104 protein-coding genes, 1 tRNA gene and 1 pseudogene (2 of these 106 only partly in view) are annotated in these 115343 nt (G+C 33.1%); 65 read left to right on the plus strand and 41 right to left on the minus strand.

What is annotated here, in order from left to right; all coding sequences use genetic code 11:
* Positions 1-1787 carry the 5' portion of a polyketide synthase gene (locus IRZ99_RS03555; RefSeq protein ID WP_194655953.1) on the minus strand. It extends 3565 nt beyond the left edge of the window, so only the first 1787 of its 5352 coding nucleotides appear in the window; its start codon is at positions 1785-1787; its stop codon lies off the left edge, out of view.
* A gap of 939 nt (positions 1788-2726) precedes the next feature.
* On the opposite strand from IRZ99_RS03555, the gene IRZ99_RS03560 reads away from it, so the two are divergent.
* From IRZ99_RS03560 to IRZ99_RS03580, 5 genes are all read left to right on the plus strand, one after another.
* The gene (locus IRZ99_RS03560) at positions 2727-3152 is read left to right on the plus strand and encodes a T9SS type A sorting domain-containing protein (RefSeq protein ID WP_194655954.1); all 426 of its coding nucleotides are present in this window, start codon (positions 2727-2729) and stop codon (positions 3150-3152) included.
* Between the two features lie 4 nt (positions 3153-3156).
* Entirely contained in the window at positions 3157-3894 is a 738-nt protein-coding gene (locus tag IRZ99_RS03565; RefSeq protein WP_194655955.1) for a hypothetical protein, read from the plus strand.
* Entirely contained in the window at positions 3891-6071 is a 2181-nt protein-coding gene (locus IRZ99_RS03570; protein WP_194655956.1) for a hypothetical protein, read from the plus strand. The genes IRZ99_RS03565 and IRZ99_RS03570 overlap by 4 nt, the downstream gene beginning before the upstream one ends.
* Positions 6072-6681: 610 nt before the next feature.
* Positions 6682-6915, plus strand: coding sequence for a helix-turn-helix domain-containing protein (locus IRZ99_RS03575; RefSeq protein ID WP_194655957.1), 234 nt, complete (start codon positions 6682-6684; stop codon positions 6913-6915).
* Between the two features lie 72 nt (positions 6916-6987).
* The gene (locus IRZ99_RS03580) at positions 6988-7191 is read left to right on the plus strand and encodes a helix-turn-helix transcriptional regulator (protein WP_194655958.1); all 204 of its coding nucleotides are present in this window, start codon (positions 6988-6990) and stop codon (positions 7189-7191) included.
* A 97-nt stretch (positions 7192-7288) separates the two neighbouring features.
* Here the strand turns inward: IRZ99_RS03580 and IRZ99_RS03585 are convergent, their stop codons facing one another.
* Together IRZ99_RS03585 and IRZ99_RS21255 are read right to left on the minus strand one after the other, a co-directional pair.
* Positions 7289-7753 (minus strand): UpxY family transcription antiterminator, encoded by a 465-nt coding sequence (locus IRZ99_RS03585; RefSeq protein ID WP_194655959.1) that lies wholly within the window; start codon positions 7751-7753, stop codon positions 7289-7291.
* A gap of 317 nt (positions 7754-8070) precedes the next feature.
* On the minus strand, positions 8071-8193 hold the full coding sequence (locus IRZ99_RS21255; RefSeq protein ID WP_255545717.1) for a hypothetical protein: 123 nt from the start codon (positions 8191-8193) through the stop codon (positions 8071-8073).
* A 160-nt stretch (positions 8194-8353) separates the two neighbouring features.
* On the opposite strand from IRZ99_RS21255, the gene IRZ99_RS03590 reads away from it, so the two are divergent.
* The 23 genes and pseudogenes from IRZ99_RS03590 (at position 8354) to IRZ99_RS03700 (ending at position 32055) form a co-directional block, all read left to right on the plus strand.
* Positions 8354-8788 (plus strand): adenylyltransferase/cytidyltransferase family protein, encoded by a 435-nt coding sequence (locus IRZ99_RS03590; RefSeq protein WP_194655960.1) that lies wholly within the window; start codon positions 8354-8356, stop codon positions 8786-8788.
* A complete protein-coding gene (locus IRZ99_RS03595; protein WP_194655961.1) occupies positions 8778-9779 on the plus strand; it encodes a mannose-1-phosphate guanylyltransferase in 1002 nt (333 codons plus the stop codon). Before IRZ99_RS03590 ends, IRZ99_RS03595 begins: the two co-directional genes overlap by 11 nt.
* A gap of 32 nt (positions 9780-9811) precedes the next feature.
* Positions 9812-10765, plus strand: a complete 954-nt coding sequence (locus IRZ99_RS03600) for a GDP-L-fucose synthase (protein WP_194655962.1) — start codon at positions 9812-9814, stop codon at positions 10763-10765.
* A 97-nt stretch (positions 10766-10862) separates the two neighbouring features.
* Positions 10863-11987 carry a GDP-mannose 4,6-dehydratase gene (gene gmd, locus IRZ99_RS03605; RefSeq protein WP_194655963.1) on the plus strand — a complete coding sequence of 375 codons (1125 nt, stop codon included), beginning with the start codon at positions 10863-10865 and terminating at the stop codon, positions 11985-11987.
* Between the two features lie 53 nt (positions 11988-12040).
* Positions 12041-13453, plus strand: coding sequence for a UDP-glucose 6-dehydrogenase (locus IRZ99_RS03610; RefSeq protein ID WP_194655964.1), 1413 nt, complete (start codon positions 12041-12043; stop codon positions 13451-13453).
* Positions 13454-13502: 49 nt separating this feature from the next.
* Entirely contained in the window at positions 13503-14816 is a 1314-nt protein-coding gene (locus tag IRZ99_RS03615) for a polysaccharide biosynthesis protein (RefSeq protein ID WP_194655965.1), read from the plus strand.
* An 86-nt stretch (positions 14817-14902) separates the two neighbouring features.
* Positions 14903-15985 carry a hypothetical protein gene (locus tag IRZ99_RS03620; RefSeq protein ID WP_194655966.1) on the plus strand — a complete coding sequence of 361 codons (1083 nt, stop codon included), beginning with the start codon at positions 14903-14905 and terminating at the stop codon, positions 15983-15985.
* On the plus strand, positions 15982-17223 hold the full coding sequence (locus IRZ99_RS03625; protein WP_194655967.1) for a glycosyltransferase family 4 protein: 1242 nt from the start codon (positions 15982-15984) through the stop codon (positions 17221-17223). The genes IRZ99_RS03620 and IRZ99_RS03625 overlap by 4 nt, the downstream gene beginning before the upstream one ends.
* Positions 17224-17236: 13 nt before the next feature.
* Positions 17237-18556, plus strand: a complete 1320-nt coding sequence (locus IRZ99_RS03630; protein WP_194655968.1) for a hypothetical protein — start codon at positions 17237-17239, stop codon at positions 18554-18556.
* The gene (locus IRZ99_RS03635) at positions 18553-19692 is read left to right on the plus strand and encodes a glycosyltransferase family 1 protein (RefSeq protein ID WP_194655969.1); all 1140 of its coding nucleotides are present in this window, start codon (positions 18553-18555) and stop codon (positions 19690-19692) included. Before IRZ99_RS03630 ends, IRZ99_RS03635 begins: the two co-directional genes overlap by 4 nt.
* 2 nt (positions 19693-19694) lie before the next feature.
* Positions 19695-20360: an acyltransferase gene (locus IRZ99_RS03640; RefSeq protein ID WP_228519005.1), complete on the plus strand. Its 666-nt coding sequence runs from the start codon at positions 19695-19697 to the stop codon at positions 20358-20360.
* A gap of 40 nt (positions 20361-20400) precedes the next feature.
* The gene (locus tag IRZ99_RS03645; RefSeq protein ID WP_194655970.1) at positions 20401-21474 is read left to right on the plus strand and encodes a glycosyltransferase; all 1074 of its coding nucleotides are present in this window, start codon (positions 20401-20403) and stop codon (positions 21472-21474) included.
* 3 nt (positions 21475-21477) lie between these two features.
* On the plus strand, positions 21478-22596 hold the full coding sequence (locus IRZ99_RS03650) for a glycosyltransferase family 4 protein (protein WP_194655971.1): 1119 nt from the start codon (positions 21478-21480) through the stop codon (positions 22594-22596).
* Between the two features lie 383 nt (positions 22597-22979).
* A pseudogene (locus tag IRZ99_RS21285) lies at positions 22980-23138 on the plus strand (DapH/DapD/GlmU-related protein); the annotation flags it as partial.
* Between the two features lie 4 nt (positions 23139-23142).
* Positions 23143-23973 carry a glycosyltransferase family 2 protein gene (locus tag IRZ99_RS03660; RefSeq protein ID WP_194655973.1) on the plus strand — a complete coding sequence of 277 codons (831 nt, stop codon included), beginning with the start codon at positions 23143-23145 and terminating at the stop codon, positions 23971-23973.
* Positions 23970-24914, plus strand: coding sequence for a UDP-glucuronic acid decarboxylase family protein (locus tag IRZ99_RS03665; protein WP_194655974.1), 945 nt, complete (start codon positions 23970-23972; stop codon positions 24912-24914). The genes IRZ99_RS03660 and IRZ99_RS03665 overlap by 4 nt, the downstream gene beginning before the upstream one ends.
* 118 nt (positions 24915-25032) lie before the next feature.
* A complete protein-coding gene (locus IRZ99_RS03670; protein WP_228519006.1) occupies positions 25033-25785 on the plus strand; it encodes a glycosyltransferase family 2 protein in 753 nt (250 codons plus the stop codon).
* A gap of 242 nt (positions 25786-26027) precedes the next feature.
* Complete coding sequence (locus tag IRZ99_RS03675) at positions 26028-26792, plus strand: polysaccharide biosynthesis/export family protein (RefSeq protein ID WP_194655975.1); 765 nt, start codon at positions 26028-26030, stop codon at positions 26790-26792.
* A gap of 86 nt (positions 26793-26878) precedes the next feature.
* Positions 26879-29212: a tyrosine-protein kinase family protein gene (locus IRZ99_RS03680; RefSeq protein WP_194655976.1), complete on the plus strand. Its 2334-nt coding sequence runs from the start codon at positions 26879-26881 to the stop codon at positions 29210-29212.
* 65 nt (positions 29213-29277) lie between these two features.
* Positions 29278-29709: a VanZ family protein gene (locus IRZ99_RS03685; protein WP_194655977.1), complete on the plus strand. Its 432-nt coding sequence runs from the start codon at positions 29278-29280 to the stop codon at positions 29707-29709.
* Entirely contained in the window at positions 29679-31079 is a 1401-nt protein-coding gene (locus IRZ99_RS03690) for an exopolysaccharide biosynthesis polyprenyl glycosylphosphotransferase (RefSeq protein WP_194655978.1), read from the plus strand. Before IRZ99_RS03685 ends, IRZ99_RS03690 begins: the two co-directional genes overlap by 31 nt.
* Before the next feature lie 16 nt (positions 31080-31095).
* Positions 31096-31296, plus strand: a complete 201-nt coding sequence (locus IRZ99_RS03695; protein ID WP_194655979.1) for a hypothetical protein — start codon at positions 31096-31098, stop codon at positions 31294-31296.
* A 306-nt stretch (positions 31297-31602) separates the two neighbouring features.
* Positions 31603-32055: a hypothetical protein gene (locus IRZ99_RS03700; RefSeq protein ID WP_194655980.1), complete on the plus strand. Its 453-nt coding sequence runs from the start codon at positions 31603-31605 to the stop codon at positions 32053-32055.
* Between the two features lie 266 nt (positions 32056-32321).
* Here IRZ99_RS03700 and IRZ99_RS03705 read toward each other — a convergent pair whose 3' ends face one another.
* On the minus strand, positions 32322-33518 hold the full coding sequence (locus IRZ99_RS03705; RefSeq protein WP_194655981.1) for a hypothetical protein: 1197 nt from the start codon (positions 33516-33518) through the stop codon (positions 32322-32324).
* Positions 33519-33567: 49 nt separating this feature from the next.
* A complete protein-coding gene (locus tag IRZ99_RS03710) occupies positions 33568-35913 on the minus strand; it encodes a TonB-dependent receptor (RefSeq protein WP_194655982.1) in 2346 nt (781 codons plus the stop codon).
* A 340-nt stretch (positions 35914-36253) separates the two neighbouring features.
* Between IRZ99_RS03710 and IRZ99_RS03715 the strand changes: the two genes are divergently transcribed.
* On the plus strand, positions 36254-37396 hold the full coding sequence (locus IRZ99_RS03715) for a PepSY domain-containing protein (RefSeq protein ID WP_194655983.1): 1143 nt from the start codon (positions 36254-36256) through the stop codon (positions 37394-37396).
* A gap of 69 nt (positions 37397-37465) precedes the next feature.
* A complete protein-coding gene (locus tag IRZ99_RS03720) occupies positions 37466-37993 on the plus strand; it encodes an IS6 family transposase (protein WP_228519007.1) in 528 nt (175 codons plus the stop codon).
* Between the two features lie 231 nt (positions 37994-38224).
* On the opposite strand, the gene IRZ99_RS03725 is transcribed toward IRZ99_RS03720, so the two are convergent.
* The 5 genes from IRZ99_RS03725 to IRZ99_RS03745 form a co-directional block, all read right to left on the minus strand.
* Entirely contained in the window at positions 38225-38437 is a 213-nt protein-coding gene (locus tag IRZ99_RS03725) for a hypothetical protein (protein ID WP_194655984.1), read from the minus strand.
* Between the two features lie 515 nt (positions 38438-38952).
* Positions 38953-40137, minus strand: a complete 1185-nt coding sequence (locus tag IRZ99_RS03730) for a DUF3570 domain-containing protein (protein ID WP_194655985.1) — start codon at positions 40135-40137, stop codon at positions 38953-38955.
* 17 nt (positions 40138-40154) lie between these two features.
* Positions 40155-40391, minus strand: coding sequence for a DUF4266 domain-containing protein (locus IRZ99_RS03735; protein WP_194655986.1), 237 nt, complete (start codon positions 40389-40391; stop codon positions 40155-40157).
* Entirely contained in the window at positions 40388-41281 is an 894-nt protein-coding gene (locus IRZ99_RS03740) for an FAD:protein FMN transferase (protein ID WP_194655987.1), read from the minus strand. Before IRZ99_RS03740 ends, IRZ99_RS03735 begins: the two co-directional genes overlap by 4 nt.
* A gap of 40 nt (positions 41282-41321) precedes the next feature.
* Entirely contained in the window at positions 41322-41756 is a 435-nt protein-coding gene (locus IRZ99_RS03745) for a thioredoxin family protein (protein ID WP_194655988.1), read from the minus strand.
* A 395-nt stretch (positions 41757-42151) separates the two neighbouring features.
* Between IRZ99_RS03745 and IRZ99_RS03750 the strand changes: the two genes are divergently transcribed.
* The 4 genes from IRZ99_RS03750 to IRZ99_RS03765 all read left to right on the plus strand — a co-directional run bounded on the left by IRZ99_RS03750 (position 42152) and on the right by IRZ99_RS03765 (position 46936).
* Positions 42152-44635: an arylsulfatase gene (locus tag IRZ99_RS03750; RefSeq protein WP_194655989.1), complete on the plus strand. Its 2484-nt coding sequence runs from the start codon at positions 42152-42154 to the stop codon at positions 44633-44635.
* A gap of 216 nt (positions 44636-44851) precedes the next feature.
* The gene (locus IRZ99_RS03755; RefSeq protein WP_194655990.1) at positions 44852-45511 is read left to right on the plus strand and encodes a BON domain-containing protein; all 660 of its coding nucleotides are present in this window, start codon (positions 44852-44854) and stop codon (positions 45509-45511) included.
* A 26-nt stretch (positions 45512-45537) separates the two neighbouring features.
* Entirely contained in the window at positions 45538-46209 is a 672-nt protein-coding gene (locus IRZ99_RS03760; protein WP_194655991.1) for a BON domain-containing protein, read from the plus strand.
* A gap of 16 nt (positions 46210-46225) precedes the next feature.
* Positions 46226-46936, plus strand: a complete 711-nt coding sequence (locus IRZ99_RS03765; protein ID WP_194655992.1) for a TIGR00730 family Rossman fold protein — start codon at positions 46226-46228, stop codon at positions 46934-46936.
* Positions 46937-47038: 102 nt separating this feature from the next.
* On the opposite strand, the gene IRZ99_RS03770 is transcribed toward IRZ99_RS03765, so the two are convergent.
* The 5 genes from IRZ99_RS03770 to IRZ99_RS03790 form a co-directional block, all read right to left on the minus strand.
* Positions 47039-47869 carry a universal stress protein gene (locus IRZ99_RS03770; protein ID WP_194655993.1) on the minus strand — a complete coding sequence of 277 codons (831 nt, stop codon included), beginning with the start codon at positions 47867-47869 and terminating at the stop codon, positions 47039-47041.
* A 70-nt stretch (positions 47870-47939) separates the two neighbouring features.
* Positions 47940-48419, minus strand: coding sequence for a hypothetical protein (locus IRZ99_RS03775; protein ID WP_194655994.1), 480 nt, complete (start codon positions 48417-48419; stop codon positions 47940-47942).
* A gap of 29 nt (positions 48420-48448) precedes the next feature.
* A complete protein-coding gene (locus tag IRZ99_RS03780) occupies positions 48449-48619 on the minus strand; it encodes a hypothetical protein (protein ID WP_194655995.1) in 171 nt (56 codons plus the stop codon).
* 214 nt (positions 48620-48833) lie between these two features.
* Complete coding sequence (locus tag IRZ99_RS03785) at positions 48834-49502, minus strand: BON domain-containing protein (RefSeq protein ID WP_194655996.1); 669 nt, start codon at positions 49500-49502, stop codon at positions 48834-48836.
* A gap of 51 nt (positions 49503-49553) precedes the next feature.
* Complete coding sequence (locus IRZ99_RS03790; protein WP_194655997.1) at positions 49554-50081, minus strand: DUF1269 domain-containing protein; 528 nt, start codon at positions 50079-50081, stop codon at positions 49554-49556.
* 258 nt (positions 50082-50339) lie between these two features.
* Between IRZ99_RS03790 and IRZ99_RS03795 the strand changes: the two genes are divergently transcribed.
* On the plus strand, positions 50340-50777 hold the full coding sequence (locus IRZ99_RS03795; protein ID WP_194655998.1) for an OsmC family protein: 438 nt from the start codon (positions 50340-50342) through the stop codon (positions 50775-50777).
* A gap of 98 nt (positions 50778-50875) precedes the next feature.
* Complete coding sequence (locus IRZ99_RS03800; RefSeq protein ID WP_194655999.1) at positions 50876-53368, plus strand: cation-translocating P-type ATPase; 2493 nt, start codon at positions 50876-50878, stop codon at positions 53366-53368.
* 8 nt (positions 53369-53376) lie between these two features.
* Here the strand turns inward: IRZ99_RS03800 and IRZ99_RS03805 are convergent, their stop codons facing one another.
* The 5 genes from IRZ99_RS03805 to ppsA form a co-directional block, all read right to left on the minus strand.
* Positions 53377-54732, minus strand: coding sequence for an MBL fold metallo-hydrolase (locus IRZ99_RS03805; protein ID WP_194656000.1), 1356 nt, complete (start codon positions 54730-54732; stop codon positions 53377-53379).
* 1 nt (position 54733) lies between these two features.
* The gene (locus IRZ99_RS03810) at positions 54734-55564 is read right to left on the minus strand and encodes a restriction endonuclease (RefSeq protein ID WP_194656001.1); all 831 of its coding nucleotides are present in this window, start codon (positions 55562-55564) and stop codon (positions 54734-54736) included.
* A gap of 159 nt (positions 55565-55723) precedes the next feature.
* On the minus strand, positions 55724-56773 hold the full coding sequence (locus IRZ99_RS03815; RefSeq protein ID WP_194656002.1) for a response regulator: 1050 nt from the start codon (positions 56771-56773) through the stop codon (positions 55724-55726).
* Positions 56766-57956, minus strand: coding sequence for a PAS domain-containing sensor histidine kinase (locus IRZ99_RS03820; RefSeq protein WP_194656003.1), 1191 nt, complete (start codon positions 57954-57956; stop codon positions 56766-56768). The genes IRZ99_RS03815 and IRZ99_RS03820 overlap by 8 nt, the downstream gene beginning before the upstream one ends.
* Before the next feature lie 113 nt (positions 57957-58069).
* On the minus strand, positions 58070-60499 hold the full coding sequence (ppsA, locus tag IRZ99_RS03825; protein WP_228519008.1) for a phosphoenolpyruvate synthase: 2430 nt from the start codon (positions 60497-60499) through the stop codon (positions 58070-58072).
* A gap of 201 nt (positions 60500-60700) precedes the next feature.
* Here ppsA and dinD point away from each other — a divergent pair, with 201 nt between their 5' ends.
* Positions 60701-61570: a DNA damage-inducible protein D gene (gene dinD, locus IRZ99_RS03830; RefSeq protein WP_194656004.1), complete on the plus strand. Its 870-nt coding sequence runs from the start codon at positions 60701-60703 to the stop codon at positions 61568-61570.
* 37 nt (positions 61571-61607) lie between these two features.
* Positions 61608-62048: a hypothetical protein gene (locus IRZ99_RS03835; protein ID WP_194656005.1), complete on the plus strand. Its 441-nt coding sequence runs from the start codon at positions 61608-61610 to the stop codon at positions 62046-62048.
* Between the two features lie 300 nt (positions 62049-62348).
* On the opposite strand, the gene IRZ99_RS03840 is transcribed toward IRZ99_RS03835, so the two are convergent.
* Positions 62349-62422: transfer RNA gene (locus IRZ99_RS03840), tRNA-Arg, on the minus strand.
* Between the two features lie 114 nt (positions 62423-62536).
* Here IRZ99_RS03840 and IRZ99_RS03845 point away from each other — a divergent pair.
* Complete coding sequence (locus IRZ99_RS03845; RefSeq protein ID WP_194656006.1) at positions 62537-63049, plus strand: adenine phosphoribosyltransferase; 513 nt, start codon at positions 62537-62539, stop codon at positions 63047-63049.
* A gap of 82 nt (positions 63050-63131) precedes the next feature.
* On the opposite strand, the gene pheT is transcribed toward IRZ99_RS03845, so the two are convergent.
* The 5 genes from pheT to IRZ99_RS03870 all read right to left on the minus strand — a co-directional run bounded on the left by pheT (position 63132) and on the right by IRZ99_RS03870 (position 72245).
* The gene (gene pheT, locus IRZ99_RS03850; protein ID WP_194656007.1) at positions 63132-65552 is read right to left on the minus strand and encodes a phenylalanine--tRNA ligase subunit beta; all 2421 of its coding nucleotides are present in this window, start codon (positions 65550-65552) and stop codon (positions 63132-63134) included.
* 168 nt (positions 65553-65720) lie between these two features.
* Positions 65721-66584 (minus strand): bestrophin family protein, encoded by an 864-nt coding sequence (locus tag IRZ99_RS03855; RefSeq protein WP_194656008.1) that lies wholly within the window; start codon positions 66582-66584, stop codon positions 65721-65723.
* Positions 66585-66611: 27 nt separating this feature from the next.
* Positions 66612-67925: a TolC family protein gene (locus IRZ99_RS03860; protein WP_194656009.1), complete on the minus strand. Its 1314-nt coding sequence runs from the start codon at positions 67923-67925 to the stop codon at positions 66612-66614.
* Between the two features lie 52 nt (positions 67926-67977).
* A complete protein-coding gene (locus tag IRZ99_RS03865) occupies positions 67978-71073 on the minus strand; it encodes an efflux RND transporter permease subunit (protein ID WP_194656010.1) in 3096 nt (1031 codons plus the stop codon).
* 110 nt (positions 71074-71183) lie between these two features.
* The gene (locus tag IRZ99_RS03870) at positions 71184-72245 is read right to left on the minus strand and encodes an efflux RND transporter periplasmic adaptor subunit (RefSeq protein ID WP_194656011.1); all 1062 of its coding nucleotides are present in this window, start codon (positions 72243-72245) and stop codon (positions 71184-71186) included.
* 523 nt (positions 72246-72768) lie between these two features.
* On the opposite strand from IRZ99_RS03870, the gene IRZ99_RS03875 reads away from it, so the two are divergent.
* From IRZ99_RS03875 to IRZ99_RS03885, 3 genes are all read left to right on the plus strand, one after another.
* Positions 72769-73365 carry a redoxin domain-containing protein gene (locus IRZ99_RS03875; protein ID WP_194656012.1) on the plus strand — a complete coding sequence of 199 codons (597 nt, stop codon included), beginning with the start codon at positions 72769-72771 and terminating at the stop codon, positions 73363-73365.
* Positions 73366-73390: 25 nt separating this feature from the next.
* Positions 73391-74254 carry a hypothetical protein gene (locus IRZ99_RS03880; RefSeq protein WP_194656013.1) on the plus strand — a complete coding sequence of 288 codons (864 nt, stop codon included), beginning with the start codon at positions 73391-73393 and terminating at the stop codon, positions 74252-74254.
* A gap of 93 nt (positions 74255-74347) precedes the next feature.
* Complete coding sequence (locus IRZ99_RS03885; RefSeq protein WP_194656014.1) at positions 74348-74953, plus strand: PAS domain-containing protein; 606 nt, start codon at positions 74348-74350, stop codon at positions 74951-74953.
* A 163-nt stretch (positions 74954-75116) separates the two neighbouring features.
* Here the strand turns inward: IRZ99_RS03885 and IRZ99_RS03890 are convergent, their stop codons facing one another.
* From IRZ99_RS03890 to recG, 3 genes are all read right to left on the minus strand, one after another.
* Positions 75117-76040, minus strand: a complete 924-nt coding sequence (locus tag IRZ99_RS03890) for a type IX secretion system membrane protein PorP/SprF (protein WP_194656015.1) — start codon at positions 76038-76040, stop codon at positions 75117-75119.
* Positions 76033-78207 (minus strand): gliding motility-associated C-terminal domain-containing protein, encoded by a 2175-nt coding sequence (locus tag IRZ99_RS03895; protein ID WP_194656016.1) that lies wholly within the window; start codon positions 78205-78207, stop codon positions 76033-76035. The genes IRZ99_RS03890 and IRZ99_RS03895 overlap by 8 nt, the downstream gene beginning before the upstream one ends.
* Before the next feature lie 127 nt (positions 78208-78334).
* Positions 78335-80443, minus strand: a complete 2109-nt coding sequence (gene recG / locus IRZ99_RS03900) for an ATP-dependent DNA helicase RecG (RefSeq protein WP_194656017.1) — start codon at positions 80441-80443, stop codon at positions 78335-78337.
* A 207-nt stretch (positions 80444-80650) separates the two neighbouring features.
* Here recG and IRZ99_RS03905 point away from each other — a divergent pair, with 207 nt between their 5' ends.
* Positions 80651-81196 carry a DUF1697 domain-containing protein gene (locus IRZ99_RS03905; protein ID WP_194656018.1) on the plus strand — a complete coding sequence of 182 codons (546 nt, stop codon included), beginning with the start codon at positions 80651-80653 and terminating at the stop codon, positions 81194-81196.
* Positions 81197-81273: 77 nt separating this feature from the next.
* Here IRZ99_RS03905 and IRZ99_RS03910 read toward each other — a convergent pair whose 3' ends face one another.
* On the minus strand, positions 81274-82020 hold the full coding sequence (locus IRZ99_RS03910; RefSeq protein WP_194656019.1) for a diphthine--ammonia ligase: 747 nt from the start codon (positions 82018-82020) through the stop codon (positions 81274-81276).
* 90 nt (positions 82021-82110) lie between these two features.
* Between IRZ99_RS03910 and IRZ99_RS03915 the strand changes: the two genes are divergently transcribed.
* The 3 genes from IRZ99_RS03915 to IRZ99_RS03925 all read left to right on the plus strand — a co-directional run bounded on the left by IRZ99_RS03915 (position 82111) and on the right by IRZ99_RS03925 (position 85964).
* Positions 82111-82812 carry a transposase gene (locus IRZ99_RS03915; RefSeq protein WP_194656020.1) on the plus strand — a complete coding sequence of 234 codons (702 nt, stop codon included), beginning with the start codon at positions 82111-82113 and terminating at the stop codon, positions 82810-82812.
* Positions 82809-84878: a M1 family metallopeptidase gene (locus IRZ99_RS03920; protein WP_194656021.1), complete on the plus strand. Its 2070-nt coding sequence runs from the start codon at positions 82809-82811 to the stop codon at positions 84876-84878. Before IRZ99_RS03915 ends, IRZ99_RS03920 begins: the two co-directional genes overlap by 4 nt.
* Positions 84879-85058: 180 nt before the next feature.
* A complete protein-coding gene (locus IRZ99_RS03925) occupies positions 85059-85964 on the plus strand; it encodes a patatin family protein (protein ID WP_194656022.1) in 906 nt (301 codons plus the stop codon).
* A 70-nt stretch (positions 85965-86034) separates the two neighbouring features.
* Here the strand turns inward: IRZ99_RS03925 and IRZ99_RS03930 are convergent, their stop codons facing one another.
* Positions 86035-86556: a hypothetical protein gene (locus IRZ99_RS03930; RefSeq protein ID WP_194656023.1), complete on the minus strand. Its 522-nt coding sequence runs from the start codon at positions 86554-86556 to the stop codon at positions 86035-86037.
* 126 nt (positions 86557-86682) lie between these two features.
* Between IRZ99_RS03930 and IRZ99_RS03935 the strand changes: the two genes are divergently transcribed.
* The 4 genes from IRZ99_RS03935 to IRZ99_RS03950 all read left to right on the plus strand — a co-directional run bounded on the left by IRZ99_RS03935 (position 86683) and on the right by IRZ99_RS03950 (position 91548).
* Positions 86683-87450, plus strand: coding sequence for a TSUP family transporter (locus IRZ99_RS03935; RefSeq protein WP_194656024.1), 768 nt, complete (start codon positions 86683-86685; stop codon positions 87448-87450).
* A gap of 93 nt (positions 87451-87543) precedes the next feature.
* A complete protein-coding gene (locus tag IRZ99_RS03940; protein WP_194656025.1) occupies positions 87544-87843 on the plus strand; it encodes a hypothetical protein in 300 nt (99 codons plus the stop codon).
* 554 nt (positions 87844-88397) lie between these two features.
* Entirely contained in the window at positions 88398-90734 is a 2337-nt protein-coding gene (locus IRZ99_RS03945; RefSeq protein WP_194656026.1) for an ATP-dependent helicase, read from the plus strand.
* A gap of 193 nt (positions 90735-90927) precedes the next feature.
* Positions 90928-91548 carry an L-threonylcarbamoyladenylate synthase gene (locus tag IRZ99_RS03950; protein ID WP_072970810.1) on the plus strand — a complete coding sequence of 207 codons (621 nt, stop codon included), beginning with the start codon at positions 90928-90930 and terminating at the stop codon, positions 91546-91548.
* A 190-nt stretch (positions 91549-91738) separates the two neighbouring features.
* On the opposite strand, the gene IRZ99_RS03955 is transcribed toward IRZ99_RS03950, so the two are convergent.
* The 3 genes from IRZ99_RS03955 to IRZ99_RS03965 are packed head-to-tail and all read right to left on the minus strand — an operon-like array spanning position 91739 to position 94097.
* Positions 91739-92572 carry an OmpA family protein gene (locus IRZ99_RS03955; protein WP_194656027.1) on the minus strand — a complete coding sequence of 278 codons (834 nt, stop codon included), beginning with the start codon at positions 92570-92572 and terminating at the stop codon, positions 91739-91741.
* A 34-nt stretch (positions 92573-92606) separates the two neighbouring features.
* Positions 92607-93626 carry a glycosyltransferase family 2 protein gene (locus IRZ99_RS03960; RefSeq protein ID WP_194656028.1) on the minus strand — a complete coding sequence of 340 codons (1020 nt, stop codon included), beginning with the start codon at positions 93624-93626 and terminating at the stop codon, positions 92607-92609.
* 18 nt (positions 93627-93644) lie between these two features.
* Positions 93645-94097 (minus strand): type I restriction enzyme HsdR N-terminal domain-containing protein, encoded by a 453-nt coding sequence (locus IRZ99_RS03965; protein ID WP_074661180.1) that lies wholly within the window; start codon positions 94095-94097, stop codon positions 93645-93647.
* Between the two features lie 96 nt (positions 94098-94193).
* On the opposite strand from IRZ99_RS03965, the gene holA reads away from it, so the two are divergent.
* The 3 genes from holA (at position 94194) to ettA (ending at position 97208) form a co-directional block, all read left to right on the plus strand.
* Entirely contained in the window at positions 94194-95198 is a 1005-nt protein-coding gene (gene holA, locus IRZ99_RS03970) for a DNA polymerase III subunit delta (protein WP_194656138.1), read from the plus strand.
* Between the two features lie 66 nt (positions 95199-95264).
* Entirely contained in the window at positions 95265-95447 is a 183-nt protein-coding gene (locus IRZ99_RS03975) for a CAL67264 family membrane protein (protein WP_072970805.1), read from the plus strand.
* Between the two features lie 69 nt (positions 95448-95516).
* The gene (gene ettA / locus IRZ99_RS03980; protein ID WP_026985169.1) at positions 95517-97208 is read left to right on the plus strand and encodes an energy-dependent translational throttle protein EttA; all 1692 of its coding nucleotides are present in this window, start codon (positions 95517-95519) and stop codon (positions 97206-97208) included.
* 221 nt (positions 97209-97429) lie between these two features.
* Here the strand turns inward: ettA and IRZ99_RS03985 are convergent, their stop codons facing one another.
* Both IRZ99_RS03985 and IRZ99_RS03990 read right to left on the minus strand, forming a co-directional pair.
* Complete coding sequence (locus IRZ99_RS03985) at positions 97430-97843, minus strand: thiol-disulfide oxidoreductase DCC family protein (RefSeq protein WP_194656029.1); 414 nt, start codon at positions 97841-97843, stop codon at positions 97430-97432.
* Between the two features lie 225 nt (positions 97844-98068).
* Positions 98069-100234: a DNA mismatch repair protein MutS gene (locus IRZ99_RS03990; protein ID WP_194656030.1), complete on the minus strand. Its 2166-nt coding sequence runs from the start codon at positions 100232-100234 to the stop codon at positions 98069-98071.
* A gap of 111 nt (positions 100235-100345) precedes the next feature.
* Between IRZ99_RS03990 and ung the strand changes: the two genes are divergently transcribed.
* A complete protein-coding gene (gene ung, locus IRZ99_RS03995; protein ID WP_194656031.1) occupies positions 100346-101017 on the plus strand; it encodes a uracil-DNA glycosylase in 672 nt (223 codons plus the stop codon).
* Between the two features lie 2 nt (positions 101018-101019).
* Here the strand turns inward: ung and IRZ99_RS04000 are convergent, their stop codons facing one another.
* The 5 genes from IRZ99_RS04000 to IRZ99_RS04020 all read right to left on the minus strand — a co-directional run bounded on the left by IRZ99_RS04000 (position 101020) and on the right by IRZ99_RS04020 (position 105329).
* A complete protein-coding gene (locus IRZ99_RS04000; RefSeq protein ID WP_194656032.1) occupies positions 101020-101394 on the minus strand; it encodes a DUF4258 domain-containing protein in 375 nt (124 codons plus the stop codon).
* A gap of 36 nt (positions 101395-101430) precedes the next feature.
* The gene (locus tag IRZ99_RS04005) at positions 101431-102630 is read right to left on the minus strand and encodes an alanine dehydrogenase (RefSeq protein WP_072970800.1); all 1200 of its coding nucleotides are present in this window, start codon (positions 102628-102630) and stop codon (positions 101431-101433) included.
* An 84-nt stretch (positions 102631-102714) separates the two neighbouring features.
* Positions 102715-103188 (minus strand): GNAT family N-acetyltransferase, encoded by a 474-nt coding sequence (locus tag IRZ99_RS04010; protein ID WP_194656033.1) that lies wholly within the window; start codon positions 103186-103188, stop codon positions 102715-102717.
* A 113-nt stretch (positions 103189-103301) separates the two neighbouring features.
* The gene (tsaE, locus tag IRZ99_RS04015; protein ID WP_194656034.1) at positions 103302-103709 is read right to left on the minus strand and encodes a tRNA (adenosine(37)-N6)-threonylcarbamoyltransferase complex ATPase subunit type 1 TsaE; all 408 of its coding nucleotides are present in this window, start codon (positions 103707-103709) and stop codon (positions 103302-103304) included.
* A gap of 66 nt (positions 103710-103775) precedes the next feature.
* Positions 103776-105329, minus strand: a complete 1554-nt coding sequence (locus IRZ99_RS04020) for a bifunctional response regulator/alkaline phosphatase family protein (RefSeq protein WP_072970797.1) — start codon at positions 105327-105329, stop codon at positions 103776-103778.
* A 223-nt stretch (positions 105330-105552) separates the two neighbouring features.
* Here IRZ99_RS04020 and IRZ99_RS04025 point away from each other — a divergent pair, with 223 nt between their 5' ends.
* From IRZ99_RS04025 to IRZ99_RS04075, 11 genes are all read left to right on the plus strand, one after another.
* Positions 105553-106782, plus strand: coding sequence for an HD domain-containing protein (locus IRZ99_RS04025; protein WP_194656035.1), 1230 nt, complete (start codon positions 105553-105555; stop codon positions 106780-106782).
* Positions 106783-106821: 39 nt separating this feature from the next.
* A complete protein-coding gene (gene lpxD / locus IRZ99_RS04030; RefSeq protein ID WP_194656036.1) occupies positions 106822-107865 on the plus strand; it encodes a UDP-3-O-(3-hydroxymyristoyl)glucosamine N-acyltransferase in 1044 nt (347 codons plus the stop codon).
* Positions 107858-109246 carry a bifunctional UDP-3-O-[3-hydroxymyristoyl] N-acetylglucosamine deacetylase/3-hydroxyacyl-ACP dehydratase gene (locus tag IRZ99_RS04035; RefSeq protein ID WP_194656037.1) on the plus strand — a complete coding sequence of 463 codons (1389 nt, stop codon included), beginning with the start codon at positions 107858-107860 and terminating at the stop codon, positions 109244-109246. Before lpxD ends, IRZ99_RS04035 begins: the two co-directional genes overlap by 8 nt.
* 74 nt (positions 109247-109320) lie before the next feature.
* Positions 109321-110106 (plus strand): acyl-ACP--UDP-N-acetylglucosamine O-acyltransferase, encoded by a 786-nt coding sequence (lpxA, locus tag IRZ99_RS04040; RefSeq protein WP_029270176.1) that lies wholly within the window; start codon positions 109321-109323, stop codon positions 110104-110106.
* Between the two features lie 140 nt (positions 110107-110246).
* Positions 110247-110813 carry an elongation factor P gene (gene efp / locus IRZ99_RS04045; protein ID WP_026985157.1) on the plus strand — a complete coding sequence of 189 codons (567 nt, stop codon included), beginning with the start codon at positions 110247-110249 and terminating at the stop codon, positions 110811-110813.
* 136 nt (positions 110814-110949) lie between these two features.
* Positions 110950-111879, plus strand: coding sequence for a UDP-3-O-(3-hydroxymyristoyl)glucosamine N-acyltransferase (locus IRZ99_RS04050; RefSeq protein ID WP_194656038.1), 930 nt, complete (start codon positions 110950-110952; stop codon positions 111877-111879).
* A gap of 1 nt (position 111880) precedes the next feature.
* Positions 111881-112243 carry a nuclear transport factor 2 family protein gene (locus IRZ99_RS04055; RefSeq protein ID WP_194656039.1) on the plus strand — a complete coding sequence of 121 codons (363 nt, stop codon included), beginning with the start codon at positions 111881-111883 and terminating at the stop codon, positions 112241-112243.
* Between the two features lie 84 nt (positions 112244-112327).
* Positions 112328-113200, plus strand: a complete 873-nt coding sequence (gene sucD, locus IRZ99_RS04060; protein ID WP_026985154.1) for a succinate--CoA ligase subunit alpha — start codon at positions 112328-112330, stop codon at positions 113198-113200.
* 153 nt (positions 113201-113353) lie between these two features.
* The gene (locus tag IRZ99_RS04065; protein ID WP_194656040.1) at positions 113354-113782 is read left to right on the plus strand and encodes a hypothetical protein; all 429 of its coding nucleotides are present in this window, start codon (positions 113354-113356) and stop codon (positions 113780-113782) included.
* Between the two features lie 387 nt (positions 113783-114169).
* Positions 114170-114781: an RNA polymerase sigma factor gene (locus IRZ99_RS04070; protein ID WP_194656041.1), complete on the plus strand. Its 612-nt coding sequence runs from the start codon at positions 114170-114172 to the stop codon at positions 114779-114781.
* A gap of 89 nt (positions 114782-114870) precedes the next feature.
* On the plus strand, positions 114871-115343 hold the 5' end (the start) of the coding sequence (locus IRZ99_RS04075) for a FecR family protein (protein WP_194656042.1). The gene runs 640 nt beyond the window's last position; only the first 473 of its 1113 coding nucleotides appear in the window; it begins with the start codon at positions 114871-114873; its stop codon lies off the right edge, out of view.

A 115343-nucleotide genomic window follows, 5' to 3' on the forward strand; every position in this document is an offset into this window, starting at 1 on the left:
ATTGTACAAAGCTCTCTAATTGTAGGGTAGATGTACATTTTTGAAACAGGTACTTCAATCGATAAACGTTGTCTCAATACCGAAGTAATTTTTTGTGCCAATACTGAACTACCTCCAATATCAAAAAAATCATCATCTATACCTATACTTGGTATTTTTAATTCTTCGCTCCAGATCTTTGCAATATCTTTTTCTAATTGTGTATTAGGTTTTTTAAATAGAGGAGCAGAGTCTGGTCTGGTATATTCAGGAATTGGTAAACTCTTTTTATCAATTTTCCCGTTTGGTGTTATTGGAAAATCCTCTACCCAAATATATTTGTAGGGTAATAATATTTCTGGTAAAATTTTTGAAAGTGCCTCATGAATTATTTTTTCATCCTTTAGTTGTTCATTAGATTTAAAATAAGCTATAAGTTTATCTTCATTTCCATAATAATTGCTTACAATTACTGCAGACTGTTTTATTCCTGGAAAACTATTTAAGGCAGTTTCAATTTCACCTAATTCAATACGATGTCCTCTAATTTTTACTTGGTGATCTATGCGCCCCAAACATTGAAATTCTCCATTCGGTAATAATTTTCCCAAGTCACCGGTACGATAAAGAATAGCATTTGGTTCTGTTGAAAATGAATCTGGAATAAATTTTTCAGCTGTAAGTTCCGGACGTTTCCAATAACCTTGAGCAACACCATCTCCACCAATAACTATTTCTCCAATTGTTCCCGGGGCAACAGCTTGCCCATGCTCATCTAATAAGTAAATTTGTGTGTTTGCAATAGGTCCTCCAATTGTAATTAATTCATCTTTGGCGTTAATTTGCTTGATAGCTGACCATATTGTAGTTTCTGTCGGGCCGTACATATTCCAAAGAGAATCACATCTTGCAGTTAACTGATGCGCCAAATTTAAAGGCATAGCTTCACCGCCACAAAGGGCTTTTAACCTCAACGGTGTTTCCCAGCCAGAATCAAGCAGTAATTGCCATGTAGTTGGTGTAGCCTGAAGTATTGTAATTTCTTTTTTTTGCAAGAGCTGAAGTAAAAGCTGCCCATCATGGGTAGTTTGGTAATCAGCAAAAACTACTATAGCACCTTTAATTAAGGGTAGAAATAATTCGAGACCTGCAATATCAAAAGAAATTGTCGTAATGGACAGTAATTTATCATCAGGATTTATGCCAGGCTCAATCGCCATGCTGAATAAGAAGTTTACTAAATTTTTATGAGTTACAGTAACTCCCTTGGGCTTTCCGGTAGATCCGGAGGTATACATCATATAGGCAACAGCCTCTTGAGCAACAGTAAGCAAAACAGGTGAAATAGGATAGTTGTCTAATACTGACAACGCGTTTTCGACCAATATTGTTTTGGAATAAATTGGCAATGAAGATACAAGTGATTTTGTAGTCAACAAAAAACTAGCCTCAGAATCTTCAAGCATAAATTCTAAACGTCCAATTGGAAATTTAGGATCTAATGGTAAATATGAGGCACCACATTGTAAAATGGCAAAGAGAGCGATAATTAATTTAGGACTTCGCTCCATGGAAACAGCAACTATTTGCCCAGGGGATAAGCCCTGAGACAGAAAATAATTAGCCATTTGGTTTGTCTTTTTTAATAATTCTCCATATGTAAGCTTTTCATCTTCAAATTCAAGAGCTATTAAATTAGGGAAAATGGCAGCTTGCTCTGCAAAAAGGTTATGTAACGCACTTGTAGGATACGTCATTTTAGTCCAACTTATCTTGTTGTCTAAATTATTTTTGTTAAGTCTTTTCATTTTAATGCTATTAAAATTAAAGTTGGGCAAAATAATATGATGAGTTTAACCTCATGATATTTATAATTTATTACTTAGAACTGAGTATTTTTTTTACTAAATAGTTTGTTTATCTAAAAAATAGATGTGGGAGTTATAATTCTTTTTTGGCTAATAATTTTGATGTAAAATATTTTGTATGTATCTGTTAATTAGCTATTAATGTTTTTTTGAAATAAAGTTTTTTTTCGCTTATACTTGTATTCATATCATTGCTATTACCATCTATGAATAACATATTCTAAATTAGATTTGGGTAATTTTACTAAATCTGATAAGTTGTTTACGAAACCAATTTTGTTGACCAATTTTCCTTTTTTGCAATTGCAAGATTTTTGTATGTAAATATCTTACCTATTTATCTTTCTGTTTTTTGTTTTAAAAGGCAATAATTCCTCGTTGAGACCAATTTACCCTTGAACAGGACAGTATTTATTTTGACAGAAATAAAATGTTTAATTTTACTTTTTTATAAGTTGCTTTCGTTTAGTTATTTACATGTTTTTTGGAAGGTAAATATCTAGTAATAGCTGTTCAGATTTTTAAAGAAATCAGATATGCTAATAAGTAAAAAAAGAAGCAACCAATATATTTTCATGAAAACATAACAGTTGTCATATTAGGTGTGATCTGGTTCATTATTATTTTTTAGTAAAGAGAGAGGAACGCTATAAAGGATTTTTTCAATGTAGGTAAATAGTCATTAAAATACTACATTTAATGTCGTTTATCGGAATTAAAATCAGTTTTATCGGTTTTATTTTGTAAATAAATATTTTTGCAGTAAAATAATAAGCCTATAAAACTGTGAAGTATCAAAATTTAAAAATTATTAATCTGCTCATAATTATGCTGTTGTTCTTTCCTTTTAAAGGAAATAGTCAAAATACACAAGATATTATGGAAACCATAATTACATCTGGTAGTAATGCAACAGGAAGTTCTGGTTCTGTAACTTATTCAATTGGCCAGGTATTCTATACTTATATAGGAGTACAAACAGTTTATAATGTAGCTCAGGGTATACAGCATCAGGAAAATGATGAAAGTCTTGGTACACCAGAAATTGAAAAACCTACAACAGAAATATTTGTTTTCCCAAACCCAACGGCAGATTTTGTCAATATAAGTATGAAAGGCGATGAGCTGGAAGCCGCAAATAGATCCTATCGTCTATATGACTTACAAGGCAGGCTTTTGAAGCAAAATGTAATTACTCAAGCTGAAACCCAGATTAGCTTAAACAACTTTAGTTCATCCCTTTATGTACTTACGGTATATGTGGATAACAAACTTTATAAATCTTTTAAAATATTAAAAAAATAATATAATGAAAATTGCACTTACGATACTTTTATTTTTGACTTTTACCTTTACAGTACTTGCTCAAGCACCTGAAAAAATGAGTTATCAGGCAATTATTCGCGCACAAGATAATAGTCTGATCATGAATTCGAGAATTAGCCTTAAAGTTATTATACATCAAAGTACTGTTAACGGAACAACTGTATATCAGGAAACGCATTCTCCTACTACAAATAACAATGGTTTAGTTTCTCTTGAAATTGGAACGGGAACTGTTTCTATAGGTAATTTTAGTAAAATAGCCTGGGATAAAGGCCCTTATTTTATAGAAACGCAAGTTGATGTAAAGGGTGGTGCGAATTATAATATTACCGGAGTTACACAGCTTTTGAGTGTGCCATATGCCTTACATGCAAAAACAGCCGACAGATTAACCGGAGGGGTAACTACTCCAATTACCAAAGCTAACGTTATTTCATTCACTTCTTCAAGAAACATTGCTGCTGCGGATGTAAATAATACAATAGAGTGTACAACATCAGCCACATTAACATTAACCGCCAATTTTAGTAGTATGCTAATAGGGGAGACTATTAATTTAGAAGCCCATAACGGTGCTGTATTGACCATACTAGCCCCTTCAGGAGTGTCAATTAACTACAAAGCAAATGGTAGTGCAAAGTTTACCAGTGTTTCTGGAAACGTAAGGTTTGGCTTTCTTAGAAAAACGGGCACAAATTCCTATATTATATCTGGACAATGAAACATTTAATATTTTTTTTACTCTTTTCAACTATAGTTTTTTCACAAAACTATCATTATGCTATTGACGATGCTCCCGTAAAAACTCCAGAAATACCATCGGGAGTAAATAATCAATTGGAAGAAATTAAATATTTTGAAGCTTTTTTGTTACCAATTGCTCAAAAAGCAAGTATTCAGGCGGCTTTAGACTTGCATGGTGCTGTACGATTAGAAAAAGGGGATTATTCAGGAGTAGATATTGTCATGAAAAGCAATCAAAGGCTTTATGGTTATCCATCATTAACCAAAGTATCTAATATTACAATAACAGCCGGAAGTACAGGAGTGGTTTTAGAAAACTTACTTCCACAAGATAAAACGATAACGCTTCAGGCAGGAGGAGTAATTTCTAATTGTACTTTTAAATCTATAAAATGGGCAACTTTAAAGGCAACAAATGCAACGTTTACAAATAATACCTTTATAAATTACGGTGGTAATATTTTAATAGATTGTAGCCAGTCTGGTTATTTTAGAAATAATAAATTTATAAAACACCAATCAGGAGGGTTAACGACGGTTTTGACTATGAAAGGAAATACCGCAACTCCTAGTTATGGTAATGTGAATTTGCACACCAATTTTCTAACACCTCATGGAGATACAAGCGAGCTGAATAATTTAGTATCGGCTACTTTTGTTGGTATTGATGCAGAAGGCTGGAATCTTACAGGAGACGGAACCAAAGCTATGTTTAAGGCGAGTAATATGGGCAATGTTAAAATAACAGATTTAGGAGGTGGTAACTCATATTCTGCTGTTCGAACCGGAGCTTATGATATCGATGCTGCCAATGTATCTATATTAAATAAAAAACTTTCTACAGAATTTGATGTAATATCGCCGAGAACTAACATGATAATGATTGCTGCTTTAGGGGGATATAAAAGAGGGAGCGGAACAGTTACCGGGTATGATCTCTTGGGAAATTTAGATAATACCAACACTCTAAAATATAATAATGTTGAGCAAACTACTGCTATAACTAATACAACAATAGTTTCAAATCTTAGTGCTTCTATTCTGGGAAATAAATACACGCCCTGGAGCCGACCTGCATGGGAAACATTACCGGATCCGACAGGTGCAAATTGGAGATCTGACAGAGTAGGTAAACCAGATAGTACAACTTATATTCAGAATTTAATAAATACAAATGGAGTCGCACAACTTCCTGAGGGTGTCTATTATATTAGTTCTACTTTAAAAGTCCCTCTTGACAGAGCTCATGGAATTATGGGTAAGGGTACAGGAAAAACTTCCATAGTAGGTTTGAAAGATGATTTTCCTTTAATAACGCTTACGGGTGGTCAGGACGATAATTTTGTATTGGCACATTTGACGCTGCAAGGCGGCAGTGTAGGTGTTTATTCATCACAAAACTTTGGTACACAGCATATGAGTTTTGTATGGTTAAAATATGTAGTATTTAGAGATCAGAATTATGGCTTTCAGTTAGATAAAATGATGGGCTTTGATAATAATTTCTTTGATAATATTTCTTTTGTAAATTGCAATAAAGGATTTTTTCAAGATCCTCTTGTAAACGGAGATTCTGATCATTCCAGCTTTGTTGATAAAACAATGTTTTACAGAAGTCAGTTTATAAATTGCAATACAGCAGTTTCTATGTTAGCAACAAGGGCAGACAATTTAAATGCCTGGGTAGATTGTAAATTTAGTGGAGGACAATCCGCCCTTATTTTAGGTGGAAATAATTATCCAATAGCTGCCAATTGTGATTTTACAGGTTTTACAGGAAAGCAAGTTATAAGCAGTGGAGATATCTCTCTCTATAATTCTAATTTTTACAGTAACAGTACTACAGCTTCAACTATTAAATCTATTAACTCCTATATTGAAGGATGTAATTTTTCAGATGCAACAACCTTATTTTCATCTGTTATATATAATCCTGTAAATGCCTATATAACAAACTCTACTGTAACAAGTACAGTATCTTCTTTAGTGATAGATGGAGATTGGAACAGTAAATATTCAGGAGTATTTATGAATAGTAATTTTAAGTCAAACGCCACACTTAGCAAGCTATTAGTAAATGTAAAAGAAGGTAAGGCAACCGTAATTATAAATACAACTTCTAATCCTTATCCACAGCTTTTAGTAACACAATAAGCATTATAATTTTTGATATACATCTAACTTAACTGATCAATTTATTTATTGGTCAGTTTTTTTGTTTTAAATATCCCTTGTGCACTCTATAGTTATTAGACGTATTGGCTTGCTTCTTCTGTTATTTGGCTGTTATTGATCAAAAACCCCAAATGATTTCTAATAAAAAATCAGATACTTTCGTAGTTTATAAAAACTGATTTCAAAAGTATTTGTGCACCTTTTAACTAAAGTTTGTTTTTGGCAAGATTTTTCCTTTTTCTATAGTCTTAATAATTAAGGCTTTGTTTGGTAATGCGCTGTTAGTGTAGTTTTTATCTGGTTAAATTTAATTTTTAGACGGCTTAAATTGGTTATAGAAGGCGAGTAATTGCATTTTATCGATTTTAAAATCCGTTGGACAGATTTATTATTTAAAACTATGAAAAATGCATATTTTTGAGCGAAATTTAAAATTGGCAAGACAAAATTGATTGTTTGGTCAAAAATGTTATTAATAATATATTATTTAGGGTTAAAATTTAACTTTTTGATAACATTGAAAGAAGAGCGAATTTTTTTTAACTACAATAGTAATTCAAGATAAGAATTACTAAAATTTTTTATTTTCATGAAATATAGTGTATACGAAAATATCAGAAAAATAAGAGAATTAAAAAACTTAACCAGAGAGTTTGTGGCTGCTGAATTAAAAATGAGCCCTAGTGGCTATGGTAAAATTGAAAGAGGAGATGTCGATTTAACTGTTTCTAAATTAATTGAGATTTCAAAAGTTTTAGATGTTTCAATTGAGTTCATATTTAAATTTGATGTGTCTATTTTTTTCAATGAAACGGCAAGATAAATTATTCTGAAAAAATGTAAAATTAAAAGTTTAATAGCGAGACATAAATAGAGTAAATTAAATAATAAAGTTATGGAAAATTACTATTTAAGAATCAAAAAGTATCGGATAGAAAATAATCATACTTCTGAATATATAGCTATTCAAATGGAAATGAGTTTGAAAAAGTATGAGAGTATTGAGAAAGGAATGGTTGATCTCAAATTATCAAAGTTAGATAAGTTAGTGAAAATTTTAGGAATCAAAAAAAGTGAAATTTTCAAGTTGGATACTTAATTTTAGACAAAAAACATTTTTTGTTATCCACACAAAAAAAATAGAGTTCACTATTAAAAAGAACTCTAATTTTTTACTTCCTATTAGTACCTAATATTTACTTTTTTACTTTTAAAACATATCCCAAAGATTCCAGAATTAAAACATAATGCGTTTTTGTGATGTCCTTTACAATAGCATTATGATCACAAAATGGCCCGGAATTCAAATGTATTTCATCTCCAATTTGATACTGCATAACCGATATTTCTTTGGCAGTATCGCCACTTTTAAGCCATTCTTTTATAGTTTCAATTTCCTGGTCTTTTACAATAGCATGTTTACCTAACCAAAATAAATACCGTACCACACCAGGTGAATTAAAAACCAGATTTCTATCTTTTTCTTCTAATTGTACAAATATATAATGATCAAATAATGGTGATTCGACCTTTATTTTTCTATCAGATCTTTGCACGATTTTTTTAATCAAAGGGCAATAGCAATTGACATTAAATCTGGTTAATTGTTCTGCGGCTCTTTTTTCCCATTTGGGTCTAGTGTATACGACGTACCATTTCATAATCCTAATTATTTTGTATTAAAACACATTATGATTTAAATAGAGATTTACTCTTTTGTATTTACCTCAGTTATTTTTTTAAGAGTAATAGCTCAACTTTAATTTTTCACTGCAAATAAATATTCTTCAAAATCTAAACAATCACAAGGGTTTACAGCCTTTTTTATTAATAAGCAGACGTGCTGTTTCAAGTATTAATTACTTTGTGAATTTAATTCGAAGCACGGTAAACATTTACATTTTTAATAGCATTTTTTCCTTAGTAAGGACATTTAGCAACGAAAATGTAGTTTTAATTCTACATCAGTATTATAATTTTAACATAAATTAACATTGTTGATATAGCCGATAAAAATGATTTTTAATTTCTGAATTCTTAAGTCTGAATTTGAATTGTTTTTATACTTATAAGGAACAATAATTTTAATTTCTTTAGACATAAATTTTTCTTTTTTGGATAGCTAGATTGTAGCTATTCACGGGGAACCCCTTTTCATTTCTGAAAAAAGGAGCATTAAAATCCTGTAACAAGGTTAATAATGTATTTTGACTACAAATCCATATTAACAAACTTACTTTTAACTTAAAAACATTAAGCTTATGAAAATTGGAATAACTTTTAGTGCTTTTGATTTATTACATGCAGGGCACGTGAAAATGCTTGAAGAAGCAAAACTACATTGTGATTATTTAATTGTTGGTTTACAGACCGATCCCACCTTGGATCGCCCAACAAAAAATAAACCAACTCAAACTGTTGTCGAACGCTACATACAATTGAAAGCGTGTAAGTTTGTTGATGAAATAGTTCCTTATGCGACTGAACAGGACTTAGAAGATATTTTGAAAGCCTTTACTATTGATGTGCGTATCTTAGGAGATGAATATAAGGAAAGAGATTTTACAGGCAGAAGTTATTGCGAAGAAAAAGGAATTGAGTTGTACTTTAATATAAGAGACCATCGTTTTTCAAGTACCAATTTGCGTCATGAAGTGTATCAGAAAGAAATTTTAATGAACAGTAATGGCAATTAGTACTCTTACTCATGTAATTCTAACAGGGGGAGTTGGCAGCAGATTATGGCCTCTATCCAGAAAAACACTTCCTAAGCAATATCTTGAACTTTTTGACGGAGAGTCACTTTTTGAAAAAACAGTGAACCGTAATCAGGTTATTTCCAATAAAACGATAGTGGTTGGAAATATAGAAAATTACAAAATGAGTAATGCCATTATGTCAAAATTAAGTAAGTCTTTTACTCATATTGTAGAAGCTGTACCTCGCAATACAGCTGCAGCAATTGCATTTGCAGCATTTGCATCAAAGCCAGAAGATATTTTACTGGTTACACCATCAGATCATATTATAGAAAGCAATCAGTTATATGATGCTGCTTTGCAAAAAGCGATTGTACTGGCTAATCAGGATTACCTTGTTACGTTTGGTATAAAACCTACTAAACCGGAAACGGGTTATGGTTATATTGAATTTGAGAATGAAAATGTAATTGCATTTCATGAAAAGCCAGATTTCGAAACAGCAACAGCCTATCTTCAAAATGGAAATTATTTTTGGAACAGTGGACTTTTTTGTTTTAAAGCAGAAAAATTTTTAGAAGAGCTTGAAAAGCAGGAACCTGAAGTTTATTGGGCTTCAAAAGCGGTTTGGGAAGTAAATAAAGACGGCTTTCTGAATTATGAATTGTCACTAAATATTCCTTCCATAAGTATTGATTATGCAGTTATGGAACGAAGTAAAGACATTAAAGTAGTCCCTGGTCATTTTGAATGGTCTGATCTGGGTTCGTTCGAATCGGTTTATGATTATCTGGTGCAAAAAGGCCATCCAATTGACGAAAACAGAAATATTGCCATAGGAACTTCATTACACACTACTTTTATTGGTGTTAAAAATTGCATTTTAATTTACACCACCGATGCCTTAATGGTCTTGCAAAAAGAAAATTCTCAAGAGGTAAAACAAGTTTATCAACATTTAGAATCTATTGCTTCGCCATTATTATAATTCATTTTAATTTTTTTATAAACGAGCCTACAATGATTGACAAAAATGCTGCAATATATATTGCCGGACACCAAGGAATGGTTGGAAGTGCTATTTGGAGAACCTTACAAGCAAAAGGTTACCATAATCTTATAGGAGCTTCAAGTAAAGAATTGGATTTAAGAGAACAAGAAGATGTTCGGGACTTTCTTCGAAAAACAAGACCTGATGTTATTATAGATGCTGCGGCAAAAGTAGGAGGGATCATGGCGAATAATGATTTTCCGTATCAATTTTTGATGGAAAACATGCAAATTCAAAATAACCTTATTGGTGAAGCACATAAGTTGGGTGTAAGCAAGTTTATCTTTTTAGGTAGTTCGTGTATTTATCCAAAATTAGCATTACAGCCTTTAAAAGAAGAGTATTTGATGACAGGTTCGTTAGAAACTACAAACGAGTGGTATGCTTTAGCAAAAATTAGTGGTGTAAAATTATGCCAGGCTATACGCAAACAATTCAAAAAAGATTTTGTGAGTTTAATGCCAACAAATTTATACGGTATCCATGACAATTTTGATTTGGACAGTTCTCACGTTTTGCCGGCGATGATTCGTAAATTTCATGAAGGCAAAGAAAATAATAATGCTTCAGTTATCCTTTGGGGTACAGGTAAACCAATGCGGGAATTTCTATTTGTAGATGATATGGCAGAAGCGGTAGTTTTTGCTTTAGAAAATGAGCTTCCGGGACATTTGTACAATGTGGGAAGCGGAGAAGATATTACTATTAAAGAATTAGCTGCTATAATACAAAAAATCGTCGGGCATACCGGACAGATTATTTGGGATGATAACAAACCGGATGGGACACCAAGAAAATTGCTGGATGTTTCTAAAATGCATAAGATCGGTTGGAAACACGAGATTAATCTTGAACAAGGAATTCAAAAAACCTACAATTGGTTTTTGGAAAATATTGAAAATTTTAAAGAAAAGATCTATTAGTAGGTCCTTTTAATTTATCTCCAACAAAAATTTTATCGTTACGATTTTAAAAATTTGCACTTTGCAACACAATGCCTTGTGCCTTATACTTAACATTATGAGTCCATTAAAAAAAATAGCTTTTATTACAGGTGTTACCGGACAAGACGGAGCTTATTTGAGTGAATTTTTACTAGAAAAAGGCTATATCGTACACGGTTTAAAAAGACGAACTTCTATGTTTAATACAGATCGTATTGATCATTTATATCAAGATCCCTATATAGAAAACAGGAATTTCATTTTGCATTATGGTGATATGACTGATAGTACCAATTTGACTCGTTTAATTCAGCAAATTCAGCCTGATGAGATTTATAATTTGGCAGCGATGAGTCATGTAGCAGTTTCATTTGAAACTCCGGAATATACTGGTAATGCAGATGGATTAGGAACCTTGCGCCTTCTGGATGCGATTCGTTTACTGGGGTTGGAAAAAAAGACACGAATTTATCAGGCATCGACTTCAGAGTTGTATGGGAAGGTGCAGGAAGTACCCCAAACTGAAAAAACACCTTTTTATCCACGTTCGCCTTATGCTGTGGCAAAAATGTATGCCTATTGGATTACCGTAAATTATAGAGAAGCTTACGGAATGTATGCCTGTAACGGAATCTTGTTTAATCATGAATCACCTATTCGTGGAGAAACTTTTGTAACGCGTAAAATTACCAGAGCAACTTCAAGAATAGCTTTAGGATTACAAGAAAAATTATACCTGGGAAATCTGGATGCAAAACGCGATTGGGGGCATGCCAAAGATTATGTGCGAATGATGTGGATGATTCTACAAGCAGAAGAACCTGAAGATTGGGTAATTGCAACAGGAACAACTACTCCGGTTCGTGAATTTGTTCGTATGAGTTTTGCCGAAGTAGGTATTGAATTAGAATTTAAAGGTAAAGGTGTAGAAGAAAAAGGCTTTGTGAAATATTGTAGCAATCCGGATTATCAGATTGCAGCAGGTACAGAAGTACTAGCAGTCGATCCAAATTATTTTAGACCTACAGAAGTAGATTTACTAATAGGAGATGCTTCAAAAGCCAGGACTAAACTAGGTTGGCAATGCCAATACGATTTACCTGCATTGGTAAAAGAAATGATGGAATCTGATTTAAAGTTGATGGCTAAAGAACAGCATTTAAAGGAATGTGGTTATAGCATCTTAAATTATTTCGAGTAAACCAATAATAAAGTAGTAGAACGTAATTTTTTATGCCTCCTAAAAGATATTAAATGAAAATTAAAAATATTTGCTGTTTAGGTGCCGGTTACGTTGGTGGTCCAACGATGTCTGTTATCGCATTAAAATGCCCGGAAATTCAAGTAACTGTTGTAGATTTAAACGAAGCTCGCATTTCGGCATGGAATGAGGAGGATCTGGATAAGTTACCTGTTTATGAACCAGGACTTGCAGAAGTAGTTCGTGAGGCAAGAGGTCGCAATTTGTTTTTTTCAACCGAAGTAGAGCGTGCAATTGAAGCTGCAGATATGATTTTTATAGCAGTAAATACTCCTACGAAAACTTATGGAGAAGGCAAAGGAATGGCGGCAGATTTAAAATTTGTTGAGCTTTGTGCCAGACAAATTGCCCGAGTAGCCAAAACGGATAAAATAATAGTAGAAAAATCAACTCTTCCAGTCCGGACAGCCGAAACATTACAGACTATTTTAGATCATACGGGCAACGGTGTTAAATTTGAAGTACTTTCAAATCCGGAGTTTTTAGCAGAAGGAACAGCTATTGATGATTTACTTAATGCCGACAGGGTTTTAATTGGAGGAAAACAAACGGAGAGTGGTCTACAGGCAATTCAATCTTTGGTTGATATTTACAGGCATTGGTTGTCACCAGAACAAATTTTAACCACAAATGTATGGTCTTCAGAATTATCAAAATTAACAGCCAATGCTTTTTTAGCACAAAGAATTTCCTCGATTAATGCGTTATCTGCTTTATGTGAAGTAACTGAAGCAGATGTTGATGAAGTTGCCAATGCCATTGGAACTGATACCCGAATTGGATCAAAATTTCTTAAAGCTTCAGTAGGATTTGGAGGATCTTGTTTTCAAAAAGACATTCTAAACTTAGTCTATTTATGCCGCTATTTTAATTTACCTGAAGTGGCTAATTATTGGGAGCAGATTATTATCCTGAACGATTATCAGAAATATCGTTTTGCAAAGAATATTATCAACACGCTTTTTAATACAGTTAGTGGAAAGAAAATAACTTTTTTAGGTTGGGCATTTAAAAAAAACACCAACGATACCAGAGAGTCCGCTGCTATTTATGTAGCAGAACATCTCATTGAAGATGGCGCAGAAATTCACATTTATGATCCAAAAGTTTCTGAAGAAAAAATCAAATACGATATGCGCTATATACTGGAATTAAAGGGACTTACAGAACAGAAAATTGAATCAAAAATAAAACAAATTTTCGTTTATAAAACAGCAATGGATGCTCTCGATCAAGCGCATGCAGTTGCAGTGTTAACTGAATGGGATGAATTTAAAATGTATGATTGGGCGACTATTTATTCCAGAATGTATAAGCCTGCTTTTGTATTTGATGGGCGTAATATTCTGGATGCAGAAAAATTAAAAGCAATTGGTTTTCAGATTAAGGGAATTGGAAAAGGGTAAGCTAATCGAGTATATAAAAACTATTTTTTAACCATTTTATTTTCATTCCTTGAAAAATATTCTGATAAAGTTCAAACAACATCCTAAGTATGATACAGTCATAAGCTGGGGAAAATTGCTTTCGATTACCGGAAGTGCTCAAGTTATTATACAGATTTTAGGATTTGGTTCAGGGATTTTAATAATCCGTTTGTTAACTGTTCAGGAATATGCTTTTTATACCTTAGCTAATACAATGCTGGGGATGATGGCCGTACTTGCTGACGGGGGTATCGTTCCGGGGGTCATGGCTCAAGGAGGAAAAGTTTGGGAAAATAAGCAAAAAATGGGCACTGTTTTAGCGACTGGTTTAGATTTAAGAAGAAAATTTGCAATTGCAAGTTTGTTAATCTCAGTACCTATTTTGTTTTATCTATTATTGCATAATGGTGCTAGCTGGATTATGGCATTACTTATAGCAACGGCGCTGATTCCTGCTTTTTATGCTACTTTATCAGATTCCTTATTAGAAATTATTCCTAAATTGAATCAGACTATCGTACCATTACAACGAAATCAAATCGAAGTAGGAGTTGTCAGATTATTTTTATCAGGTTTGACTATGTTTGTTTTTCCCTGGGCTTTTGTAGCTATATTAACGGCAGGTATTCCTCGTATATGGGGAAATGTTGGTTTAAGAAAAATAGTGTATACTATGGCTGACAAAGACAAAAAGCCTGACAAAGAAGTGAGAAGTGAAATATTAAGTCTAGTTAAACGAATACTTCCAACCTCTATTTATTACTGTTTTTCAGGACAAATTACAATTTGGTTGGTTTCTATTTTTGGCAATACACATTCTTTGGCTCAATTAGGTGCTTTAAGTAAAGTAAGTGTTATGTTGTCCATTTTTAATGTAATAATTGCAACATTAATTATTCCTCACTTTGCTAAATTAATTCCAGATAAATATTTATTGCTTAACCGTTTCTTGCAAATAATGGGGCTCTTGCTTGTTTTAGTAAATGCTATCGCCTTAATAGTTTATTTATTTCCTACTCCAATTTTATGGGTACTTGGAGACGCTTACAAAGGTTTGCAATTTGAGTTGTTATTAAGTATAATTAGTAGCTGCATTGGTTTACTAGGGGGAGTGGTTTTTAACTTATATACATCAAGAGGTTGGGCTATGTCTCCAATAGTGTCAATTTTAATTAATTTGTTTTCGATTGTTTTTTTTGCAAGCGTATTAGATTTAAGGAGCTTAAAAGGAGTTTTATTTTTTAATATAGCATTAGGAGTAGTTTCATTGTTGCAAACCATTTTGTTTTGTTTATATAATATTTTTCTAATAAAAAATAATGATAATCAATTAACCCTATAAAATGGGATTTAAGAGAAATAGCAAAATAAATAATTATTAATATCAGTAAGTTCTTAAACAGTTTTATTTATTAGACGCACGACAATATGGAAATTCTCTTTATTTGCGGCTCAGCCGAAATTGGTAATGATGGTGTAGGTGATTATACTCGTCGATTATGTGGAAAACTTATAAAATCTGGTCATGAAGCTCAAATTTTATCTATATGCGACCATCAGGCAAATTCTTTTATCAGTGAAACTCAAATAACAGAAGAAACAGAAGTACTGGTACATAGAATACCTATTTCAACTCCCAATAATCAACGCCTAATTTGGTTGCAAAGTGTTTTGAAAACTTTCGAACCCGATTGGATTTCTTTGCAATATGTCCCTTATAGTTTTAACCCAAAAGGATTGCCGTTCTGGCTTCCATCTTACTTAAAAAGAATAAAAGGAAATCATAAGTGGCATATAATGTTTCATGAATTATGGTTAGGGATCGATGTTGAATCTTCTATCAAACACAAATGTATTGGTCGATTACAACAAATTATAGCTAAAAAGGTAGTTCATAATACTAAAACACATTATATAAGTACTCAAAATAAATTATATCAATTCTTTCTGCAATCTCATAATATTAGTGCAGAAATTTTACCAATTTGTGGTAATATACCTTTGACAGGAATAAAAAAAGAATCTATAGAATTTGTGCAATTTGTTTTATTTGGTACAATTCATAATGGAGCTCCTTTTGAAGATTTTGTTGCTGATTTAATGAGTACTTCAAATAAGTTTGAAAAGCCAATAAAATTTGTTTTTATTGGTAAAAACGGCCCGGAACTTACAAGTTATATCTCTATACTGGATAATTATAAAATAGGTTATGAGGTTTTGGGGGTACAATCTGAAAATGTAATATCACAAGTACTCCGTGATAGTGATTTTGGAATATCTACAACACCTTATTACCAAAGTGAAAAAAGCGGAGTTTATGCGGCCTACAAAGAGCATCAGCTAAATACGATTTGTGTTTCGCGCGAATGGACACCAATAAAGGGACAGTACGTTATACCGCAAATTATTAAATATGAAAAAAATAATTTGAATATAATTCCGATGGATATTGAAGTTCCTGATACGCAAAATATGGCCACACAGTTTATTAATTCAATTTTCGTATCATGAAGTTATTGGTTTCTCATCCAACATTAAATGCGAATTCAAAAAATCTGATGATTGGATTATTGCAAAATAAGCTAGTTTTTAAATTATTTACGTCGATAGCAATATTCCCGGGGCAGCTATTATACAAATTAAGCAGTAACCCCAAATTAAAAGATTTAAAAAGAAGAAGTTTAGATAAAACATGGAAACCCTACACAAGATCAAACTCTTTTTTTGAGTTTGGACGTTTGTTAACTTCAAAATTGAATTTAGATAGTTTAATTGCACATGAAAATGGTATTTTTTGTATTGACAAAGTTTATCAAAAGCATGATAAATGGGTTTCAAATAATTTAGAGAAAGCAAAGAAAAGAGGACTATCAGGAGTCTATGCCTATGAAGATGGAGCATTGTCTACCTTTAAAAAAGCAAAACAATTAGGGCTTTGTTGTATTTATGACTTACCTATTGGTTATTGGAAAAGTGCCCGGTTATTACTGCAGGAAGAATTTGACGTAAATCCTGATTGGTCAGGCACACTTACCGGATTTAATGACTCAGCAGATAAACTCCAAAAAAAGGATCAGGAATTAGCATTGGCAGATGTGCTCTTTGTAGCAAGTAGCTTTACCAAAAAAACATTAAAAGAGTATTCAGGAGACTTACCGGAAATAAAAGTAATTCCGTATGGTTTTCCGGAAGTGAAGCAAAAGAAAAAGTATCAGCCGCTTGGAAATAGAAAGCTTAAAGTTTTATTTATCGGCGGTCTATCGCAACGAAAAGGGATCTCTTATTTATTTGAAGCAGTTGAAGGAATGCAAAATAAAGTGGAGTTAACTATTGTAGGTCAAAAAGCAGTAGCTAATTGTGCTGCACTGAATAAAGCCTTAGAAAAACACACATGGATTCCGTCTTTACCTCATGAAGAGATATTAGCCTGTATGAGTGAACATGATGTATTTGTTTTTCCTTCTCTTTTTGAAGGTTTTGGTTTGGTAATAACAGAAGCAATGTCACAAGGAGTACCAGTCATTACAACAGATCGTACAGCAGGACCGGATCTGATCAGGGATGATGAAGATGGATGGATTGTGCCGGCCGGTTCTTCATCAGCATTGAAACAAGTTCTTATTAAAATACTGGAAAAACCAGAAATACTGGAACAATTCGGACTCGCAGCTCAAAATAAAGCTAAAGCCAGACCATGGTCCGTTTATGGACAGGAAATGGCTGATGCACTTTCTTCGTTAGAGATTTAAAACAAACAGAATAATGGATAGTACGATAGAAGAAGTAGTAGAGCCAAAATATAACTTTTTAAAAATAGCTATTTGGTTATATTTTTTACTTTGGATTTTTGAAGGTGCTTTACGTAAATGGGTTTTACCGGGATTGGCTACGCCATTACTGATTGTACGTGATCCTGTTGCTATTTTTATAATAGGAAGGGCTATCTATGAGAATGTGAAATTTATAAATCCATATATTATTTTTGGATCTATATTTACCTTGTTTGGGTTAGTAATTACACTAACATTTGGGCATGAAAATCTTTTCGTAGGTATTTATGGTGCCAGAATTATGCTGCTTCATTTTCCACTTATCTTTATAATTGGAGAAGTTCTGGTAAAAGAAGATGTGCTAAAAATCGGGCGATTTCTTCTGGTAATGAACATTTTAATGACAACTATTGTTTATTTTCAATTTATAAGTCCTCAGACAGCATTTATAAATATTGGCGTTGGAGGAGAAGGAAGTGCAGGATTTTCCGGAGCAATGGGTTACAGTAGGCCACCAGGAACATTTTCGTTTATTTCAGGTTTGTCTATTTTCTATACAGCGGTCTCTGTCTTCGTTTTTTATTTTTGGTTGTCTAAGGATTATTGTTCCAAAATTTTACTTTATACCAGTACCATTGCCTTAGTTATTGCCTTACCTCTTACTATAAGCCGTGGTGCAGTTGTAGCTGTTGCTATTGTAGGCTTATTCGCCATCATCGCGTCAGTAACTTCAGGTAAAATGTTAGTTAAATTACTTATTAGTGGTATTGCTTTTTATTTAGTGATACTCATTTTACAAAAATATTCTACAATATTTAGCTTAGGTACTGAAGTATTTATGGATCGTGTTGATACCGTAAATAAAGTAACTGGCGGAGGTTTAACGGATTCAATTTTTTTAAGGGCGATAAATGAATTCACCGGACCTATCTTGGAACTATTTGATCAGCCATTGTTTGCAGGAAATTTAGGTATGGGTACAAATGCTGGTGCCCAAATGTTAACGGGTAAAATTGTCTTTCTGGTTGGAGAAACAGAGTTTAGTCGCATAGGTGGTGAACAGGGAATTATTTTTGGAGGGGGACTTATGGTTTTGCGTATCGTTTTAGCAATTAGTATTGCTTTTCAGTCTTTTAAATTACCAAAAGAAGAAAAACTCCTGCCATTTATTATTTGCGGAGCTGCCTGCATAGCAATATTTCAAGGACAATGGGCTCAACCCAGTATTTTAGGTTATGCCGTTATTATGACGGGTTTAGTTATGGCTAGTTTAAAAAAGGACGAAACTTCGTCGAAAAAAAATAGTTTATGATTGGAAGAATAATTTTAATTGGTAATTATAAGCCTGACAAGCAGTTTAGCATGCAAATTTTTGAAGTTCTAATGGCAGAAGGATACACAAAATCTAAGCTTCACGTTAAAGTGATTCGTCCTGGTGAGATATTCAGAAAATTAAGTTTAAATAAGCAAGGCGTAATGAAGTGGTTAGGATATGTAGATAAGTTTTTTTTATTTCCTATTCAGCTTTTAGTTACGAGAAGTATAAATTTTATCTTGTTTAGATCAGTAAGCTATCATATTTGTGATCATTCAAATGCTTTTTACCTTTATTTTCTACCTAAAAAGAAAACAATTATTACCTGTCATGATGTTTTAGCAATAAGAGCAGGCCTTGGATTTGGAGATACTTATTGTCATGCCACAAAATCTGGCAAAGTATTGCAAAAGATAATTTTAAAAGCCTTATCAGGAGCTAAAAAACTGGCAGCAGTATCTGAATTTACATTAAATCAATTATTGGAGATTGATACAAAAAGTGATAGCAACAAAAATTGGATAATTATTCATAATGCTTTATCTGAAAAGTTTGTGCCTTTGCCAGAAGAGCAGATTCAGGAAGTATTGAATAAGTTTCAACAACTAAAAGGCAAGGACATTATTTTGCATGTAGGTTCTGATCTGGAACGTAAGAACAGAAAATTATTAATCTATATGATTTATGAATTGCAAAAGAATTGGGATGGATTATTAGTTTTGGCCGGAGAAGCACTAAATGCACAACTGCTTGAGTTAATTCAAAAATTAAATGTTTCCGATAGAATTTTGCAAATACAGAATCCTAGTGATAAGGAAATTATAGCACTTTATTCCAGATGTCAGGCCATGATTTTCCCTTCTTATTCTGAAGGTTTCGGCTGGCCAATAATCGAAGCTCAGGCTTGTGGATCGCCTGTTATTACAAGCAATAAAGCTCCTATGATGGATGAAGTAGGCGGAAATGCTGCATTATATGCTGATCCAAACGATGCAAGCTCTTTTGCAAATCAGTTTTTAAAATTTAATGATATAAAATTTAGAAACGCTACCATTACACTTGGATATGAAAATGCAAAACGATTTGATTTCAGTAATACAATTCGTCAATATGTTGAATTAATAGAAAATTAATCATGATGATACTAAAAATAATAACCGTTTTATTGCCTTGGCCTTTAAAACGATTTGTTCTGGTTCATTTTTTTAAATATGAAATTCATTCATCAGCCAGAATTGGTTTTTCATGGATTTATCCTAAAAGGCTTATTATGGATTTGGATTCTAATATTGGAAACTTTAATGTCGCAGTACATTTACATTTAATGATAATTGGAAAACACTCTAGTATTGCAAGAGGTAATTGGATCACTGGATTTCCTACTAACACTAATTCGAAACATTTTTCCCATCAGCCAGACCGCAAATCAAATTTAATAATTGGAGAACATTCGGCTATTACAAAAAAACATCATATCGATTGCACTAATATGATTCAGATAGGCAATTTTGTTACAATTGCAGGTTATTCAAGTCAATTGCTTACCCATTCTATTAATATCGAATTAAATATTCAGGACAGTCATCCCATAACTATCGGAGATTATTGTTTTGTTGGAACTGCTTCAACTATTTTAGGCGGCGCGTCTTTACCAGCTAATTCTGTCCTTGGAGCAAATGCCTTATTAAATAAAAAGTTTACAGTTCCTTACAGATTATACGGTGGAAATCCTGCTAAAGAAATCAAAGAATTGTCAAAGAATTGTAAATATTTTAATAGACAAAAAGGTTTTGTCTTTTGAATACTCAAACTATCAACATAACTAACATAATGATCCAGGCATGAAAATAATTCATTATATAGCTAGTATTGATAAAAGTGGCGGTGGAACCACAGAATATATGCGGTTGCTGAGCGCAGCATTAAAAAAAGATACCACCTTTAGCATTGCTACAGGTATTTCTAAGGATCCTATAAATATTGAAGGTATTCCAGTAAAGTTTTTTAATAGCAAGTTATCCCGATGGTTTTCCTTGATGAACGAGTTTCACAGTTTTCTTAAAAGTGAAAAGCCAGATATTGTGCATATTAACGGAATTTGGACCCCTCAAAATTGGGGTTTTCAAAATGTAGCTCAAAAACAGGGAATAAAAGTTATTGTCTCTCCACATGGCATGCTGGAACCCTGGATTCTGGCTCATAATTCATTCAAAAAAAAGATAGCATTGTTTTTATATCAAAAGAGAGCTCTGAAACAATCAATATGCCTTCATGCAACTGCTCAGATGGAGGCAGCAAATATTAAAGCTTTGGGTTATAAAAATCCTATTCATATTATTCCAAACGGAATTTATTTAAGTGATATAAAAGTGATTAAAGAATATTACGGAACAAAAAAAATGATATTTATGTCCCGGATTCATCCTAAAAAAGGTATTGAAATCCTGTTGGAAGCGTGGAGGAATTGTTATACAGAGGATTGGACTCTTGAAATTGCAGGCACAGGCGAGGAAAATTACATGGCTAGTCTAATTCAAAGTGTTGAGGATTTAGAAAATGTGCGTTTTGTTGGAGCAAAGTATGGTGAAGAAAAGTGGGACTTCTTGAGATCTGCCGATGTAATGGTACTACCAACGCATAGCGAAAATTTTGGAATTGTAGTTGCCGAAGCTTTGGCGGTAGGAGTTCCGGTAATAACAACTCAAGGTACACCGTGGGAAGATTTAGAAATATATAAATGTGGGTGGTGGATTGATTTATCGGTTAGGAATTTAGAAGATGCATTAGTTAAAGCCTTCAATGCACCAACAATGTTATTAGAAGTTATGGGAAGACAAGGTCGGGAACTAGTGAAAAATAAATACGACACAGAGGTCATGGGTAAACAAATGTTGGAATTATACAAGAATATCTAAGCGATGAAAATAACAATAGTTCAGGGTGCTTTTTTTCCTGTGCCCCCATTAATGGGCGGAGCTGTTGAAAAAATGTGGTACGGTTTAGCAAAAGAATTTGCTAATCGGGGACACGAAGTAAACTATATCTCAAAATCATTTGAAGGACTTTCAAATGTTGAAAGTGAAGATGGAATTGACCATATCAGAGTAAAAGGCTACAAAGCACCATCTTCTGGTATTGTACTAAAGATTCTGGATTTATTTTACACTTTAAAAGCCGTTCGAAAAATTGCCACTAATACAGATATCATAATTTCGAATACCTTTTGGCTGCCTATTATTTTATCATTGAAGCAAAAGAAAAAATGTATGATAGATGTGGCAAGAATGCCAAAAGGACAAATGAAATTTTATACAAAAAATGCACGTTTAAGAGCTAATTCCAGCCCTGTAGCAAAAGCTATAAAAGATGAAATTAAGACCGAATACTTTGATAAGGTCGTTATGATTCCAAATACATTGCCTTACAGAAACACAACTACTATTGATTTTTCAAAAAAGCAAAAAATAATTTTATATACAGGCCGAATTCATCCAGAAAAAGGTTTAGATATTTTGATAAAATCTTTTGTCACCCTTGACGCAAAAGATTGGCAATTACTTATTGTAGGTCCTTATTCTACAGAAACCGGAGGAGGAGGAGAAACTTATCTGGATAAACTAAAACAGTTAGCCCAAAATAGCAACGTGAGATTTTTGGAACCTATTTTCGATATCGATAAATTAAATGTAATATATTCAAAAGCCTCTGTGTTTGTCTATCCTTCTATAGCCGAACAAGGCGAGACTTTTGGCGTTTCACCGTTAGAAGCTATGAGTTGGGGATGTGCTACAATAGTTTCAAATTTAGACTGTTTCAAAGATTTTTTAATTCATAATAAAAATGGTTTGTGTTTCGATCATCGCGCAGAAAGAAGAGTCGAAATTTTGAGTCAGTACCTTAAAGACTTAATAAATAATCCAAAACTAATCAATGACTTAGCAACAGCAGGCTTGATGGTAAATGATACACATTCCAATGAAAAATTAGCAGCAGAATTCTTAAATGAATTTGAGTCTATGAAAATCAAACAAAATTAGGAATGAAACAAAAGCATTCTCAAAATTCACCATACGATTCACCATGGTCAGTATCGCAGCGTATTAAAATGATAGTATGGGAATATGTATGGTTATTATTTTGTACCTGGACTCCAAAACCTGCTAATTCATGGAGATTATTTTGGCTCAAATTGTTCGGATGTAAAATTTATGGAAAACCATTTGTACATCAGAGGGCAAGAATTCAAATTCCATGGAACCTGATCTTGCACGATCACGCATGCCTCGGCGATCGGGCCAATGCTTATACGTTGGGAGTTATAGAAATATTTGAGCACGCCACAGTAGGCCAGGAAGTATATCTGTGTACTGGTACTCATGCATTTAATGAACCTGCTATGAATTTAATTACGAGTAAAATAGTAATACAGAGAAATGTTTTTATTGGGGTAAGAGCCATCATAATGCCTGGTATAATAGTAGGAGAAAATGCTATTATAGGCGCAGGAAGTTTAGTGACTAAAAATGTCGAAAAAAATACAATAGTAGGAGGAAATCCTGCCAAACTTATAAAACCTAGAAGCTTTGAATAAAATTCCAATTTCTGTAATCGTTTCTGTAAAAAACGAAGCTTTAAATTTACCATCTTGCCTGGATAAATTAGAGCGTTTTGATCAAATAATCGTAGTAGATTCCTGCAGCACTGATGATACTCCGATTATTGCAAAGACCAAGGGGGCTGAAGTATTGCAATTTCAATGGAATGGTAAATTTCCAAAAAAACGCAATTGGGCATTACAAAATGCTGACCTTCGCCACGAGTGGATTTTGTTTTTGGACGCTGATGAATTTGTTTCTGATGAATTTGTAAACGAAGTCGGTATCAAAATCCACGATCCTTATTATAATGGTTTCACAATACGTTTTGAAAACTATTTTATGGGAAGGAAACTTAAATATGGGTATGGATTTCAAAAGTCGGCCCTTTTTAAGAAATCAAAAGGTGCCTATGAAAAAATCGATGAAGATTTGTGGAGCCATTTAGACATGGAGGTACATGAACATCCAATTATTGAAGGTAAGGTTGGGGTTATTAAATCGAAAGTTGTTCATAAAGATTTTAAAAACTTAGAACATTACATATCCAAACACAATGCTTATTCTACTTGGGAAGCCCACAGATATCTGCAGTTAAAGCAGACGAAAAATACGCTGTTATCTTTCAATCAAAAAATTAAATACAGCCTGATTAATACAGGATTACTTCCTGCAGTCTATTTTTTGGGCGCTTACTTTTTGAAATTAGGCTTTTTAGATGGTAAGGAAGGATTTTATCTGGCACGTTTTAAGTCACATTACTTCTTTCAAGTTCAAACTAAAATCGATTCATTCAAAAATAACATCGAATTAAAATGAAAAGAATATTGATAACTGGAGGAGCTGGATTTGTCGGTTCTCATTTGTGCAAAAGATTGTTGAATGAAGGAAATGAAGTGATTTGTCTGGACAATTACTTTACGGGAACTAAATCAAATATAATTGAGCTGTTGGATAATCCTTATTTTGAAATGGTAAGACATGACATAACAGAGTCTTATTATGCTGAGGTTGACGAGATTTACAATTTGGCTTGTCCTGCATCTCCTGTTCATTACCAATATAATCCGATAAAGACAATTAAAACTTCTGTAATGGGAGCCATCAATGTTTTAGGATTAGCCAAACGTGTTAATGCTAAAGTGTTGCAAGCCAGTACTAGTGAAGTGTATGGAGATCCGTTGGTACATCCTCAAACCGAAAGCTATTGGGGGCATGTAAATCCAATAGGTATTCGTTCCTGTTATGACGAAGGAAAGCGTTGTGCCGAAACTTTATTTATGGATTATCACAATCAGAACAAAGTTGCCATTAAAATCATTAGAATATTTAATACTTACGGGCCTAATATGAACCCTGGTGATGGGAGAGTGGTTTCAAATTTTATTGTACAGGCTCTGCAGGGAAAAGATATTACCATTTTTGGAGATGGTTTGCAAACTCGTTCATTTCAATATGTTGACGATTTAGTTGAAGGCATGATTCGTATGATGGGGTCTGAACCTTCATTTCTGGGTCCGGTAAATTTAGGTAACCCTAACGAATTTACGATGCTCGAGCTGGCCCAGACAATTATTGAATTGACAGGTTCTAAATCGAAAATTATTCATCTTGATTTACCACAAGATGATCCCAAACAAAGGCAGCCAGACATTTCTTTGGCAAATAATAAGCTTAATGGCTGGGAGCCTAAAATACAATTGCGAGAAGGCTTGATTACTACGATCAGCTATTTTGATAAGTTGTTATTAAAACTATAAGCACTTCTTTTTTATACAATAATACAATTTATTTCTACTTTTTTTCCCTCAGTTTTTTATTGGGGGATTAGGTTTTTATACGCTAAAAATTCAGTTAGTATTAATCTTAAAATTTATTATGATGAGAATAACTATTATAACCGTATGTTTCAATAGAAAAGCTACTATCGAAAAAGCTATCAAAAGTGTATTGGAACAAAATTATCATGATATTGAATACATTATCATTGATGGCAATTCTACAGATGGAACAAAAGAAATTATTGAATCTTACGGAGACAAAATATGCAAATTTGTCTCAGAACCTGATAGTGGAATGTATGATGCAATAAACAAAGGGCTCAAATTGGCAACAGGAGATGTGATTGGTTTAATGCATTCTGATGATGAATTTTATGATAAAAAGGCCGTTGGAAGAATTGCAGCCCGTTTTAATGCAGACTCTAGTATTGATGGCGTTTATGGTGATGGCGTTTATGTTTCGAACGATAAGGAAGAACGCCTGATTCGCGATCGGATAGGAGGTGTCTTTAGTCTCAAAAAAATTAAAGAAGGTTGGTTGCCTTTGCATCCTACTGTTTACCTAAAGAAAACAATAATTGATCATAATGGTGCTTATAACCTTGACTTTAAAATAGCATCAGATACTGAATTCTTACTTCGTTACTTATACAAATATAAAATTAAGATGAGTTATATCAATTCTTATATTGTTAGAATGAGAATGGGAGGTATGAGTACCAGTTTTAAAACTGCATTTGAAGTTTTATATGAAGACTATAAAATTTATAAGTTTCATGGTTTAGAAGCAATTATGGCTGTTTTTCTTAAAAAAACGATTGCTCTAAGACAATACATGCTGCATTTATAAAAGATCAAAATTAATCTGTCTACTTTGTTTTTTGATAGTCTTAATCATCAGTGAAAAAGTGGGTTAACAGAAGGATTTTCCAAATAAATAATTTAAACAAAACCAGTAATTATAACCAGGAAATGAAAACTTTTTTAGTTTATGAGAACATTCTGAATAAGGATATTTTCAGCACTAAAATAGTTTTCATTTTAATTGATTAAAATCTGGATTACACAAATATTAATATTTATACAGTTAAAATGAAGAAAATTTTCCTTTCGATTATTTTATTGCTTTTATTGATGCTTCAGTCTTGTACAACCAAAAAGCAAATGTTGTATTTGCAAGATTTAGATAGCTATGCGAACTCTAATTTAAATTATACATCGAGTAAAATACAACCGAATGATATTTTAAAAGTTGAAGTTGGTGATCTTAACCCTTTAGTAGCGGCGCCTTTTAATATAAATACGACTTCGACTTCACAAACATCAGTAGAAATGATGAGGTTATCAGGCTATTTAGTGACTCCTCAGGGGAATATCACGCTGCCAATTTTAAACGAAATTAAAGTGGGTGGTTTAACACCGGCAGATGCAGAGATAAAAATAAAAGGGCGTCTTGTAAATGAAGGCTATTTAGTAAATCCTACAGTGCAGGTTCGCGTTCTCAATAATAAATTTACCATTTTGGGAGAAGTGAATGCTCCTGGTGTAATATCTTTTAGTGAAGAGTCTATTAGTTTACTTGATGCAATAGGTCTGGCAAAAGATTTAACGTATTCAGCCATTCGAAAAGATGTAAAACTTATTAGAGAACAAGACGGAAAGCGTTTGGTTTACCACATCGATTTAACTACAGCTGCATGGATGTCTAATCCAAATTTTCGAATAAGACAAAATGATGTTATTGTGGTAACGCCTAATAAACTAAAAGTAAATAGCGGGGGATTAATCAAGGACCCGATACAACTGCTGGCTATATCTGCCTCTATTTTAACAGTTATTCTTTTGCTGACAGATTAATACGATATAGAAGAGAATTTTCATTTTAGCATTCAATTTGTTGTGCTTCTTAAATAGTACTACCATTTCTACTTAATTAAATAATTATGGATTTTAAAAAAGAGTTTTTAAAGTATTTACAGTATTGGCCTTGGTTTTTGCTAAGTTTAATTTTATGTGTAGGTGCCGCTTTTATTTTTATCAAAATAGTACCACCAACATATCAAACTTCGGCTTTGATCTTTATAGATAAAAAACAAGAAGACAAAACAAAAATAATTACCATCACTACGAATCAAAAAAGTGATGATGATAATGTAGAGGAAGAAATCCGCCTGATTACCTCCAATGAATTTTTGATGGATGTAGTAAAAAATGTGAATTTAAATATCAGTTATTTTGAAAAAGTTTATACCATTCAAAATAATAATGTAAATGAAGTTCCTTTTATTTTAAAATTTACGGTTTCTAATGATTCATTACCACTAGTTTCTTATGACATTAAAGTAAGTAAAGAAGGATTTACCATCACAAATCCTGATACCGAAGATCAATATAACGTTAAAGGATACAAAGGAGATCAGATCATCAAAGGTTTACCATTTAAAATTCAGTTATCTGAAAAAGCGAAGAAAAATCCAGCTTATTATTTCGAAAACGAATATAAAGTGAGTCTTGAACCTACAGCTATTGCTTTAAAAAATCTAAAGTCATCACTTATTGTTTTATCCGATGAAAAGTCAAAAGGAACAATAGAATTAAATCACACTGGTTCAAGCCCTGTGCTTTCAAGAAAAATATTAAATGAAATTATCGTTTTGCTGGATAAAAATATTGTTATCAACAAGCAAAAATTATTTACAAATACGGTTTCTTACTTAAATCAAAGAATAAAAAGTTTCACTAAAGAAAAAGATTCTATTGAAAGTGTAAAAGAAAAATATTTGCAAAATAATGATATAGCGGTAATGGACAATTATGCTATCGAAAGAACCGCCGAGAGAAGCCAGAAAAAAGAAAGCTCTATGCTTAATGAAAAACAAATTACGCTTACTAGTTATGCTATTAGCGATATTAAGAGATCTGGTGCTACCCAAACTTTAGGTACAGATTACAATTTAGAATCACCGATAGTCAATCAAATGCTTTTAAATTATAATGCAAAACTTCTTGAGAGTGAAGTAATCCTGGAAAGAGCACAAAAAAACAATCCTGCCTACATTACTTTAATAACCCAATTAACTAGTCAAAAGCAGCAGATAGTGAATACTTTAGAAGGTTATTTAAACTTTTTAAATCAAAATAACAGAGTTAATAAATCAGAAGAAAATATTGCCGAATCAAAAGTTAAAAACATTCCTACGCAAGATAAAGTTTTGGGCAATATCAATAGTGATCTTAGTATGAAAGAAGAAACCTATGTAGCATTATTACAAAAGAGAGAAGAAGCTGTTTTGAATGGTGCGATTTTAGAATCAAATTTAAATACTTTAAATGCGCCAGAAACGAATTATACAGCAATTTTTCCGCAACCAAAATCATTTTTGCTGGGTGCTTTTATGTTTGGTTTACTTCTTCCTTTTGGATTCATATACCTGCGTTTAGTCTTAGATACTAAAATACATAACGAAGACGATATTCTGAAAATAATGTCTAATGTTCCTATTGTAGGGTACATTCCTAAAGTAGATAATGGTGAAAAACTTGATAACACAGCTACTTCACGTTCTATGATAGCAGAAGCAACACGTACTGTGGTTTCAAATATATCTTATTTACTACCAAAAAAAGAGGAAATGAAAGGACGAGTAATATTGTTTACTTCTTCTATTCAGGGAGAAGGGAAATCCTTTAGTGCATTTCATAATGCTATAACCGTTAGCAACCTCAATAAAAAAGTATTGCTAATAGGTGTCGATCTAAGAAATCCTCAATTGCATGATTATTTTAAAGTGGATAAAAGTAAGTTAGGACTCACCAATTTCCTGGCTAATAAAAGTGATGACTGGAAAGGATTCGTGCAAAAAGATACTATGTTTTCTAAAAACCTGGATATTTTATTTGCAGGAGAGGCTCCCCCTAATCCATCACAATTAATAACCAATTCTAATTTTGAATCTTTAATTGAAGAGGCAAAAAAGCTTTATGATTTTATAATACTTGATACTGCACCGGTACAAATAGTATCTGATACACTCAATTTTAGTTATTTGGCTGATGTTACTGTATTTGTAGTAAAATATGGTTTTACAGATAAAAGTAATTTAGTTCACATAAATAATTTTATTAAGAAGGAGCAGTTAAAAAATGTAGGGATCCTTATAAACGGAGTAAATATGAAAACCGCATATGGCTATGGACTAAACTATGGTTATCAATACCAGGAAGCAAAGATAAAACGTCCCTGGTATAAAAGAGGCCTTACGATGAAAGAAGCCTAATAATCGCCTGGCGCTACAAATCCATCTCAAACAAAAAACTGTTTATTAATATTAAAAGATAAAAAATGGTTCATAAAATACTTCTGATGATATTGCTTTTAATTATCGCTGTCGTTTTTTATTTTTCCTGGTTACCTGATCCCAGCCTTAAAAGTGAAAGCTATTTACCAAACTGGCTTTTGAAGTGGAGTAATCATTATTATAATTTACGTACTGCTATTCCTTTTATAGCTGTCGGTTTTTTACTAGAAGCCTATACGAAGTACAAGAATTCAAATGAATTAAATCCTGCTAAAAATTTCAATTTTATACAAAATATTGGTATCGCGGCAATAATTGTTTGTATAGCTGAGGGCGGGCAATTTTTAATTCATAAGAGAAGTCCGGATTTAATGGATGTTTTATACGGAATTATTGGAAGTGTAATAGGGGCAGTAGGTTACAATTTATTTAAAAAAAATCAGAAATGCGAAACAGACATAAATTTACGTTCATAATTTGCTGTGCTATTGTAGATATGATCGCGATGGTATTTGGTACCATACTGTTTTTGAATTATGCAAGTGAAGAAAAGATCGGATGGAATGCCTTATTTCTGAATAAGATGATTCCAATTACAATTTTAAGTTGGTTATTCTCGGTTACTTATTTTCAATTATATAAAGTAAATGTCCTTTTCAGTTTAGAAACCTTTTTTCGCAATAGCTGGCGTGCTTTCTTTACACAAAGAATATTGTGGCATAGTTATATATTTATTTTTCAGGATAATGTATTGTACTTCTTTAGTAGCAGGGCAAATTTATTTCAAATAAGTTTTTTACTGTTCTATTTTTTGCTATCCAGAATTTTATTTACTGTAGTTATAGGACAAATTAAAGGATGGGTTTTCAAACGTTATACAGTTGCTATATGGGGGTTTAACAAAACAAGTATCGAATTGGCATCTCATTTAGAGAGCAATTCTTTTTTTATTGATTTCGTAGGTATTCTCAACGAAAATTCTTCCGTTGAATACATAAATAATGAAGATTTTAGTGAAGCGCTTTCCGAAGCTATTGATAATGCATCCAGAGATAATATTAATGAATTATTCATAGTATCTAAGCCCGATTTCATCTCAGATTTAAATTATTTCTTTGAGCTTGGAGATAAACATTGTATGCGTTTGAAATTTGTTCCTGATTTTTCATCCATTTCAAAAAAACATTTTAATTCCAGCCATTTAAACAATTTTCATGTTATCAAACCACGTTTTGAACCATTACAAAATGCCTACAATCGGTTAGTTAAGAGAATATTTGATCTTGTTTTCAGCATGTTGGTGATTATTTTCATTTTGTCATGGCTTTATCCTTTGTTAGCCATTCTTATTAAGAGACAAAGTAAAGGACCTGTTTTATTTAAACAAATGCGAACGGGTAAAAAAAACGAAAATTTTTGGTGTTATAAATTCCGAAGTATGTATGTAAATATGGGGGATGAAAGTGAACAGGCAAAAAGAGAAGATTCCCGAATTACACCTATTGGGAAATTCCTCCGACGTACTAGTCTGGATGAGATGCCTCAATTTTTTAATGTCCTGATGGGAAAAATGAGCATAGTAGGACCACGGCCTCATATGGTCAAACATACCTCAGACTACAATGGTCATATTAATAATTTTATGGTTCGTCATTTTGTCAAACCGGGAATTACCGGTCTGGCCCAAGTGTCGGGACTTAGAGGCGAAACCAAAAAAGTATCCGATATGAAGCGCCGCGTTACGACAGACATCGAATATGTGCAGCGCTGGAGCTTAATCACTGATATTAAAATTTGCTTATTAACAGTTATTGTAACCTTGAAAGGAGATAAAAATGCTTTTTAACTAAAAAATAGAAATTATGGATATTACTAATTACTTTGTTGGTTTACTTACAGGAGTTTCTGTGACAACCTTTTTTATTGGGAAAGAATGGTATAAATATTATACGAAATACACGATTCAACAAAAACAATTGGATCGGGTTTTGAAATTGAATGATAAAATTAAAAAAATTAAGAATTTGAGTTCAACAGGAACTTCGAATCTTAATGTTGGTTAGAATCATTTTCTTCGTTTATTATTTACAGGAATATTTTGCAAAAATTAACCCTATCGGTTATTATTTTTTGTGAAGTGAAATAATATTGTCTTTTATTAATTTTTGTCAAAATTGATACTTGTTTGCACTCAAAGTTTCGCAGAGTTTATAATTGAATTTAATAATAATTCTTTCCTTGTTTTAAGCATGTCTTTTAAAGTGTTCGGAATATAAAACAGGCTCTTTTTTATATTCCGGGATAATTTCCTGTCACTATATAATTAGAGTATAAATTATTATAAGAAAGATAAATATTAATTCTTAAAGATGATTAAAAAAAGAGTTTTAGTTCGGGATAATAAAGGAATTTTTTTAAAAATGTTTAAAAGAAAGTTTAAAGATGAATTTGAATTTTCTGAAGACTCTTTTTTACTGAAAAATAAGAACAAACTGGATAATTTTGATTATTCGGTATTTGTAGTATATGACTATTCAGAGCTGGTAGAATTTTTCGAATTAGATAGTATAAGAACAAATTTTACGGTTTGCTTATTTAGTAAACATCTTTACAATAGTTTATCATTGATAGAAGAAATTAAAGACTTAGTTTTAATAGATGCTTCAAAAAATAAGGCAGAACTTTTTGAAGATTTGAAATTGTACTTTAAAAAACCATCAGGTTTAATCCCCAAAATAGCACGTAGAAAAAAAATCGTAGACTCAAAGATTTATAAAATACAGCTGGAAATACTTCAAAAAGCATTATTCTATTTAACGTAATTAAGTGTAAATAATCATTTTTTAATAAATAAGACTGCTTTTGAAATGATTCGTCTTTGAGCTAAAAAAGGAAATTTATAACTAGAATTTGTAGACTCAAATACTTTTGAGTAGAAAGAAAAACAAGAAATTTTATGCCCTAAAAGGAGCAGTAATAAAGCACAATTGTGAACTCGACGCTAATTTGAGTTTCAAAAAAAAATCCATTATAAATAAAGGCCGGAATTATTAAATTCCAGCCTTTAAATAACAGTTGTTTATACCGTTTATTTGTTTAATCTTGAGATCCAGTTTACATAATCTAAACCTTTAACTTCAATACCTTTTGTTAAACTGCCTGAATTGATATCGTAAGTGTAGACAAATTTACCATTTGTTTTGGATGACACTAAAATATAAGCTTTACCGTTTTCTACAAAAACAGGAGAAGAGCTTGTGTACTGACTTAACGGTAAATCTAATTTTGTTTTAGTTTTAGCCACTACGTCAACTACATAATATTCAAAAACGTCCGTACCGCTGTAATCATCGAAAGTTAAAAGAAGATCTTTTCTTCCCAAACGTGTAATTCCTTTTCCGTTTCCTAGATCGTAAAGGCCGTAAAATTCTTTGTTTCCGCTGCTAATTGCAGATAAATCAAAAAAGTAGTCAGAATTAATTTCTGTAGCACCATTGCTTACTTTGAAAATAGCACTTGGTTTATCGGCGATAGATCCCCAACGTTCTCCACAGTCCGTAATAATATAGAGGTCATTATTGTATTTTATAGTACCACCCATTAAAGTAGAAAATGTACCTAAAGCACCAGAACGTGTATCAGTATCAATTTGTAAATTACTCATAGAAGGGTAATCTACAGATGCAAGATAAGCAACAGAAGTACTTGTCCATCCAGAATGATAAACCGTATATGGCAAATATAATTTTCCATTATTTATTACACATCCTGAGAGATAAATTGCTTTATCTGTAGCCTGTAAACCTGTAACAGTCAATGTTCCTGATTTAGTGACAGACAAATCATCTGTATTGACAACGTTGTAAATAAGATCTGCACTTGGAGCTGAAGTTGATCCGTTCCATACAATAAGTGTGTTGTCATTTAACCAATATGACCATAAAGAATTACCTGCCAAAGTGATTTCTTTTGATAAAGTTAGGATATTCTTTTCAAACTTGTATTTAGATAGTTTTCCGTTAGCCAGATTATAATAAAACCCATTTTTAAACAATCTGCCGTTTCCTGTTATTTCTGCTCCGCTGCCATTCGCAGTTACAGATCCAGTAGCCAATGTTCCTGATGTCAGCATATAAGCTGCTGATGGATTTTCAACGCCTCCTGCAAAAACAAATTCTTCTCCGGTTGTCGTTTCGTCACTTTCTTTTTTATCATCATTGCTACAAGAAGTAAGACTTAGTAGGGCAAAACTCAATAAACTTAGAAATTTCAATTTAGTATTCATTATTATTAATTTAAGTTAATTACTATTATTATTATTATTATTATTATTATTATTTGATGAAGTATCTTAATTTGATATAAAAAGCTCTTCCTGCTTTTTGTAATTTGTAATTATCATATGCCTCTGAATCGAAGATATTCATACAGTCTAATGCAATATTATAAGTGCCATTTTTTAAGGAATAACTTATGCTCGCATTTTGAATAAACTGAGTTGGAATTCTGCTTTTACCAGCTTCAAAAGCCTTGCTTGGCCACGTTAGATAAAACCAGTGTATGTATTGTGAGTACCAGTCAAATTGAATTTTAGAATCTTTTCCTAGCCAGTTTTCCTTTCCATATCCTAAATTTCCATTAGCAAAAAGCCAAGGCTGATTTGGAATTCTGTCTAAATAGGCAGAAGATGCCTGATCTTTATTAATTGAATTGTTATAACTGGCATTAAAAGAAGCGTTAAATGCTTTATAAGTGTATTTAACATCGGCATCTGCACCAGTAATATCTACTTTTCCAACATTACTGTAAGTAGAAAATATGCCGCCTGGAAGTAAAAGAATAAAATCCTGTGCTTTTCTTATAAAACCATTTGCTTCAATTGAAAGGGATTCATAATCCTTTAAAATAAATTTATAATAAGCTCCCAGATTAAAATTATTACTGCTCTCTGGTTTTAACTTAGGATTAGCAAGGATATTAATCCCATCTCCCAATAATTCCTCAACTTCCGGAATTCTGTAGGTATGTTCAAAAGAAGCTTTAATTCCGCTGACATCATTAAATTTATATCTTAATGCTGTACCATATCCAAAATAATTATTGGTAAGTTCAGACTCTTCTTTTTTATAACCGGTCGCATTATAAAAAACCGCTTCTCTGATATAAGTATGCAAACGATAATTTTTTACAAATACAGAACTGCTTAAGCGATTATTAAAAGATTGATTTTCCCAGCCCAATCCCGCGATTGATTTATTTAATTTATTAGGAACATCCAATGCATTGGATTCCTGATTGCTTAAATTATAGTGATTGATACCTTCTCTTGAACTGTTGCTTAAATTGTAATTGAAACTGAATGTATTGTTTTCATTGAGTTTATAACCAAAATTCGCACGGCCGATTGTAAATTTATTTTCATATTTAAAAATTTGAAATGATCCCTGCTCTCCAAAATTTGGGTGCGTATCGATCACTTCGCCGTTCCAGTCATATTTATTGATTGAGATATCCGTATTGGTACTTTTGTCTATTGCATAAGAGGCATACAAATTGGCACTTAATCCGTCAATTAAAAAATTGTCTTTTTTATATTTTATGCTTGGCATTGTAAAATCTCCGGTAGAGTGGACTTCTCCAAAAATATTTTCCTGAGTAGCGCCTGTCTGGCGTTCTTTATAACGGTCGGCATATTGAAAACCAATAAGAAAAATATCTGCCCATTTTCTATTTCTAAAACCAGTTTCGACTTGTACCATGGTTGATTCAAAACCATCATTAAATCTTCTGAAATTGCCAGGAGTACTTTGACCAGATAAAGTGATATTTTTCATGATATAATTATTGTCTGAATAATTATAGAAACCATTTACACCAACTGTAAATCCAGTTTTTTCACTGGTGTATCTGCTGGATAATGCCGCTCGATGTGTATTAAATGAGCCATAGCTGTAACTGGCATCCAGATAATTATTGATATTTTGGTTGGTAACGATGTTAACAGCGCCACCTAATGCATCTGCTCCTAACGAAACTGGCACTACACCCTTGTAAACTTCAATGCGTTCAGCTAAATTTATGGGTATATTATTTAAAGACATGGTGCTTCCAAAATTTTCCATTGGAATACCGTCAATAAAAAATTTGATTTGTTTGCCCGATAATCCATTAACAGAAAAGTTAAAATCACCCCCTAAACCACTGGTTTCACGAATTCGAATTCCTGAAGTGCGATTTAAAACCTGATTTAAATCTGCTGAAGTATTATATAATTTTTTGAGTTCAATAGCATTTAAATTAAATGCCTGTTCACGCGCATGCTGTTCTTTTGATTTTCCGGTAACCTTAACTTCATCTAAAGCAGCAGTATCTTCTTCTATGCTTATTTTTTTAATTTTTAGATCTGACTTTTCTAAAGTTATTTCTATTTCTTTTGGTTTGAAGCCTATAGAGCTGATTACCAATTTATAGCTGCCTGGCGATGCGCTAATTTCATATTCTCCTTTTTCGTTAGTGAAGTCACTGTAAGAAGTTCCTTTTAGCGAAACAGAAACACCTTCTGCTGCTTTACCAGTATTGGATAGTACAATTCCAGAAATTTTGACTTTGCTATTTTGACTGTAAATATTGGCTGTAATTAAAAAAAAGGCTAATAAAAATTTAAATCCTAGTGCGCGCATTATTTTAAAATCTATAGATTAATTGCTTGCAAATATACTCCTAAAGCATTGTTAAAACAAAATAATTTTTAATTATTCTAAATAAAAACAATAAAGAATTAACTGTGTGTTATTTAATGAATTAGAAGATTTAAAGGTTGGATCCTTTTATTTTTGACAGTTAACGTGAATTACATTAACTGTAAATTTTAGAACTACTTTATTACTAATTGCTGTCAAATGTGGTAAAAGAGGCGAATTGATAGGCCAAATTTCAATTTTATTTTTTTTTTATATCTGTAGATTAAGATTGAATAAAAATAATATATTTTTGCGAGCGATTTATATGCCAAAATAATTGATGAGAAAAATTTTTAATAAAATTCACCTATGGATTGGTCTTATGACTGGGGTGGTAGTATTTGTAAGTATGCTTGCATCCAGTATTTATGTTTGGGATGAAGAGCTCTCTTTATGGTATCACCATGAAAAATATTTTGTGCCTGAGGTTAAAAATACGATTCTGCCTTTGGATACTCTTGTTTCTATTGTAAGGCAAAAACACCCTGAGGCAGATTACGTTCAAATTAGCAGCGATCCGCAGAAAAGTTATTATTTTACAAGTTATGTAGAAAATATTAAACCGCATTGGACAGCGGCAGGTGATTGCGAAATTTACAGCAACATTTTTATTGATCAATATACTGGAAAAGAGTTAGGTGAAGTAGATTTAAAGTACGATTGGATATATAATCTAAGAGTACTGCATCAAAATCTGCTGCTTGCATATGATATTGGCCATTACGTGGTTGGTTTTTCCACTTTATTTATCTTTATTTTAGTCGTTACAGGTATTTATTTATGGTGGCCAAAAAATAAAGCAGCGCTGAAGCAGCGAGTTTGGTTCCGCTGGAAAAATACTACCAAATGGAAACGTAAAAATTATGATATTCACAATATCGGAGGTATTTATACTTTTCTGTTTATTCTAATTTTTGCGGCGACAGGACTTGTCTGGACTTTTGAATGGTGGACGAATGGAATTTATGTTCTTCTTGGTAATGATCCTGAAAAGGTGTGGAGTAAAACACCTGAAATAAGTAAAGAAAAATCTAATAAAATTATGGATCCGCTGCAGTATATCGTAGCTGATATTAAAGTAAAAGTTCCAAATTGGTCGGCTATCGGATTATCAATTCCAGAAAATTTAGAAGAAGTTTCAGTACCTGTTAATTCGTTTATCAAACATGAAGGAACTTCAGGTTGGGATGAGTCGGATGTCTACACTTACAACAGCCGGACAGCCGAAAATTATTATACGGTTAAACAGGAGGATAAAACGCTTGGAGCAAAGTGGAGAAACAGTAATCTAGCCATTCATACGGGGAGTATATATGGTTTGCCAACCAAAATTTTAGCGTCATTTATCTCTTTGTTTTGTGCATTTCTTCCTGTTAGCGGGTTTTTAATTTGGTGGGGAAGAAATAATAAAAAGAAAAAGTAATACTGTAGTTTTAGGTTCTGTCGCATCTGGGAATAACTTTTATCTTTAGAATTTTAAACCCATCAAAAAATGAATGCGAAAGGTCATTGTTATCCAAAATATATTATTCTTCAGGCAGTGTATTTTAAATTAATATTTACACTTAGTTACCATGATGTTGAGGAAATAATGAAAATTAGAGGAGTGCTTGTGGATCATGCTACAATTCAGCGCTGGGATTATCAGTTTACACCTTTGCTTGAGTCAGAGATGAAGAAGCGAAAAGGCAGAGTGGGAGCGAGCTGGAGATTAGATGAGAGCTACATCAAAGTAAAAGGCATTTGGTGTTATTTATATAGAGCAGTAGATAAATTAGGCAATACAGTAGGCTTTCTATTGACCAGAAAAAGACAGAGAATGAGTGTTCAGTCATTTCTAATTAAAGCAATTAGTAATACCTGCCGGCCAAGAATAATAAATATTGATAAAATCGGTTCTAATACCGAAGCAATCAAAGTATATAATAAACATCCATTCTCAAAGATTGAAATCCGGCAGTGTAAATATCTCAACAATATTGCAGAACAGGATCATCGTTTTATCAAGTGGCGCATATAAAATGGATTAGGTTTTAAAAGTTTTGAATCGGCCAGACGAACATTGAGCGGAATTGAAGTTGTTCATATGTTGAGAAAGAATCAGATGATTGAACCAGGGATAACTACGTTTAAATCATTCTGTAAGTTGGCAGGCTAACTTTTAAATTACTTAAATTCTTATATTTGATTCTGACAGATGCGACAAAACCCAAGAAAAAGTTATTAAACAATCTATTTATCATATTGGATATTATTTGTCAAGTATATTTTTATAAATGATTCCATCTTTTATAATCAACAATAATGTTTTGTCATAATCTTCCATTATACTCAAATTTAAAATAGGATTTCCATCTACTAATATAAGGTCGGCATAAGCACCTTCTTCTATAACACCCAATTTGTTTGGTTGGCCTGAAGAAAAAACTTTAAAAGATGAATGGAGTCCACCAGCAGTTATCAAAACTTAATTTATTTGTTTCAAATAATAAACGAAATTAAAAGGGTTGTAAAAATGGAAATAAAAACAAAAAATATAACTTAATGTTTTTTTAAATAAAAAAAGGCTCCAATTGTGTTCAATTGGAGCCTTTTGGCTGTGGTGACCCCCACGGGACAAATTTCAACATTTTTTTTGGATGATTTGAAGAAATTGGCTTATTATATGTAGTTATCTGTCTTCCAGTGGCTTTGGTGATTTGGTTTGGATATCCTGTTGGGGATTGATGGAAATTTGTATCTAACTTTATTTTTTTTTATGAGAGTAGCATTAAAATCGTCTTAGCTTTTTATGGTAAGCAAGGTATCCCCTCCAATTTCCTAATAGATCAAAATTACCACAGTTCTTTTTGAAAGTTTGTTTAATTCCTGAATAAATGATTCCTAAATAAAAGAGCACTGATTATCTAAAATTATAAAACACCATCCTCAAACGACTTTGGTGGTTTTTAATGAATGTAATTTTGAATTTAGTTTTGACTATTTATACTTAATGTTAATACTAATAATATCCGAAGTCATATTTGTAGTTCTAGTATAATGACCATAACGAAGTTCTAAAGTATTCCAGTGTTTAAGTCCAAAGACTCCATTTAACGGCGTAAACTTCATGCCCATTCCAAAGAAACTACTGTCAAACTTTGACAAATCATAATTACTGGTGTAGTATTCATCGGCTGGGGTATGTTCACCATATGGTTTGAAATACTTCGTTCCGGTTTGAGTATAATATCTATAAAACGGACTCAGTGAGAATGCCTGCGTTAGTTTTATCGGAATTTCAAGATCAGCGGTATGAGCTTTTAAACTCCAGTCATCAGTATAATACCTGTAGTAAGCGCGGATAATTATATTGTCGCCTACGAAATAACTGGCACGGATTCCTAGTGGAATTTTCAGTCTGGTATCCGGCATTTTTTCCTGATGAACAGAACCATCTTCAAAATAAACTCTGTGAAATGGAAGACTCAAATAACCATTTTGACTGATAACATCTCCTACAAGCATTATCTGCAGGTCTTTGTTTATAACCTGCGAGTAACTCAAAGTTCCTGCAAAAGTATTTCGATTGGCACTGCCATAACCTTCTTGGCCTGGTGGACGCAGTTCAACCGGTTCAATTAGTTTTAACTGATCGATAAAGGTTTGAAACTTAGCTGTAAATTCTCCGTTTTTGTCTTTTGTTTTTTGTGAGAAACTAATGTTTCCTCCAAAAGACTGGTAATCAAACTCGGTTGATGATGAGACACCGATTCCAAGTGTTCTTCCTTTCTCTTCATTTTCTCTGAAATAAGTTAATGATGGATAAAAACGATTGTCTGAAGAGGATGCCGATGAATTGGCACTCAAATCAATCATATCTGATGATGCAGAGGTATAGTGATCAATACCTGCTTCAATATCAAAGGTATGCTTTATACCCGTTTCTCCGTACTTGACTAACTTAATATCAATAGTATTGGCGATGTCAGTAAGATGCTCAGAACCAATTCCTCCTGTAACAGCAGAATTGTTTCCGTCTTGTTTATAATAACTGGAAACCAGATTTACCTCTTCCAATTTTAATTTTCTGCTTTTGTAAGCTGTGGAATCTGTAGGTACATTTTGCGCTCTTACCTGAAATAATGCCAGTAAGGCAAATCCTGTAATGAATATTCTTTTCATTTTTAATTTTATGAAAATTAGTTACAACCGCAGCCGCCGCCGCTTTTTCCTGAATTTGCTCCGGAAGCTCCTTCACGGTAGGATTGAAAGCTGAGTTCTGTCTTTTCGATTTTCCTGTTAGAAAGTACCATTTCAGAATCGTTGATTTTTCCTTTTTGGTATTCTTTTACCGAAGTACAGGAGGTGAGTAGAATGCCTGTAAAAGCAATACTACATAATAATATTACGAGCGCTTTTTGTTTTGGCTTTTTCATTTCAGGTTGATGTTTTTTGAAGTGTAAATTTTATTGTTGTCGTCGATAATAATACAATATAGATCCGGAATCTGGTCAATTAGAAACAATCCTGCCTTAATTCCCATAACCGCTATTGGAGTGGCCATTGCATCAGCAAATTCAGCATTTGAAGCGATAATGGTAACACTTTTTATTCCGGTTATCGGTAGTCCCGTTTTGGGATCAATAGTATGCGAATATTTTTTTCCGTTGATGGTTACGAATTTTTCATAATTTCCAGAAGTGGCAACTGCCTTGTTAGATATCTCCATATAAGAAAAAGCAGCATTTGGGGCATCAGGATTGGCTACACCAATAGTCCATTTTTGACCGTTTGGTTGTAGTCCCCAGGCACAGAGATCTCCACTGGCATTTATAATACCACTATGAACATTATTTTTAAGCAGTATTTGTTTAGCCATTTCTGCGGCATAACCTTTTCCGATACCACCAAAACCAATTCGCATTCCTTTTTCTTTTAGAAAAACAGTACAATTCTGTTTGTCAAGAATAATATTTCGGTAATTAATAAGGTGGATCATTTTTTTTGCTGTCTGAGGGGCAGGAAGACTGGTCATTGTTTTGTCAAAATTCCACAGACTTTTGTCAAGACTTCCATACGAAATATCAAAAGCTCCTTGGGTAATTTTCGAAATTCCCGCAGCTCTTTCAATAAGATTAAAGACCTCCTGATCTACTTTGACAGGCTCTATTCCTGCATTTTGATTTATCAGATTGGTTTGACTGTCCTCTTTATAAGTAGTGAACAGTTTTTCGATCCTTCTGATTTCTTCAATGGCAAGATTGATATTCTCATTTCCTGTTTTCTCATTTCCGGCTACAACTGTAATAGTAAAGTTGTTTCCCATGAGTTTTAGGGATTGCGAATATTTTTGATTTTTTAATATGTTATTTTTTACTATCACAGATCGCTTTTATTTCTGCAGTCCATTGTTCAGGTGTAGTTTCAGGTTTACCGTGCCAGGTCTTGATTACTTTGCCATCAGCATCCAAAAGAAGGGTTAGAGGGAAACTACCTTCTTTGTTATAAATTTCGGCTAAATCTTCATTACGTTTTACTTGTTCCGGTATACCAATATTTTTCTTCTTTCTAGGAAAATCAGCATTTACCAATACTAAATTGGCATTTGCCATTTCTGTAAAAACAACACTTTCAAGATAGTCTCTGCGCAACACTATACAAGGACCGCACCAGTCAGATCCAGAGAAGTTCAATAAAATTAATTCGTGTTTTTCCTTTGCAATTTTTTTTGCATTATTAAAGTCAGGTTCCCAGTTTATAGGAAGCACTACTAATAGAAGAAACAATGTTAAGAGTTTCATTTTGTAGTTGGTTTTTAGATATATACGAAATAACGAATTGTTCTATATCTTATTTTTTTTATTTGCTTAAGATTAGATTAAGTTTTAATGAGACAAAAAAATATATCTATTCCACAGGTTTAAAATCAAAAAAGGATGACATGTACTTAAAATTTATAGGATTATAAAAAGAATCGTATTATTCAATATTTGTAATGATATTTTCAGCAAGCTTCAACAGCAAATATTTGTTTAAAAAGTTAGAATCTCAAATAATGATCTTTATCACTTTTCAGACTGATAAGGATCATTTTTTTTTAGAGGTTCTTGTTCCAATTTTGCTTGATAAATCATTTGTTACTTTGATTTAGTAGTATTATAAGTTTTCTTTTTTAGTTAAAAGATGACCTAAGAATATGGCTCAAAAAACAATAATCATTAATAAATATGGAATTATGAATACTGAAAAAAATGCTACTCTTACAAAAGGCATATTGCTTTTTATCTTATGTTTATTTTTCTGCAACATATCAAATAAATTATTAGCCCAAGCTGATCCTAGAGAAGTCAGAAAAGAAAATTTTCACGGAGTAATTAATTTAGATATTCGTAATTCAAAAGCAGATTGGGGACCTTACACACCTAAAGCGGCGCCAGCAGGTGCACCAAATATTCTTTTTATATTATTTGATGATACAGGACAAGCAGCGTGGTCTCCTTTTGGAGGAGGAATTAACATGCCAACATTGCAAAAATTAGCTGATAATGGTCTAATTTATACACAATGGCATACTACCGCTTTATGTTCTCCAACACGTTCAACACTTTTAACGGGTAGAAATCATCATCTAACAGGGAATGCCTCTATTACTGAAGGTGCGGATGGATTTCCGGGTGCGCACGGCCGTATTCCTGAACAATGTGAAACTATAGCACAAGTTTTACAGGAAAATGGCTGGAGTACTTTTTGGATTGGAAAAAATCATAATGTACCAGAGCAGGATGTTGCCTCAGGCGCAAGTCGCAAACAATGGCCTACACAATTAGGGTTTGATCGCTACTATGGTTTTCTTGGTGGAGAAACAAATCAATGGTATCCTGATTTAGTCGAAGATAATCATTTTACAGAAGCTTCTTATGGTCCTGAAGAGGGGTATCACTTATCTAAAGATTTAGCAGATAAATCAATTGAATATATTCGGGATCAAAAAGCTACAAATCCATCTAAGCCATGGTTTTTATGGTATTGCCCGGGTGCAAACCATGCACCTCATCATGCACCTCAGGAGTATATTGATAAATATAAAGGTAAATTTGATGAAGGTTATGATGCTTACCGTAAATGGGTTTTACCTCGTATGATTTCAAAAGGAATCGTTCCTGCTGATACTAAACTAACCGATTTAAATCCATTACCTCCAAGTGTTTCTAATCAAGGTGATTACGTAAAACCTTGGAATGCTTTGAAGCCAGATGAGAAAAAATTATTCTCGAGATTAGCTGAAGTATATGCTGCATTTTCTGAATATACAGATGCTCAGGTAGGCCGTGTAATAGACTACTTAGAAAAAAGCGGTCAGTTAGAAAATACCGTTGTAATTTATGCTGCTGATAATGGTGCTTCAGGAGAAGGTTCACCATCGGGTTCTGTCAATGAGAATAAATTTTTTAACGGATATCCGGACGAATTATCCGAAAATATGAAATACATCGATAAGCTCGGTAGTCCTGATACATACGAGCATTATCCTACCGGATGGGCTGCGGCATTTTCAACACCCTATAAAATGTTTAAAAGATACAGCGAATATGCTGGTGGAACTTGTGATCCTTTAGTAATTTCATGGACAAAAGGAATAAAAGCAAAAGGCGAAGTACGTAACCAATACCACCATTCCACAGATATTGTTCCTACAATTTTAGACATTTGTGGACTTGAAATGCCAAAAACACATAATGGCGTCGGACAATATCCTATTTCTGGAGTATCAATGCGTTATAGTTTTGATGGTAAACCAAATGATCCCACTCAAAAACACATTCAATATTATTCCATGTTAGGCTCAAGAGCAATCTGGAAAGATGGCTGGAAAGCTGTGGCACTTCATGCACCCTTGTCAGGGAAAGGAAATTTTGATAAGGATGAATGGGAATTATACAATGTGAATATGGATCGTTCAGAGGCTAATAATTTATCCAAAAAAAATCCGGATAAATTAAAAGAACTAATTGCCGCATGGATGGATGAAGCCGATAAAAATTTAGTACTTCCTTTAGATGACAGGACTGCAATAGAAGTATTAGCAACATTAAGGCCATCTGAGGAAAAAATGAGAGAAAGATATATTTATTATCCGGGGACAACTCCTGTACCCGAAGGGGTAGCTGTAAATATTCGTGGAAGATCATACAAAATCATTGCAGATGTAGAGATCAAAGACGCTTCTGTATCAGGGGTTATATTTGCACATGGTTCGCGTTTTGGCGGTCATACTTTATTTATTAAAGATGGAAAATTAAATTATGTCTATAATTTTTTAGGAATTGCTCCAGAGCAAAAATTCACCTCAATGGAAATTCTAAAACCTGGAAAATATACGCTGGGAATGGAATTCATTAGGGAAAAAACCGGAGAGCATGATGAACAAATTGGAAAGATGAAATTGTACATCAATGATAAAGTTGTTGCAGAAGGACCAATAAGAACACAAGCTGGGAAATTTACTCTTTCAGGAGACGGTTTATGCATAGGATACGATAGTGGTGATGCTGTAAGCAACGAATATAAAACACCGGGAACCTTTAAAGGAGGTACAATTTTAGGAGTTGGTATTTCTGTAGAGAAAATACAATATAATGATCTCCAAAAAGAAGCACAAAGGGCTTTGAATAAAGATTGACACTATGTTTAAAAAACTAATGTTAAATAAGAGAAACTTTAGAATCATTTGATTTTAAAGTTTTTTTTACAATTACTCAGGATGATTCAAATCACTTTTCATGTTGCTTAAAATCATTTTTTTTTCGATATAAATACATGAATTTTACTTCACAATAAGAAACTAAAATGCTTTGTTTATTATCATTCAAAGCTATAATTTTTAAATTTTTTTGCCATGAAAAAAAATAATGATGTTTTACTTAAAGAAGTAAAGGAAGCGATCAAATGGGAGCCTATCTTAAATTCTAACGACATAGATGTTAGCGTTAATGATGGTATTGTAACCCTTGGAGGTACGGTAGATAATTATACGCAGAAAAAAGAGGCGGAGCAAACTGTTAAAAATATTGCTGGTGTAAAAGCAGTTGTCGACGATGTAAAAGTTGATCTATATTTTTCAGCAATTAAAAGTGATACCGATATAGCTGCATCAGTTGTTAAGGTATTGCGTGAAAACTGGGCCGTTCCTGACCATCTGCTCAAAGTAACAGTAGAGAATGGATGGGTAACACTTGAAGGGATTTTGCACTGGAATTTTCAAAGAAAAGCAGCAGAGAATGCTATTCGTTATTTAGAAGGTGTTAGGGGAGTAATTGATAAAATAAAAATTGAGGCCGAAATAAAAAATGAACTAGAAAAGGAGTTCGTTGAAAAAGCGCTTCGTCGCAGCTGGTTGCTTGATATTGATAATATACGAGTTAGAGTCGATAATAAAACTATTACTCTAAGTGGTATTGTGAGTTCACTATTTCAGAAAGAGGAAGCAGAAAGAATTGCATGGAATACACCTGGTGTATGGTATGTAGATAATGAGCTTTTAGTCGAATTTGATTGATTTATGCAAACCTTAAATAAAAAAATATGAAAAGTAATGATATTTTGCAAAGAGAAATTCAAGAGGCGCTCAAATTCGAGCCTTTGCTGCATGCAGCCGAGATTGGAGTTATTGTAAAAGAAGGTGTATTTACCTTAACAGGAAATGTTGACATGCTTGTTAAAAAAACAGAAGCCCTGCATGCTGCAAAAAAAAATAAAGGTGTGGCAGCAATTGTAGATGAAATTCAGGTTATACTTGAAAAAACTTCCTATACCACTGATCAGGAAATTGCAACTCAAATTGTCACAAAATTGAAAGAGAATCAGGTCGTTCCGCAAAATACGGTTGGTATCATTGTAGAAAAAGGCCGTGTAACTGCAGAAGGTATTTTACCATGGAATTTTCAAAGAGAGCTCGCTCTGGAATTAATTAGAAACCAGAAGGGAGTAAGGGAAGTTACCAATAACATTAAACTTAAAAGAGAAGTATACGATCAGGTAGAGAAAGAATTACTGGAAAAGGCACTACAAAGACATTGGGCTTTTGATACAGACGAGATCGATATTGAGGTTGCAGGTGCAACAGTTCAATTATCGGGAACGGTTGGTTCAATTTTTCAAAAAGAAGAAGCGGAAAGAATTGCTTATAAAACCCCAGGAGTAATTAAAGTTATAAATCATTTAAAAGTGAATCTTGAACAGCCTTATTTGTGTTAAATAATTAAGTGAAATTATGATAGAGCAAAAAAATCAGAATGATAAGTCCGAAATTAAGTTTTTAGAAGGCCCTCAATCGAGATTTGCTGAACTGAAATTTATAATCATTACTTTATGGGAATTGATAAAATGCTTTCGTAAACTGTATTCTATTGGTCCCTGTATCACCTTTTTTGGATCTTCCCGTTTTAGGGAAGATCATTCTTATTATGAATTTACCAGAAGGGCAGCAGGCGAATATGCCAAACTTGGCTTTACAATAATGACAGGCGGAGGTCCAGGACTTATGGAAGCGGCTAATAGAGGAGCAAAAGAAGTTGGAGGAAAGTCTGTTGGTTGTAATATTAAACTTGCCGTCGATCAAATGCCTAACTCGTATCTTGATAAATGGGTAGAAGCAAAACATTTTTTTATTCGTAAAATACTTTTGGTAAAATATTCTTTTGCCTTTGTTGTAATGCCCGGCGGTTTTGGAACGCTAGATGAATATTTTGAAGCTCTTACGCTTATACAGACGGGCAAGATTAAAAATTTTCCGATCATAATTTTCAATACACAATACCATAAAGCGCTTATTGAGCATATTAATCTAATGAAAAGTGAGGGAACCATAAATGATGCTGATTCGAAATTATTCATGATTACTGATAATATTGAACAAGCAAGACTTTTTATTATTGAGCATAGTATTAAATATTATGGATTGAAACCAAAATTTCAAAAATAGTAAACCTTAAAGTTAAGTTTTACTATTAACTTATAAAGAATAGGATTTAAAAAAAATAATAATTGGCAGGTTAAATCATATTTCTGATTTTCCTGCCAATTATTATTTTTTTAGTACAAGCATTGGAGTTCTGGTATTGAAGCCTTTTTCAGAAGTTTTAAGGGGCTGAAATAATTGCTCCAACCAGTTTCGGTTTTCTTTGGCAAACATGGTAATGATGGAAGGTTTGACTTTCATAATGTCTATCTGAAGATGTCGCAATAATGACACTTCCGGATTTAACTTTTTGAAATAAAAAGCTACTTTATCAGATTTAAATTTATGTTCTATTTTATTTAATTTTTTGTTGATTTCTTCTTCCTCTGTAAAAAAATCATAATGATATACGGCAATCGAGGCATCAAATAAGGTTCCAAATTTTTTAATCAAAGGCAGTTCGTGTTCAATGTTTTCTAAATCAGATGGGTATAAAACGGTACTTAATTTTTTTATTCTGTAATGTCTTGGAACAACCAGAAGTGGGATTGGAGAGTCATGTAAGATTCTTGTCGTATGACTTCCTAATAGCTTATTTACAAGACCACCGCCTCTTGTACTCATACAGATATAATCGGCCTTGATTCTTTTGGCACAATTTAAAATGGCTTCGCTTACATCAAGCTTATTTTCCGCAATATAAGTTGTCTTACCTGGTTGTTTATTGGTTTGTCTGTATAGCGTATGTACAAATTTTATAAGAGCTTGTTCCTGTTTTTTGTTATCTGGCTCCGGAAGACCTACAAAAGTAACAGCAGAAAAAGGATCAATAATAAATGACGTATTTACATATAGAAATGTAAGTTCATAACCTATTTGAGATGCCAGCTGAATAGCAAAACGTACAGCTACTTTGGAGCTATGAGATAAGTCGGTTGTAACAAGTATTTTTTTCATGCTTTCTAGATTTTTGATCGGGTACGAAGCCCTAATTGTTTTAATTAATGACGAATTCGGTTTATTATTATTATTTTGAAACAAACTTCATTTCATTAACATAAAGATTCATTTTTTTCCAGTGCTTGTGATCGATTGTCGCGGTATCAATATCAGTAGTCCAGTCAAATCCGGGAAATAATTTTAACCTGTTTACAACGCGTTTTTTATATCCGAATGAAAAGCGATCCCCCCGCATTTGAAACTCTATATTCTTATTATCATTCGTCATGTTCTTGTATAAAATTGTTTGTGTTTTCCAGTCACCACCCCAGGTAAGGAAGGATTTAATAAAACATAAAACTCCAACAATAATGAATGCCAGTAACTGTGATCTTGATTTTTTTAATTTTCCAAATAACTGGCTTGCTATAAGTACAAAAGTTAAAGCTGCAATAAAAAGGATGATAAAATGAAGTATTGAATTATTGATATATAATGGAGTATAACGATTCACTAGCGTAAGTGTAGCAGCTATGAGAAACAGAGTATACAGTATTGTAGTTTTCATATTTTCATATTGTTAATAGGATAAAAAAATTAAAATTTATCTAAGTCATTTACTTCAGATTCTTCTTCATACAGATTTGAAGGTGTGTTTAAATCTTTTTCATATTGTTTGCGATCTTTATTGTTTTGTATAAAGATGTAAATCATCACAATTAAAATGACGATGCTCATAAATGTTAATATGATCCAGCTTGGGTCCATGATATTGTTATTTAAGAGTTATTTTTTTTTGGTTTTGTCTTATGTTACTAATCAGAATTACAGCAGTGATTGCTGTAATTGTCATTAAGGTTATTATTGTTTTCATAATTTTTAATTTTAAAAATAATTTTTTTAGGAAAAACTATTAAAATGAACCTCTTTATGCATTTTAAAAAACTGGGATAAAAGGGAGAACTTCATCTCCCTTTTAAAGTTATTCTGATATGGCATACTTATGTTCCACAACAAGCTGATTATTGACGGACCAGATTCCCGGTGTTTTCCAAACTATTTTTTCTGCAAGATCTTTTTGAAAAAGTGAAGAAACAGCTCCTGTCAATGTCACGGTTGTACCATCGACTTTAACAAATATGTTCTCAGAGTGCAGTGTCCAGTTGCTTTCTAAGGCTCTTACGATATTTTTTTTCTCAATTTCATCCTGTATTTCAGATTTTATTTTGATACGGTTGGTTACCCCTTTCACACCTGTAAGATGGCCGACGGATTTATTGGTGGCTTCTTTTTGATAATTCCAGATTACCTGACCCTCAAGCGTAACCCAGCCTTTTTCAACTTTAATCTGAATCTTTTCCTGAGGTACATTCCAGTTATCTGTTAGAGCCTTTAAGACATCGTTGGCAATATCTTCATCAGACTTGGTATTGCTGGAATATTTGATTTCAATTTCTTCAACAACTGCTTTGACGCCATCAACATTTTTGGCGGCATTTTCAGCTTCAATTTCTTTGTAATAGGCGTCTACAGTTCCCATTAGGGTTACTACACCATCTTTTGCAGTTACACCAATTTCTGCGGCATGCAGCTGTGGTTCCCATTTAATGGCGTCTTGAACATCTCTTTGCAATTCTTCATTAGTTTTCATATCGTTTTTATTTAGATAGTTGCTTAATTTGAGTTTATAGTGTTTTATTTGTTAGAGGTGAAAAGCTTCGTTCTCTAATAGAGCGCGGTTCTCTTTTTCTTCTATTGAATTTTCTTTAGGAATATGAGTATTAAGTGTGGTTCTCATAATTTCAATTTTGGCATTTGTTTCCTGAGCAAGCAGCACATATTTACGAGCTTTTACTTCGGTTTTATATTTTATGGTTTTGTCTTTTGAAAATCCCATACCTATTAATGGCAACATAGCTCCTAGAAGTACGGCGACACAGGCATATATAATGGGTATTCTAAAGTAGGGAAGATTGGCAGTGAGGTTGAAAATAAATAGTAATCCAAACAATAACCCGCATAGCCCTATGGCAAATAGTCCGGTAGTACTCCATTTTTCCATTTTATCGTAAATGTTAAAGTATCCAAGAACATTTTGCTCCGTATAGCAATCTTTACCAATTATTGAAAGTTTTGTAATGTCGTATCCACTTTTTTTTAATTTTTTGATTGCATCCTCTGCCTGCTGCAGTGATTTATAATTTGCTACGAATAATTGTTGATTTTCCATGGCTATCTTTTTTTGGGTTAGTATAAGATTTTATTAGGTTTTTAGAAATTAGAAGCTTGTGCAACTCTTAAATCTAAAATTTACCGTTAATTCCTTTTGCAATGTAAAATTGCATTAAAGCACAAAGAATAAAAATGATCTGAATCATTTGTAATGATGACTTTTAGCACTTCTGTTTTTAGTTTTTAATTTAGTGCCAGATAAAAGATATGTTGGATATCATTTATTACTAATGAAGAACTAACTAATTTAGTTATTATGAAAACTTCACAGGAATATCAGGTAGATTTGGAATGTCAGCTAAATGGAACTGCAAAAGTAAGTGCCGTTATCTTTAATAATGATATAGAAGTGTCATCTTATTCCTGTTTAAAAAATCTCGATGAAAATGCGTGGTCAGCAGAGCATCTATTTCTCGCCGCCGTAGAAAGTTCTTATATGACTGCATTTTTTAATACAGCCAGACATAAAGGATTAAAATTTAAAAGATTCAAAAGTAGCGCCCGTGCGTCTATACTACTATCAGATGAATTTTCAGAGATAACTGATATTGTATTAAGACCTATGGCCGTTATTGAGGAAAGTAAAATGATCAACAAAACATTGAAGATTTTCTCAATTTGTAAAGAACATTGTTTGGTTTTAAAGGCCTTAAAAGTACGACTGCACATCTTTCCATCGGTTAGTCTGGAATAAAAAAGCTATACTTTTCAATACTTGAAGCCGCTCTTTAAAGCAAAACTTATTTTATATCTTTAACATATTATACGGCGATGCTAATTTATGTACAAGCTATGAATAATAAGGAACAAGAATTACGGGGACTAAGTATTGACGAGGTAGTTGATTTTAGAGCAAAATTTGGAATCAATAAGTATAATTACAAAAAAGAGAACAGGTTTTTAGCTTTTCTAAAAAGCATTTTTGCAGAACCAATGATTCTTTTATTACTCGTTGCGGCCGCAATTTACTTTTTCAATAAGCAATATAGCGACGCAGTATTTCTTACCGCTTCAATTTTGTTAATTGCTGCAATATCACTTTATCAGGAAAAGAGAAGCCAAAATGCTTTGGCAAAATTACAGGAATTCATAGAGCCCTTGTGCAAAGTTATTCGTGACGGGAAACAGCAAAATATTAAAACACAAGATATTGTTGTTGGTGATCTGGTAATGGTGGAAGAAGGAGGATTGGTTCCCGCTGATGGTGTTATCCTGCGTTCAAATGATTTTTCGGTAAACGAATCGATACTTACCGGTGAATCGATGAGTATTTTTAAAGATAAAGAAAAAGAAGATAATAAAGTGTTTTCAGCAACTACCATTGTAAGCGGATTAGCAATTATTAAAGTTACAGAGATAGGAAACCAAACAAGATTGGGGAAAATAGGGAGCAGTCTGGAAGCTATTACCGAAGAAAAGACACCATTAGAACTTCAGATTGGGAATTTTATAAAAAAAATGGTTTTTGTTGGAGTCGTAGTTTTTATTCTGGTTTGGGCTATCAATTATGCCAGAATGGGTAATATTTTGGAAAGTCTTTTGGTAGCGCTTACTTTGGCCATGAGTATATTACCAGAAGAGATTCCGGTTGCGTTTACAACATTTATGGCATTGGGAGCGCGCCGGTTAATGAAAATGGGCATTGTGGTCAAGCAAATGAAAACAGTTGAAACACTGGGTAGTGCGACTATTATTTGTACCGATAAAACGGGAACTATAACGCAGAATAAAATGGAATTGGCAGGCCTTTATCTCCCATCAGGGCTTGAGGCAGACGTTACTACTTTTGAGGAAATAAAAGAAACTGAGGACCTTATAACAACGGCGATGTGGGCTAGTGAGCCCATACCTTTTGATCCTATGGAAATTGCTCTGCATAACACGTATAAAAAGTTTACAGCTAAAGATTTGACGACCAACTTTAAAATGATTCATGAATATCCATTATCAGGCAAGCCGCCAATGATGACCCATATTTTTGAAGATGCAGGAGGAAATCGTATTGTCGCGGCAAAAGGAGCACCTGAAGCAATTTTTGAAGTTTGCCATCTTAAAACTAAGGAAAGAGAAGTTGTACAATTGGCTATGGATAAATTAACTGGAAAAGGCTACAGGGTTCTTGGTGTTGCCAAAGGTGTTTTCGAAGGAAATAGTTATCCTGAAAAACAGCAGGAAATTCCCTTTGTCTTTAAGGGTCTTGTTGCTTTCTATGATCCACCAAAGGATAATATTTCGCAGGTTCTAAAGTCTTTTTACAAAGCCGGAATAGGGGTAAAGATCATTACGGGAGACAATGCCCGTACAACAAATGCGATAGCGCAGCAAATCGGTTTCAAGGGATTTGATAAAGACATTACAGGCGATGAGCTAATGAAGTTGAGTGATTCAGAATTACAAAGTAAAGTAATGGATATCAATTTGTTTAGCCGAATGTTTCCCGAAGCCAAACTAAGAATTGTCAACGCTCTCAAAGCAAATGGACAAATTGTAGCCATGACCGGTGACGGTGTAAATGACGGACCTTCACTTAAAGCAGCTCACATAGGTATTGCCATGGGAAAAAAGGGAACAGCTATAGCAAAAGATGCTGCCTCCCTTATTCTGGTAGAAGATGATCTTTCTAAAATGGTAGAGGCCGTAGCAATGGGAAGAAGAATTTATACGAATCTGAAAAAGGCAATTCAATATATTATATCAATACATATTCCCATAATTCTGATCGTTTTTATTCCACTTGCTTTAGGATGGATTTATCCCAATATATTCAGTCCGCTCCATGTAATTCTGCTAGAACTTATTATGGGACCAACCTGTTCAATACTCTATGAGAATGAACCTACTGAAGCCGATACCATGCAAAGAGGACCGAGAGCATTGACATCTACTTTTTTTAAGACAAAAGAATTGATAACAAGTATTTTGCAGGGAGTTGTTATTACTATAGGAGTATTAGGTATATATCAGTGGTCAGTATACAATCAATGGAATGAAAACAGCACACGAAGTATGGTTTTTTTGACTTTGATTACGGCCAATGTCGTGCTCACATTAGTAAACCGATCTTTTTATTATTCATTATGGGTAACACTTCACTATAAAAATTTTATGGTTTCTCTTTTAATAGACATTATGGTGCTTTTGGTTATTCTACTATTTGCAGTACCCTTTTTACGTTCATTATTTAATTTTGAAATACCTACAGTTTTTCAGCTTATTGTATGTGTATTGGCAGGATCTGTATCCGTATTATGGTTTGAGGTTCCAAAATATTTTAGAAGAAAATGAAGAATCTTTTAGATTTCTACTTCACTTCCTATAAGCGGAACACTGCAGTTATAACCATATCGATCCTGAATTTTAATTCGAAGTTCATCTGCCGGAAGATTTTCTCCATGTACCAGATAGATACATTTGGGAACATTTTTAAGTGCTGAAAGCCAGTTTACAAGATCTTGTTGATCGCCGTGAGCAGAGAGTCCTTCAATCTGAACTATTTTAGCTTCTACGTTGTAGTAGTTTCCATATATTTTAATTTCATCGGCACCTTCAAGAAGTCTTCTTCCTCGAGTGCCCTCTGCCTGATAGCCTACTATTACAACAGTAGTTTTCTCCAGGCCTATATAATGCTCGAAATAGGATAATACGCGACCTCCTGTGACCATTCCGCTTGCAGCAATGATTACTTTCGGCTGAGGATCTTCAATTATACGCATAGTCTGTTCGTATTCAGAAACTATTTTAAACATTTTGCACATTTCATGACAGTCATTAGCAGAGAGTTTGTGCCATTGCATATTCTGTAAAAAAATATCCAGGACACTGGCACCCATCGGTGTATCCAGAATATAAGGAACATTTGGAATTCTGCCCTCCGTTTTAAGTTGCCATATCAAATACATTATAGATTGTGCTCTTTCAACGGCAAATCCTGGAATAATAACCGTTCCTTTTTGTTCTATAGTGGTATTGATATAGTTTTCAAGCTCTTTTTTTGCATCCAGATCCGGATGAATACGGTTACCATAAGTACTTTCTAAAAAGAGATAATCCCCTAGTATGGGTCTTGTTGGCGGAAACATCAAGACATCGTCATCGCGTCCTATGTCACCTGAAAAAACCAAAGTTTTGCCTTCAAGTATTAATGTAATAGTGCAGGCACCAATAATATGTCCTGCACCAGTATAAGTAGCAGTAATATCAGAAGAAATGTCTGTTGAAGTATCTGGTTGTAAGATTTTAAAATAGGGAAGAACAGCTTCAGCTTGCTCTAAAGTGTAGAGTGGTTCTGCCTTTTCATGTTTAGAATAATGTTCTTTGTTGGCTTTATTGGCTTCTTCTTCCTGAATTTTAGCACTATCTAAAAGAACAAGTTTGGCCACATCTCTAGTAGGAGAGGTGCAATATATTTTACCTGTGAATCCCTGAGCAACCAATCTTGGAAGCCATCCGCAATGATCCAGGTGACCATGGGTAAGAAGTACATAATCTATTGTAGAAGGCAAAACCGGTAAGGGCTCCCAGTTAAGTTGTCTAAGAGCTTTAAGGCCTTGAAAAAGTCCACAATCAATCAATATTCTGATACCGTTACTTTCTATGAGTGTCTTTGAGCCTGTTACGGTTCCGGCGCCTCCAATAAATTTTACTTTCATCTTAAATAAGTTTACAAATTTGTGAAGCTTCTTTTAATACATTTCTGATCCGGTTTTCACTAATTCCTATTTTATGAAGACTTTTCGAATCATTAATAAGATCTTTTACAAGTATTTGATCGAGAATAAGCAATTTTTCTTTTTCGACCATTGACAGCGTTGTGAGACATGTAATCGGGTAAAGTCCTCCTTTATCTATTTTATTTTTAATGCTGTTATTTTTAGGATAATCCCAGCTTAAAAGAGTTATTCCACTGCAAATGGCAAAAGTTTCAGCATCTTTAGTAAATCGGTTGTTTGTTACTATTATACAGGAGTCGATGTTTTCGCTTCCGCTAAAAATAGTATGCTGTTTCGCTTTGAGATCATTAAACCGGGACAGAATATACATTGGCACTTTTACATCTGAAGCGCCTTCTCTGCTGCTATGAAATTTGCATTCAACCATCCACAGCTTGTTCTCTTTTTTCAGTGCTACATCTACTTCATGCGATACGCATTTTCCTTGCAGGGTTAGATTTGTTCTTGTTTTGTAACCTTCAGCAGCATAAAGTCTAGATATAAATTTTTCAAAGAAAAAACCTGCCGGTCCAAGCATTTGTAATGCGTAGCGCAGGTTATATCGCGCAGCATGTCCGTTTGATGCTTTTTTTAAAATCGCAAATGCCAGCTTGTATATTTGCTTGGTGGTTATGCCTTCATACATTTGATTCTGTATCTGTACCAGGCACTCCCTGATAAGATCAGGATCAGCACCTGATTTTTGAAGAGAAAGTTTTAATTTTTCAATATTGAAAGGTACAACATGTCCTGAGTGCTTAATTACTTTCATTATTCAAGAGTTTTACAAGACGATTAGAATACTTTGATTAAAAGGAAATAAGATTTTATCTGTTTTGTTGAAATAGTCAAATCAAAATTACCATAGATTATCCCTAGATAGGGTGACAACAATCATTTGCGAATATGATCTTCATCATAAATTGAGTTTTTAGTTTTTTATTCTGCTTAGTTTCTCTAAATTAAGGATATGTATCGTACTGGAAGTCTTTTCGATTAATCCTTCTTCTTTAAAATCGCTTAAAGTGCGGCTTACAGTTTCAGGTGAAGTTCCGGAAAAAGCTGCCAGATCATCTCTGGAAAATTTAATACTGGTTCCATCAGAGCTATGTTGCTTTAGCAGGTGTACAATGCCTTGGGCAATTCTTTTGCGTACCGACATATAAGCAATCTGCAGCAATCGTTCTTCTTTTTCCCGCATGTCATTTGCGAGAATTTTTATGAATTTTGCACCTACATCAGGATACAGAAAAAGAAGTTTATCAAGCTGTTCTGTTGGCAAAAAACTTAAAACCGTTTCTTCGAGTGCGATAGTCGTATCGTTATACGTATCATTCGAAAACAATATACTAATATCCAGATAATCATTTTCTTTATAAACACCTGTAATAAGTTCACGTCCTTCCTGGGTAAGTTTTACCGTCTTAACTTTTCCGCTTATGATATAATAGATCCCTAGTACATGATCGCCTTCGTAATGAATATATTGATTTTTTTTATAATGTCGCGTACTGCGATCAAGCATGATTTCTTTTAGTTTTACGAGTCCGTCTTCTTTAGAAATAACTGCGTTGAGGTTTTCGGCACTCTGCCCATAAAAAAGTTGTTGCAGTTCTTTTTTCTTTAACCGGGCTTCTATCGCCTTCAAGAGTTCGATATCATCAAATGGCTTAGTAAGATAATCGTCAACTCCCAGCTCCATTCCTTTACGAATATCGGCTCTTTCCGCTTTGGCAGTCAAAAATATAATAGGTGTTGCTTGTGTTTCAGGATGTTTATGAAGAATGTGTAAAACGCCATATCCATCAAGTTCAGGCATCATAATATCACATAGTATTAGATCAGGCAATATTTTAAGTGCTGTTTCCACTCCTGTTTTTCCATTAGCTGCTGCAAAAACCTCATAACCGGAGAGTTCAAGTATTTCAACAACATTTTCTCTGATATTGTCATTATCTTCAATGATAAGTATTTTAGTCATAACGTGGCAATTCAATAGTAAATAAGGTTCCTTTATCAATGGCGCTTTTAAATGAAATGGTTCCATTCATTAGTGATACATAGCGTGAAACAATATGAAGTCCCAGACCCGTCCCTGGAATATTTCCTGTATTATGCGCTCTAAAGAAAGCTTCAAACAAATGTTTATGATCTTCCTCAGGAATGCCAATGCCATTATCTTTAACATTGATGGTTATCATAGTATCCGTGATTGAAGTCGATAGTTCGATTTCGGTTTCCTCTCCTGAATATTTTATAGCATTGGATACAAGATTGATGATGCAATTTTTGAGTAAGTTTTTGTCCAGCTTTACCAAAATAATTTCAGTATTGGGTATGCTAATTATCTTTTGTCTCTTTTTTGTAAGGAGCTTCAATTCTCCTATAATTTCTTTGATAAAATCCTGTAGATTAAAAGTTGATATTTCGAGAGTAATTTTATTCGATTCTGCTTTTTCAAGAAGTAAAAAATCATTCAAAATTGTAGTCAGGTTTACAATGGCGCTTTTGATCTTCCGTATATGGGTTTCAATTTTTGGATTATCTATATTTTCTACATAACGCTGCAGTAGGGCAGTGGAAAGCTGAATGGTGCTTAAAGGTGTTCTAAATTCATGGGAGGCCATCGATAAGAGGCGGCTTTTAATTTTATTAAGTTCTTTCTCTTTTTCGAGGGTGTTGCTCACCTCTTCTTGTGTGGCGGTTAAGGCTTCAATGGTTTCGTTTAACGTCTGCGTACGGTCTTTTACTAGTTCTTCTAAATGCTGAGTGTATTGCATTAAACGGTTTTCCGCTTCTTTTTGGTGACTCATATCATGAATGAAGCCTGCAAAAATTCTTTCTCCCTCAAATTTAACTTCACTTACTCCAAGTCTGAAAGGAAAAATGTTTCCGTCTTTTTTCCGTCCAAGTACATCCCTGTCATGTCCAATAATATGCGGAATTCCTGAAGATTTATAGTTTTGTATGTAAGAATCGTGTTTTTCTCTATCTGGAGAAGGCATTAAAAGTGAAATGTTTTTACCAATAACTTCTTCCGGATTATACAAAAAAAGCCTACATGCTGAAGGATTAATAGATTCAACGATTCCCCTTTCGTTGATTGTAATAATTCCATCGATTGCATTTTCAATAATTGCATTTAAAAGTGCCTGATTTTTCATTTCGCAATCGATTTGTTTTAAACAAATTTCGTTAAATGTTTTTGATAATCACTGTTTTATATTCGTTATTTTCTCTAGTAGTTTTATTTTGTTCAATGACTCAGGAAGTTGTTCTAGCGCGAAGTGACAGTTTTTTTGAGCTCTATCTGAGCTAAGGATGAGTTGATATTTTTAATACCTTTTATCAAGGCATCAGCATTAAAAGAAATGCCGTCGATTCCTTCCGTTACTAAAAATTTTGTAAATTCTGCTGAATCACTTGGCGCCTGTCCGCAAAGTCCAATTTTCTTACCCATTTTCACAGCGGTATTTATTATTTGGAGTATGAATTGTTTTGAAGCTTCATTTTCTTCATCAAATAAATCTGAAATTAATTCAGAGTCACGATCTATACCCAAGGTGAGTTGTGTTAAGTCGTTAGATCCTATAGAGAAACCATCAAAAATTTCCCCAAATTCTTTCGCCAGTAAAATATTAGAAGGTAATTCGGCCATGACATATATTTCAAGGCCATTATTGTGGTGTTTTAAACCGTATTCTTCCATTAGAGCAATTACTTTTTTTCCTTCCTCGGGCGTACGACAAAATGGAATCATGAGTTTTACATTGGTAAGTCCCATTTCATCCCGAACTATTTTCATTGCTTCACATTCAAGCCTGAATCCTTCACGATATTTTTCATGGTAATAACGAGAAGCGCCGCGAAAACCAAGCATTGGATTTTCTTCGTGAGGCTCAAAAAAAGAACCTCCAAGAAGTTGAGAATATTCATTGCTTTTAAAATCAGTCATTCTGACAATGACTTCTTTGGGATAAAAAGCTGCTGCAATTGTAGCGACACCCTGTGCGAGTTTTTCGATGAGGTAATTTGGTTTGTAACTGTAATTCTGTGTGAGTGCTGCTATCGCTAAACTTTGATCAGCATCAAGTACTTTTTCCGGATGAATGAGCGCCATGGGATGTATCTTCACGTTGTGACTTATAATAAATTCAAGTCTGAGTAATCCTACGCCATCATTTGGATAAAATGATAATTCAAATGCTTTTTCTGGTTCAGAAACTATTAGCTGGACTTTTGGTTTTTCAGGAAGCTTTATTTTGTTGAGTGGCACGGTTGTTTGCAGGTATTTTAATTTGCCTTTATAGACATAACCGGTTTTTCCTTCTGCACAGCTCAGGGTAATAAGATCCCCATCTTTAATAATTTCAGTGGCATTACCGGTTCCCACAATGGCTGGTGTTTCCATTTCTCTGGCTACTATAGAGGCATGACTTGTTCGTCCGCCTTTATTGGTAATGATTCCAGCCACTTTTTTTAGGATAGGATCCCAATCCGGGCTGGTAAAATTAGTAACCAGAATTTCTCCACTTTGGAGTTTTGAAGCGTCTTTTGGCGATACAAGAATTCTTGCAGTACCACAAATTATACGGTTTCCAATAGCCTCGCCCTGAACATGTGCTACTCCTTTTTTTTCTAATTTATAAGTAGTAATTGATATTGGTTTAACAAGGGAATGTACCGTTTCTGGTCTGGCCTGAATAATATAAAGCTCTCCATTTAAGCCATCCTTCGCCCATTCAAAATCCATTGGTTTATTATAATGTTCTTCTATAATAAGGGCCCATCTGGCGAGTTTTTCAATTTCGGAGTCGTCAAGTACAAATTTATTGCACCATTTTCTTGGCGTAATTTTTAAAACCGTTGAATTAATGCCCGATGAATTATCATTGTAAATGAGCATCTTATTTTTTGCTCCGAGATTTTTCTGTAAAATAGCTTTTTTATTATTTTTAATGGATCTTTTAAATACAAGAAATTCATCAGGAGTTACAGTACCCTGTACAATTGTTTCACCTAGACCCCAGGTCCCTGCAATATGAATCACATCAAGGAATCCTGACTCGGGTTCTAGTGTAAATCCGATACCGGAACAAGCTAAATCTGAACGAACCATTTGTTGTATGCCTACAGAAAGAAATACCTTATCATGATCAAAACCCTTGTCAAGTCTGTATTTAATGGCTCTGTCTGTATAGAGTGAAGCAAAACAGCATTTAACGGCATAAATAAGTGGCATTTCACCTTTAATGTTTAGAAATGAATCGTGCTGCCCGGCAAAGCTTGCATTGGCAAGATCTTCTGCAGTGGCACTGCTTCTAACTGCAACAGTCAGATCTCTGCCTTCACATAATCGGACGTATTCATCTGAAATTTCAGTCTGAAGATCAAGGGGAAATTTTGCATCAAGTAGCAGCTTTCTCGCTTTCTTACCAATTTCAGTTAAGTTAGTAAAGTCTTTCTTATCCAAAAGTTGCATTAATTTATTTAGCGCAAAACTTAAATCATTGTATTCTATAAAATCTTTGTAGGCAGTTGTTGTTATGGCAAAACCATTGGGAACTCTAATATCACGAGGACTAAGATTATTGTACATCTCTCCCAGAGAAGCATTTTTGCCACCTACTTTATTAATATCGTTAATTCCGATCTCACTAAACTTTAGAATATATTTTTCCATTTTCATTTCTTTTAAATCTCTCATTTCTATAGTTTTAATTTGAATTAAAGATAGTTCGATGCTTAAAAAATGGAAATGATCGTAATCATCTTTTAAGATTTAGAACATTTGTACCAAGTGACGCAGATCATTTTACTATTTGAGATAATAGATGAAATTTGTCATATTCGATTACTTAATGGTCAGGTTTAGAAAAGTAGTTTCAAGTTTTAAATAAGAAATAAAATGGAAACAAGTAAAAGACAATATAAAAGCATATCAGTATTTGAGAAACTTAGAAAAACAGATAAGACTGGTAATGAGTATTGGAGTGCCAAGAATGTAGCAAAATTACTAGGGTACACTAAGTATAGTTCATTTATTAAGGTGGTCGATAAAGCAAAGGCTGCCTGCATTAATACCGATCAGGAGACGGCATTACATTTTAAAGATTTTAGAGCAATAAAATCAGTTGAGAATGATTTACAAAGGAATGGTGGAGATGTAAAATTATCACGCTATGGCTGTTATCTTATAATTCAAAATGCAGATTCTACTTTAAAACCGGTAGCGCTGGGACAAGCCTATTTTGCGACACAAGCTCGTCTGCAGGAATTGAACCAACAGCAGAAAAGTAAAAATTTAAAAATAGTAAAAGAGCGAAGATATTTTCTTCGCAAAGAACTGGCTAAGAGAAATCTTCAGCTAGCAGGAGCCGCACGAAAAGCTGGTATTGTTACCCCTGCAGATTATGCCTTTTTGCAAAACCATGGATATAGAGGACTTTATGGAGGTCTGGATGTAAAAGCCATACGCGAGATTAGAGGCCTTAATCCTGATGAAAACATTCTCGACCATATGGAAAATACAGAATTGGCAGTGAATTTATTTCGTGGTACTCAAACCACAGAAAAGCTCAAAAACGACAAAGTCAATGATATTGTTGAAGCCAATAGTATTCATTTTGCTGTTGGATTAAAAACTCGTAAAGTAATTGAAGAAACAATTTCGATTTTACCAGAAAATTTTCCTGTTGCTAGTACTATCAAATTGGCAAACAACAAAAACAAAGAATTGAAAACCAGAAAAAGCAGTAAGAATAAAACTGTTTTGTAATTGAAAATATCACAAGAGAAATTAAATAAGAAATTATATGAAAACAAAGTTTTACATACTGGCCGGTATTGCTATACTGTTATATTGCTGCCAGCAAAAAGATTGGACAAGTACAGATGAAAATGGTCTGGAGACAGATTTAGATGACGTCTCTGGTATTAATGATAATCTACTTAGAAAATGGTACGCATTGAACAAAGAATCAGACAGCATAACTAAATCGGCACAAGTGATTATCGATCAGCAGAGAGAACAAGTAGAATCTCACCCTCAAGACGAGCGGGAATACATGAATATGTGCATAGAAGATGCTCAGAAGCAACTTAACCTACTGAAGGAAAAAGTAAAATTTACTAAAAAGTTTGCTGGGGATATTAAGGACTATGATCCATCTTTACAACAGACTATTGACTCATTAGAGGATGATTATGTTCGGGAAAAATATAAACTGGAAGTTGCATTAAAGGAGTTGAAATAGTGTGAATTATCAAAAATATTTTAAATTAGAAATTAGCAGAAGCTAGCTTACTACTTTTAAATTTGCTGCGTTTCTAATTGTTTAAAACACATCTTCCAAGATTTGGCCACAAACCTTTGTGCAATTTGATTTTGTGGCTCTAACTGTACTTCTTTAAATTCTATCTTACTTGTACCTCAATTCCATATTACTTACTCGATAGTCTAAATTTAATTTCTGGATTTGTAATATATTGAAAGGTAGTTTTTTAAATAAAAAATGGCGTCAATTGTCTTCAATTGACGCCATTTGGCTGTGTTGTGACCTCGACTGGATTCAAACCAGTAACCTCTTGAGCCGTAATCAAGTGCGCTATTCAGTTGCGCCACGAGGCCTTTTTGTTATCAATTAGCTAATTTTTCGTAGCTTTGTTGATTGCTTATTGCGGGTGCAAAGATAGGTATAAATGCGAGATATGCAAGCATAAAATAACATAAAAATAAAAAAAAATGAAGATTGAAAATTATATACGTGATATTCAGGACTTTCCTAAAGAAGGAATTTTGTTTAAAGATATCACTCCGCTATTAAATGATCCAATTGCAAGGAAAGAATGTCTCAAAATTTTAGTAGAATCTTTAAAAGGGCAAAAAATTGATAAGGTCGTAGGAGCGGAGAGTCGTGGTTTTTTCTTCGGAATATTATTAGCAGAAGAACTTAATGCAGGTTTTATTCCTGTTAGGAAGCCTAATAAGCTGCCATTTGAGACGATTTCAGCTTCGTATGAACTCGAATACGGTTTAGATAGTTTAGAGATGCATACAGATGCTATTAAGAAGGGAGATCGTGTTTTAATTCATGACGATGTTTTAGCAACTGGCGGAACAGCAAAAGCAGTTTGTGAACTAGTTGAAAAATTAGGAGGTGAAATTATTCAGTGTAATTTTTTAATGGAATTAAGTTTTTTAAGTGGTAAAGAAAAAATTAGAAACTATCCTATATTTTCGGCTATTATATATTAATTTTCGGAAGAGAGGAATAAAAAAAAAACAATTCTAGATTTAATAGAATTGGGATTTATTATTATTTATAAAGACATATCTTTTATCTCAAAACAGCTCCAAGTTCAGTCTCAAAAGTCTGTTGTAGTTTCGACATTATTTTATCAATCTGAGTATCAGTAAGTGTCTTTGTATTATCCTGAATAGTAAAACTCAAGGCGTATGATTTTTTGCCTTCCGGAAGATTTTTACCTTCATAAACATCAAACAAATTAATGTCTTTTAAAAGCGCTTTCTCAGTTTGTTTTGCCAAGTTAAAGATACTTTCGTACGTTGTAGTTTGGTCAATTAGCAACGCTAAATCTCTACGAACTTCAGGGTATTTAGGAATCTCAGAATATTTAATTTTGCCTGTGATAATCTTAAGGATTAAATCCCAGTTGAAATCTGCATAATAAACATCTTGTTTGATTCCGAAATGTTTTAAAATAGATTTCTTAACTACACCCATTTCAACTAAAGTGTCATTGTTGTAGCAAATCGCAGTTCCTTCTGAAAAAATATCAGTCTGAACCGGGGCATTCGAAATTTTATCAATTCCTAAACGTGACAATATCCCTTTTACATAACCTTTCATTAAAAAGAAATCGGTAGTTTTTTGAGGATTTGTCCAGCTTTCTTTATTTCTGTTTCCTGAAATCAATAAAGAAAGATGTTTATGTTCTTCATATCCGTTAAGATATTTATGATATGTTTTTCCGAATTCAAATAATTTTAAATCAGAATTTCTTCTGTTGATATTGTATGAAATGGCTTCTAATCCTGAAAACAATAAAGACTGACGCATTGTAGACAAGTCACTACTCAATGGATTCAGCATCGTTACATTGTGCTCTTCTTTTAATGAAGTTGACAATTTAGCGTACGTTGCTGTTGTCAAAGAATTCGCCATCATTTCGTGGAAACCCTGAGAATTCAGTTGAGAAGCAATTACATTCTGTACTTTATAATCTTCCGTTCTTGGTGAGTTGGCAACAGTAGCATTGAATTTCTTAGAGAAATTAATGTTGTTGTACCCATAAACCCTTAAAATTTCTTCGATTACATCAATTTCACGCTGTACATCAACACGATAAGCTGGAATTGTCAATCCTAATCCTGAATCAGAAACACTATTCACTTTGATATCTAAAGAAACAAGTATTTTTTTGATAGTGTCTTTTGGAATTTCCTGTCCAATAATTTTAGACACATGACTGAAATTCAATAAAACTGAAAAATCTTCTATTTTTTTAGGATAAACTTCCACAACATCAGAAGTCAGTTTTCCACCTGCAACTTCCAAAATTAAAATGGCAGCACGTTTTAAGGCATACTCTGTAATAGTTGGATCAATTCCTCTTTCAAATCTAAAAGAAGCATCAGTGTTTAATCCGTGTCTTTTGGCTGTTTTACGAATACTTACAGCATCAAAATAAGCACTTTCTAAGAATATAGATGTTGTACCATCTGAAACTCCTGATTTTTTTCCACCGAAAACACCCGCAATACATAACGGACCTTTTTCATCGCAAATCATCAAATCTTCTTTGTGCAATGTTCTTTCAACATCGTCTAAAGTGGTAAATTTAGTTCCTTCCGGAAGTGTTTTTACAATTACTTTCCCGTTGATTTTTGCAGCGTCAAACGCATGTAAAGGCTGTCCTAATTCATGTAAAACATAATTAGTAACGTCTACAATATTATTTTTTGGAGTTAATCCAATAGCTTTTAAACGATCTTGTAACCACGCTGGAGATTCCTGAACCGTAATTCCTGAAATAGTTACGCCACAATATCTAGGTGCTAATAGAGGTTCTTCAACATTAACATCGATTTTTAAGGTACGCATATCAACTCTAAAGTTGCTTACAGATGGTGTGATCAATTCTATGTTTACACCACGTTGCAACATTCCGGCTCTTAAATCACGGGCAGTTCCATAATGACTCATCGCGTCAGCACGGTTTGGAGTCAATCCAATCTCGAATACTTCATCATTTGCAATCTTGAAAACTACAGAAGCTGGTGTTCCAGGTTCTAGAGCATCATCAAGAACCATAATTCCGTCGTGACTAGTACCTAAACCTAATTCATCCTCGGCACAAATCATTCCGTGACTTTCCTGTCCACGAATTTTTCCTTTTTTGATAGTGAATTCAGCACCTTCTTTATCGTACAAAACGGTTCCGATAGTAGCAACCGGAACTTTTTGTCCGGCAGCAACATTAGCAGCACCACAAACAATTTGCACGGGAGCTTCTAAGCCAATATTTACTGTTGTAACTTTTAATCTGTCAGCATCAGGATGTTTCTCGCAAGTAAGTACGTGTCCTACAACAACTCCTTCTAAACCACCTTTTATAGACTGGTATTTTTCGACAACTTCAACTTCAAGACCTAAATCTGTCAGCAATTCTGAAGTTTGTTCAGATGTCCAATCTGTTTTGATAAATTGTTTTAACCAGTTGTAAGATATTTTCATGTTATATTTTATTCTTGTATGAGGATACAAATATAAGGATTGCGCATTGTAGTAAGAAACAATTTATTTGGTTTTTTCGGACTGTTTTTGATTTCCTGAAAACCAATAATTATTAGCAACTCCTTATTTTGTGATTCCAATTATTTAGTGAAATTTTTGAAGCAATTTTTAAATTAATTCTTCAACATGTTTTTTAATGTTTTCAGAGATTTTTTTGATTGGCAAATCGTTCTCATCATCGCCAAAAGGATCTTCAATTTCTTCGGCAATTAATTCTAAACTGGCCAGAACATAAAAGATAAAAACAACCACAGGAACTACATAATAACCCAAACTTAAAGAATAGCCAAAGGGTAATGTCATGGTGTAAAAGAAAATGAATTTTTTGATAAATGCACTGTAAGAGTAGGGAATAGGTGTATTTTTAATTCGCTCGCACGCACCACAGATATCAGTAAAAGCAGTCAGTTCATTATTTAGAATAATAAGCTGGTCGCCTGTTATTTTTTTTGCTTCGTATAAATCATTAATTTTATGTGACATCATTCGCTTTACCTGATTAGGCTTGTGTTTATGATGATCTAGCTCTAAATCTACATCATCAAAAAGCTGTTTTGCTGTCTCCGAATTATTTAGATGTTTATATAGAATTGTGGCATAACCTGGAATAAACTTTCTGAAAAATTTACGATCGTTTTCGTCTTTTAGAATCGCTGAAAGTTTTATAGCAAAATTGCGGCTGTTGTTTACCAAAGCGCCCCACATTTTTCTTGCTTCCCACCAGCGATCGTAAGCGGTATTGGTTCTGAATACTAATAAAAGCGAAATTACAAATCCTAATATTCCATGCATTAATGGAATGTTTTTAATGTAATTATTACTGTCAATTCCTAAATAGCCTACTTCTAAATATCCTACAATTCCGGAATAAATTCCGATCGCTATCATTATTGGAAATAATTTTCGAACAGTATCCGATTTATGAAAACGAAATATAAAAGTAAACCACTCCTTAGTGTTGTATGCAATCATTTAAGTCAAATTTTGAAACAAATTTACTTAAAAATTCATATTACCAGCTAATTCTTTTAATGCAATTTCAGATAATTTAGCTACGTATTGTGCATTACTGTAACGTACTTTTGCATTAACATAATTAAGCTGAGCCGTTCTGAAATCAAGTGTTGTTATAGTTCCAATTTTGAATTTGTCCAATGTGATTTCTAAATTTTGTCTTGCAATTGCTTCGTTATCTTCTTCAAGATCAATTAATTCCAGGTTGGTTAAATACGTCTGAAAAGCGGTGCTTAATTGTGTGTTCAGAATCATGTTTTGCTGCTCAATTGCAATCTGAGAATTTTCAATTTCCAGTTTTGCTACTTTTTCATTTCGATGTTGATTAAAACCATCAAATATATTTAGTGTGGCATTAAAACCATAATTCAAACCTCTTGAGGAAGCCTGACTTGTAAAACCTAAACTTGACTCACTTTCGGCAAAATTATAGCCTGAAGTTAAATTTACTACAGGATATCGATCTGCTTTAACTTGCTTCAATTGTAACTCTGCAATTCTTTTATTTATGATCTGAGCTTCTAAACCAGGATTTTGTTTCTGTGCCAATTCCATTAAATCGGCTAAAACCAAGGTATTGTCAACAGTAACCAAATCCGTAACTCTAAAATCAATTTTTGGATCGCGGGCTAAATATTGATTCAATAATATTTTAGCATTTGCGTACGATTCTTTTTGTCTTAGTAAAGCAACCTGATCCGAATTTAAATCTACCTGAGCATTTAAAACTTCCAATTTTGAAGCTTTACCAATGCTAAAACGGTTTTGAGCCAATTTTAAACGTTGCTGTGAAATCACGATCGTAGTATCTAATGCAGACAATTGTTGTTGCTGTTGTACTAAATCATAATAAGAAGAATTAACCTGAGCAATCTTAATTAAAATGGTTTGTTTTAACTGAGCGTCACCTAGTTTTTGAAGTTCTTTTAACTGATCCAGTCTGGCAAACATTTTCATTCCGTCAAAAACCGTCCATCCTAAACTTACTCCGTAATTTAAACTGTTGTTTTTTGCATTATCCAAAGAGGTCGAAGTACCATCCTGACGTGTTTGTGATGAATTTGTAATGCTATTATTATCAGTAACCGATGCAGTTGCGACAGGCAACATTCCGGCGTTACCAATCGTTACATTGGTTTCACTTATTTTTGTGTTATTTTTTGCAATCTTAATTTCAAAATTATTTTCTAAGGCTATTTTCATAGCGTCTCCAATAGTCAGTACTTCCTGAGCATTCGTGCTTGTAATGCAAAAGAAGAAGAAGAATATTAAACTGCGGAACAAAATTTTAGTATTCATATTTGTTTTCTTTTACCACGAATTCAATCTAGTCAAATTCGTGGCTAATAAATTATTTACTTTCTTTTTCGTATTCTTCAATATGATCAAATTCCGGATAATGTTTTCTGGCTTTAGACCACATCAAATAAATCGCAGGAATTACAAACAGTGTTAATGCTAAAGAGAAAATAGTTCCTCCAACAATTACAACTCCCATTCCGATTCTACTTGTAGATGCTGCACCCAGTGACATTGCAATTGGCAATGCACCTAATGCGATCGCTAAACTCGTCATTAAAATTGGACGTAAACGTGCTTCAGAAGCTTCTAAAATTGCTTCTAATTTTGGTTTTCCCTGTTCTCGTAACTGGTTGGCGAACTCAACGATCAAAATACCGTTTTTAGTTACCAGTCCGATAAGCATTACGGTTCCAATCTGACTAAAAATGTTCCATGTCTGATTGAATAACCATAAAGAGAATAATGCTCCGGCAACTGCCATTGGTACCGTTAAAATGATAATAAACGGATCAATGAAACTTTCAAACTGTGCCGCAAGAATTAAAAAGATTAATAATAATGCCAATCCGAAAGCGAAAGAAGTGTTAGAACTACTTTCAACAAAATCTCTTGATTCTCCACTTAAATCAGTGGTAAAACTTTCATCTAAAACTTTTGCCTTAATTCGGTCCATTTCCTCAATACCATCGCTGATACTTTTTCCCGGAGCCAGACCTGCCGAAACAGTCGCCGACATGTATCTGTTGTTATGATACAATTGTGGCGGATTACTTTGTTCTTCAATCTTAACAACGTTGTCCATCTGAATCAATTCTCCACTTTTGTTCTTTACAAACATAGAAGTTAAATCCAAAGGTTTCGAACGGTCTTTTTGATCAAACTGACCAATTACCTGATATTGTTTTCCGTTTTTGATAAAATAACCAAAACGTTGTCCGCTTAAAGAAAGCTGTAAAGTCTGAGCAATATCAATAATTGAAATTCCTAAACTTTCTGCTTTTTCACGATCGATACTTACGTTGATTTCCGGTTTATTAAACTTAAGGTTTACGTCAGTGGTCGAGAAAACATCACTTTTACCAACTTCATCCATAAATACCGGAATCTTTTCTCTTAATTTTTCAAAGTTTGGAGCCTGAATAATATATTGTATTGGTAAACCTCCACGTCTGTTAACAGAAATTGTAGGCTGTTGAAGAACAGATGTCTTAGCGCTTGGATATTTTTTAGTCCATTTAGTTAATTTATCAGCAATATCTTTCTGTGAATTGGTTCTTTCGTCTGGTTCTTTTAATGAAAGTCTAATAAAACCGGAATTTGTTGCAGAACCTCCTGAACCTCCCGCTGTAATTACTAAACTAACTTTTTTTTCTGGAATAGAATCATCAACCAATTTTGACATTTCCTGCATAAAACGATTAGTATATTCATAAGAAGAACCTTCAGGAGTTGTCATACGCATCGTTACAGAGCTACGGTCATCATAAGGAGCTGTTTCTTTTGGAAGAATGGTGAAGAACAAATAGATCAATCCAAAACAAGCAATAAGAATTGGAAAGCTGATCCATTTTTTATCCATAAAACGATTTAAAGCATCGGCATAACCGCTGTTTAATTTTTCAAAAAACGGTTCTGTTTTAACGTAGAATTTTGATTTTTTCTGTTCGCCGCCTTTCATTAAATAAGCATTCAACATTGGCGTTAAAGTCAACGATACAAAGGCCGAAATTAATACAGCTGCACCAATTACAACCCCAAATTCCCTAAAGAGTCGGCCTACGAAGCCTTCTAAGAATATCACTGGCAAGAATACTGCTGCCAATGTTACCGAAATCGAAATTACAGCATAAAATATTTCATTAGAACCTTTAATTGCGGCTTCAATTGGCGACATTCCTTCTTCAACTTTTTTGAAGATATTTTCAGTAACCACAATTCCATCATCAACCACTAAACCGGTTGCCAAAACAATTGCTAAAAGGGTCAGTACATTTATTGAGAATCCAAAAAGCCACATAATAAAAAATGTAGCAATTAAAGATACCGGAATATCAATTAAAGGTCTAAAAGCAATTGCCCAATCCCTAAAAAACAAATAGATAATGATAATTACCAGAATAATAGAAATTCCAAGAGTTTCGGCTACTTCAAGTACTGATTTTTTTACAAACAGAGTGTTGTCCAATGCAATATTAAGTTTGATATCTTTAGGTAAATCCTTTTTTAAAGCATCGTACTTTTTGTAAAATTCATTTGAAATATCTAGATAATTGGCTCCAGGCATCGGTACAATAGCAAGACCAATCATTGGAAGTCCTGACGATGTTAAAGAAGTCTCTATGTTTTCAGGACCAAGTTCTGCACCACCAACATCACTTAATCGAACGATTTTATCTCCATCTGTTCGAATAATAATATTATTGAATTCTTCTGGTTTAGAAAGATTTCCAATTGTCTTTACAGTTAATTCGGTATTGTTTCCCGTTAATTTACCAGATGGTAGTTCGACGTTTTGCGCGTTTAAAGCATTTCGAACATCAGAGACAGTGCATTTATAGGCGTTTAATTTAACCGGATCAATCCATAAACGCATTGCATAACGTTTTTGTCCCCAGATCTGAACACCACTTACTCCGGGAATGGTTTCTAAACGTTGCGAAATAACATTTTCAGCATAATCACTTAATTCTAAAGAACTTCGACTGTCACTCTGAACAGTCATCGAAATAATAGATTCACTATCCGCATCCGCTTTAGAAACTACTGGTGGAGCGTCAATATCTTGCGGTAAACTTCGAACTGCCTGTGAAACTTTATCGCGGACATCATTAGCCGCTTCCTCTAAGTTTTTATCTAAATTAAATTCTATTGTAATACTGCTGCTTCCCTGATTACTTGATGAAGTAATATTTCGAATTCCGTCAATGGCATTTACTGCTTTCTCTAAGGGTTCAGTAATTTGTGATTCAATAATGTCAGAATTGGCTCCTGTGTAATTTGTTCTGATGGAAACCTGCGCCGGATCAATAGATGGGAATTCTCGAACACCCAAAAAGGTATAACCAATAAAACCGAATAAAATAATCAAAAGATTCAGTACAATGGTTAAAACAGGTCTTCTTATGCTTGTAGTTGATAAACTCATGTGAAATTTTAGATTTTAGATTTTGGAGCTCAGATTTTAGATTATAGAATTTAGGAAAATGGAAGTCCAAACCCTTAATTCATAACTCAAAATTCATAACTTAAAAATTCCTATTTTTTTACGTTAACTTTTATAGGTGCTTCATTTTTCAATGACATAACGCCACTTGTGATCAGAGTGTCACCCGCTTTTAATCCTGAAAGAATTAAAATTGAAGCATCAGTTCTTGTTGTGGCATCAACCATAACTTCTTTGGCTTTCCCCATATTGGCCACATATACCTTTTTTCCATCTTGTACAGGAACGATAGCTTCAGATGGAACTACAATTGCATCTTTAATAGTACTTAAAGGTAATTTTACATCTGCAAAGGTTCCTGGGAAAAGTTTTCCATCGATATTATCAGCAATAGCTCGAACTTGTAAAGTACGAGTTGCTACTTCAACCTCTGGTTCAATAGCATATATTTTCGCTGAATATACCTTATCAGATCCTGAAACTGAAAAATCAATAGTTGAACCTGATTTTACTTGCGATACATATTTTTCAGGAATAGAAAACGTTATTTTTAACTTTCCTGTGTTTACCAATTTTGCGACTAAAACAGTAGGAGTTATGTAAGTTCCAGGTGAAATAGAACGTAAACCAATTTTTCCTGAAAAAGGTGCTTTTACAGAAGTTTTAGCAATTTGTGCCTTGATTAATTGCGTTTGTGCCTTCATAGAAGCGTAGTCTGCGTTTGCAATATCAAATTCTTCCTGACTGATAGCTTCTTTTTGAAGTAATAATTTAGCTCTTCTTTCATTTTCAGCTGCTAAACCTTCTTTTGTTTGAGCTTGTCTTAATTGTGCTCTTAATTCAATATCATTTACTTTAAAAAGTACCTGACCTTTATTTACATAGGTACCTTCAGTAAAATAAATGCCTTCAACAATCCCAGAAACTTCACTGTGAATCTCTATTTGTTCATTAGCTTCAATAGATCCTGATAATGATAAGTTATTATCAAACGTAGAAGTTTTAACCACAAGTCCAGTCACGGTTGTTGGGCGGTCTTTATCACCAGACTTTTTAGACTCGTCGTTTTTACTTTTGTTAGAAACAACTCTATAGGCGATAAACCCTCCGAGCACTATAATTAATAGGGCATAAATTAGATTTTTTACTTTCATAAAATTGAGGTAAATGTTTTTTTGGGATTGTTTTTAGTAGCTTACAAATTTAACTTTTTGAACCGAAATCAGAAGAGGTTGGCTTTTATTTAACATTTGTATGTACAAGTTTTTAGATTAGATTATGTATTAGACTGTTTAAGTTTGCAAAGGTTTAATATATAAGTAAAAAAAAATATTTGAAGGAAACTAAAAAAGTGAAGGAAAATAATCGACTAAAGAAGATGTATTTTCTTAAGTTTTTACTGATAATAAAAGCAGAAATACGCATCTAGAAAGTAAGAAAAAACCTATTTTTTAGTTTTTTGTTGTATTTTGTCTGATTTCTTTTGCTCTTTATCGATTTTATTTGTAACATTGATAAGGTTAAACAATATGATGATTTTTTTGTGAGAATATTAATGTTTTAATATGCAAGGCGTTAATATATGTAGGTTTTTTATTTTAATTAAGTTAAATTTTTTGCTTTTTAAGAATGATTAAATTAACAACTGTTTATATTTTAAACTAAAATCGTCTGTTTATGAAGAAAAAAATACTTCTTGGATTATGGTTTACTTTTTTACTGGCAGCCATTTCTTATTTATTTTGGCAAAACGAATATCAATACAGTTTGCCTACACCAATTCCTCAAAATTATCGTGAGATAGCCATAGGAAGTAAAGTGGATTTAAAATGCTGTGTGACAGATCAAAGACCCGTTTTTATCCATTTTTTTAATCCTGAATGCCCATGTTCGCGTTTTAATGTGCCTCATGTAAGTGGCTTGATTAAAAAGTATGGAGACAAAATCAATTTTAAAATTGTAGTATTAAACAACGAAAAGACTTTCACAATCGAAGAAATTCAGAACAAGTTTGATGCTAAAATTCCTGTTTATTTTGATGAAGATATAGCAAAAAATTGCGGTGTTTTCTCTACACCTCAGGCAGTTCTCATCGATGCTTCTCAAAACTTATATTATCGCGGAAATTATAATAAAACAAGGTACTGTACAGATGCCGACAGTAATTATGCCCAACAGGCAATAGATTCTTTATTAAGTCATACAAATGCCCCTTCATTTGATGCGTTAGCTCTTCGAGCTTATGGATGTTCGTTACCAAAATGCACTAAATAAATCTAACCTTAACATTACCTAAATTATGAAAGCAAAAGCTAGTTTGAATGAACAGGATTACCTGCACAATTTCATGTCTACAATGACACAAAAATCGGATACGATTATTAATTATGTTCTTGCCATTTATTTTCTTCTCGGAATTGCTTTGGCTTTTAAATACGACACCTGGGAGATTGGAGCAGGAGTTGGAACTTTAAATTTATTAGCCTATTATTCGGCAAAGTTTTTTCTTAAAAACTCTAAGTTTTACCAATATGTTTTATCGTTTGTGCTGGCTATATTTATGGCACAATATATTTATCAGATGCATGGTTTGTTCGAAATGCATTTCACTGTTTTCATTGCCAGTACAATCCTGATTATTTATCAAAACTGGAAACTACAGATTCCGCTTACGCTTTTGGTCGTTGCACATCATGTTGTTTTAGCCTATATGCAAAACTTTGTTTACACTGATCCAAGTGGAATACAGTTGTATTTTTCTCAGGTCAATTTTGATTTGGAAACGCTTATCATACACATTGTACTTGCTGCTGTTGTTTTCTTTATGAATGGATATTGGGCATACTACTTTAAAACACATAGTCAAAACCATATTTCTAAAATATCGGATGAATATGAGTTGGAAAACATGAAATTAGCTTCGGCAAAATATAGTTCTTTAACAGCTACCAAGGAATATAATGACTTTGTACACAGAACAACTCTGGATTTAAAATTGCCAGTAAGTTCGGTATTAAAGCTTATTGATGTTTCAAAAGGGCATACTGACAACGATCAGCTTTTGAGTTATTTGGACATGATGCGTGATAGTGCAAAAAAAATTGATGATATGGTTAATGATATTCATGTTAAGTCAATAAATAGCAGACCTCCGGGACACTAAAAGCTTTGAACTTATTTGTAATCAATACTTAATACTTTATGGAATTAAATATTATCAGAATGTAATTGCTTATTAATTTTAAATACAAAATTTATGGATACCAGAATTACCCGCCCGACTCCATCAGACAGAGAAGTAGATTGGAATAAAAATAAAGTATTACTAAGTAAAACAGACACAAAAGGAACTATTTTGTATGCGAATGAAGATTTTATTGACGTATCGGGCTATGATGAATTTGAACTTATTGGACAGCCTCATAATATAATTCGTCATCCCGATATGCCAAAAGTAATTTTTAAATTCCTGTGGGATAGCATTAAAGCAAGTAAAAATATTCATGTTATCATCAAAAACATGTCTAAAACGGGCAGATATTATTGGGTAATTACCGATTTTAAAATTATAGCCGATTCTGATGGAGAAATCGTTGGTTATTTTGGGACAAGAAAATCTGTTCCGGAGGATATTATTGTAAAATTTATCGAACCGCTATACAAAAAACTTTTGCATATCGAAGAAGCCAGTGGAATGTCAGCATCTGAAGAATATCTGATTGGATTTCTGGAGGAACGCAAAAAAACATATATGGAATATATTGATCATCTTGTAGCAACGGGAAAAGATGATAAAAATAAAGTGAGTAAAGGTCTTTTTAATGGTCTTTTTGAAAAGAAAGAGGCTCCTAAAAAGAAATAACCAAAAAATTAAATATACTTCATTGTATCGAATAAAATATTCAAGCCAAAAATTTGCCCCCAACAAATCTAATCACCTTACCAAGGACAATTGAATATTTTGATACAATGAGGTTTTTTTTTCAAAATCAGCTCCTCTAAAATGTTGTATTTTTGAGCCTCAATTAATACAGATGGCAAGTACATTTTTCACTGTTTTCGTTGAGAAGAGTGTAGCTCAAAAAGAATGTATGTGATCCGTTATTATAATTGCTAAATTTAGTTGTTGAGATGTCATAGCCATATCCAATCTTCAAGTCATCAATAATCTGAATTCCTGCAAATGCGCCAACACTTGAATTGTAGTCAAAATTTACCGAAGCTAAATATTTGTTTCTCCAATTAAGGTTTAAAGAAGTCAGGATACTTACAGGTGCTCCCGCTGTAATTCTCGCAAGTAAAGCCGGTGTTAGGGTAATATCACGCTCGATTTCAAATTGGTAGCCAAAATTGCTGTAATAATAATTTTTTCGTTGTGAAAGTATTGTTCCTATGCTGCTATATTTGGCTTGTATAATATTTGGACTTGAAATTCCGATAAAAAATTTATCAGAGTAAAAATTAGCTCCCACACCAAAAATAGGAGCGGTTTTGTTTTCGGTTCCAAAATTATCTACAACTTCTCCAGGTTCATAAATGTCTAAATTATCCTTATTTATACTGTATGAATTGATTCCTCCTTTTACACCAAGAACTAATTTATATTTTCGGTCAAGCTTGATGTAGTAAGCAAAGTTGCCTTCGATGTTATATTCTTTTTTTGGGCCGGCAACATCGTTGTATAAACTAATACCGTATCCTATTTTTTGTAATGATTTTGTATCTGCAGACAAGTATTGTGTTTTTGGAGCACCGTCAAAACCGACCCATTGGGTAGAGTATATTCCAACAATATTTAATCCATCTGCAGAACCTGCGAACGCTGGATTGTAGAACAAAGGATTATAATTAAAAATAGATAATTTAGCGTCATTTTGAGCTTTTATATTATGTATTGAAAATATAATAATTGCAATTAAAAATATTATTTTTTTGAAAGTATTACCCATTATTATGTATGTATAAAAAGCCTTTTTTTGTTGCATCAGTCTGATCTCTTTTTTTATAATTTATAATATAATAATAAGATCCCGTTGGTAATTTTTCATCTTTTAAGAAAACTTCGCCGGCATTAGCTCTTCCATAGAAATAATTACTATCTACACCGTAACCAGACATTTTATAAACTAATTGACCAAAACGATTATAAACCTGAATTGCATTTTCAGGAAAGTATTCAATATTCTCAATTTCTAAATGATCGTTTTGTGTATTTTCGTCAATAGTGATTAAGTTATAAATATTGATGTCGCAAGGTTTAATATTAACTGTAATTGCTGTACGCTTATTACTTTCGCATTTAGTAACAGGGTCAATTATTGCTGCATAATATGTTGCACCACTTTCTAAAGGTGTGGTGTGTGGAAGTTTAGCGGTGTCATTTATATTACTGTAATATCGAACAGAAGAATTGTAATAGTTTAAATTCTTAAGTGTAAAATCCTCATTAGAACAAAATTCTTGTGTAAAATCTGGTGATATAACAGCTGATCCTTCTTTTAAAATTGCCGTAATACCCCATCTTGTACTTGAGCAACCTATACTGGCATCATAATCAGAGGCATAATAAGTTACATTGTTTTGTAACGGTGTAGAATCACTAATTAAGTTTCCGCCGTCTTGAGCGTTATACCAGGTGACTGCTAACCCGTTAACTTTCAGATTAGCAATTGTAGGAGCTTCACTTGAACAAAAAGATTGAGTTGCTTCTCCTATTGGATGTCCTATAGCATTGATTATAATTGAAATTTTAGTTCTGGGTCCTAAACAACCATCTTTAAAAATAGCACAATAAATATCTCTATTTGATATAATTTTAGTTGTTTCACTTACAGCTTCAGTTGAAAGTAGGGAATCAAACCATTTTACTGTTAATCCATTTGTATCTAGATTTGCTAGTGTTGGAACAGGATAATAGCAAAGTGTTTGAATTTCGGAAACTGCTGGTTTAGCAATAGGGTTATTTTCTACATGAATTGGTTTAGAAATAAACTGTGAACAGCCAGTAACTGAATAAACCGTCAACGAAACCGTGTAATCACCTGAATTTTCAAAAATATGACTTGGGTTCTTTTCTGTTGAAGTTTTACCATCGCCGAAATCCCATTCCCATTTATTAATGACTCCATTTAATATAGTAGTTTTATCCTGAAAAGTGATAGGACTAAAAGTATTATAATCTACCTTACAAGGAATAGAAACAGAATAATTTGGTGTAATTACAGTTGGGTTTGATAAGGTCGCCTCTATTGTTGATTCACATGTATTTCCGTTATTGAATGAAGTCAATAAACATTCGAAGGTTGCTCCAGGTGGATAATCTGCTAATGCTAAAGTAATACTTTGCGTAGGAGTACCAACAACTTGGCCTTTATAAGTCCATGAATATCCGATAAATCCTACTGGTGCTGTTAATGTAAAATTATTTCCGCCAGAGCAAACGGCGACATTTATTTTTAATTGGCTACACTTTGCAGAAATATATGCATAACCAAAATGTTTTACAAAACTGCAATCTCTAGTTGTAAATTCAATGGAAACTTTTTTTCCCATATAATTAGCAAGATTGATTCCTACTGTATTCCATTGTGTCCAGTAAATATCGCCACACACATTTGCATTTTGATAAGGTTCGCCTGAGCTTACATTGTAAACGCCACAACGAGGATCAATTTCGCTGCCTTTATCATTTAATATTCTAACGCTGAAATTGGGTTGAGCTTCTTTTTCATGTCCGCCGTCTTCTAAAACAACAGCATATTTATAGATGAATAAATTATTATCTTTACTAACAACATTTATATCATAGATTAATCGGTCCGCTTCAGTTCCTCCTAAATTATTACCTAATCTTGCAGCATGAACTTCTCCTGGAGGAACCATAAATAATTCACCACCACATAGACCAGCAATACTATCTTTTACATCAATATTGGTAATAAAATGATGTTTAAAATTTTCTCCTTTATGCAAATTTGGGTTGGACCTTGTCCCGTAAGAAGCTTTCCATCCATTAAAATCAGCATTAGAAAAATCAGAGTTAAAACATCCTGATTGTGCATTTATTGAAGTAATGATGAAGAAAAAAAATAAAAAAGGGTAATATTTAATCATCATTGATAGTGATTATAATTTGTTTCGATTTCAGCAAATGTAGGATTTTGCAATAAAAAAAACATATTTTTCACAGAAAAAGTTAAAAAAATATAACAAACACTTTGTTTTTCGACGGTAATGAAACATATTAGCTAATATAATTCCAAATATTCTTCTTTTTTGTTAGTTCAATAAAAACAGCTTTTAAGATAGCATGTTCAGGTTTTTGAAGTGGGCCATCTTCCTTTAAGATTTTCATTGCGTAGTTTCTTGCCAAACTCAAAATTTCACGATCTCTTACTATATCTGCGATTTGAAGATTTAAAACACCACTTTGTTGTGTTCCCATTAAATCGCCAGGACCACGCAATTTCAAATCAACTTCCGCAATTTCAAAACCATCGTTTGTCTGAACCATAGTTTCCATACGTGTTTTACTATCAGCACTTAATTTATGACTGGTCATTAAAATACAATAACTTTGTTCGGCACCACGACCAACTCGGCCACGTAGTTGATGTAATTGAGATAACCCGAAACGTTCTGCACTTTCGATAATCATTACACTGGCATTTGGTACATTAACACCAACTTCAATTACAGTAGTGGCAACCATAATATTGGTTTTTCCTTCAGAAAAACGTTTCATTTCAGCATCTTTATCTGCTGGTTTCATCTTTCCGTGCAAAATAGAAATTGAATATTGAGGTAATGGAAAATCACGAGAAATACTTTCGTAACCATCCATCAAATCTTTGTAATCCATTTTTTCAGATTCCTGAATTAACGGATAAACAATATAAATTTGTCTTCCTAAAGCGATCTCGTCACGAAGGAATTTCCAGACTTTTAACCTATTGCTGTCAAAACGATGAACGGTCTGAATTGGTTTTCTTCCCGGAGGTAATTCATCAATTACAGAAATGTCTAAGTCTCCGTATAAACTCATCGCCAAAGTTCTCGGAATAGGAGTGGCGGTCATCACTAAAACGTGTGGCGGAATTTCATTTTTCTTCCACAATTTTGAACGCTGTTCTACACCAAAACGATGTTGTTCATCAATTACGGCCAAACCTAAATTCTGAAATTGTACCTTATCTTCTAACAAAGCATGCGTACCAATTAAAATATGCAAACTGCCATTTTCAAGCTCTTCATGAATGATTTTTCTAGCTGCAGTTTTGGTTGAACCGGTAAGTATTTTGATATTAAGATCTAATGTTTTAGCTAATTCTGATAAACCAATAAAATGCTGATTGGCAAGAATTTCAGTAGGAGCCATTAAACAGGCCTGAAAACCATTATCAATAGCCAAAAGCATGCTCATAAAAGCCACAATTGTTTTTCCGGAACCAACATCACCCTGTAATAAACGGTTCATTTGGGCATTGCTTCCCATATCTGAACGGATTTCTTTAATTACTCTTTTTTGAGCGTTTGTAAGGTTAAATGGCAAATGATTCTGATAAAATTCATTAAAAAGTTCGCCTACTTTGGTAAAGGGATGTCCTTTTATTTTGTGTTTCCGAATCAGGTTTTTAGTAATTAATTGAAGCTGAATAAAAAACAATTCCTCGAATTTTAATCGGAATTGGGCTTTCGCCAAAGCCTCAGTGCTTTTTGGAAAATGGATATTGAATAAAGCCGCTCTTTTCGGAATTAACTTTAACTCTTCAATTAAATAAGGCGGGAAAGTTTCAGTAAATAAAGCTTGTGTTTCTATAAAAAGCTGTTCCATCAACTTATTAATCGTTCGGTTTGAAATTCCTCGATTTGCCAATGTTTCAGTGGATGGATAAACGGGCTGCATGGCGGATCGAAGGCTTCTTTCGTGCTCGCTCAATAATTCAATTTCAGGATGCGCCATACTAAACTGGCTTCCATACAAAGAACATTTTCCAAAAATCACACAAACTTCATTCAGCTTTAGACTCTCTCTAACCCATTTGTGTCCCTGAAACCAATTCAGATCAATTTGCCCTGTGTCATCCACGAAAGTGGCAACCAAACGTTTTTTGTTTTTAGCAAATTCAACCGTTTTTATATTGATGATTTTACCAATGATCTGAACTTCGGCTCCTGTATTCTGAAGTTCATTTATCTTATAATAACGGGTTCTGTCGATGTATCTATTCGGAAAAAAATTAACTAAATCTCTGTATTTATGAATGCCCAATTCCTTACGAAGCAACTGGCCACGACTCGGACCAACGCCTTTTAGGTATTCAATTGGGGTTTCAAGGAGATTGTTCGACATTAATTATTTTAGAGTTTAGATTGTTGAATTTAGATTTTAGAAAATAGAGTATAGAATAAAGAGGATAGATCGTGGTCTATGTTCTTTATTCTATACTCTATTTTCTTTCTCTTTGGAAAAGCGAAGATAGATTTTAATTGGGAAATTTAAAAATCTGATAAATTGAAGTTTAGAAAATAATATCTTTGAAGAATAAAATTATTTGAAATGACAACACATTTAGCACTTTTACGCGGTATCAACGTTTCTGGCCACAACATGATGAAAATGGAAGCTTTGAAAACAATGCTGGAGAATATTGGTTTTACAAATGTGAGAACCTATCTCCAATCCGGGAATGTTTTTGTGGATTCTGAGGAAGAAAGTGCTTCGAAAGTGGGTTTCATGATCAAACAGGAAATCTTCAAGGTTTTTGGACATGAAGTTCCTACAATTGTAATTACAAAAGAAGATTTAGAATTGTGCTTTAAAAACAGTCCTTATCTGAAAGAAAAAGATATTGACACCAAAAAACTATATGTAGCTTTTGTTTCAACGGAACTAAAAAAGGAAAATATAAATGATTTAAAAATCAGCCAATTTAAACCCGATGAAGCAAGTATTGACGGAAACAGGATTTTTATAAAATATGCGGTTGGTGCCGGAAAAACAAGATTAGAGGGGAAATACATTGAGAAAAAACTCAATGTTATCGTGACTATGCGTAATTGGAACACAGTTACGAATTTGCTTAAAATGTATGTTGAAAATTAGAAAATGTGTCAATTAGAAAATGTGATAATTATAGATATCCTCAAATTATCAAATTGACACATTTTCTAATTGTCTAATTAGTTTTTGGGAATCAAATCACAATACCAAAATCCATAATCAAAAGCATCGCTGGCACTAGTGTCGCAAGCAGTATCTGATGAATCTTCGTTTTTAGGCTTTTCATATTTTCTGTAAACGATTTCTCCAATTTCAAAATCAATTGGTTTTGAGAAAATCGGACCATCAAAAGCAAAAGTGTGAAATTCGCCGTTTTCTCCGCAAACATCTACATTTTCAGGTAAGTCACTAATAAAATCCTGATCGATTATTCTGCCCACAAAACTTTTATCTAAATACCTTTCATTAACACAAACTACTATAGTTTTAAATCCTAACGAAATAAATTCCTGAATCAGCTCTTTTGTTGGAATTTTCCAAATTGGAAAAACACCTTCAAAACCAATCTTTGCCAATTGATCTTCACGATATTTACGCAAATCTTCCAGAAAAATATCTCCAAAAACAGACTGTGTGATACCACGACTTTTTAATTCTGTCAAAGTTTTAGTCATAACATTTTCATAGACTTCCATGGTAGGCATTTCCGGAACTTGCAGAATTTCTAAAGGCAAACCAATGCTTTTTGCTTGCGCTTCTAATAATGCAACGCGAACGCCATGCATTGAAATACGTTGAAATTGCTGATTGACGCTGGTCAATAAACATTCAATTTTATATTCGGGATTTTGTAGAATTTTATATAAAGTAAGAGCAGAATCTTTTCCACTGCTCCAGTTGAATAAGGCTTTTTTTGGTGTTGGCACGCTGTTGTTATTTTATGTGGTAAACTTACAAATTTCATTCGATTTGTTGATGAAACCTTTGTAACTTTGGAATTCCTATACGCCAAAAAAATGACATTATATCAAGATAAATATAAAATCGACTCTAAAAGATTAAAGAACTGGGACTATTCAAGTGAGGCAATTTATTTTATAACAATAGTTACAAAAAATAGAGAATGCATTTTTGGTTCGATTGAAAATGAGAAAATGATTTTAAATAAAAATGGTCAAATTGTAGAGAATGAGCTTTTTAAATCAATTAAAATCCGTAAAAACTGGTTTTTCCATAATTGGGTTGTGATGCCAAATCATGTGCATTTGTTGATAGAAATTCAAAAACACAATGAAATTTCTACCACAATGGATACTGTAGACGGGAATAATCCACACACGCATATCGTAGAGGCGCACAGCAGTGCGTCTACGCCCAGTATGTCGACAAAGATTGGGGTAAACGTTGCCGAGACGCACTGCTGTGCGCCTCTACGTGATAATTGGAGCCAGAGTACGAATCATGACCATTCCGATTTTAAATTATTGCGCAAACCAAATTCAATTTCATCATTTGTAGCGTTATTCAAATCAGTTACAACGGCACAAATTAATAAGATTTGTGAAGACAAAAGTAAATCTGTTTCTACAAAAATATGGCAAACCAACTATCACGACCATATTGTCCGTAATTACAAAAGATTTGAAACAATTTATAATTATATAAAAAGCAATCCAAGATCTTGGGATACAGATTCCATAAACTCTAATTTTCAATGAAATACATCCTTCTATTATTTACCACTTTCCTTTTTGCACAGCAAACCAAATTTGTCGATTTTAAAACCGTTTCGGGACAATTGTCTTTAAATGCAAAGGAAAAATTGGTTTCCGGCTCGGTTGATTATCAATTTGAGGTTTTGAAACCGATTGATACCATTAAAATCGATGCCAAAAACATGGAATTTACCAATGTCCAAATTGACAATAAAGAGGTTAATTCCATAAATACAGGTAAAGAATTGCAAATAATCGGAAATTTTCAAAAAGGAAAAAATCATTTGACTTTTGAATATGTAGTTAAGCCAAAACAGGCATTGTATTTTGTCACTATTGAGAATTCAGAGGTGCAAATCTGGACACAAGGGCAGGGAAGATATACGAGCAATTGGTTTCCGAGCTTTGATGATGTCAATGAAAAAGTAATTTTTAATTTAGGATTCAACTATGATTCAGGTTATCAGGTAATTTCAAACGGGGTTTTAAAAAATAAAACTTCAAACGGAAATTTGAATCATTGGCAGTACGAAATGAAAAAACCGATGAGCTCTTATTTATTAATGCTTGCCATTGGAAAGTATGATAAAAAAGAAGGGACCGCTAAATCTAATATTCCGTTAGAGTATTATCTGGAGAATAAAGACGCGAATCGTTTTGAACCGACGTATCGTTATTCGAAGCACATTTTTGATTTTTTAGAGAAAGAAATCGGAGTGAAATATCCTTGGGAAATTTACAGACAGATTCCGGTTCGCGATTTTATTTACGCCGGAATGGAAAATACAACTTCGACACTTTTTGCGACGCGATATGTGGTAGATTCAATTGGTTTTGAAGATCGAAACTATACGAATGTGGATGCACACGAATTGGCGCATCATTGGTTTGGTGATTTAATCACAGCAGAAAGCAGTAAAGATCACTGGCTTCAGGAAGGTTTTGCAACGTATTATGCAGCTTTGGCAGAAAAAGAAATTTATGGCGATGATTTCTTTTACTCCAAATTATACGATACCGCACAACAGATCAAATTTGCATCCAGAATCGATACGATTCCGGTTTTGAATGCCAAGGCAAGTTCACTTACTTTTTATGAAAAAGGTGCATGGGCATTGTTTGTTTTGCACGAATCGATTGGAGATAAGGCATTTAAAAAAGCTATAAAAAGTTATTTAAAAAAGTACGCTTATGAAACCGTAAATACGCATAACTTCTTTGACGAAATTAAAAAAGTTTCCAATTTTGATTTAGGTAAATTTCAGAAAACCTGGTTAGAATCGACCGTTTTTGATACAGCAACTGCGAATGCTTTACTAAGTAAAAATAAAGCAATTCAGATTAGATTGGAAGTTGATAAAGTGAAGAAAACGCCTTTAGCAGAGAAAGAATCTTTCTTTAAGAAAACTCTAGAGTCAGATGTTTATTATTCTGTAAAACAGGCAATTGTTGATCAATTGGAAAATGAAAAGTACGAGGCTAAAAAAACACTTTTACTAATTGCTTTAAAAACCAACAATATTCAGGTTCGTCAGGATGTTGCGACAACTTTGAGTAAAATTCCGGAAGATTTTAGAGTCGAATATGAAACGCTGCTTGATGATAAGTCTTATCAAACGCAGGAAATTGCCTTGTATTGGTTATGGAAAAATTTCCCGGATCATCGTGCAGAATATCTGGAAAAATCTAAAAACTGGATTGGTTTTAATGATTATAATTTACGAACAATGTGGCTTTCATTAGCTTTATCCACACCAAATTATACTGCAAATCCAGAAGTTTTAGTTTCAGAGTTAATTGCTTTTTCTTCTACAAAATATGAAGCCACAACAAGGCAAAATGCACTTGAAAAACTAATTGCGTTTAAAATTATTAATGATCAGGTTTTGAGTAATTTAGTTGGAGCAACAACGCACCATATGTGGCAATTTTCAAAATTTGGAAGAGACACAATTCGGTTTTTATTAAAAAAATCAGAAATGCGTGCTTCGTTTGAAAGAATTTTGCCTAATTTGACCCCCGATGAACAGTTTCAATTGAATCGTTTGCTGAAAGAGATAGAGAAGTAGAAGCAAGAAGCAAGAGGAAAGATTGACGCGAATAGAGAATAGAATATAGAGAATAGAATATAGAGAATAGAATATAGAGAATAGTATATAGAGGCAAGAGTAAAGATTTAATACAGATAAGAAAGTCTTTGCCCTTTATTCTTTTTCTATTTTCTAGAAAACAAAACCTACAATAAATTTATGAGAGCATTGGTTATTTCTGGTGGAGGAAGTAAAGGAGCATTTGCTGGTGGTGTGGCGCAATATCTAATAGAAGAAAAAAATTACGAATACGATTTGTTTTTAGGTACTTCTACAGGAAGTTTGCTTATTCCGCATTTGGCTTTGGGTCATATAAAAAAAATTCACTCGGTTTATACGAATGTTACAATGGGAAGTATTTTTAATATTTGCCCGTTTGTAGTTAAAACTAAAGATGGAGTTGATATTGTAACAATTAATCACTTCAATGTATTACGTCAGTTTTTTAGAGGAAAAAGAACCTTTGGAGAAAGTAAGGGATTGAAGAGGTACATCCGAAATAATTTTTCACTTTCGGATTTTAATAAACTGAAAAAACTGAATAATGATGTGGTCATTACAGTAACCAATTTTACTAAAAACGAATCAGAATATAAATCAGTAAAAGATTGTACTTATGAGGAGTTTTGTGATTGGTCCTGGATTTCCAGCAACTATGTGCCCTTTATGAGTTTGGTGGAGAAAGACAATTGCGAATATGGCGATGGAGGCTTTTCAAGCCTGGTACCAATTCGTGAAGCTATCAATAGAGGAGCTACAGAAATAGACGTTATTATCCTTGAAACCGAAGTTAATATGGATAAAACTGTCATAGGTAAAAATCCATTTTCATTAATGATTGACTTGTTCAGAATCGCCTTAGATCAGGTAGAAAAACACGATATTGCTATAGGAAAACTTATGGCAAACAATAAGAATGTAAAACTTAACTTATATTACACGCCGACAAAATTGACTGATAACGCTCTTATTTTCAATAAAGAAGTGATGAAAGAATGGTGGGAACAGGGCTATGAATATGCGCAGAATAAATCTGAGGTTATGAGTGACAATAGGCAATCTTAGATTGCTGATTTTAGATTTTAGATTACCATTGAGAATCTAAAATCTAAAATCTGAACTCTAAAATGAATTTTTACCATAATTCCGAAACCTCATTCTTAATATACGCCAAAGCAGCATTACTAGGCGATTGTTTCTCTAATAAATCATTTAAAATTTTCTCTCTTAATTTATCAGCACTGTCAACTCTGTCGCTCATGGCAGCCTTACGAATAATCTGTATGGTAGAGTTTTTAGCGGTAGTTATGATTGTCCAACATTCGTCAGACATGTAAATTTGCTGTGTAAGATTGTGTTCAAATTCCTGTTCGATTTGATCGATTACAAAGTTTTCATAATCATGTTTTTCGTTTGAAATAGGAGCAATTCTAATCAATAATTTGGTTAGGTTGATACGCTCTAAATATAACGTCATACGCTCGTAGGCCTGCAAACGTATTGGTAATGATTGTTTCTGATATTCTCTGTTTAAAAGAAAAGCACGTTTCTTATCGTTGTTTTTAATATGCAGTTCAAAAAAGCTGTAAGCCACAAATCCGGTAACGATGGCTGGTAAAGTATAACTTGCTAATTCTATAATTCTTGTATAGTCCATTTGGGTTCAATTTTTCAACAAAAATATAATTTTTGCTGAGAAAACAAGATTAATTCTATTGTAATAAACAAAAGGGAAGTTTACTTTTGTGAACGGTTCTTAAAAACCACCTGAAACACAAGATTAATGGAAAGCTATATTATAATTTTACTTTGTTTGGCAGCTTTTGCTGCAGGATTTATTGATGCCATTGTTGGTGGTGGTGGATTGATTCAAACTCCCATGGGATTGATTTTGTTGCCGAATTTACCTGTTTCAACTGTTATAGGGACTTTAAAATTACCAGCTTTTACCGGAACCGCTTTTGCTGCTTTTCAATATTTGAAAAAAGTAGTTATTCAATGGAAATTACTTTTAATCATGATGTGTCTGGCAGTTCCATCAGCATTTTTGGGTTCTACTATATTGACTTTGGTCAGCAATGATTTCATGAAACCGCTTTTGTTGGTAGTTTTGTCTTTATTGTTTATTTATACCTATGCCAAGAAAAATTTTGGACAGCATGTGGCTAAAGATCATTCAGCTACTACTCAGATAATTTATGCGGTTGTTATTAGTGTGATTGTTGGTTTTTACGACGGATTTATTGGTCCCGGCACTGGAAGTTTTTTTGTTGTGGCTTTTATCGCTCTTTTAGGATTTGATTTTTTACACGCTTCCGCGAATGCAAAAATGGTAAATCTGGCGACTAATTTCGGTTCGATCTGTTTGTTTATGATAAAAGGGAAAATCATCTGGACCATCGCCATTCCGATGGCAGTCAGTAATGGACTTGGAGGTTGGCTTGGAGCAAAATTAGCGATCAATAAAGGAAATGGTTTTATTCGAATTTTCTTTTTGGTTGTGGTAATCGGTACTTTGATTCGATTTGCTTATGATGTGTTTTTTAAGTAAAGTTGCTAAGTTTTTAGATTTAGCTATTTAGATTATAGTATCAATATATTAGTTATCTTTGTATCAAAATTTGATAGTTAAAAATATCGTAAAATGATAGAGATAGTTGAGAGTTACGAAAATTACATTAATAGTTTGCCAGAATTAATTGGTAAATCTTATTATAAAGCAGAATTTTTTATGCAAAAATTAGGCTTGAAACATGCAACATATTATAGAAAATTGAAATCGAAAAACTTTACACATCAGGAAGTTAAATTAATTACGGCCTTATTATTTCCGGAAGAAATTTTAATTCAACAGCTTGAAAAAAGTGAAGAGGATATTAAAGCAGGAAGAACGATAGACTTTTCAGATTTTAAAGAAAAGATAAGAACTAAGTATAATATCTAAATTTGCTGGATTTCTTCTATTGTCCCAAAAAAGAACAATATAAATTATTTAACATTCAATTTTATAAAACAAATAGACTTGATTTGACATTAAGAATTTTCTATAGGAAGTTTTTTTATATCTGGATCCAATTTGATTATTTTGTTCAATCATGTGCAAAATTGAAATAGTATTTTTAGAAAATAAAGCAGCTTTATTTTCAGAGTATTTATTTGTAATGTCAAAATATGTTTTTTCAGCATTTTCAGTAAGGACTATTTTCATTTTATTTCATAAGTATTGCAAATATAAGATTATTTTAAAATTAAGGATTTTTCTTTCAAATCATTTAAAAGAAGCAAATTGTTTGTATCTAGCCCCGATAGAGGCGGTATCCTCGGAGTGGAACGGAGAGATATAGCCGAAAGCGGGAAACCATGTCTCAAAAAATGCCAATTGCCGTGCTTCAAAAAAATACTAAGAACCTTAGTATCTTAGAACGTCAGAACCTTTCTTTTGCGCCTTAGGAACTTTCTTTTTTAATTCCTATTTTTGCATCAAAGGAGAAAAATTTCATGCAAAAATATATTGACCAGCTCAACGAAGCACAACGACAACCCGTCTTAAAGAAAGATGGGCCAATGATTATTATTGCTGGTGCAGGATCTGGAAAAACCCGTGTTTTAACGATTAGAATTGCTTATTTGATGGCGCAGGGTGTTGACGCATTCAACATTTTGTCGCTTACTTTTACGAATAAAGCAGCCCGCGAAATGAAACACAGGATTTCGGATATTGTGGGAGCAACTGAAGCTAAGAATCTGTGGATGGGAACTTTTCACTCGATTTTTGCCCGTATCCTGCGTTCAGAGTCAGATCATTTGGGATACCCTTCAAACTTTACAATTTACGATTCACAAGATTCGGCCAGACTTATTTCTTCGATTATTAAGGAAATGCAGCTGGATCGTGATATTTATAAACCAAAGCAGATTTTGGGCCGAATTTCGAGCTATAAAAACAGCTTAATTACGGTAAAAGCCTATTTTAATAATCCAGAATTGGTTGAAGCCGATGCAATGGCAAAAAGACCAAGATTAGGTGAGATTTATCAACAATATGTAGATCGCTGTTTTAAAGCCGGCGCTATGGATTTTGATGATTTGTTATTGAAAACAAATGAGTTGTTGACTCGCTTTCCAGAAGTTTTGGCGAAGTACCAGAATCGTTTTCGTTATATTTTGGTTGATGAGTACCAGGATACAAATCACTCTCAGTATTTGATTGTTAGAGCTTTGTCAGATAAATTTCAGAATATTTGTGTAGTAGGAGATGATGCGCAGAGTATTTATGCTTTCCGTGGAGCAAACATTAATAACATCCTGAATTTTCAGAAGGATTATGAAGGCGTAGTAATGTTTCGTTTGGAGCAAAATTATCGTTCTACCCGAAATATTGTGGAAGCGGCAAATACGGTGATGGAACATAATAAAACCAAATTAGATAAGGTAGTTTGGACGGCAAATGATTTTGGCGCAAAAATCAAGGTTCATCGTAGTTTGACTGATGCAGAGGAAGGACGTTTTGTAGCCAGTACTATTTTTGAACAAAAAATGCAAAACCAGCTTCATAATGGAGCTTTTGCGATTTTGTATCGTACAAATGCGCAGTCTCGTGCAATGGAGGATGCTTTGAGAAAACGTGATATTCCGTATCGAATTTATGGTGGATTGTCATTCTATCAACGTAAGGAAATTAAAGACGTTTTGTGCTACTTGCGTTTGGTAATTAATCCAAAAGATGAAGAGGCTTTAATTCGTGTTATCAATTATCCAGCCCGTGGAATTGGAGATACAACCGTAGAGAAATTAACTATCGCAGCCAATCATTACAAGCGTTCAATTTGGGAAGTGATGGTGAACATTGATAAAATTGATCTAAAACTGAATACTGGAACAAAGAATAAACTGAAAGATTTTGTAACGATGATTCAGAGTTTTCAAGTTATTGATCAAAATCAGGATGCCTTTTATCTTACAGATCACGTTGCCAAAAAAACTGGTTTAGTCCAGGAATTGAAAAAAGATGCTACTCCGGAGGGAATGGCTAAAATTCAGAATATCGAAGAACTTTTAAACGGTATAAAAGATTTTACGGAAGGGCAAAGAGAAATTGACGGTGCAAGAGGAGCACTTTCTGAATTTATGGAAGATGTTGCACTTGCAACGGATTTGGATAAAGATACTTCTGATGAAGATCGTGTAGCTTTAATGACGATTCACTTAGCAAAAGGACTTGAATTTCCGCATGTTTTTGTAGTAGGAATGGAAGAAGATTTATTTCCGAGTGCTATGAGTATGAGTACCAGAAGTGAATTGGAAGAAGAACGTCGATTATTTTACGTAGCTTTAACTCGCGCAGAGCATCAGGCGTATTTGACTTATGCGCAATCACGTTATCGTTGGGGGAAATTGACAGATAGTGAACCGTCGCGTTTTATTGAAGAAATCGATCCGCAATATTTGGAATATCTTACGCCTGCAGAAAGTAATTATCGTTACAAATCAACAATTGACAGTGATATTTTTGGGGATGTAGATAAATCAAAACTAAGATTAGCAAAGCCAATTGGAGGAACACCGCCAAAACATATAACGGATAATGAACCAAAACCGGATTTAAATATTAGAAAACTAAAACCTGTTGCAGGAAATGCACCTGGTTCTTCAAATGCAAATTTATTTGACAGCAATTTAACAATTGGGAATGTGGTTATGCATGAACGTTTTGGAAAAGGTGAAGTGGTTAACTTAGAAGGTTTTGGCCCTGATAAAAAGGCTGAAATTAAATTTGAAGTTGGCGGAATTAAAAAGCTTTTGCTGAGATTTGCTAAGCTTGATATAATAGGTTAAAAAGTTTAGGTTTTGCTTTGAATATAATTTTACCGCAAAGTACGTAAAGTATTATTTTTAGTTTTATTTCCAATGTCTTTATTAAGTTCGCAAAGTTTTTATGGCGAACTTTACGTAATATCTTTGCGAACCTTGCGGTTAAGAAATATTACACTTGCAACCTGAACAAATTAAACTTTAAACAAAAAACATAATGGCTGAGTTCATAAAAATATACCCTGATAAACCTAGTGAAGCTGCAATCGCAAAAGTGGTAAAAGTGCTTCAAAACGGAGGTTTGGTAATTTATCCAACAGATACTGTTTACGGTTTAGGTTGTGATATTACCAATTCTCGTGCGTTAGAAAAAATCGCTAAGATTAAAGGGGTGAAGTTAGAAAAAGCAAATTTTTCTTTTATTTGCCACGATCTTAGTAATTTATCTGATTATGTGAGACAGATCGATACTTCAACTTTTAAAATTTTAAAAAGAGCTTTGCCAGGGCCATATACATTCATCTTACCGGGAAATAATAATTTACCAAAAGAGTTTAAAAAGAAAACTACTGTCGGAATTCGTGTTCCTGATAATAATATAATTTTGGAAATTGTTCGTCAATTAGGAAATCCAGTAGTTTCAACTTCTATTCGTGATGAAGATGATGTAATTGAATACACAACTGATCCTGAATTGATTTTTGAGAAATGGCAAAATCTTGTTGATATGGTAATTGATGGTGGTTATGGCGACAATGTGGGATCTACGATTATCGATTTATCTGAGCACGAGCCAGTAATTGTAAGGGAAGGAAAAGGCGATATTGATATTTTGTAAATAAATACTGAAATTGCGTAATAATTTAAAATTATTGAGTAATTTTATTATCAGTTAAAATTTAGTTAGTTAATTAAAAATAATGTTGTTCTTGATTTGCATTTAATTGTTTAAATAGAAGAATTAAGAATACAAAAAAGCAGGTCGATAGACCTGCTTTTTAGTTTTTTAGAGTATGTAAAACGCTAAATTATTTAGCTTGTTTTTTCATTTCTTTTTCAATCATATCATAGAATTGATCGATTTTCGGCATAACAACAATACGAGTTCTTCTGTTACGTGCTTTGTTTTCAGCGCTATCATTTGCAACTAAAGGTACGTATGAACTTCTACCAGCAGCAATTAATTTTGCAGGGTTAACACCAAGATCATTTGTTAATACACGTACAATAGAAGTTGAACGTTTAACACTTAAATCCCAGTTGTCAAGAATTATACCGTTGCTTTTGTATGGTACATCATCAGTATGACCTTCAACCATACATTCAAAATCTGGTTTGTCGTTAACTACTTTTGCAACTTTTGCTAAAACAGATTTTGCTTTATCACTTACTTCATAGCTACCACTTTTAAATAATAATTTATCTGCGATAGAAATAAATACAACTCCTTTTTCAACATTGATTTCGATATCTGGATCGTTGATTCCAACTGCTCCTTTTAAACTTGTAACTAAAGCTAAAGTAACACTGTCTTTTTTAGTTAATGCATCTTGAAGTCTTGAGATTTTTAAATCTTTTTCTTTTAAGCTCTCTAAAGATTTTTCAAGGTTTTCAGCCCCTTTAGTAGTTAATACAGTTAAATCTTTAGAACTGTTGATCAAATCTTGATTATGTGCTTTATAACTTTCAGCTGTAGCTGCCAATCCTGCTTTTTCTTCTAAACAAGTATTTAATTTCACTGTGCAAGAGTTTAATAAATCTTGAGTTTCTTTGTTCTTAGCTTCTAATGCTGCGTATTGCTTTTTCGATACACAAGAAGTTAAGGCCGTTAATACTGTTAGTGCGATAACTATTTTTCTCATAGGTATTATATTTAATTAAACGTTGATTACAAATTTAGTTTTTAATATTTTGATTACTGTTAAAGATTTCTTTAAAAACAACCAATTTCTTTATGTAATATAGGTAAACGATACTTTTCACGGTATAGTATTGCTGTATTTGAAAATCTTTTCTTTCTCGAAGATACTTTAAAGATATGCAATAAAAAGAAAAATGTGCTTTTAAAATTGCAAAAGTATGACTGAACTTTCCTTGTGTAAGAAATCGGATAGCGGCAATTCCATCCAAAATCATTCGGAAGAAAATTCTAAAAAACAATCCTTTTTTAGGTAAGTTTTTAACCAGCATTAGCAATGAATTCCTGAAATTTAAAAATGTCTTTTTCGGATTTCCTTGTTGTAATGTAGCGCCGCCAACATGATATACAACTGATTTGGAGTTGTATTTAATAATGTGTCCTTCGTTTGCGGCACGCCAGCACAAATCTATTTCTTCCTGATGGGCAAAGAAGCTTTCATCAAAGCCTTTTAGTTCATCATAAACTTCTTTTCTGATAAAGAAACAAGCCCCTGATGCCCAGAACAATTCAATAACATCATCATATTGTCCGTTATCTTTTTCAACGGTGTCGAAAATACGTCCGCGACAAAATGGAAAACCATATTTATCTATAAATCCACCTGCAGCGCCAGCATATTCAAAATATTCTTTGTTTTTAAAATCAAGAATTTTAGGCTGAATTATAGCAGTTTGCTTTTCGCTATCAAAAGTTTCAATTATGGGTTTTAACCAATTTTCAGTTACTTCGATATCTGAATTTACTAAAGCGTATATCTCGGCATCTACTTCTTTTAAAGCATCATTATAGCCTTTTGCAAAGCCATGATTTCCATTGTTTTGAATGATTTTTACGGTTGGGAAATTTTGTATGACGAAATTTACGGAAGCGTCTGTAGAAGCATTATCGGCTACATATATAGTAGCTTCTGCTGAAAATTGAATTACTGATGGCAAAAACTGCTCAAGCAATTTTATTCCGTTCCAATTTAAAATGACGACTGCTATTTTATCCAAAAGTAATGATGTTATAATTTAATAAATTTCTTTATAATCTGGTAATGATTTTAAAAACTCATATTTTTCGTTTTCAAAATCCATCTGACAGTAAAAATGATTCAGACCGTTTGTGACTTTCAAAAACCGTGCCTGCATTGTCATATTGTAACGCGCAATTTGATCAAAAGTTGCCTGTGATATTTTCACTTCCGGGGCTTTACATTCTACTAATATATGTATAGAACCATCAGAATTGAAAACCACAACATCATACCGTTTTCGTAAACCGTTGACTGTTAAAACTTTTTCTACGTTTATTAACGATTTAGGGTATTTTTTTTCATTCATTAAATAATGTACAACATGTTGACGGACCCATTCCTCCGGGGTAAGAATGATAAATTTTTTTCTGATTTCATCAAAAATAGACACTTTATTTTCGCTATTTTTGAATCGAAAAGTATAGGAAGGAAAATTTAGCTTTAACATAAAGCAAAAATATAAAATAGTTTCAGGTTTCAAGTTTAAAGTTTCAAGTTATTGAAACCAGAACCTGAAACTTGAACCTTGAAACAAAAGATTGGAATGGACGAAGTTGTAAAAATTGTTAATGATATCAAAGCGGGAAATATCAAACCGATTTATTTTTTAATGGGTGAAGAGCCTTATTATATTGATAAATTGTCGGAGTATATCGAGCAGAATGTGCTTTCTGAAGAGGAAAAAGGATTCAATCAAACAGTTTTATATGGAAGAGATGTTTCCGTTGAGGATATTGTTTCAACGGCCAAGCGTTATCCGATGATGGCTGATCGTCAGGTAGTAATTGTAAAAGAAGCCCAGGATTTATCAAGAACAATTGATAAAATCGAATCGTACGTTAATAATCCGATGGAAACAACGGTTTTGGTTTTTTGTTATAAATATAAAACGCTTGACAAACGTAAAAAAGTTACCAAATTATTAGCACAAAACGGAATCGTATACGAGAGTAAAAAGTTGTACGAGAATCAGGTCGGCGATTGGATAAAACGCATTCTTGCCGGAAAAAAATACACAATTGATCCAAAAGCGAATGCAATGTTAGTTGAGTTTTTAGGAACTGATTTGAGTAAAATCAACAATGAATTAGAAAAACTACAGATTATTTTACCTCAGGGAACTACGATTACGCCACAACATATTGAGGAAAACATTGGTTTCAGTAAAGATTATAATGTGTTCGAACTTCGAAAAGCAATTGGAGAGCGCAATCAGTTGAAAGCTTATAAAATTGCAGAAAACTTTGCTCATAATCCTAAAGAATATCCATTAGTAATGACAACCGGATTGGTTTTCGGATTTTTTGTTCAGCTTCTAAAGTATCACGGACTGAAGGATAAAAATCCTAAAAATGTAGCTTCAGCAATTGGTGTAAATCCTTATTTTTTAAAGGAATATGATTTAGCCCTGAAAAATTATCCAATGCGAAAAGTGAGTCAGATTGTTGGTGCTTTACGTGATGTAGATGTTAAAAGTAAAGGAGTTGGTGCTAATGCGTTGCCACAATCAGATCTGTTAAAAGAAATGCTTTATAAAATATTTAATTAAGCCGTGAAAATTCACGATATTTGCACTTCTAAAAATAAATCACAATAAAAAATAATTATTATAATTATGGGAATGAATAAAAATACCGTTTTAGGTTGGGCTACTTTTATAATGGTACTTATGGGATTCTTACTTATAGGTCTTGGCGTATTTAGATATAGTGATGTTTCAGGCTGGGGATTTGGTGCTGTTGGAGTTGGTTTCTTAGCTAATGCATGGGTTTTTAATGCGTTGAAAGGAAGGGTTTAAGTAATTATATTAATTGCAGTATATTTTAGATAAATAAAAAGTAAATAATTAAAATAAAAAACATAAAAAATGTCAGACGATAAGAAAGTAATTTTCTCAATGCAAAAATTGAGTAAAACCTATCAGGGAGCAGACAAACCAGTACTTAAAAACATTTATTTGAGTTTCTTTTACGGAGCTAAAATTGGTATTTTAGGTTTAAATGGTTCTGGAAAATCTTCTCTTTTGAAAATTATTGCCGGAGTAGATAAAAATTATCAAGGAGATGTTGTTTTTCAGCCAGGTTATACTGTTGGTTATTTAGAGCAGGAACCAATTCTTGATGATTCAAAAACAGTTATCGAAATTGTTCGTGAAGGAGCTGCTGAAACGATGGCAGTTTTAGAAGAGTACAATCAAATTAATGACTTATTCGGTCTTGAAGAAAACTATTCAGATCCTGATAAAATGGATAAGTTGATGGATCGTCAGGCAGCTTTACAGGATAAAATTGATGCTCTTGGTGCTTGGGAAATTGATACAAAACTTGAAATTGCAATGGATGCTTTGCGTACGCCGGAAGGTGATACGCCAATCAAAAACCTTTCAGGAGGAGAGCGTCGTCGCGTAGCTTTATGTCGTTTGTTGTTGCAACAACCTGATGTATTGTTATTAGATGAGCCAACCAACCACTTAGATGCTGAGTCTGTACTTTGGTTAGAACAACATTTAGCACAATATGCCGGAACTGTAATTGCGGTAACGCACGATAGATACTTTCTTGATAATGTAGCAGGTTGGATTTTAGAGCTAGATAGAGGAGAAGGTATTCCATGGAAAGGGAATTATTCTTCTTGGTTAGACCAAAAATCTAGTCGTATGGCACAAGAAGAAAAAGTAGCATCTAAAAGAAGAAAAACATTAGAGCGTGAGTTGGACTGGGTACGTCAGGGAGCAAAAGGTCGTCAAACGAAACAAAAAGCGCGTTTACAGAACTACGATAAATTACTAAACGAAGATCAAAAACAACTGGATGAAAATCTGGAAATCTATATCCCGAACGGTCCACGTTTAGGAACAAATGTTATTGAAGCTAAAAATGTAGCAAAAGCTTTTGGAGATAAATTGTTATATGACAATTTAAACTTCACTTTGCCACAAGCCGGAATTGTAGGGATTATTGGACCAAATGGTGCTGGTAAATCTACCATTTTCAAAATGATTATGGGAGAACAAGCTACAGATAGCGGAGAATTTTCAGTTGGAGAAACTGTAAAAATCGCTTACGTAGATCAGTCTCACTCTAATATTGATCCAAATAAATCAATCTGGGAAAACTTTGCTGACGGTCAGGAATTGATTATGATGGGCGGTAAGCAAGTAAACTCAAGAGCTTATTTATCTCGCTTTAACTTTGGTGGTGGTGAGCAAAATAAAAAAGTATCTATGTTATCTGGTGGAGAGCGTAACCGTTTGCACTTAGCAATGACATTGAAAGAAGAAGGAAACGTACTTTTATTAGATGAGCCTACGAATGATTTGGATGTAAATACACTGCGTGCCCTTGAAGAAGGTTTAGAGAATTTTGCTGGTTGTGCCGTAATTATTTCGCATGACAGATGGTTTTTAGACAGAATTTGTACACACATTCTAGCTTTCGAAGGAGATTCAGAAGTTTACTATTTTGAAGGAGGTTTCTCTGAATACGAAGAAAACAAAAAGAAACGTTTAGGTGGTGATTTAACTCCAAAACGTTTGAAATACAGAAAGTTGATTAGATAATAAATCTAGTAAATTTCAAATTTTAAAATCCCAAATTCCAATTTAAAACTTGAATTTGGGATTTTTTTTGTAGTAGTTTGTCATTTCGAGGAACGAGAAATCCTCGTTAGAAGCTCTATAAAGATTGGATTGTCGTTGCGGAGTTACTTACGAGGATTTCTCGTTCCTCGAAATGACAATATTGAGATAATTGGTATTTGGAATTTATAAATTGGAGTTTTTTAAAGAAACTTAGTCTTCAATTCCGGAGTAGTAATCATGCAGCTTTCTTTTTTACCATACCATTTGTAGCGGTTTTTAGCAATGTAATCGTAAATATAATTTCTCAATTTTTCAGGAAAGATTTTAAAAATTGAAACCAAACTATAAAGCCCTCCCAATTCCTCTGCGATTTCTATAGCTGCTGAAGATTTATAGTAATAGGCAACTCCTGGATTATATAAAATGATACTATCAATTTTATTTTGATCTACTCCAATATAATTACAAATCTCTTTTGCTAATTCTGATTGCAAAGCCACAAAACGAAAAATATCTTTTTTATCATTTTTGATGATAAACTGAACTGCGCTATTGCATAAATTGCAAACACCGTCAAAGATGATAATTTTTTTATTTGGTGGAAAATCGCGCATGAATTTCAATGATTTTTGTGTTATTTGTTTTATCTATTACGAATTGTATTTTAATAAATTTATCAAATCAAAATTGGCTTGCATAAATTTATTTTAAAAGCTTTTTAAAAATTTACCATCTTCATTCTTGCTTTTTTTAAAATATTCATTTTAATCGCTTTATTTTACTTTATACTAATTTTTACCATAATTTTAAACTGAAAACTGCGACCGCAAACTGAAAACTTATTTTTTTCCAGCTTCAACAAATTCCAATTCATCCAAACTTACTTTAGAAGTAAAGATTCCGTAATTCACAGTTGCTTTATTTTTTTCTATTGAATCGATACTTCCAACAGATCTTCCGTCCAACATTCTTACACGATCACCAACTTTTAAAATTGGTTTTGGTTTTTCGATAACAGGTTTCAATTTCTTTTCTTTTTTCTCTTTTCGGATTTCTTCAACCTGAACAGAAACTTCAGCAATCACTTCTTTTTTCTTTTCGATTATGGCTTTGGCTTCTTTTGGAGTTGCTTTTTTACGTTTTGAATTTTCAATTTCTATGATTTTCAAAAACTCTCCAATAAGTTCTTTTTTATTTTTATTGTTGAAATATTTCTCTGAAATATCTTCAATTTTCTGTCCAATGTAAATTGTCTTTTGGTTGCTATCATACAATTCCTGATAGCTTTCCAATTTTTGTTTGATTTTTACATTGATGTTTTCCATCTTTTTACTCTCTTCACGTGCGCGCGTTTCTTCTTCTTTAAGATTTATAGAAGTTTTTTCAAGCTTCGATCTTTCCTTTTGAAGAGTAGCAATAGTTTTGTCAAAACGAACTTTTCCAACTTCGATTTTCTTTTTCGCACGATTAATCAATCCGAACGGGATACCATTTTTTAAAGCGACTTCAAAGGTAAACGAACTTCCGGCCTGACCCAAAGCCAGTTTATACATTGGCTCTAATGATTTCTCATCAAACATCATATTTGCATTTGTGGCAAATGGCAATTCGTTTGCGAGAATTTTCAAGTTTGAGTAGTGTGTCGTAATAATTCCGAAAGCTTCACGATGGTAAAATTCTTCCAAGAAAATTTCAGCCAAAGCACCACCTAATTCAGGATCAGAACCTGTACCAAATTCATCAATCAAAAACATGGTTTTCTTGTTGCACTTCTTCAGGAAATAATTCATGTTTTTTAAGCGATAACTATAAGTACTTAGATGATTTTCAATAGATTGATTATCTCCAATATCCGTTAATATTCTATCAAATAAGAAAGTTTCACTACGCTCGTGAACAGGAATTAGCATCCCTGATTGTAACATCAATTGTAACAAACCAACCGTTTTAAGCGAAATTGTTTTTCCGCCGGCATTTGGTCCTGAAATTACAATAATTCGGTTATCTTGTTTTAATTCAATGGTTTGTGGATGCGTAACTTCATTTTTTTGCTTGTTATTCAAATACAAAATAGGATGATAAGCTTCTCTAAAGAATAATCTTCTTTCTTCTGTAATGGTTGGCAAAATTCCATTGATTCTGTTTGCGTATTTTGCTTTTCCGGCAACTACATCAATATCACTTAAAAATTCCTGATATTCAATTAGTAATGGTAAATACGGACGAATCTGATTTGATAATTGCTTTAGAATTCTGGTAATTTCTTCTTTTTCTTCATATTCAAGATTCGCTAGTTCTCTCGAATATTGTAAAGTAGCTTCCGGTTCGATGTAAGCAATGCTTCCGGTTTTAGAACTTCCTAAAATAGAACCTTTTACTTTACGACGATACATCGCTAGAACCGCTAATACTCTACGGTTTTGAACAAAGCTTTCCTTAATGTCGTCCAAATAACCAAGGCTGTTATTATGAGAAAGAGCAACTCCAAAACTTTGATTGACTTTACCACGAACAATATTCATATTCTGACGAATACTCAAAAGGGCTGGAGAAGCATTGTCTTTTATTTCTCCATATTTATCTACGATAGCATCAATTAGAGTTACAATGTCTTTGGTATATTCAACTCGTGATGCTCTTGCATTTAGATTTGGATAATAATCGTCAAATTTCTTCAGGAAATTCAACAGGAAATTTGATGTTGATGAAAGTGTAGCAATTTTTCTAAAACTTCCCACTTCCAGGAAACTATCTTCAATAGCCAGGAACTTGATTTCGTGTGTTATGGCGTCAAATCCGTGATTCGGTATTGCGTTATTATTTTGAAAAGAAGAAACATATTCGGATGTTTGCATCAAAGCCTGCATCAAAGTTTCTTTATCTCTAAATGGTGTTATTTGTAAAGCTTTTTCTTTTCCAATATCTGTATTACAGCCAGCCGAAATGGTTTCGAGCACTGTTGGAAATTGTAAATCTTGTAATGTTTTTTCGGTAATGGATATCATTATATATCGTAAGTTGTAAAAGTTCAAAGTTACAAAGTTTTAAAACGAAATAGTACTATTAATTAGTACTTTGAAAAAAACTTTGCGAAATTTGTAATAAATTATTTTAATATGAAAATTAATCTATCTCAGGAATGGCAAGATGTTTTAGCAGATGAAATGGCACAACCGTATTTCACAGAATTGCTTACATCTTTAGAAGAAGATTGTAAACATCATATTTGCTATCCGCCTGTAGATTTAATTTTTTCTGCTTTTAATCATTGTTCTTTCAAAGATGTAAAAGTGGTTATTATTGGCCAGGATCCTTACCATGGAGCGGGAGAGGCCAATGGATTGAGCTTTTCAGTTAATGATAATGTAAAAATCCCACCTTCTTTGCGTAACATTTTCAGGGAAATAAATTCAGATTTAGATTCTGTTTTTATGCCAACTTCCGGAAATTTGGAAAAATGGGCAGACCAGGGTGTTTTACTCTTGAATGCTTCTTTGACAGTTCGAAAAGATAGCCCTAATAGTCATAAACATTTAAAATGGAATCTTTTTACAGATGCTGTTATTCAGGCTATTTCCGATAAAAAAGAAAATGTTGTTTTCCTATTATGGGGAAGTTTTGCTCAGAAAAAAGGATTAAAAATTGACCGTTCAAAACATTATGTTCTAGAGTCAGGCCACCCGTCTCCAATGAGTGCCAATCAGGGAAAATGGTTTGGTAACAAACATTTTAGTAAAACGAATGCTTTTTTGATATCAAAAGGGCTCAAAGAAATTGAGTGGTTTTAAAGCTATTTTTTAATAATTTCTTCTAAAACAGCCTTCTTTTCGTAGTTAACTACTTTCAGAATGATTTCTTGATTTTTTACTGTTTTACCTTCAATGATATATAATTTTCCTTTTTTGAAATCAACATTGCTTTGATCAAAATCAACATCTCCATAAGTCAATGTATTTTTGATATCTGCAGTATCTATCCATTTTTCGTTCAAAGTCTGAATTGCTTTATCGGAATATTGAAAAGGTTTTGTGCGTAAATTGTTTAAAACTCGGGCATTCGGGAAATAGTTGCAACGTGTATCTTTTCCACTAAAAACAAGGGCTACAAAAAAGCATCCCATAATCAGACCAATCAAATAATAAGCAAAACGATGTACGAACTTCATGAAATAAAATTTTTGCAAAGGTACGCTAAAGTTCCTTTAAAATACAAGTAAATTAATATCGTTGTCTGGCAAATCAAACCAATCGCCAATTGCTTTATTTGTTAGGATTCCGTGGTATAAATAAACTCCGTTTTTTAAACCTTTATTACATCTGATAGAACTTTCTAAACCTCCGTCGTCTGCTATCTGTAGTAAGTATGGAGTAAGAATGTTACTAATTGATAATGAGGCGGTTTTGGAGTATCTTGATGGAATATTTGGTACGCAATAATGCAAAACATTACTTTTTATGAAAGTTGGTTTTTCATGAGTAGTCACTTCTGAAGTTTCAAAACAGCCTCCGGTATCAATACTAACATCGACAATTACGGCTCCTTTTTTCATATGCTCCACCATAGTTTCCGTAACTACAATCGGACAGCGCTCTTTACCACGCATAGCGCCAATCGCTACATCACAACGTCTTAATGCTTTCAATAAAGCTTTTTGTTGTACTGTAGAAGTAAAGATTCTTTGGTTTAAATTATTCTGCAAACGGCGTAATTTCGTGATCGAATTATCAAAAACCTTCACGTTTGCTCCAAGCCCAATGGCAGTTTTAGCAGCAAATTCGCCTACCGTTCCAGCACCTAAAATGACGACTTCAGTAGGAGGGACACCGGTAATATTCCCGAATAAAAGTCCTTTTCCAAATTCATCCGTAATCATTAATTCCGCTGCGATTAGGATCGAAGCAGTTCCTGCAATTTCGCTTAAAGATTTTACAGCTGGATAAGAACCATCTTCATCTTTAATATATTCAAAGGCTAATGCAGTTATTTTTTTTTGAGCTAAAGCTTCAAAGTATTCTTTCTTTTTTGTCTTTAATTGAATAGCTGAAATAATAATCGTTTCCGGGTTAATCATTTTAATTTCAGCCAAGGTTGGTGGCTCAACTTTAAGTAACATCGGACAGCCAAAAACCTTTTTGGTATCTTTTGTAACTTCTGCTCCCGCATCACTATATTCCTTGTCAGAATAACTGGAACTTTCCCCTGCACCAGATTCAATCATTACGCGATGACCTTCATAGGTAAGCGAATTTACAGCGTCCGGCGTCAGGCAAATACGACGTTCCTGATAACTGGTTTCTTTAGGTATTCCTATGAAAAGCTCTCTTTTAAATCGGCCCACTTCAAGTTTTTCTTCTTGTGGTAACAATTGTTGTTTCGTAAATGGAGTTAAAGTAATTGACATGGGTTGTGCAAATAATTAAGAGTACAAATTACGTAAAAAGTTTTAAAATTACTGTAAATATTCTGCTAATACTAAAAGTCAATATTAAGAGATTGTTTTTTCCATTTTTATGTCAGCTCTTTCATAACTGACATCGCCTAATGGAACTTCAACAAAGCCAAATTTTTCATATAAATGTAGTGCGGGAAGTAAAATTCTGTTTGAATATAAAAGCAATTTTTTGATATTGTTTTGTTCGGCAACAGCGATACTATGAATCAATAATTTATTGCCAATTCCGAGACCTTGTGCTTTGTCTGAAACGGCCATTTTACTTAATTCGAAAGTGTCTTCATCAATTTTCATTAACGAAACTGTTCCAAGGATTTCATCATTATATTTTGCATAGAAAATCATTCCACCTTTATTAATAATTTCTTCTTGTGGATTTGAAAGTACCAATTCATCTTTCTTCTCAATTCTAAAATACTTTTGAAGCCACTCGAAGTTTAAGGTTTTGATGTGATCTTTTAAATCTGAAGAAAAAGGGATTATTTCGACTATATTTTGGGTATTCATAATTATATCAGTTGTTTCACAGAGATACACGAAGTTTTCGTAGAGTAACACAAAGAATTTGTAAAAAGAAGCTCTGCGAATCTCCCTGAAATCTTCGTGAATCTCTGTGGAATTTAAACCAGTTCTAAGTTTCTTTTTCCATCAGCCAATAACTTAATTGTAACTGTAGAATGTTCTTCCGGAATTAGACTTGCAATTTTTTCAGACCATTCAATGAAACACCAATTTCCAGAATACAAATAATCATCAACGCCCATATCAAGCGCTTCGGTTTCTTTGTTTAATCTGTAAAAATCAAAATGGTAAACAATTTGATTGTTAGAAGTATAATATTCGTTAACTAAAGAAAAGGTTGGGCTGCTTGTAGCGCCTTCAACCCCTAAACTTTTGCATAATTGTTTGATTAAAGTAGTCTTTCCAACTCCCATTTCACCATTAAAAAGAATGATTTTTTTTGGATTTGAAGTTATAATTTGCTCCGCTACTTCTTGAATTTGATCTAATGAAAAAACGATATTCATTTTTATTGCTTATTAATTATAGTCCCAGTCCCAGTTTACATTTTTCAACTGGGACTGAAAACTGTCTTATTTCGGATTAAAAACCAAAAACGGAATTATCATTTCTTCTAATGAAATTCCACCATGTTGATATGTATTTCTGTAATAACTCACATAATGATTGTAGTTGTTTACATAAGCCAAAAAGTAATCGTTTTTGGCAAAAATAAATGAACTACTCATATTTATAGCTGGTAAACCTATATCTTTAGGCTCTTTTACGACATACACATCCTTTTGCTCATATGTTAAACTACGACCGGTTTTATAACGCAAATTTAAGCTTGTATTTTTATCTCCAACAACTTTAGATGGGTTTTTTACATTAATTGTCCCGTGATCTGTGGTCAAAATTAATTTGAATCCTAAAAGTTGTGCTTGCTGAATAATTTCTAAAAGCGGAGAGTTTTTAAACCAGCTTAAAGTCAGGGAACGATAGGCTTTATCGTCAGAAGCTAGCTCTTTTACGACTTCCATTTCCGTTTTGGCGTGGGAAAGCATGTCTACAAAATTATAAACTACTGTTACTAAATCATTGCCTTTTAGTGCTTTGAAGTTTTCTGCCAATTTTTTACCGCCTGCGTAATTGGTAATTTTAAAATAATCTTCTTTAATGTTTAATCCTAAACGTTTTAATTGAGCAGAAAGAAACTCGGCTTCGTAAAGGTTTTTTCCACCATCTTCAACATCGTTTTTCCAATATTGCGGAAATTGTTTTTCCATTTCTATTGGCAATAACCCAGAGAAAATAGCATTTCTGGCGTATTGAGTAGCGGTTGGAAGAATCGAGAAATAGGGAACTTCTTTTTCTAATTTATAATAGTTAGAAACTACAGTTTCAAAAGATTTCCATTGATCGTAACGTAAATTATCAATAACAACAAACAAGATTGGCTTGTCTTTCTTTTTAAGTTCCGGAACAACTAATTCTTTAAATAAATTATGCGATTGAATAGGTTTATCTGCTTTTGGTGCAAACCAGTCTTCATAATTTCTTTCAATGTATTTTCCGAATTGCGAATTGGCTTCAACCTTTTGGGATTCAAGGATTTCAATCATTCCCTGATCGTTGATGTTTTCTAATTCTAATTCCCAAAAAATCAATTTTTTATACAATTCAACCCAATCTTCAAAAGAATTAACCATCGCTAATTCCATGGAGATTTTGCGGAATTCCTTCTGATAATCTAAAGTTGTTTTCTCAGAAATTAATCTCGAATGATCCAGATTTTTCTTCAAACTCAACAAAATTTGATTTGGATTTACGGGTTTGATTAAGTAGTCAGCGATTTTAGAACCAATGGCTTCTTCCATTATGTATTCTTCCTCACTTTTAGTAATCATAATCATCGGAATGGCTGATTTTTTTTCTTTCATTTCTGAAAGTGTTTCCAAACCGCTCATACCTGGCATATTTTCATCCAAAAAAACAATATCAAAATTATCTTCTTCAAACAAAGCAATGGCATCCAATCCGTTGTTGCAAGTAGTTACAGCATAGTTTTTTTTCTCCAGAAATAATATATGAGGCTTTAAAAGATCGATTTCATCGTCGACCCAAAGTATTTTTATCTTGTCCATAAACGTATTTTAATTTTTAATGCAATTTAGAAGTATAGAACTTAAAAAGTATTAAAAATAGTATAAAATTCAGAATAATGAATCCTCTTTTTAGATTAAAATCCTCTTTTACGTTATGTATTGCTTTGAAAATCAAGGTAAATTATTGTTGATTTTTAAGTAAAAAACCGAAAGCTGTTTATAGTTAATTACTTATATTTGTTGACCTAAAAAGAATCAGATTGTGACTCACATCAATAAGTTAAAAATATTCAATGACCCTATTTATGGGTTTATTTCTATACCGAACGAACTCATTTACGACTTAATTCAGCATCCGTATTTTCAGCGTTTACGCCGTATTTCACAAATGGGATTATCGTATTTGGTTTATCCGGGTGCTAATCATACGCGTTTTCACCATGCTTTAGGATGTATGCATTTGATGCAGAAAGCTGTTGAAACACTTCGTTTTAAAGGAGTTGCTATTTCAAACGACGAAGAATGTGCTTTATTGATTGCTATTTTATTGCATGATATTGGTCATGGTCCATTTTCTCATGCGATGGAAAAAAGTATTGTTGAAGATGTAAATCACGAGGCAATTTCGCTGTTATTCATGAATCAGTTAAATGAAGAGTTTGATGGAAGGTTGAGTTTGGCGATTCAGGTTTTTAAAGGTGAATACCACAGAAAGTTCATGTTGCAATTGATTTCTAGTCAATTAGATATGGATAGGATGGATTATTTAAAAAGGGATAGTTTCTATACCGGAGTTGCTGAAGGAAATGTGAATTCTGAGCGATTGATCCAAATGATGAATGTCGTGGACGGTGTTTTGGTTATTGAAGAAAAAGGAATTTATTCTGTTGAAAAATTCTTGCTTTCCAGACGATTAATGTATTGGCAGGCCTATTTGCATAAAACGAGCTTGGTGGCAGAGTTAATTTTGATGAAAGTATTGAAAAGAGCCAAAGAGCTAACCTTAAAAGGAAACTCTTTACCGTGCAGCGAACCACTTTTATTTTTTATGCAAAACAAAGTGTCGTTGGAAGATTTTGATGCTGACAAGCTGGATTTATTTTCTCAATTGGATGATTTTGATATTATAAGCGCTTTGAAAGCCTGGCAGAGACAGGATGATTTTATACTTTCGACCTTAAGTAAAATGATCATTAATAGAGATTTATTGAAGATTAAATTAAGTGCAGAGAAAATTCCGATGGAGGAATCGCAATCAATGAAAGAAGAGTTTGCAGAAGAACATCATATTTCGTCTGTAGATGCCGGATTTTTTATTTTTAGAGGAAAAATAAAAAATCAGGCTTACAGTAAAGAAGCTGAACCGATACGAATTTTGAAAAAAGATAAAACAATTGAGGATGTTGTAGAAGCATCTGATCAATTGAATTTGAAATCGTTATCTAAATTGGTAACAAAATATTACATCTGTTTTCCAAAACAACTTATCTAAAATTAACATTTAAAATCTATTTTTTATATTTTTGTCGCAATGAAATTTACAGCAGAACAAATAGCGGGAATTTTAGAAGGAGAAGTTGTTGGGAATCCTAACGCAGAAGTTTCTCGGTTATCTAAAATAGAAGAAGGCGAGGAAGGATCGCTTACTTTTTTGGCTAATCCCAAATATATCAACTACATATATACTACTAAGGCTTCAGTGACAATTGTTAATGACAGCTTTATACCAGAACAGGAAATTACCACAACCTTAATAAAAGTTGAAGATGCTTATGCGTCTTTTTCTAAACTTTTGCAGTTTTACAATCAGGTAAAATTGAATAAAAACGGAATAGAAGCACAGTCTTTTATGTCTGAAGGAACTAAACATGGAGAAAACTTATATTTAGGAAGCTTTAGTTATATAGGACAAAATGTGGTTTTAGGTAATAATGTAAAAATTTATCCAAACAGTTTTATTGGCGATAATGTTGTTATTGGCGACAATGTATATATTTTTGCCGGGGCTAAGATATATTCAGAAACCGTTATCGGAAATAATTGCACCATTCATTCGGGAACTATTATTGGTGCGGATGGTTTTGGTTTTGTGCCAGATGAACAAGGTGTTTATAGTAAAGTACCTCAAATTGGGAATGTAATTATAGAAGATAATGTAGATATTGGAGCCAATACTACAATTGACAGAGCAACTCTTGGTTCTACGATTATTAGAAAAGGAGTTAAATTAGACAATCAGATTCAGATTGCCCATAATGTAGAAATTGGTAAAAACACTGTAATAGCAGCTCAATCAGGCGTTGCAGGTTCTACAAAAATTGGCGAAAACTGCATGATTGGTGGGCAAGTTGGTATCGCAGGACATTTAATTATAGGTAATAACGTAAGGCTTCAAGCTCAGTCAGGAGTAGCAAGAAACATCAAAGATGATGAAGTTTTGCAAGGATCTCCATCGCTTGGATACGGTGATTTTAATAAATCATACGTTCATTTTAAAAATTTACCAAAAATTGTGTCCGAACTGGATGAATTAAAAAAACAAATAATAAACCCAAAAAATGGAAATAATGGTTAAACAGAAGACCATCAAAAATGAAATTTCACTAACAGGAGTTGGATTACACACTGGAAAAGAAGTTACAATGACTTTTAAACCAGCTCCAATTAATAATGGTTTCACTTTTGTAAGAGTAGATTTGCAAGGTCAGCCAGTGATTGAAGCTGATGCTAATTATGTTGTTAATACACAAAGAGGTACCAATTTAGAGAAATTAGGTGTAAAAATTCAGACTCCAGAGCATGTGCTAGCGGCATTGGTTGGTTGTGATTTGGATAATGTTATCATAGAATTAAATGCTTCAGAACTTCCAATTATGGACGGTTCTTCGAAATATTTTGTTGAAGCAATAGAAAAAGCCGGAATTGAAGAACAAGACGCTAAACGTAACGTTTATGTTGTAAAAGAAGTAATTTCTTTTACAGATGAAGCTACTGGAAGTGAAATTCTGGTAATGCCAAGCGATGATTATCAGGTTACTGCTATGGTTGATTTTGGTACTAAAGTTTTAGGTACACAAAATGCAACGATGAAAAGCATAGCCGATTTTAAAGATGAAATCGCTAATTCAAGAACTTTTAGTTTTTTACATGAATTAGAGTCTTTATTAGAGCATGGTTTAATTAAAGGTGGAGATTTAAATAATGCTATTGTTTACGTAGATAAAGAGATCTCTGATGCTACAATGGAAAATTTAAAGAAAGCCTTTGGTAAAGATAAAATTTCTGTAAAACCGAATGGTGTTTTAGATAATCTTACTTTACATTATCCAAACGAAGCTGCACGTCATAAATTATTAGACGTTGTTGGGGATTTGGCTTTAATTGGAGTAAGGATTCAAGGAAAAATTATCGCAAACAAACCAGGTCACTACGTAAATACTCAGTTTGCCAAAAAAATTGGAAAAATCATCAAAATTGAGCAGAGAAATCATGTGCCTGTTTATGATTTGAACAAAGAACCTTTAATGGATATTCACAAAATCATGGCTATGTTACCACATAGACCACCGTTTTTGTTAATTGACAGAATTATAGAAATGTCTGACAGACATGTTGTAGGTTTGAAAAATGTAACGATGAATGAAAATTTCTTCGTTGGACACTTTCCTGAAGCTCCGGTAATGCCAGGGGTTTTAATTGTTGAAGCTATGGCACAAACAGGTGGAATTTTGGTTTTAAGCACAGTTCCGGATCCTGAAAATTATTTGACTTATTTTATGAAAATAGATAATGTTAAGTTCAAACATAAAGTATTGCCAGGTGATACATTAATTTTCAAATGCGAATTGATTTCTCCGATCAGAAGAGGAATCTGTCATATGCAGGCAAATGCATACGCAAATGGTAAATTAGTTACCGAGGCAGAATTAATGGCTCAAATTGTAAAAAAACAATAATAATTTAATGAAAATTATTGTTTACGTTTGTTGCCCAAATTAGACTATTTTAATTTAAAATATAAAACATACAGATGAATCAACCATTAGCATATGTTCATCCTGGCGCTAAAATCGCTAAAAACGTTGTAATCGAGCCTTTTACAACAATTCACAATAATGTTGTTATTGGTGATGGTACCTGGATTGGTTCAAATGTGACCATTATGGAAGGTGCTCGAATTGGTAAAAATTGCAATATTTTTCCAGGGGCAGTAATTTCTGCAGTGCCACAAGATTTAAAATTTGGCGGAGAAGATTCTCTTGCTATTATTGGAGATAATTGCACCATTAGAGAATGTGTTACTATAAATAGAGGTACAGTTGCATCTGGGCAAACTATTCTTGGAAACAACTGTCTTGTAATGGCATATGCTCACATCGCGCATGATTGCGAAATTGGAAACAATGCAATTATTGTAAATGGAGTTGCTTTGGCAGGTCACGTAGTTGTTGGAAATCATGCTGTAATTGGAGGTTTGGCGGCGATTCACCAATTTATTCATATTGGAGATCATGCTATGATTTCTGGTGGATCTTTGGTAAGAAAAGATGTTCCGCCTTATACAAAAGCTGCAAAAGAGCCGTTATCTTATGTTGGAATCAATTCAGTTGGTTTAAGAAGAAGAGGTTTTAGTACAGAAAAAATTAGAGAAATTCAGGAAATTTACCGAATTTTATATCAAAAGAATTACAATACAACTCAGGCTTTAAGTATTATTGAAGCAGAGATGGAAGCTACTCCTGAGAGAGATGAGATTTTAGATTTTATCAGAAATTCATCAAGAGGAATCATGAAGGGTTATTCAGGAAATTATTAATTTTAGAGTTTAGATTTCTGATTTTAGATTTCTAACTCCATAATTAAAACTCAAATAAAATATAAAAAATAATAAAATGTAGATTGTTAATTCCTTGGGAATCTAAATTCTACATTCTAAATTCTAAAATTAAAAAAAAAATGGCATCTACATCAGATATTAGAAATGGATTGTGTATTAAATTCAATCACGATATTTATAAAATCGTTGAATTTCTTCACGTAAAACCTGGAAAAGGTCCTGCATTCGTAAGAACAAAATTGAGAAGTTTGACTACAGGAAGAGTATTAGATAATACATTTTCTGCTGGACATAAAATTGACGATGTGCGTGTAGAAACGCATAATTACCAGTTTCTATATGCTGAAGGAGATGAATTTCATTTTATGAATACAGAATCTTTTGAGCAAATTTCTTTAAATAAAAATATTTTAGATGCTCCGGGATTGTTAAAAGAAGGTACAAGTGTAATGGTTCAGGTAAACACTGAAACTGATTTGCCTTTATCTGTAGATATGCCATCTTCTGTAATTCTTGAAGTTACTTATGCAGAGCCGGGAGTAAAAGGAAATACAGCGACTAATGCTACAAAATCTGCTACGGTAGAAACTGGAGCATCAGTAAACGTTCCGTTATTTATCAACGAAGGTGATAAAATTAAAATTGATACTGCTTCAGGTTCTTACATGGAGCGCGTAAAAGAGTAATTTTTAATTGGATAATTTGTCAATGAGTCAATTAGGAAATTGATGCATAAGCAGAAATTGAAAAATTTTTATTTTCTAATTGACACATTTTCTAATTGACACATTCTCTAATTGACAAATTTTCTAATTAAAATATATGAAATTTCCAAAGAGTCATTCTTTACAAGAAATTGCAAATTTGCTTAATTGCGAATTTATTGGTGACCAAAATTTTCCAGTTTTAGGCATGAACGAAATACATGTCGTTGAACCAGGAGATATTGTTTTTGTTGACCATCCTAAATATTATGACAAGGCTTTGCAATCGGCTGCGACTATTGTTTTAATTAACAAAAAAGTAGATTGCCCGGAAGGTAAAGCTCTTTTAATTTCTGATGATCCTTTCAGAGATTTTAATACCCTAACCAAACACTTCAAACCTTTTCAATTTGCAAATGTATCTATTTCTACATCTGCAGAAATTGGTGAAGGAACTGTAATTCAGCCAAATACTTTTATTGGTAACCATGTCAAAATTGGTAAAAACTGTTTGATACATTCCAATGTTTCTATTTACGATCATACCGTAATTGGAGATAATGTAATTATTCATGCGGGAACAATTTTGGGTGCGGATGCTTTTTACTACAAAAAACGTGCAGACGGATTTGATCAGTTAATTTCTGGAGGACGTGTTGTTATTGAAGATAATGTTGGTATTGGTGCACTTTGTACGATTGACAAAGGTGTTACAGGGGATACAACAATTGGTGAAGGAACAAAAATTGATAATCAGGTTCATGTTGGACATGATACTGTTATTGGAAAAAAATGCTTAATAGCGTCACAGACCGGTATTGCAGGTTGTGTTATTATTGAAGATGAAGTTACGCTTTGGGGACAGGTTGGAACAACTAGTGGTATCACAATAGGAGCGAAGGCTGTTATTATGGGACAAACTGGGGTTACTAAGTCAGTTGAAGGTGGAAAATCTTATTTTGGCACTCCAATCGAAGAATCAAGAGAAAAGTTAAAACAATTAGCCAATATCAAAAAGATTCCTGAAATTCTAAATAAATTGAAGTAATATGTCTATAAAAGAATTTGTTCAAAAATTTTATAAGTCGGATGCCTTAATTGATAGTGAAATCCTTAAAACGTACTTACATCCGGATATTATTGTGGAATGGAATAGCAGTAAAGGATTAATTCAGATGAATTACGATTCTATGGTGGGTATGGCCAATGAACTTAGTCGTGCTTATGTGCGTTCTAAAGTCAGAATTAGTCATATTATTGCCGAAGATGATCTGGTATCAATACGGTATTCTCATTTTGTGAAAACGATTGAAAACCCTAGAGAAGAGATGTTATTAGCCCATTTTTCTACAATATGGCAAATTAAGGATGATAAATTGTACCGTGGTTATCAAATGAGTCAATTTTCTTAATTTTTTTGAAGACAAAAAGATTAAAATACATTACAAAACCTTACTTTTGCATCACAATTTTAAAAACTACATAAAATATATATCATGAGTGTTTTAGTTAATAAAGATTCCAAAATAATTGTTCAAGGATTTACAGGAAGCGAAGGAACTTTCCACGCTTCTCAAATGATTGAGTACGGTACTAATGTTGTTGGTGGTGTAACTCCAGGTAAAGGAGGAACTAGCCATTTAGATCGTCCGGTTTTTAACACAGTAAAAGATGCTGTTGATCAAGCTGGAGCTGATACATCTATCATTTTTGTACCACCAGCTTTTGCTGCTGATGCAATTATGGAAGCTGCTGATGCTGGAATTAAAGTAATTATTGCTATTACAGAAGGAATTCCTGTAGCAGATATGATTAAAGCAAATAATTATGTTAAAGAAAGAAATTCTAGATTAATCGGGCCAAACTGTCCAGGTATTATTACTCCGGGAGAAGCTAAAGTTGGTATTATGCCAGGTTTTGTTTTCAAAAAAGGAACAGTTGGTATCGTTTCTAAATCAGGAACTTTAACTTACGAAGCTGCTGATCAGGTTGTAAAACAAGGATTAGGAATCACTACAGCTATCGGAATTGGTGGAGATCCAATTATTGGAACTACTACTAAAGAAGCTGTTGAATTGTTAATGAATGATCCAGAAACTGAAATTATCATCATGATTGGTGAAATTGGAGGTCAATTAGAAGCTGATGCTGCTAAATGGGTTAGAGCTGATGGTAACCGTAAACCAGTTGTTGGTTTTATCGCTGGAGAAACCGCTCCTGCTGGTAGAACAATGGGGCACGCAGGTGCTATTGTAGGTGGATCTGATGATACAGCTGCAGCTAAAAAACAAATTATGAGAGACAACGGAATTCATGTTGTTGATTCACCAGCTGAAATTGGTAAAAAAGTAAAAGAAGTACTTGGATAATCTCCAATATTCAAAATAAAAAATTCCAAAAAAAAGTCTCAATATTGTGTTGAGACTTTTTTACATTTTTAAAATAATTGGAAGTATAATTAAAAACTTGGCAACTTAAACCCGATAACCATCAGGACATCTAAGAAGCTTAAAATAAGAAAAATGAGTAAAGATTTAAAAAAGTTTAAAGTAAGCAACAGTTTTACTTTTACAATCGAAGATAGTTTAGAACAAGTTTGTAACGCTCCGGAAGGAAGTGCAGGAATTTTTGTTGTTTATGCTGTTGAAGGTGATGCAAAAGAATTGATAATGGTTGCTTCTACAGGAACTGTTCAGAATGATGGAACTTTAAAAAGTAAAAATGGTGGTTTATATGATAAAATCGTAAACGGTCATCAATTTGCTAAAACAGGAAGAAAATATTCTTGGCCAGCACAAATGAAATTAGAGAGCATTGATGCTTTAGAGGTTGTTTGGTATGAGACATTTAACGGAGATGTAAAAGCTATCCCGACTGCTGTTGAAGGGCAGGTTTTACAGAATTTCTTAGATGAGAATGCAAAATTACCAAGATGGAATGTAGCTTTCTAAAGAACTAATTCTAAAATAGAATTTTAGTGAGAGCCTTGTTGAATTAGCAAGGCTTTTTTTATTGTTTTTAAGTCTAAAAAAATCTTTAAGCTGCTTACTAACTGCACTATTTTTTTTAGTATTACGCTTGAAGTTTTGCGCAATAAAATCTTACTTTTTTATTTTTAACTAAAATAAAAATATTTTTTTTTAATAGTTTCTCTTGTCAGCTAAATCAGTTAATACAGCGTTTTTTAACATTAAGAAAGTGTTTCTTTTATGTAAAAAAATTGGGATTTAAATATTTGCTTTTCTATATTTATCGCACAAAATGAAAGAATAATGTTAAAAAAATACATTCCTAACATTATGTAAAAATCCTTTTTTTGAAGCTACCCAAATTAAACCATGAAGACCGCAATTTTACCATTCAATAGTTTTGACGATAATACACTTTGGAACAATCTAAAAGAAGGTGATGAAAAATCATTTTCTATGTTATTTGAAAGATATTACGCAGATTTGGTTCGTTATGGTAATTCGCTTTCTTCCTATGAAGAGAAAGTCCAGGATTGTGTTCAGGATGTGTTTACAGATATTTGGGTTTACCGTTCTTCATTGCAAGGTTCTGTTGTGGTAAAAGCCTATTTGTTATCTAGTGTAAGAAAGAGGATTGCCCGATTGTTTGAGAGAGATCATATTTTCCGTAAGACTACAAGTACAGATTCTATTGCCTTTTTATTAGAGTTTTCTGTTGAACATGAACTTATTGATGATGATTATGCGACAAAAGAAAAAGTAGTTCATTTAAATAAATTATTGAATGAATTGCCTTCTCGTCAAAAAGAAGCACTATACCTTCGTTATCATCAAGGATTAACTGTTGAACAAATTGCTGAAATGCTAGATGTTAATTATCAGTCAGCAAGTAATTTGTTACACCGCGGCTTACTTAACCTTCGCAAAGAATGGAAAGGGGCTTTTTCGTTATTTCTGTTACTATCTTCAAGCAGTTTTTAATTTTATTTCAAAAAAATCAAAAATAATCAAAATTTGGTGAGTATAGAAGAAGAGTTCTGTCCTCTATGTTTTTGTAACCTCATTTTTAGATGCAAAAACGTAATACATATACCGAAATAGAAGACTTTTTGTCTGATGAATCATTCCAGTCGTGGATTTTATTAAAAATTGACGTCGATGGTTGGGAAGAATGGACCTTAGAAAATCGCCAGCGCGCAAAGTTAGTTGAAGATGCCAGACATTTTTTATTGGCAATGAAAGTACCGGAAGCGAATTTATCTTCCTCTGATATTCATAAGGCGTTACAAGCGACCTGGCTTAAAATTGAAGAAAAAGAAAATCAAATCAATTTTATTGAAAACTCAAGAGATAATTTCTTTAGGAAATATTTTCTTAGCGGAATTGCTGCAAGTATATTCTTTTGTTTAATGTCGGTTTGGTTTTATAAAAATCATATCAGCAGAGACAATGTTGTTACTTATAAAGAATTGATTGATGAAAATAGTGAAGGCTTAGTCGAACAAACTAATAATTCAAGTAAACCTCAGATTATCACATTGTC

The organism is Flavobacterium sp. LC2016-12, from assembly GCF_015351595.1.
Classification (GTDB): Bacteria; Bacteroidota; Bacteroidia; order Flavobacteriales; family Flavobacteriaceae; genus Flavobacterium.

Excerpts from the sequence above, each read along its gene's own strand:
- IRZ99_RS03560 (WP_194655954.1), top strand. The coding sequence starts at position 2,727 with ATGGAAACCATAATTACATCTGGTAGTAATGCAACAGGAAGTTCTGGT.
- IRZ99_RS03565 (WP_194655955.1), top strand. The coding sequence starts at position 3,157 with ATGAAAATTGCACTTACGATACTTTTATTTTTGACTTTTACCTTTACA.
- IRZ99_RS03570 (WP_194655956.1), top strand. The coding sequence starts at position 3,891 with ATGAAACATTTAATATTTTTTTTACTCTTTTCAACTATAGTTTTTTCA.
- IRZ99_RS03575 (WP_194655957.1), top strand. The coding sequence starts at position 6,682 with ATGAAATATAGTGTATACGAAAATATCAGAAAAATAAGAGAATTAAAA.
- IRZ99_RS03580 (WP_194655958.1), top strand. The coding sequence starts at position 6,988 with ATGGAAAATTACTATTTAAGAATCAAAAAGTATCGGATAGAAAATAAT.
- IRZ99_RS03585 (WP_194655959.1), bottom strand. The coding sequence starts at position 7,753 with ATGAAATGGTACGTCGTATACACTAGACCCAAATGGGAAAAAAGAGCC.
- IRZ99_RS21255 (WP_255545717.1), bottom strand. The coding sequence starts at position 8,193 with ATGTCTAAAGAAATTAAAATTATTGTTCCTTATAAGTATAAAAACAAT.
- IRZ99_RS03590 (WP_194655960.1), top strand. The coding sequence starts at position 8,354 with ATGAAAATTGGAATAACTTTTAGTGCTTTTGATTTATTACATGCAGGG.
- IRZ99_RS03595 (WP_194655961.1), top strand. The coding sequence starts at position 8,778 with ATGGCAATTAGTACTCTTACTCATGTAATTCTAACAGGGGGAGTTGGC.
- IRZ99_RS03600 (WP_194655962.1), top strand. The coding sequence starts at position 9,812 with ATGATTGACAAAAATGCTGCAATATATATTGCCGGACACCAAGGAATG.
- gmd (WP_194655963.1), top strand. The coding sequence starts at position 10,863 with ATGAGTCCATTAAAAAAAATAGCTTTTATTACAGGTGTTACCGGACAA.
- IRZ99_RS03610 (WP_194655964.1), top strand. The coding sequence starts at position 12,041 with ATGAAAATTAAAAATATTTGCTGTTTAGGTGCCGGTTACGTTGGTGGT.
- IRZ99_RS03620 (WP_194655966.1), top strand. The coding sequence starts at position 14,903 with ATGGAAATTCTCTTTATTTGCGGCTCAGCCGAAATTGGTAATGATGGT.
- IRZ99_RS03625 (WP_194655967.1), top strand. The coding sequence starts at position 15,982 with ATGAAGTTATTGGTTTCTCATCCAACATTAAATGCGAATTCAAAAAAT.
- IRZ99_RS03630 (WP_194655968.1), top strand. The coding sequence starts at position 17,237 with ATGGATAGTACGATAGAAGAAGTAGTAGAGCCAAAATATAACTTTTTA.
- IRZ99_RS03635 (WP_194655969.1), top strand. The coding sequence starts at position 18,553 with ATGATTGGAAGAATAATTTTAATTGGTAATTATAAGCCTGACAAGCAG.
- IRZ99_RS03640 (WP_228519005.1), top strand. The coding sequence starts at position 19,695 with ATGATGATACTAAAAATAATAACCGTTTTATTGCCTTGGCCTTTAAAA.
- IRZ99_RS03645 (WP_194655970.1), top strand. The coding sequence starts at position 20,401 with ATGAAAATAATTCATTATATAGCTAGTATTGATAAAAGTGGCGGTGGA.
- IRZ99_RS03650 (WP_194655971.1), top strand. The coding sequence starts at position 21,478 with ATGAAAATAACAATAGTTCAGGGTGCTTTTTTTCCTGTGCCCCCATTA.
- IRZ99_RS03665 (WP_194655974.1), top strand. The coding sequence starts at position 23,970 with ATGAAAAGAATATTGATAACTGGAGGAGCTGGATTTGTCGGTTCTCAT.
- IRZ99_RS03670 (WP_228519006.1), top strand. The coding sequence starts at position 25,033 with ATGATGAGAATAACTATTATAACCGTATGTTTCAATAGAAAAGCTACT.
- IRZ99_RS03675 (WP_194655975.1), top strand. The coding sequence starts at position 26,028 with ATGAAGAAAATTTTCCTTTCGATTATTTTATTGCTTTTATTGATGCTT.
- IRZ99_RS03680 (WP_194655976.1), top strand. The coding sequence starts at position 26,879 with ATGGATTTTAAAAAAGAGTTTTTAAAGTATTTACAGTATTGGCCTTGG.
- IRZ99_RS03685 (WP_194655977.1), top strand. The coding sequence starts at position 29,278 with ATGGTTCATAAAATACTTCTGATGATATTGCTTTTAATTATCGCTGTC.
- IRZ99_RS03690 (WP_194655978.1), top strand. The coding sequence starts at position 29,679 with ATGCGAAACAGACATAAATTTACGTTCATAATTTGCTGTGCTATTGTA.
- IRZ99_RS03695 (WP_194655979.1), top strand. The coding sequence starts at position 31,096 with ATGGATATTACTAATTACTTTGTTGGTTTACTTACAGGAGTTTCTGTG.
- IRZ99_RS03700 (WP_194655980.1), top strand. The coding sequence starts at position 31,603 with ATGATTAAAAAAAGAGTTTTAGTTCGGGATAATAAAGGAATTTTTTTA.
- IRZ99_RS03705 (WP_194655981.1), bottom strand. The coding sequence starts at position 33,518 with ATGAATACTAAATTGAAATTTCTAAGTTTATTGAGTTTTGCCCTACTA.
- IRZ99_RS03710 (WP_194655982.1), bottom strand. The coding sequence starts at position 35,913 with ATGCGCGCACTAGGATTTAAATTTTTATTAGCCTTTTTTTTAATTACA.
- IRZ99_RS03715 (WP_194655983.1), top strand. The coding sequence starts at position 36,254 with ATGAGAAAAATTTTTAATAAAATTCACCTATGGATTGGTCTTATGACT.
- IRZ99_RS03720 (WP_228519007.1), top strand. The coding sequence starts at position 37,466 with ATGAATGCGAAAGGTCATTGTTATCCAAAATATATTATTCTTCAGGCA.
- IRZ99_RS03730 (WP_194655985.1), bottom strand. The coding sequence starts at position 40,137 with ATGAAAAGAATATTCATTACAGGATTTGCCTTACTGGCATTATTTCAG.
- IRZ99_RS03735 (WP_194655986.1), bottom strand. The coding sequence starts at position 40,391 with ATGAAAAAGCCAAAACAAAAAGCGCTCGTAATATTATTATGTAGTATT.
- IRZ99_RS03740 (WP_194655987.1), bottom strand. The coding sequence starts at position 41,281 with ATGGGAAACAACTTTACTATTACAGTTGTAGCCGGAAATGAGAAAACA.
- IRZ99_RS03745 (WP_194655988.1), bottom strand. The coding sequence starts at position 41,756 with ATGAAACTCTTAACATTGTTTCTTCTATTAGTAGTGCTTCCTATAAAC.
- IRZ99_RS03750 (WP_194655989.1), top strand. The coding sequence starts at position 42,152 with ATGGCTCAAAAAACAATAATCATTAATAAATATGGAATTATGAATACT.
- IRZ99_RS03755 (WP_194655990.1), top strand. The coding sequence starts at position 44,852 with ATGAAAAAAAATAATGATGTTTTACTTAAAGAAGTAAAGGAAGCGATC.
- IRZ99_RS03760 (WP_194655991.1), top strand. The coding sequence starts at position 45,538 with ATGAAAAGTAATGATATTTTGCAAAGAGAAATTCAAGAGGCGCTCAAA.
- IRZ99_RS03765 (WP_194655992.1), top strand. The coding sequence starts at position 46,226 with ATGATAGAGCAAAAAAATCAGAATGATAAGTCCGAAATTAAGTTTTTA.
- IRZ99_RS03770 (WP_194655993.1), bottom strand. The coding sequence starts at position 47,869 with ATGAAAAAAATACTTGTTACAACCGACTTATCTCATAGCTCCAAAGTA.
- IRZ99_RS03775 (WP_194655994.1), bottom strand. The coding sequence starts at position 48,419 with ATGAAAACTACAATACTGTATACTCTGTTTCTCATAGCTGCTACACTT.
- IRZ99_RS03780 (WP_194655995.1), bottom strand. The coding sequence starts at position 48,619 with ATGGACCCAAGCTGGATCATATTAACATTTATGAGCATCGTCATTTTA.
- IRZ99_RS03785 (WP_194655996.1), bottom strand. The coding sequence starts at position 49,502 with ATGAAAACTAATGAAGAATTGCAAAGAGATGTTCAAGACGCCATTAAA.
- IRZ99_RS03790 (WP_194655997.1), bottom strand. The coding sequence starts at position 50,081 with ATGGAAAATCAACAATTATTCGTAGCAAATTATAAATCACTGCAGCAG.
- IRZ99_RS03795 (WP_194655998.1), top strand. The coding sequence starts at position 50,340 with ATGAAAACTTCACAGGAATATCAGGTAGATTTGGAATGTCAGCTAAAT.
- IRZ99_RS03800 (WP_194655999.1), top strand. The coding sequence starts at position 50,876 with ATGAATAATAAGGAACAAGAATTACGGGGACTAAGTATTGACGAGGTA.
- IRZ99_RS03805 (WP_194656000.1), bottom strand. The coding sequence starts at position 54,732 with ATGAAAGTAAAATTTATTGGAGGCGCCGGAACCGTAACAGGCTCAAAG.
- IRZ99_RS03810 (WP_194656001.1), bottom strand. The coding sequence starts at position 55,564 with ATGAAAGTAATTAAGCACTCAGGACATGTTGTACCTTTCAATATTGAA.
- IRZ99_RS03815 (WP_194656002.1), bottom strand. The coding sequence starts at position 56,773 with ATGACTAAAATACTTATCATTGAAGATAATGACAATATCAGAGAAAAT.
- IRZ99_RS03820 (WP_194656003.1), bottom strand. The coding sequence starts at position 57,956 with ATGAAAAATCAGGCACTTTTAAATGCAATTATTGAAAATGCAATCGAT.
- ppsA (WP_228519008.1), bottom strand. The coding sequence starts at position 60,499 with ATGAGAGATTTAAAAGAAATGAAAATGGAAAAATATATTCTAAAGTTT.
- dinD (WP_194656004.1), top strand. The coding sequence starts at position 60,701 with ATGGAAACAAGTAAAAGACAATATAAAAGCATATCAGTATTTGAGAAA.
- IRZ99_RS03835 (WP_194656005.1), top strand. The coding sequence starts at position 61,608 with ATGAAAACAAAGTTTTACATACTGGCCGGTATTGCTATACTGTTATAT.
- IRZ99_RS03845 (WP_194656006.1), top strand. The coding sequence starts at position 62,537 with ATGAAGATTGAAAATTATATACGTGATATTCAGGACTTTCCTAAAGAA.
- pheT (WP_194656007.1), bottom strand. The coding sequence starts at position 65,552 with ATGAAAATATCTTACAACTGGTTAAAACAATTTATCAAAACAGATTGG.
- IRZ99_RS03855 (WP_194656008.1), bottom strand. The coding sequence starts at position 66,584 with ATGATTGCATACAACACTAAGGAGTGGTTTACTTTTATATTTCGTTTT.
- IRZ99_RS03860 (WP_194656009.1), bottom strand. The coding sequence starts at position 67,925 with ATGAATACTAAAATTTTGTTCCGCAGTTTAATATTCTTCTTCTTCTTT.
- IRZ99_RS03865 (WP_194656010.1), bottom strand. The coding sequence starts at position 71,073 with ATGAGTTTATCAACTACAAGCATAAGAAGACCTGTTTTAACCATTGTA.
- IRZ99_RS03870 (WP_194656011.1), bottom strand. The coding sequence starts at position 72,245 with ATGAAAGTAAAAAATCTAATTTATGCCCTATTAATTATAGTGCTCGGA.
- IRZ99_RS03875 (WP_194656012.1), top strand. The coding sequence starts at position 72,769 with ATGAAGAAAAAAATACTTCTTGGATTATGGTTTACTTTTTTACTGGCA.
- IRZ99_RS03880 (WP_194656013.1), top strand. The coding sequence starts at position 73,391 with ATGAAAGCAAAAGCTAGTTTGAATGAACAGGATTACCTGCACAATTTC.
- IRZ99_RS03885 (WP_194656014.1), top strand. The coding sequence starts at position 74,348 with ATGGATACCAGAATTACCCGCCCGACTCCATCAGACAGAGAAGTAGAT.
- IRZ99_RS03890 (WP_194656015.1), bottom strand. The coding sequence starts at position 76,040 with ATGGGTAATACTTTCAAAAAAATAATATTTTTAATTGCAATTATTATA.
- IRZ99_RS03895 (WP_194656016.1), bottom strand. The coding sequence starts at position 78,207 with ATGATGATTAAATATTACCCTTTTTTATTTTTTTTCTTCATCATTACT.
- recG (WP_194656017.1), bottom strand. The coding sequence starts at position 80,443 with ATGTCGAACAATCTCCTTGAAACCCCAATTGAATACCTAAAAGGCGTT.
- IRZ99_RS03905 (WP_194656018.1), top strand. The coding sequence starts at position 80,651 with ATGACAACACATTTAGCACTTTTACGCGGTATCAACGTTTCTGGCCAC.
- IRZ99_RS03915 (WP_194656020.1), top strand. The coding sequence starts at position 82,111 with ATGACATTATATCAAGATAAATATAAAATCGACTCTAAAAGATTAAAG.
- IRZ99_RS03920 (WP_194656021.1), top strand. The coding sequence starts at position 82,809 with ATGAAATACATCCTTCTATTATTTACCACTTTCCTTTTTGCACAGCAA.
- IRZ99_RS03925 (WP_194656022.1), top strand. The coding sequence starts at position 85,059 with ATGAGAGCATTGGTTATTTCTGGTGGAGGAAGTAAAGGAGCATTTGCT.
- IRZ99_RS03930 (WP_194656023.1), bottom strand. The coding sequence starts at position 86,556 with ATGGACTATACAAGAATTATAGAATTAGCAAGTTATACTTTACCAGCC.
- IRZ99_RS03935 (WP_194656024.1), top strand. The coding sequence starts at position 86,683 with ATGGAAAGCTATATTATAATTTTACTTTGTTTGGCAGCTTTTGCTGCA.
- IRZ99_RS03940 (WP_194656025.1), top strand. The coding sequence starts at position 87,544 with ATGATAGAGATAGTTGAGAGTTACGAAAATTACATTAATAGTTTGCCA.
- IRZ99_RS03945 (WP_194656026.1), top strand. The coding sequence starts at position 88,398 with ATGCAAAAATATATTGACCAGCTCAACGAAGCACAACGACAACCCGTC.
- IRZ99_RS03950 (WP_072970810.1), top strand. The coding sequence starts at position 90,928 with ATGGCTGAGTTCATAAAAATATACCCTGATAAACCTAGTGAAGCTGCA.
- IRZ99_RS03955 (WP_194656027.1), bottom strand. The coding sequence starts at position 92,572 with ATGAGAAAAATAGTTATCGCACTAACAGTATTAACGGCCTTAACTTCT.
- IRZ99_RS03965 (WP_074661180.1), bottom strand. The coding sequence starts at position 94,097 with ATGTTAAAGCTAAATTTTCCTTCCTATACTTTTCGATTCAAAAATAGC.
- holA (WP_194656138.1), top strand. The coding sequence starts at position 94,194 with ATGGACGAAGTTGTAAAAATTGTTAATGATATCAAAGCGGGAAATATC.
- IRZ99_RS03975 (WP_072970805.1), top strand. The coding sequence starts at position 95,265 with ATGGGAATGAATAAAAATACCGTTTTAGGTTGGGCTACTTTTATAATG.
- ettA (WP_026985169.1), top strand. The coding sequence starts at position 95,517 with ATGTCAGACGATAAGAAAGTAATTTTCTCAATGCAAAAATTGAGTAAA.
- IRZ99_RS03985 (WP_194656029.1), bottom strand. The coding sequence starts at position 97,843 with ATGCGCGATTTTCCACCAAATAAAAAAATTATCATCTTTGACGGTGTT.
- IRZ99_RS03990 (WP_194656030.1), bottom strand. The coding sequence starts at position 100,234 with ATGATATCCATTACCGAAAAAACATTACAAGATTTACAATTTCCAACA.
- ung (WP_194656031.1), top strand. The coding sequence starts at position 100,346 with ATGAAAATTAATCTATCTCAGGAATGGCAAGATGTTTTAGCAGATGAA.
- IRZ99_RS04000 (WP_194656032.1), bottom strand. The coding sequence starts at position 101,394 with ATGAAGTTCGTACATCGTTTTGCTTATTATTTGATTGGTCTGATTATG.
- IRZ99_RS04005 (WP_072970800.1), bottom strand. The coding sequence starts at position 102,630 with ATGTCAATTACTTTAACTCCATTTACGAAACAACAATTGTTACCACAA.
- IRZ99_RS04010 (WP_194656033.1), bottom strand. The coding sequence starts at position 103,188 with ATGAATACCCAAAATATAGTCGAAATAATCCCTTTTTCTTCAGATTTA.
- tsaE (WP_194656034.1), bottom strand. The coding sequence starts at position 103,709 with ATGAATATCGTTTTTTCATTAGATCAAATTCAAGAAGTAGCGGAGCAA.
- IRZ99_RS04020 (WP_072970797.1), bottom strand. The coding sequence starts at position 105,329 with ATGGACAAGATAAAAATACTTTGGGTCGACGATGAAATCGATCTTTTA.
- lpxD (WP_194656036.1), top strand. The coding sequence starts at position 106,822 with ATGAAATTTACAGCAGAACAAATAGCGGGAATTTTAGAAGGAGAAGTT.
- IRZ99_RS04035 (WP_194656037.1), top strand. The coding sequence starts at position 107,858 with ATGGTTAAACAGAAGACCATCAAAAATGAAATTTCACTAACAGGAGTT.
- lpxA (WP_029270176.1), top strand. The coding sequence starts at position 109,321 with ATGAATCAACCATTAGCATATGTTCATCCTGGCGCTAAAATCGCTAAA.
- efp (WP_026985157.1), top strand. The coding sequence starts at position 110,247 with ATGGCATCTACATCAGATATTAGAAATGGATTGTGTATTAAATTCAAT.
- IRZ99_RS04050 (WP_194656038.1), top strand. The coding sequence starts at position 110,950 with ATGAAATTTCCAAAGAGTCATTCTTTACAAGAAATTGCAAATTTGCTT.
- IRZ99_RS04055 (WP_194656039.1), top strand. The coding sequence starts at position 111,881 with ATGTCTATAAAAGAATTTGTTCAAAAATTTTATAAGTCGGATGCCTTA.
- sucD (WP_026985154.1), top strand. The coding sequence starts at position 112,328 with ATGAGTGTTTTAGTTAATAAAGATTCCAAAATAATTGTTCAAGGATTT.
- IRZ99_RS04065 (WP_194656040.1), top strand. The coding sequence starts at position 113,354 with ATGAGTAAAGATTTAAAAAAGTTTAAAGTAAGCAACAGTTTTACTTTT.
- IRZ99_RS04070 (WP_194656041.1), top strand. The coding sequence starts at position 114,170 with ATGAAGACCGCAATTTTACCATTCAATAGTTTTGACGATAATACACTT.